Source organism: Streptomyces sp. NPDC104096 (assembly GCF_055584385.1).
Genome location: NZ_JBVJMD010000012.1, coordinates 56,591 through 171,933 on the forward strand (window position 1 = coordinate 56,591; position 115,343 = coordinate 171,933).

At 69.5% G+C, this 115,343-nt stretch carries 86 protein-coding genes and 11 pseudogenes (1 of these 97 cut by a window edge); 42 read left to right on the forward strand and 55 right to left on the reverse strand.

The features are described from left to right. Positions 1-354: the start of an SDR family oxidoreductase gene (locus ACZ60B_RS15565; RefSeq protein WP_469387139.1), read on the reverse strand. The gene continues 396 nt to the left of window position 1, outside the view; the window shows 354 of its 750 coding nt (coding positions 1-354); its start codon is at positions 352-354; the stop codon falls past the left edge of the window. Between the two features lie 89 nt (positions 355-443). Next, positions 444-865 (reverse strand): annotated as a pseudogene (locus ACZ60B_RS15570) (succinate dehydrogenase); the annotation flags it as partial. 650 nt (positions 866-1,515) lie between these two features. Here ACZ60B_RS15570 and ACZ60B_RS15575 point away from each other — a divergent pair. Next, a complete protein-coding gene (locus tag ACZ60B_RS15575; RefSeq protein ID WP_469387141.1) occupies positions 1,516-2,412 on the forward strand; it encodes an RNA polymerase sigma-70 factor in 897 nt (298 codons plus the stop codon). Between the two features lie 473 nt (positions 2,413-2,885). Then, entirely contained in the window at positions 2,886-3,296 is a 411-nt protein-coding gene (locus ACZ60B_RS15580) for a cupin domain-containing protein (RefSeq protein ID WP_469387143.1), read from the forward strand. Between the two features lie 438 nt (positions 3,297-3,734). Here the strand turns inward: ACZ60B_RS15580 and ACZ60B_RS15585 are convergent, their stop codons facing one another. Further along, complete coding sequence (locus tag ACZ60B_RS15585) at positions 3,735-4,271, reverse strand: CGNR zinc finger domain-containing protein (protein ID WP_469387146.1); 537 nt, start codon at positions 4,269-4,271, stop codon at positions 3,735-3,737. 110 nt (positions 4,272-4,381) lie between these two features. Here ACZ60B_RS15585 and ACZ60B_RS15590 point away from each other — a divergent pair, with 110 nt between their 5' ends. Together ACZ60B_RS15590 and ACZ60B_RS15595 are read left to right on the forward strand one after the other, a co-directional pair. Continuing rightward, on the forward strand, positions 4,382-4,840 hold the full coding sequence (locus ACZ60B_RS15590; protein WP_469387148.1) for a VOC family protein: 459 nt from the start codon (positions 4,382-4,384) through the stop codon (positions 4,838-4,840). Positions 4,841-4,935: 95 nt separating this feature from the next. Then, complete coding sequence (locus ACZ60B_RS15595; RefSeq protein ID WP_469387150.1) at positions 4,936-5,823, forward strand: pyridoxamine 5'-phosphate oxidase family protein; 888 nt, start codon at positions 4,936-4,938, stop codon at positions 5,821-5,823. A gap of 115 nt (positions 5,824-5,938) precedes the next feature. Here the strand turns inward: ACZ60B_RS15595 and ACZ60B_RS15600 are convergent, their stop codons facing one another. From ACZ60B_RS15600 to ACZ60B_RS15625, 6 genes and pseudogenes are all read right to left on the reverse strand, one after another. Continuing rightward, a complete protein-coding gene (locus tag ACZ60B_RS15600; RefSeq protein WP_469387152.1) occupies positions 5,939-6,427 on the reverse strand; it encodes a TDT family transporter in 489 nt (162 codons plus the stop codon). A 591-nt stretch (positions 6,428-7,018) separates the two neighbouring features. Continuing rightward, positions 7,019-8,791, reverse strand: a complete 1,773-nt coding sequence (locus tag ACZ60B_RS15605; RefSeq protein WP_469387154.1) for an ABC transporter permease — start codon at positions 8,789-8,791, stop codon at positions 7,019-7,021. A gap of 5 nt (positions 8,792-8,796) precedes the next feature. Continuing rightward, on the reverse strand, positions 8,797-9,534 hold the full coding sequence (locus ACZ60B_RS15610) for an ABC transporter ATP-binding protein (protein WP_469387156.1): 738 nt from the start codon (positions 9,532-9,534) through the stop codon (positions 8,797-8,799). Next, positions 9,531-10,064 (reverse strand): PadR family transcriptional regulator, encoded by a 534-nt coding sequence (locus ACZ60B_RS15615; protein ID WP_469387158.1) that lies wholly within the window; start codon positions 10,062-10,064, stop codon positions 9,531-9,533. The genes ACZ60B_RS15610 and ACZ60B_RS15615 overlap by 4 nt, the downstream gene beginning before the upstream one ends. A gap of 267 nt (positions 10,065-10,331) precedes the next feature. Beyond that, a pseudogene (locus ACZ60B_RS15620) lies at positions 10,332-10,791 on the reverse strand (transcriptional regulator); the annotation flags it as partial. 703 nt (positions 10,792-11,494) lie between these two features. Continuing rightward, positions 11,495-12,222: pseudogene (locus ACZ60B_RS15625) on the reverse strand (IS5 family transposase); the annotation flags it as partial. A gap of 335 nt (positions 12,223-12,557) precedes the next feature. On the opposite strand from ACZ60B_RS15625, the gene ACZ60B_RS15630 reads away from it, so the two are divergent. Continuing rightward, complete coding sequence (locus ACZ60B_RS15630) at positions 12,558-13,562, forward strand: pentapeptide repeat-containing protein (RefSeq protein ID WP_469387160.1); 1,005 nt, start codon at positions 12,558-12,560, stop codon at positions 13,560-13,562. A gap of 55 nt (positions 13,563-13,617) precedes the next feature. On the opposite strand, the gene ACZ60B_RS15635 is transcribed toward ACZ60B_RS15630, so the two are convergent. The 4 genes from ACZ60B_RS15635 to ACZ60B_RS15650 form a co-directional block, all read right to left on the reverse strand. Next, a complete protein-coding gene (locus ACZ60B_RS15635) occupies positions 13,618-13,803 on the reverse strand; it encodes a hypothetical protein (RefSeq protein ID WP_469387162.1) in 186 nt (61 codons plus the stop codon). Positions 13,804-13,954: 151 nt separating this feature from the next. Further along, on the reverse strand, positions 13,955-15,151 hold the full coding sequence (locus ACZ60B_RS15640) for a metal-dependent hydrolase family protein (protein WP_469387164.1): 1,197 nt from the start codon (positions 15,149-15,151) through the stop codon (positions 13,955-13,957). A gap of 275 nt (positions 15,152-15,426) precedes the next feature. Further along, positions 15,427-16,404 carry a pyridoxamine 5'-phosphate oxidase family protein gene (locus ACZ60B_RS15645; RefSeq protein ID WP_469387166.1) on the reverse strand — a complete coding sequence of 326 codons (978 nt, stop codon included), beginning with the start codon at positions 16,402-16,404 and terminating at the stop codon, positions 15,427-15,429. Then, positions 16,401-17,048 carry a hemerythrin domain-containing protein gene (locus ACZ60B_RS15650; protein WP_469387168.1) on the reverse strand — a complete coding sequence of 216 codons (648 nt, stop codon included), beginning with the start codon at positions 17,046-17,048 and terminating at the stop codon, positions 16,401-16,403. The genes ACZ60B_RS15645 and ACZ60B_RS15650 overlap by 4 nt, the downstream gene beginning before the upstream one ends. A 97-nt stretch (positions 17,049-17,145) precedes the next feature. On the opposite strand from ACZ60B_RS15650, the gene ACZ60B_RS15655 reads away from it, so the two are divergent. After that, positions 17,146-17,769: a TetR/AcrR family transcriptional regulator gene (locus ACZ60B_RS15655; protein ID WP_469387171.1), complete on the forward strand. Its 624-nt coding sequence runs from the start codon at positions 17,146-17,148 to the stop codon at positions 17,767-17,769. A 478-nt stretch (positions 17,770-18,247) separates the two neighbouring features. Here the strand turns inward: ACZ60B_RS15655 and tatC (ACZ60B_RS15660) are convergent, their stop codons facing one another. From tatC (ACZ60B_RS15660) to ACZ60B_RS15700, 9 genes are all read right to left on the reverse strand, one after another. Beyond that, positions 18,248-19,003: a twin-arginine translocase subunit TatC gene (gene tatC, locus ACZ60B_RS15660; RefSeq protein ID WP_469387173.1), complete on the reverse strand. Its 756-nt coding sequence runs from the start codon at positions 19,001-19,003 to the stop codon at positions 18,248-18,250. Positions 19,004-19,101: 98 nt separating this feature from the next. Next, positions 19,102-19,371, reverse strand: coding sequence for a Sec-independent protein translocase subunit TatA (tatA, locus tag ACZ60B_RS15665; protein ID WP_469387175.1), 270 nt, complete (start codon positions 19,369-19,371; stop codon positions 19,102-19,104). 114 nt (positions 19,372-19,485) lie between these two features. After that, entirely contained in the window at positions 19,486-19,869 is a 384-nt protein-coding gene (locus tag ACZ60B_RS15670) for a twin-arginine translocase TatA/TatE family subunit (RefSeq protein WP_469387177.1), read from the reverse strand. Positions 19,870-20,109: 240 nt separating this feature from the next. Then, complete coding sequence (locus ACZ60B_RS15675) at positions 20,110-20,934, reverse strand: alpha/beta fold hydrolase (protein WP_469387179.1); 825 nt, start codon at positions 20,932-20,934, stop codon at positions 20,110-20,112. A 610-nt stretch (positions 20,935-21,544) separates the two neighbouring features. Then, the gene (locus ACZ60B_RS15680) at positions 21,545-21,967 is read right to left on the reverse strand and encodes an organic hydroperoxide resistance protein (protein WP_469387181.1); all 423 of its coding nucleotides are present in this window, start codon (positions 21,965-21,967) and stop codon (positions 21,545-21,547) included. A gap of 749 nt (positions 21,968-22,716) precedes the next feature. Then, entirely contained in the window at positions 22,717-23,688 is a 972-nt protein-coding gene (locus tag ACZ60B_RS15685) for a sigma-70 family RNA polymerase sigma factor family protein (protein ID WP_469387183.1), read from the reverse strand. A gap of 543 nt (positions 23,689-24,231) precedes the next feature. After that, on the reverse strand, positions 24,232-25,113 hold the full coding sequence (gene sigJ / locus ACZ60B_RS15690; RefSeq protein ID WP_469387186.1) for an RNA polymerase sigma factor SigJ: 882 nt from the start codon (positions 25,111-25,113) through the stop codon (positions 24,232-24,234). Between the two features lie 505 nt (positions 25,114-25,618). Next, positions 25,619-25,759, reverse strand: coding sequence for a hypothetical protein (locus ACZ60B_RS15695; RefSeq protein WP_469387187.1), 141 nt, complete (start codon positions 25,757-25,759; stop codon positions 25,619-25,621). Positions 25,760-25,789: 30 nt separating this feature from the next. Continuing rightward, positions 25,790-27,244: an RNB domain-containing ribonuclease gene (locus ACZ60B_RS15700; protein ID WP_469387189.1), complete on the reverse strand. Its 1,455-nt coding sequence runs from the start codon at positions 27,242-27,244 to the stop codon at positions 25,790-25,792. Between the two features lie 675 nt (positions 27,245-27,919). Between ACZ60B_RS15700 and ACZ60B_RS15705 the strand changes: the two genes are divergently transcribed. The 3 genes from ACZ60B_RS15705 to ACZ60B_RS15715 all read left to right on the forward strand — a co-directional run bounded on the left by ACZ60B_RS15705 (position 27,920) and on the right by ACZ60B_RS15715 (position 29,214). After that, a complete protein-coding gene (locus ACZ60B_RS15705; RefSeq protein WP_469387191.1) occupies positions 27,920-28,381 on the forward strand; it encodes a carboxymuconolactone decarboxylase family protein in 462 nt (153 codons plus the stop codon). A gap of 272 nt (positions 28,382-28,653) precedes the next feature. Then, positions 28,654-28,848, forward strand: coding sequence for an NAD(P)H-dependent oxidoreductase (locus tag ACZ60B_RS15710; RefSeq protein WP_469387193.1), 195 nt, complete (start codon positions 28,654-28,656; stop codon positions 28,846-28,848). A gap of 210 nt (positions 28,849-29,058) precedes the next feature. After that, positions 29,059-29,214, forward strand: coding sequence for a hypothetical protein (locus ACZ60B_RS15715; RefSeq protein WP_469387195.1), 156 nt, complete (start codon positions 29,059-29,061; stop codon positions 29,212-29,214). Here ACZ60B_RS15715 and ACZ60B_RS15720 read toward each other — a convergent pair. Beyond that, positions 29,206-29,850, reverse strand: a complete 645-nt coding sequence (locus tag ACZ60B_RS15720; RefSeq protein WP_469387197.1) for a TetR/AcrR family transcriptional regulator — start codon at positions 29,848-29,850, stop codon at positions 29,206-29,208. The two genes, ACZ60B_RS15715 and ACZ60B_RS15720, sit on opposite strands and share 9 nt — an antisense overlap. 284 nt (positions 29,851-30,134) lie before the next feature. Here ACZ60B_RS15720 and ACZ60B_RS15725 point away from each other — a divergent pair, with 284 nt between their 5' ends. The 3 genes from ACZ60B_RS15725 (at position 30,135) to ACZ60B_RS15735 (ending at position 32,099) form a co-directional block, all read left to right on the forward strand. After that, positions 30,135-30,860 carry a nuclear transport factor 2 family protein gene (locus tag ACZ60B_RS15725; RefSeq protein ID WP_469387199.1) on the forward strand — a complete coding sequence of 242 codons (726 nt, stop codon included), beginning with the start codon at positions 30,135-30,137 and terminating at the stop codon, positions 30,858-30,860. Positions 30,861-31,086: 226 nt separating this feature from the next. Next, a complete protein-coding gene (locus ACZ60B_RS15730) occupies positions 31,087-31,218 on the forward strand; it encodes a hypothetical protein (protein ID WP_469387201.1) in 132 nt (43 codons plus the stop codon). A 467-nt stretch (positions 31,219-31,685) separates the two neighbouring features. Continuing rightward, on the forward strand, positions 31,686-32,099 hold the full coding sequence (locus ACZ60B_RS15735) for a hypothetical protein (RefSeq protein WP_469387202.1): 414 nt from the start codon (positions 31,686-31,688) through the stop codon (positions 32,097-32,099). Between the two features lie 299 nt (positions 32,100-32,398). Here the strand turns inward: ACZ60B_RS15735 and ACZ60B_RS15740 are convergent. Then, positions 32,399-32,743: pseudogene (locus ACZ60B_RS15740) on the reverse strand (transposase family protein); the annotation flags it as partial. Positions 32,744-32,887: 144 nt separating this feature from the next. On the opposite strand from ACZ60B_RS15740, the gene ACZ60B_RS15745 reads away from it, so the two are divergent. Then, positions 32,888-33,364: a MarR family winged helix-turn-helix transcriptional regulator gene (locus ACZ60B_RS15745; protein ID WP_469387204.1), complete on the forward strand. Its 477-nt coding sequence runs from the start codon at positions 32,888-32,890 to the stop codon at positions 33,362-33,364. 439 nt (positions 33,365-33,803) lie between these two features. On the opposite strand, the gene ACZ60B_RS15750 is transcribed toward ACZ60B_RS15745, so the two are convergent. From ACZ60B_RS15750 to ACZ60B_RS15760, 3 genes are read right to left on the reverse strand one after another with little or no spacing between them, the layout of a single operon-like run. Further along, on the reverse strand, positions 33,804-34,343 hold the full coding sequence (locus ACZ60B_RS15750; protein WP_469387206.1) for a hypothetical protein: 540 nt from the start codon (positions 34,341-34,343) through the stop codon (positions 33,804-33,806). Between the two features lie 11 nt (positions 34,344-34,354). Next, positions 34,355-35,908: an ATP-binding protein gene (locus ACZ60B_RS15755; RefSeq protein ID WP_469387208.1), complete on the reverse strand. Its 1,554-nt coding sequence runs from the start codon at positions 35,906-35,908 to the stop codon at positions 34,355-34,357. Between the two features lie 38 nt (positions 35,909-35,946). Beyond that, on the reverse strand, positions 35,947-36,636 hold the full coding sequence (locus ACZ60B_RS15760; protein WP_469387210.1) for a response regulator: 690 nt from the start codon (positions 36,634-36,636) through the stop codon (positions 35,947-35,949). A 328-nt stretch (positions 36,637-36,964) separates the two neighbouring features. On the opposite strand from ACZ60B_RS15760, the gene ACZ60B_RS15765 reads away from it, so the two are divergent. Continuing rightward, positions 36,965-37,705 (forward strand): DUF3152 domain-containing protein, encoded by a 741-nt coding sequence (locus tag ACZ60B_RS15765; RefSeq protein WP_469387339.1) that lies wholly within the window; start codon positions 36,965-36,967, stop codon positions 37,703-37,705. 345 nt (positions 37,706-38,050) lie between these two features. On the opposite strand, the gene ACZ60B_RS15770 is transcribed toward ACZ60B_RS15765, so the two are convergent. The 6 genes and pseudogenes from ACZ60B_RS15770 to ACZ60B_RS15795 form a co-directional block, all read right to left on the reverse strand. Continuing rightward, positions 38,051-38,428, reverse strand: a complete 378-nt coding sequence (locus tag ACZ60B_RS15770) for a nuclear transport factor 2 family protein (RefSeq protein ID WP_469387212.1) — start codon at positions 38,426-38,428, stop codon at positions 38,051-38,053. A gap of 224 nt (positions 38,429-38,652) precedes the next feature. Continuing rightward, positions 38,653-39,196 (reverse strand): annotated as a pseudogene (locus ACZ60B_RS15775) (DUF4097 family beta strand repeat-containing protein); the annotation flags it as partial. A 10-nt stretch (positions 39,197-39,206) separates the two neighbouring features. Further along, positions 39,207-40,419: pseudogene (locus ACZ60B_RS15780) on the reverse strand (ATP-binding SpoIIE family protein phosphatase); the annotation flags it as partial. Positions 40,420-40,640: 221 nt separating this feature from the next. Next, complete coding sequence (locus ACZ60B_RS15785; protein ID WP_469387214.1) at positions 40,641-44,813, reverse strand: carboxypeptidase regulatory-like domain-containing protein; 4,173 nt, start codon at positions 44,811-44,813, stop codon at positions 40,641-40,643. 34 nt (positions 44,814-44,847) lie between these two features. Next, positions 44,848-44,970 (reverse strand): hypothetical protein, encoded by a 123-nt coding sequence (locus ACZ60B_RS15790; protein WP_469387216.1) that lies wholly within the window; start codon positions 44,968-44,970, stop codon positions 44,848-44,850. Between the two features lie 154 nt (positions 44,971-45,124). After that, positions 45,125-48,133 carry an ATP-binding protein gene (locus ACZ60B_RS15795; RefSeq protein WP_469387219.1) on the reverse strand — a complete coding sequence of 1,003 codons (3,009 nt, stop codon included), beginning with the start codon at positions 48,131-48,133 and terminating at the stop codon, positions 45,125-45,127. A gap of 1,111 nt (positions 48,134-49,244) precedes the next feature. Between ACZ60B_RS15795 and ACZ60B_RS15800 the strand changes: the two genes are divergently transcribed. From ACZ60B_RS15800 to ACZ60B_RS15815, 4 genes are all read left to right on the forward strand, one after another. Beyond that, a complete protein-coding gene (locus tag ACZ60B_RS15800) occupies positions 49,245-50,156 on the forward strand; it encodes a DMT family transporter (protein ID WP_469387221.1) in 912 nt (303 codons plus the stop codon). 147 nt (positions 50,157-50,303) lie between these two features. Then, entirely contained in the window at positions 50,304-50,531 is a 228-nt protein-coding gene (locus tag ACZ60B_RS15805) for a hypothetical protein (RefSeq protein WP_469387223.1), read from the forward strand. Between the two features lie 713 nt (positions 50,532-51,244). After that, positions 51,245-51,586 (forward strand): VOC family protein, encoded by a 342-nt coding sequence (locus ACZ60B_RS15810; RefSeq protein ID WP_469387340.1) that lies wholly within the window; start codon positions 51,245-51,247, stop codon positions 51,584-51,586. Between the two features lie 120 nt (positions 51,587-51,706). Then, positions 51,707-52,444 carry a transposase gene (locus tag ACZ60B_RS15815; protein ID WP_469387342.1) on the forward strand — a complete coding sequence of 246 codons (738 nt, stop codon included), beginning with the start codon at positions 51,707-51,709 and terminating at the stop codon, positions 52,442-52,444. Between the two features lie 497 nt (positions 52,445-52,941). Here the strand turns inward: ACZ60B_RS15815 and ACZ60B_RS15820 are convergent, their stop codons facing one another. Further along, positions 52,942-54,147 (reverse strand): MarR family transcriptional regulator, encoded by a 1,206-nt coding sequence (locus ACZ60B_RS15820; protein WP_469387225.1) that lies wholly within the window; start codon positions 54,145-54,147, stop codon positions 52,942-52,944. 567 nt (positions 54,148-54,714) lie between these two features. On the opposite strand from ACZ60B_RS15820, the gene ACZ60B_RS15825 reads away from it, so the two are divergent. Next, complete coding sequence (locus ACZ60B_RS15825; RefSeq protein ID WP_469387227.1) at positions 54,715-58,086, forward strand: S8 family peptidase; 3,372 nt, start codon at positions 54,715-54,717, stop codon at positions 58,084-58,086. A 399-nt stretch (positions 58,087-58,485) separates the two neighbouring features. Here the strand turns inward: ACZ60B_RS15825 and ACZ60B_RS15830 are convergent. After that, positions 58,486-58,758, reverse strand: a pseudogene (locus ACZ60B_RS15830) (IS21 family transposase); the annotation flags it as partial. A gap of 58 nt (positions 58,759-58,816) precedes the next feature. Between ACZ60B_RS15830 and ACZ60B_RS15835 the strand changes: the two are divergent. Further along, entirely contained in the window at positions 58,817-58,954 is a 138-nt protein-coding gene (locus ACZ60B_RS15835) for a hypothetical protein (protein ID WP_469387229.1), read from the forward strand. Between the two features lie 417 nt (positions 58,955-59,371). Here ACZ60B_RS15835 and ACZ60B_RS15840 read toward each other — a convergent pair whose 3' ends face one another. From ACZ60B_RS15840 to msrB, 4 genes are all read right to left on the reverse strand, one after another. Beyond that, entirely contained in the window at positions 59,372-59,974 is a 603-nt protein-coding gene (locus ACZ60B_RS15840; protein ID WP_469387231.1) for a GPP34 family phosphoprotein, read from the reverse strand. Positions 59,975-60,686: 712 nt separating this feature from the next. Further along, a complete protein-coding gene (locus ACZ60B_RS15845; protein ID WP_469387233.1) occupies positions 60,687-61,328 on the reverse strand; it encodes a DUF6518 family protein in 642 nt (213 codons plus the stop codon). Positions 61,329-61,627: 299 nt separating this feature from the next. Then, positions 61,628-62,815 (reverse strand): epoxide hydrolase family protein, encoded by a 1,188-nt coding sequence (locus ACZ60B_RS15850; protein WP_469387235.1) that lies wholly within the window; start codon positions 62,813-62,815, stop codon positions 61,628-61,630. A 404-nt stretch (positions 62,816-63,219) separates the two neighbouring features. Continuing rightward, positions 63,220-63,627, reverse strand: coding sequence for a peptide-methionine (R)-S-oxide reductase MsrB (gene msrB, locus ACZ60B_RS15855; RefSeq protein WP_469387237.1), 408 nt, complete (start codon positions 63,625-63,627; stop codon positions 63,220-63,222). 682 nt (positions 63,628-64,309) lie between these two features. Between msrB and ACZ60B_RS15860 the strand changes: the two genes are divergently transcribed. The 6 genes from ACZ60B_RS15860 (at position 64,310) to msrA (ending at position 69,043) form a co-directional block, all read left to right on the forward strand. Beyond that, positions 64,310-64,804, forward strand: a complete 495-nt coding sequence (locus ACZ60B_RS15860; RefSeq protein ID WP_469387239.1) for an SsgA family sporulation/cell division regulator — start codon at positions 64,310-64,312, stop codon at positions 64,802-64,804. Between the two features lie 397 nt (positions 64,805-65,201). Continuing rightward, complete coding sequence (locus ACZ60B_RS15865; RefSeq protein ID WP_469387241.1) at positions 65,202-66,527, forward strand: epoxide hydrolase family protein; 1,326 nt, start codon at positions 65,202-65,204, stop codon at positions 66,525-66,527. 297 nt (positions 66,528-66,824) lie between these two features. Continuing rightward, complete coding sequence (gene tatA, locus ACZ60B_RS15870; RefSeq protein ID WP_469387243.1) at positions 66,825-67,118, forward strand: Sec-independent protein translocase subunit TatA; 294 nt, start codon at positions 66,825-66,827, stop codon at positions 67,116-67,118. 76 nt (positions 67,119-67,194) lie between these two features. Continuing rightward, complete coding sequence (gene tatC, locus ACZ60B_RS15875; RefSeq protein WP_469387245.1) at positions 67,195-67,986, forward strand: twin-arginine translocase subunit TatC; 792 nt, start codon at positions 67,195-67,197, stop codon at positions 67,984-67,986. 60 nt (positions 67,987-68,046) lie between these two features. Continuing rightward, positions 68,047-68,433, forward strand: a complete 387-nt coding sequence (locus ACZ60B_RS15880) for a twin-arginine translocase TatA/TatE family subunit (protein ID WP_469387247.1) — start codon at positions 68,047-68,049, stop codon at positions 68,431-68,433. 85 nt (positions 68,434-68,518) lie between these two features. Next, on the forward strand, positions 68,519-69,043 hold the full coding sequence (gene msrA / locus ACZ60B_RS15885; protein ID WP_469387249.1) for a peptide-methionine (S)-S-oxide reductase MsrA: 525 nt from the start codon (positions 68,519-68,521) through the stop codon (positions 69,041-69,043). Here msrA and ACZ60B_RS15890 read toward each other — a convergent pair. Further along, positions 69,035-69,331, reverse strand: a complete 297-nt coding sequence (locus ACZ60B_RS15890; RefSeq protein ID WP_469387251.1) for a zinc ribbon domain-containing protein — start codon at positions 69,329-69,331, stop codon at positions 69,035-69,037. The genes msrA and ACZ60B_RS15890 overlap by 9 nt on opposite strands. 441 nt (positions 69,332-69,772) lie before the next feature. Between ACZ60B_RS15890 and ACZ60B_RS15895 the strand changes: the two genes are divergently transcribed. Continuing rightward, complete coding sequence (locus ACZ60B_RS15895) at positions 69,773-71,128, forward strand: mycothione reductase (protein ID WP_469387253.1); 1,356 nt, start codon at positions 69,773-69,775, stop codon at positions 71,126-71,128. Between the two features lie 350 nt (positions 71,129-71,478). Here ACZ60B_RS15895 and ACZ60B_RS15900 read toward each other — a convergent pair whose 3' ends face one another. Continuing rightward, entirely contained in the window at positions 71,479-71,724 is a 246-nt protein-coding gene (locus ACZ60B_RS15900; protein WP_469387255.1) for a hypothetical protein, read from the reverse strand. 1,234 nt (positions 71,725-72,958) lie between these two features. On the opposite strand from ACZ60B_RS15900, the gene ACZ60B_RS15905 reads away from it, so the two are divergent. Next, a complete protein-coding gene (locus ACZ60B_RS15905; RefSeq protein ID WP_469387257.1) occupies positions 72,959-74,074 on the forward strand; it encodes a serine hydrolase domain-containing protein in 1,116 nt (371 codons plus the stop codon). 336 nt (positions 74,075-74,410) lie between these two features. On the opposite strand, the gene ACZ60B_RS15910 is transcribed toward ACZ60B_RS15905, so the two are convergent. From ACZ60B_RS15910 to ACZ60B_RS15920, 3 genes are all read right to left on the reverse strand, one after another. After that, positions 74,411-74,968 carry a histidine phosphatase family protein gene (locus ACZ60B_RS15910; protein WP_469387259.1) on the reverse strand — a complete coding sequence of 186 codons (558 nt, stop codon included), beginning with the start codon at positions 74,966-74,968 and terminating at the stop codon, positions 74,411-74,413. A 313-nt stretch (positions 74,969-75,281) separates the two neighbouring features. Then, a complete protein-coding gene (locus ACZ60B_RS15915; RefSeq protein WP_469387261.1) occupies positions 75,282-75,758 on the reverse strand; it encodes a MarR family winged helix-turn-helix transcriptional regulator in 477 nt (158 codons plus the stop codon). Between the two features lie 444 nt (positions 75,759-76,202). Then, positions 76,203-77,210 carry an ArsR/SmtB family transcription factor gene (locus tag ACZ60B_RS15920; RefSeq protein WP_469387263.1) on the reverse strand — a complete coding sequence of 336 codons (1,008 nt, stop codon included), beginning with the start codon at positions 77,208-77,210 and terminating at the stop codon, positions 76,203-76,205. 493 nt (positions 77,211-77,703) lie between these two features. Here ACZ60B_RS15920 and ACZ60B_RS15925 point away from each other — a divergent pair, with 493 nt between their 5' ends. The 3 genes from ACZ60B_RS15925 (at position 77,704) to ACZ60B_RS15935 (ending at position 83,865) form a co-directional block, all read left to right on the forward strand. Then, complete coding sequence (locus ACZ60B_RS15925; protein ID WP_469387265.1) at positions 77,704-81,456, forward strand: S8 family serine peptidase; 3,753 nt, start codon at positions 77,704-77,706, stop codon at positions 81,454-81,456. A gap of 416 nt (positions 81,457-81,872) precedes the next feature. Then, positions 81,873-82,085, forward strand: a complete 213-nt coding sequence (locus ACZ60B_RS15930; RefSeq protein WP_469387268.1) for a hypothetical protein — start codon at positions 81,873-81,875, stop codon at positions 82,083-82,085. Positions 82,086-83,013: 928 nt separating this feature from the next. Next, complete coding sequence (locus tag ACZ60B_RS15935) at positions 83,014-83,865, forward strand: alpha/beta hydrolase (protein ID WP_469387270.1); 852 nt, start codon at positions 83,014-83,016, stop codon at positions 83,863-83,865. A gap of 99 nt (positions 83,866-83,964) precedes the next feature. Here the strand turns inward: ACZ60B_RS15935 and ACZ60B_RS15940 are convergent, their stop codons facing one another. Further along, entirely contained in the window at positions 83,965-85,296 is a 1,332-nt protein-coding gene (locus ACZ60B_RS15940; RefSeq protein WP_469387272.1) for an aminotransferase class I/II-fold pyridoxal phosphate-dependent enzyme, read from the reverse strand. A 143-nt stretch (positions 85,297-85,439) separates the two neighbouring features. On the opposite strand from ACZ60B_RS15940, the gene ACZ60B_RS15945 reads away from it, so the two are divergent. The 4 genes and pseudogenes from ACZ60B_RS15945 to ACZ60B_RS15960 all read left to right on the forward strand — a co-directional run. After that, the gene (locus ACZ60B_RS15945) at positions 85,440-85,925 is read left to right on the forward strand and encodes a pyridoxamine 5'-phosphate oxidase family protein (RefSeq protein WP_469387273.1); all 486 of its coding nucleotides are present in this window, start codon (positions 85,440-85,442) and stop codon (positions 85,923-85,925) included. A 306-nt stretch (positions 85,926-86,231) separates the two neighbouring features. After that, positions 86,232-89,015 carry an AAA family ATPase gene (locus tag ACZ60B_RS15950; protein WP_469387275.1) on the forward strand — a complete coding sequence of 928 codons (2,784 nt, stop codon included), beginning with the start codon at positions 86,232-86,234 and terminating at the stop codon, positions 89,013-89,015. Between the two features lie 203 nt (positions 89,016-89,218). Further along, positions 89,219-89,839: pseudogene (locus tag ACZ60B_RS15955) on the forward strand (bifunctional DNA primase/polymerase); the annotation flags it as partial. Between the two features lie 264 nt (positions 89,840-90,103). After that, positions 90,104-90,832: pseudogene (locus tag ACZ60B_RS15960) on the forward strand (DNA primase); the annotation flags it as partial. 128 nt (positions 90,833-90,960) lie between these two features. On the opposite strand, the gene ACZ60B_RS15965 reads toward ACZ60B_RS15960, so the two are convergent. Continuing rightward, positions 90,961-93,273 carry a SpoIIE family protein phosphatase gene (locus ACZ60B_RS15965; RefSeq protein ID WP_469387277.1) on the reverse strand — a complete coding sequence of 771 codons (2,313 nt, stop codon included), beginning with the start codon at positions 93,271-93,273 and terminating at the stop codon, positions 90,961-90,963. A 391-nt stretch (positions 93,274-93,664) separates the two neighbouring features. Here ACZ60B_RS15965 and ACZ60B_RS15970 point away from each other — a divergent pair, with 391 nt between their 5' ends. The 4 genes from ACZ60B_RS15970 to ACZ60B_RS15985 all read left to right on the forward strand — a co-directional run bounded on the left by ACZ60B_RS15970 (position 93,665) and on the right by ACZ60B_RS15985 (position 98,195). Continuing rightward, positions 93,665-94,138 carry a VOC family protein gene (locus ACZ60B_RS15970; RefSeq protein ID WP_469387279.1) on the forward strand — a complete coding sequence of 158 codons (474 nt, stop codon included), beginning with the start codon at positions 93,665-93,667 and terminating at the stop codon, positions 94,136-94,138. Between the two features lie 170 nt (positions 94,139-94,308). Further along, positions 94,309-95,739, forward strand: coding sequence for a dihydrolipoyl dehydrogenase family protein (locus tag ACZ60B_RS15975; protein ID WP_469387345.1), 1,431 nt, complete (start codon positions 94,309-94,311; stop codon positions 95,737-95,739). A gap of 383 nt (positions 95,740-96,122) precedes the next feature. Then, positions 96,123-97,322 carry an epoxide hydrolase family protein gene (locus tag ACZ60B_RS15980; protein ID WP_469387280.1) on the forward strand — a complete coding sequence of 400 codons (1,200 nt, stop codon included), beginning with the start codon at positions 96,123-96,125 and terminating at the stop codon, positions 97,320-97,322. A 276-nt stretch (positions 97,323-97,598) separates the two neighbouring features. Beyond that, positions 97,599-98,195, forward strand: a complete 597-nt coding sequence (locus ACZ60B_RS15985; RefSeq protein WP_469387282.1) for an HAAS signaling domain-containing protein — start codon at positions 97,599-97,601, stop codon at positions 98,193-98,195. Between the two features lie 70 nt (positions 98,196-98,265). Here the strand turns inward: ACZ60B_RS15985 and ACZ60B_RS15990 are convergent. The 3 genes and pseudogenes from ACZ60B_RS15990 to ACZ60B_RS16000 form a co-directional block, all read right to left on the reverse strand. After that, positions 98,266-99,679 (reverse strand): annotated as a pseudogene (locus tag ACZ60B_RS15990) (IS701 family transposase). Between the two features lie 63 nt (positions 99,680-99,742). After that, positions 99,743-102,163, reverse strand: a complete 2,421-nt coding sequence (locus ACZ60B_RS15995; protein ID WP_469387284.1) for a SpoIIE family protein phosphatase — start codon at positions 102,161-102,163, stop codon at positions 99,743-99,745. 236 nt (positions 102,164-102,399) lie between these two features. Next, positions 102,400-102,534 carry a hypothetical protein gene (locus ACZ60B_RS16000; RefSeq protein WP_469387286.1) on the reverse strand — a complete coding sequence of 45 codons (135 nt, stop codon included), beginning with the start codon at positions 102,532-102,534 and terminating at the stop codon, positions 102,400-102,402. Positions 102,535-102,995: 461 nt separating this feature from the next. Between ACZ60B_RS16000 and ACZ60B_RS16005 the strand changes: the two genes are divergently transcribed. Together ACZ60B_RS16005 and ACZ60B_RS16010 are read left to right on the forward strand one after the other, a co-directional pair. Further along, on the forward strand, positions 102,996-104,126 hold the full coding sequence (locus ACZ60B_RS16005; RefSeq protein ID WP_469387288.1) for a CapA family protein: 1,131 nt from the start codon (positions 102,996-102,998) through the stop codon (positions 104,124-104,126). 614 nt (positions 104,127-104,740) lie between these two features. Further along, the gene (locus ACZ60B_RS16010; RefSeq protein ID WP_469387290.1) at positions 104,741-106,060 is read left to right on the forward strand and encodes a phosphoribosyltransferase family protein; all 1,320 of its coding nucleotides are present in this window, start codon (positions 104,741-104,743) and stop codon (positions 106,058-106,060) included. A gap of 524 nt (positions 106,061-106,584) precedes the next feature. Here the strand turns inward: ACZ60B_RS16010 and ACZ60B_RS16015 are convergent. After that, positions 106,585-107,196 carry a hypothetical protein gene (locus ACZ60B_RS16015; protein ID WP_469387292.1) on the reverse strand — a complete coding sequence of 204 codons (612 nt, stop codon included), beginning with the start codon at positions 107,194-107,196 and terminating at the stop codon, positions 106,585-106,587. Positions 107,197-107,490: 294 nt separating this feature from the next. Between ACZ60B_RS16015 and ACZ60B_RS16020 the strand changes: the two genes are divergently transcribed. Further along, entirely contained in the window at positions 107,491-108,198 is a 708-nt protein-coding gene (locus tag ACZ60B_RS16020; RefSeq protein ID WP_469387294.1) for a YoaK family protein, read from the forward strand. A 13-nt stretch (positions 108,199-108,211) separates the two neighbouring features. Here the strand turns inward: ACZ60B_RS16020 and ACZ60B_RS16025 are convergent, their stop codons facing one another. The 5 genes and pseudogenes from ACZ60B_RS16025 to ACZ60B_RS16045 form a co-directional block, all read right to left on the reverse strand. Further along, complete coding sequence (locus tag ACZ60B_RS16025; protein WP_469387347.1) at positions 108,212-108,688, reverse strand: zinc ribbon domain-containing protein; 477 nt, start codon at positions 108,686-108,688, stop codon at positions 108,212-108,214. Next, positions 108,684-109,309, reverse strand: a pseudogene (locus ACZ60B_RS16030) (transposase); the annotation flags it as partial. The pseudogene ACZ60B_RS16030 and the gene ACZ60B_RS16025, both read right to left, overlap by 5 nt. Positions 109,310-109,493: 184 nt before the next feature. Continuing rightward, positions 109,494-110,294 (reverse strand): NAD-dependent epimerase/dehydratase family protein, encoded by an 801-nt coding sequence (locus ACZ60B_RS16035; protein WP_469387296.1) that lies wholly within the window; start codon positions 110,292-110,294, stop codon positions 109,494-109,496. Positions 110,295-110,510: 216 nt separating this feature from the next. Further along, the gene (pepN, locus tag ACZ60B_RS16040) at positions 110,511-112,943 is read right to left on the reverse strand and encodes an aminopeptidase N (protein ID WP_469387298.1); all 2,433 of its coding nucleotides are present in this window, start codon (positions 112,941-112,943) and stop codon (positions 110,511-110,513) included. Between the two features lie 321 nt (positions 112,944-113,264). Then, positions 113,265-114,818 (reverse strand): alpha/beta hydrolase, encoded by a 1,554-nt coding sequence (locus ACZ60B_RS16045; RefSeq protein ID WP_469387300.1) that lies wholly within the window; start codon positions 114,816-114,818, stop codon positions 113,265-113,267. Positions 114,819-115,343 lie beyond the last annotated feature (525 nt).

Here is a 115,343-nt window from a genome sequence, read left to right on the forward strand (position 1 = left end):
GATCAGCTTCTCTTGGGCCAGCTTGGCGCGGAAGTAGCCGTTGTCCGGGAGCCGGTCGGTACCGACGATGGAGAGTGCGACGTAGTGGGTGACACCAGCCTCCGCGGCCGCCTGGAGGAGGTTGGTGGTGCTGGTGCGGAAGAAGTGCATCACGGCTTCGTCCTCGAACGAGGGCGAGTTGGAGACGTCGATCACGACCTGTGCGCCCTGGAGCGCCTCGGCCAGGCCCTCTCCCGTCAGTGTGTTCACGCCCGTCTTGGGCGAGGCCGGGACGGCTTCGTGCCCGTGGTCGTTGAGCTTGCGGACGACCTTCGAGCCGATGAGCCCGGTTCCGCCGATGACTACGGTCTTCATAGGGAGATCCTTTCGGGAAGTCCTGTGCGTACCAGCAAAGACCGGGCAGTGACGGTGTTTGTGACAGGCGCGCGCGGGCTCGGGGCGGCGAGCTTTCCCTCGGTCGAGACGTCCTCCATCAGAGAGGAGATCGATTCAGGGACGGCCGGACTGCTCTCGTGGGTGATTCCCGTCGTCGGGGACCGGCCGAGATCGACCTGCAGAGCCGGGTCCATGTCCGGGTAGTCGCTGCGGTCGTGGCAGCCACGCGCCTCGCGGCGTTCGAGGGCCGATTCGAGCGTGGCGCGCGCCGCCAGGACAGCGGCCTTGGGGTCGAAGGCGTGCGCGAGGTCCTGGAAGCAGGCGATGCCGGGATGGACGTCGACGTCCTCCATCCTCTTCTCGATCACGCGGAGTTCCTCGAGCCCCGCGCGCAGGCCCTGTCCGTCGCGGACGACTCGGCGTGATCGGTCATGGCGTTGCGGGCGGCACGCCGGAGTACGCGGACGTTCTCGGGGCCGTCCGCCGCGAGCCGGTGCCGACCACCAGCACATGGCCGAGATGCGCTGTTCAGTGATTGCCGCGGTCCGCTCCGATCACCTTGGTCGTCACTCACTACGACCGCACACCCCCAGCCAGGTGTGACACCGCGGCACCGCCGGCCAGGCAGGAAGGGGCGCAGTCCACGGGGCACGCCGGCGTCGGCCAGGAGCGGCTCATCCACGTCCGACCCGGAGGTGATCAGCGACAGGATCGGCTCGACCACGGGCCACACGCGACAATGCATCGAGGGACGTGTGCGGCCTGCCCCTGACATACCCAACCGAGTACGACCGCCGTGGGTGACCATGCACCACCGCACGTCCTGGATCTCGTGCGCCGTCGCCGGTACCACTGCGAGGGCAGTCGTCGGCACCTGCACACTGGCGGTGTGTCCCCGGCCCTGACGGTTCAGCAATCGTGCAAATCTGGGACCGGCCGATCTACGGAGGTGCAGCGCCATGCCGGACAAGGACACAGCAGGCCAAGGCCACGAGCAGGCCCCGCCCGGAACGGGGCGGGCAGCATCCACAACAACGGCCTGACCGCCCCGGAAGGCGTCGGCAACGCCGGTCGGCACAGTCGCCGAGGCGCCGCCAGCTTCCGGCAGCGGACTCGCTGAGCAGCAAGGATTGGCAAGAAATGCCGTCGCAGAACGATCCAGCGAATGATTCCCGAAGCCTTCAGGAGGCCGAAGAGGCGTTCCGTGATGCCCGTGGCCGCATGTTCGGCATCGCCTATCGAATGCTTGGCAGTGCCGGCGACGCGGAGGACATCCTCCAGGAAGCCTGGATCCGCTGGCAGACCTGTGACCGGTCGAAGGTGAAAAACCCGCAGGCCTTTCTCACCACGACCGCGACCAGACTCGCGATCAACGTACTGCAGTCGGCCAGGGTCCGCCGTGAGACGTATGTCGGCCCCTGGCTGCCGGAGCCGGTCGACACCCGGAGCGACCCCGCGCTGGGAGCCGTCAACGGGGAGGCGCTCGAAGTCGCGGTGCTCATGCTGTTGGAGAAGCTCACCCCCACGGAACGTGCGGCGTATGTGCTGCGGGAAGCGTTCGACTACCCGTACCAGCAAATCGCGGAGATCATCGGCCAGACGCCGGCCAACACACGGCAGTTGGTGAACCGGGCGCGGAAGCACCTCGCCGCGGACAAGCGGTCGAGTGTCGAGTCGGCCGAACATCAGCGCTTCCTCACGGCGTTCGTAGCCGCCGCACAGGCGGGGAACGTGGCCGCGCTCGAGGAGTTGTTCGCGGCGGATGTCGTTTCGTACGCCGACGGTGGCGGAGTCGTCCGGGCGTCGAAGTTCCCCGTCGTGGGCCGACACCGCGTGGCGGCTTACTGCCACGCCTTCGCCGACCGGTTCTGGGCCGATGCCACGGTGCACCCGATCGAGATCAACGGCCAGGCCGGGGTGGTTCTCTCCCGCGACGGGGTCGTGTTCGCCGCCATCTCGGTACGTGTCGCCCCGGACGGCATCGACCGGCTGCTGTGGATGATGAACCCGACAAAGCTGGCCGCGGTGCCCGCCTGAGCACCAGTTTGCGCTGACAGGCCCGTCACCCTTCTTGCTCACTACCCCCTTCTTGCTCACTGCCTATGACTACTTCCTCCGGGACCATCCGGCCCAGTATCAGGCTGTGCAGGTCGCAGGGAGCTTCACACGGCAGGCACAGCAGCCCGCTCGTCGCAGCCGCCACCAATACACCGGCACCGGTTTTCGAGACGAGTCTGCGCACCGGTCCGCCCGGTGTCACCGAATGCGCTCGATCACGCATCGGGCCCCGTGACACACGCTCCCGAAGATCCGGCTCGGCTCTCCGGACAGGCGGCCGGGTCCCTGACCGCGCTCCGACCAGCCCGAGCAGGCTGCAGACCGAACGCTCTCACCCCTCGGAAGACCGCTCCCCCGCGCGCAACCCTGGACATGTCCCGGCCGCCCAGACGTGTCACAAACGAGCAAGCAGTCCGGTCCTTACTGTCGACATCCCCTTTTAGGAGGCATAGATGAGCACTGAACACACGCACCTGCCCCCGGGCGTCGAGATAATCGCGACCCTGCCGGATGCCGCATCCCGAATCGCGGTCGGCACCGAGGCCAGGACCGTCCTGGTCACCCTGCAGCCCGGTGACCCCGGCGCGCCGCCGCACCGGCACCCGGGGCCGCTCTTCGGCTACGTGACCCAGGGCGAGATCCTCTTCGAGCTGGAGGGCCAGCCGCCCCGGGTTCTCAAGGCCGGTGACGCCGTGTTCGAGCCCGGCGGTGACGTGATCCACTACCAAGGCGCCAACAACCTTCCCCACGCGCAGTCGCAGCTGGTCGTGACCATGTTCGCGCCGGCCGGTGCCCCGGTTCTGACCGTGGTCAGTGCGGAGGAGCTGGCCGAAAGGCGACACCTCCGCGCGCCCCGGCCCTGACGGCCACCGGCCTTCCTGACTCCCACCCGAGCCCAACACTGTCGGGTCACCAACGGGCAGGCTCCTGAGCGGCCTGCAGCTGACCGGTGAAGGCGGGCTGTTGCAGCAGTTGACCAAGCGGCTGCTGGAGTCCGCCCTGGAAGGCGAGATCACCGACCATCTCGGCGACGAGTCGGGTCTGGACGGTGGGATCGGGCCAGGTGCGGCCGCGGTGGACCTGGCGGATCCGACCAGATCGTGGTCGACCGCGTCACACGGGCCAGCCGGTGAACATCCCGCGCGGCCGCGAGCCTCCCTGGGCCCCCGTGCGGTAGCCGCTCAGGCACACTCGGGACCTCCGCCCGAGGTCCGGCGCACGCGTCGGCACATGGAGGTGACCGCCGGGACGGGCACGGTTCCGGTGGGACGATGCCCCCTCCCGCCGGACGGACGAAACGCTCAGTTCTCCTTCGAGCGGGCATAGTGACGGGACGCCTTGGCCCGATTGCCGCAGGAGGCCATGGAGCACCAGCGGCGGGTGCCGTTGCGCGATGTGTCGAAGAAGTGCAGCACGCACGACTCGTGGGCGCAGGCCCGGATCCGGTCGGGTGCCGTGCTGAGCAGGCGCAGGTAGTCGCGGGCGGCGAGCCACGCCGGCCCCCAGGAGGGGTCGTCGAACTCAGCCACCTCACCAGGTCCTTCGGCGGTGAGGGTGGCGCGGATGCGGCCGTGGCCGAGTACGGCGTCGACGGGCGCCGCGCCCATGGCGGGGGTCCCGTCCACGGCTGTCGCCAGAGCATCTCGGGCTTGAAGGGTGTGCCTGAGGGCCGACGCGTCGGCCGCGAACCGGTCGTCGAGTCCGGCCGCAGCCAGCCACACAGCGAAGCCGTCGATCCCGCTGAGCAGGTCCTGTGTCACCCCGTCCCGCAGCCAGCGCGTGTTGAGCAGGTCGAGGGCCAGCGGCTCGCCGGTGAGAGGGCGCGGATCGACGGACATGGGCGACTCCTTCGCTGCTAACCACTCAAGTGTACGTGAACGGTTGACCCGACTGAAGCTAACCCTTAAAATTCATTGCAGTGGTTAGGTTTTTCATCGAAGGAGTCTCCATGTCGGCCACGACCCTGAACACCGGCCACGTCGGCCTGAACGTCACCGACCTCGACCGCTCGCTCGCCTTCTACCGGGACGTCCTCGGCTTCGCGCTGCTCGCCCAGGGCTCTCAGGACGAGCGGCGATACGCATTCCTGGGCGACAGCGACGGCGACGCCCCGGTCCTCACCCTCTGGCAGCAGGCGGAGCAGCCGTACGAGGGCGGGCGCGCCGGCCTGCACCACCTCGCGTTCACCGCCGGCTCCGTCGAGCAGGTCCGGGAGTACGAGGCGGCACTGCGCGCGCACGGCGTCGACTTCGCCCATGACGGCGTGGTGGCCCACAGCGAGGGCGCCGACTCCGGCGGCATCTTCTTCCACGACCCGGACGGCACCCGTCTGGAGATCTCCACCGGCCACGGCATCAAGGGTGCTCCCGCTCCGCACGAGTCCTCCCCCACCTGCGGGTTCTTCTAGGACCTCCCCTCGGACCCCGGTGCCACAAAGTCCGACATGCTCGTCTGCGCCACTGCCGTCACTGCCGACGCCCGAGCCGAAGAAGGGTCTTGATCATGAGCATCTACCACGCGGGCTCGCGCGCGCTGCAGGAGCAGTCAGGTCTGCGGGAGGCCGCCGACCACGTGGGCCGCGCGATCGGCGAGGGCATCAAGCCGGTGGCTGCGGCCTTCCTGGAGCAGCAGCCGCTGCTGGTCGTCGGCGCGGCCGACCCCGCGACCGGCCAGGTGTGGGCGTCACCGCTGAGCGGGCAGCCCGGCTTCGTGCGCGCCACCGGGCCCCGGCAGGTCTCCGTCGCCGGCGGCCCGCTGCCCGGCGACCCGCTCGCGGCCGTCCTCGCCCACCCGGACACGGCGGTCGCCACCCTCGCCCTCGACCCCCGCACCCGCCGCCGGATGCGCCTCAACGGCAGGTCCCGCCCGACCGGTTCGGGCCTCGCGATCGCGGCGGAGCGGGTGTTCGCCAACTGCCCCAAGTACATCCAGCGGCGTACGGAATACCGGTGGGAACCGGACAGGCGGCCCGGACCGCCCCGCCGAGGCGGCGAACTCACCGCCCGGCAGGCCGCGTTCGTCGCCGCCTCGGACACCTTCTTCCTCGCCACGACCGGCCCCTTCGGCGCCGAGGCCAGCCACCGCGGCGGCAACCCCGGCTTCGTACGGCCCACATCGCCCACCGAGCTTACCTGGCCCGACTACCCCGGCAACGCCATGTTCCTCAGCCTCGGCAATCTCGCCGTGAACCCGAGGGCGGGACTGCTCTTCCTCGACTGGAGGGACGGCACGGCCCTGCAGCTGACCGGCCATACCCGCACCGAGTCCGCCGCCGACGGCACCCGCAGGGTCCGCTTCACCGTGGAACACGTCGTCAAGACCTCGGGCGCCGTGCCGCTGCGCTGGGCCGAGCCGGAATTCTCACCCGCCGATCCCGCCTCACCGGATTGATGTCCGCACGTTCGGCAGACGCTTCGAGGACGTCGTTCGCCGCGGGAGGCCGTCGCTGTCGCCCGCGCTTCTGCGACATCCTGCACGCGGTGCGTCCGGGTCCCCGACGACCGCGTCAGGATCCGCCGGCGGGCGCGGTCGCCGCCACGGGAGCAGCTGGTACCCGGGGGAGGAAATCACGCCGGGTCAGACCGAGGACGGGGCGGGCTGCGAGAGCGGCCAGCCCCACGGTGGCGACGGCAAGAGCGGCGTAGGTCAGCGCCTTCTGGCCATGGACGTGCTCGACGTCCAGCCAGTGGATGCCATTGGTGAAGACTGCCGCGCAGAAGAAGGAGAAGGCCCGATGGCCTGGGCTGAAGGGCACGCGCAGATAGGCGCCCGTCAGGCCGATCTGCACCAGAACCATCAGAACCGCGTACCCGGCGAGCATCTCGGCGCCGGGATCGAGTCGGCCGCCGTTGATGGCGAACCACGCGTTGCCGGCGACTCGCGCGTGCGGTGCCAGGGCGACGCCCAGCAACATGGGCACGATCACGATCAGGGCCGTGAACGGGCCGGTGATCGGGTTTGTCCCCTCGGTGCGCAGCCGCCCCTGGGAGTGCACGGCGCAGGCCACCGACGACGCCCGCGGCCTGGTCGCGCTCCTGCACCGGATCGCCAAGGGCACCGAGCCGGTGCGGGAAGGGGTCCGGTGGATCGAAGGGCGGTCGCGGCGATCCGGAGCTTCCCCGGCGACGACGCCGCCGGCGGACGACCACAACGGTCTGACATGCCTGGCAACACCGTTCCGTCCGGGGCGATATGGGGCCCGCGTCACGTCCGTCGGCGCGGGCCCTCGCCGTGCGGCGGGCATCTGGCAGACGGCATGGTCGTTTGAACAGCGGTGCCGGAGACGAGGCCGCTGTTCCAGCCGAGCCCGAGCAGGGCGAGGGCGAGGAGTGCAACAGAGTCGTCGGCCCAGCGCGGAACAGCCGTGCCGACTGCCACAGCGTGGCCCCGGTAGTCCAGCGGCGGAGGTCCTGAAAGCAACCTTCGCCGGAACGCCGGTCGAGGCCTTTGCCCTGCGGGTCGCCGAACTCGTCGCACGCTGTGGCGAAGGAGTACCCGGCATCGAGCGGTGACCGTAAGGGTGAAGCGTGCCGCGGGCCCCGGCGGCCGTGCGCCGACCGGGGCCGTCTCGCCATGGGGCGATCGGTCACGCCGCTTCGGCGCTGAGGGTTCGTGCCACGGACCGGCGGGCCGAGAGACGGGCGGGTACGGCGGTCAGTGCCGCGGTCGCCAGGAGAGGGGTGAGTGCGGCGGTCAGCAGCAACCACGTCGGCGGGTAGACCGGTCGGTCGGAGACGAGGGGCAGGAGCAGGAGGAGGGGCAGGCCGGCGATCACGCCGATCAGCGTGGGCAGAAGCTGTGCGAGGGACAGTCCCGCGGTGATCTGCCCGGGAGTGGCGCCGAGGGCGCGGGCGACGGCCATGGCGGGCCGGGCTTCCAGGGCCGTGGTCCAGGTGATCGTGACGGTGTTCACCAGAGCGAGGGCGATCATCATGGCGGTGATGACCAGCAGGACGTGCTGTCCGTGGACCATCCGCAGATCGGTCAAGGTGGAGGCGCCGAGGTCGTAGCCCTCGATGTGATCGGCGCGGACCAGGAGCAGGAAGGTGATCCCGGTCTGCGTGGTCGCCGTGCTGCACGTGTGCAGCATCGCGCGGCCGGGCCGACGGGCGATGAGACGGAGCCCGAGCAGGAGCGGGGTCGGCAGCAGCGCGGACACTGCGGTGAGACGGGGCCGGTGCCGGGGCCGGTGGGCGGTGTCGGCGAGCGCGGCGACGGTTTCGGTGCGCAGGGCGCGCAGGGTCGGCGCGAGGGTGGTGAGGGCCGCCGCGGCCAGGGCGAGGAGGGTCGTGCCGGCGATGACGGTGCCGGTGGGGCCGGTGCCGGTGGTGATCAGGCCGCCGCCGGGATTGGTGACGGCGTGCCCGGCCAGTCGTGCGGCCGTGAGCCCCAGGACGTCGGCGAGCAGGGCCAGGGTCAGGTATTCGCTGAACAGGACGGTGGCTATGAGGCCGGGTGTGGCGCCGACGGCCTTGAGCAGCCCGACCCTGCGGGTCTGTGCGGCGGCGCGTCCCGCGGCGAGTGTGGTCACACCGGCGATGGCCACGAAGCCGAGCATGCCGCTGCCCATGACCAGGATCGGCTGGAGGCCGCTCAGCATGAGCGAGTCGTGGCGGGCGAGGTGCTGCCAGGTGAAGAAGTTCACCGGGGCGCCGGGGTCGTGGTGGGAGTCCGCGAACGCCTGGGCGGTGTCGGGGTCGCGCAGCTTCAGGTAAAGCAGGGAGGTCACCGGAAGGCGCGCGGAGACCAACGGCCGGGTGTCGGGCTCGTTCAGCCAGACCAGACCGCTGTGATCGGTCGGTCCGCTGCCCGGGGCACTCATCGTCGCCCATGGATAGACGGGACCGGCCGCGGTCACGGCGGTCCCGACGACCGGCAGGGAACGGCCGGCGACAGTGACGCGGTCGCCGACGTGGACACCCAGAGCGTCGGCGAAGCCGCGTTCGACGATGACGCCACCGGAACGTACCCAACTGCCCGACGTCACCAGAGGCCGGTCGATCGGACCCGGTGTCGCATCGGCGCCCTGCACCACGGTGCGCACCTCGGCACCGTGCGCGGTGAGCGTGGTGAGGAACCGTCGGTAGGGCCTGCTGTGGGCGACGACACCGGAAGCCCGCTCCAGGGACTCCAGCGCCGGGGCGGCGGGGTCGCCGCCCTCCACGACCGCGACCAGGTCCGGCCCGGCCGTCACCTCTCGCGTGTGCCGGTAGAGCGAGTCGGTCGCTTGGGACAGTGACCCGCCCAGGCTCAGCACGGCGGTGGCGACGGTCAACGACAGGAGGAACAGGGCGGCTTGGGCGGGATGCCGCCGCAGGTCGCCCAGAACGAGGCGGACGACCGCCAGGATTCGGCCCACGACGTTCAGTCCTCCATCCCGATCAGTTCGCCGAGACCTTCGGCACGGCCCGTCAGCGGGGTGTCGTCGACGAACCTTCCATCGCTCATCGAGATCAGCCGGTCCGCGCTCGCCGCGACACGCTCGTCATGAGTGACGACCACGAGGGTCTGCCCCGCGGTCCGGAGGTCCGCGAAGAGGCGCAGCACATCGAGTGTCGCCGCGGTGTCCAGGTTCCCGGTCGGCTCGTCCGCCAGCAGGATCAACGGCTCGTTGGCCAGCGCGCGGGCTATGGCCACCCGCTGGCGCTGTCCCCCGGACAGCTCCCAAGGCAGATGGCGGGCCCGGTCGGCGAGCCCGACCTGTTCCAGCAGGAGGGCCGCGCGGCGCCTGGCCGCACGCGGAGAGCATCCCGCCAGGAGGGCAGGGAGTTCCACGTTCTCCGCCGCCGACAACTCCTCCACCAGATGGAACGCCTGGAAGACGAACCCCACCGTCCGGCTGCGCAGCCGGGCCGACGTCCGCTCACCAGCGGTGTCCAGACGTCGGCCGGCCAGCCACACCTCACCACGGGTAGGGCGCTCGAGACCGCCGAGCAGGTGCAGCAGAGTGGACTTGCCGCAGCCGCTGGGGCCCGTCACCGCCAGGGTCTGGCCCGCTGGTACCTCCAGGTCGATGCCGTCGACCGCGCGCACCAGGCTCTGTCCGTGACCGTGCTCCTTGCACAAGCCTCTGACCCGCAGCACATCGTTGAACTCGCTCATTCGTCCTCGGATTCGTTCTCGACATTCGCCCAGAGCCGTTCGCAGGCTTCCAGCCAGCGCAGATCCGCCTGCAGCCGCAGCGCGACCCCTTCCAGCAGCAGGCCGGTGACCGAACCGTCCGGCTCGGCCACCACGGCGCGCTGCACTTCGTGCAGGCGCTGCCGCACATCGCGGCGTTGCGCGGCCACCAGCTCCGCCGGATCGGCCAGCCCTGTATCGCTCGCCGCGGCGAGTTTGAGGTGGAACTCCACCAGATCGGGCTTCGGCCACTTGCGCGCGGCCAGCCAGCCCGCCACTCGCTCCCGTCCGGCATCCGTCAGGGCGTACACCTTGCGGTCCGGCCGGGTCGGCAGCCCGTCCACCCGCTCGTGGACGACCAGTCCCGCCTTCTCCAGCCGCCCCAACGTCACGTAGACCTGACCCGCGTTCATCGACTCCCCAAGCGGCCCGAGCACCCGTCGCAGCCGCGAGCCGATGTCATAGCCATGGGCCGGCTCCTTCACGAGCATCGCCAGAATCGCGTCCTGCATCCCCACCCCCCTAACGGCTAGCCAATAGATAACGGTTATCTGATCAACTCGTCAAACGAGAGCACCACTTACCCCGGTATCAGCCACTGCGGAAGGACGGCCCGAGGATCAGAGGTGCGCTGCCACGCTTCCGCGCCGGAGGACGGCACCCGTCGAAGTCGTGGCGCGGGTCGGCGCGGTGGTCCCGATCGGTTCGAAGACCCGAAGGGTGCGGTGGGCTGCCAGGTCCGCCTTCAGCGGGCGAAGCAGCCGATGGCTTTGTCCACATGCGGCCACGATCCGGTCCCAGCGCCGGACGTTCAGCCTCCGGAACTCCACCACTCGCTGGTGGGGCCGGGTGACCTGATTCTGGTTGAGCGGGTGGAACTCCACGCGGGTGCCGCGGCCGTCCCGGTCGAGGCGGGCGATCAGACAGCGGGCGACGTTCTCCCGACGTACGGCGCGTATGCCTGCTCGATCCCGGCGAGGCCGGCGCGGGAGGGCCGGCGGGTGCCGACGAGCCAGGCCCGGATGGTTCGAGGTGTGGCGGTCAGGCCGGCCTCACGGGCAGCGGCGCGGGCGTGCTCGGTGCGGGTGAGGTGTGGTGCGGGCGGGCCAGCAGACCGCACCGGACCGTGACCGGGGTGGCGACGCACCCGGCAAGGGCGTCCAGCTGGCGAGCGACGGCTTCGTGGCCCTTGATGCCGCGCACGCCGAACTTGCCAAAGTCGAGATTGCGTTCGGACACCTGCGGGACTGGGGGGCTGGGCGGCAGGGACGGTCGGAGCGATCCGTGAGCGAACCGGTGCTGCGCTCCGGTGTCCGGTGCCGCGCGCCGTCCGCGCTGTCTCCCTGTGATCTGCCCGCGCCGGCCCCGCCCGGCACTCGAGCGCGGAAGCCCCGCCGACGCGCCCCAGGAGCTCAAGTCGCCCGGTTCCCCGGCGGCGCGCCCACCGCGTCCCGTCCGCTCCCCTTCGCTTTCCTTCTTGTGTTGTTGGGCGGGCTCGGGGGGTGTGCAGAGGGGGATGTCTGGGTCTCGGTCACGCCCGAGCAGCGTGGTGACCTGCGGAGGCTCCGTCAGGTGTCGGGAGAGGGTCGACAGTTGTCGGTGGGGTTGCCGGAGGGGCTGGCTGCGTGGCTGGGGGCGGGGTTGTCGGATCGTGCCCGTGGTGGGGTGGTCTTGGTGGGGATTGTGGTCTGGGCCGGCTGCTGCCGTGGCCGTACGGGGTGCCGGAGGGACCGGCGCCTCGTACGGTACGGGGTCACATCGACCGCCGGGACCAGCCGCCTCTCCGCCGTCCAGGGAAGTGGCAAGCCTGCCGACGCCCTGCGCAACCGGGACACATCAAGATGCCCAGGGTCCGAACCGTCGTACAACGCCCCATGCACACGTCGATGCTCAGACGCCATTTCACTTGGCCAGTCGGCGGTGGCGTATGAGGGCAGCAGCGACGGCGGTGAAGGCGTCGGCCCCCGGACAGCCACGGCACGGTCCGCTCCACGACCCAGCGATGTCGGTCCAGGCGCCGGGACGACTCGACGCCCTTGCGGGCGAGACGGTGCCGGATGCCGCGGGAAGCGAGCCATCGCCGCAGGTGACGACAGTCGTAGCCCTTGTCGCCATGCAGCTTGCCGGGCCGTCGACGTCGCGGGTCGCGACGCGAACGAATGGGCGGAGTACCGCAGACCAGCGGGATGAGGGCCTGGCTGTCGTGGAGGTTGGCGGCGGAGATGCCGACCGACAGGGGCAGGCCCTGGAGATCCACGATGAGGTGGACTTTCGACCCCTTCTCCCCGCGGCCGGTCGAATTCGGTCCTGTCAGGTGCCCCCTTTGAGGGCCCGGACGGTGACGGGGTCGATCGCGCACCGTGACCGGTCCAGCTCGCCCCGGGCGCCGAGTTCGTCCAGGACCAGGCGGTGGAGCTTCGCCCACACCCTGGCCTCGGTCCACTCGGTGAACCGCCGAAAGGCGGTGACCCCCGACAGCCCGAAGCCCGGCAGGAGTTGGTTCCAGGCGCAGCCCGAGGGGGCCACGAGGATGATCGCGGCCAGCACCTCGCGGTCCCCTCACCGGCGGTGCCCGCCACCTTGCGGGCGAACCGGTGCGGGCGGCACCACCCGCTGGAACAACGCCCATAACTCTTCGGGCGCCATCCGCTCGACAAGCGCGGCAGTCATCACCCCGGACCCCCGCAAGATCAGGCCGACTGAAATGATGTCTCACTGGTGAAGACACGGTGTTCTGACCGTGCGCTATTCGATGACTCTGACCCTTGCCTGTGTCTGAACCCACGGCCTTCCAGGCAAGCTCGTGTACGGGCGTTTGAAGACGGCTGCCGGGACGCATCCTTCTGCCATTGCGGCGAGCGTCGGCAGGAAGTGGTGGGGGGATGGCCAGGTCGTCCAGAGAACGGAGGGTCCTGCCCGGACACCCCATACGCGAGGAGATACCCCCCGGGCCGCGCCGCGTCGGCCGGTCATGGGCGACGGGCCTCGCCATCGTCTGCGCCAGCGTGGTGCTGGTCGCCTTCGTCACCGTGGTGGCACCTCGCTACCTGCTGAGCTGGGACGCTCCCTCGACACCCGCCGCAGAGCGGGCGAAGGCGGTCAACGACATCCGCACCACGCTGTTGCAGGGCCTGGCGGGCGTGGCTCTGCTGATCGGCGCGTACTTCACCTGGCGGCAGCTGGATGTCAGTCGCCAGGGGCAGATCACCCAGCGCTTCACGGCAGCCGTGGAGCAACTGGGCAGTACCAGTCCGGAGGTACGGATCGGCGCGGTCTATGCCCTCGAACGCATCGCCCATGACTCGCCGGACGACCGCGGGCCGATCGCGGAGGTGCTGTGCTCCTTCGTGAAGCGCACCGGACCGGCAGTTCCCGTCAGCGAGCGGCCGGCACCCCGTGACCAGGCGCACAAAGGCGAACTGGCACGTACCCACGGCGGGGAAGAACCGCTGTCCGTGCGGTTTCCCGACCGGCAGGCGGCAATGACGGTGCTTGGCCGCCGGGCACCGGCGCCGCGCCATCAGGAACTGCCTCTGGACCGGATCGACCTCCGACGGGCGCGGCTGGCCTTCGCCGACCTGGCCGACGCCGACCTGCACTACAGCGACCTCTCCGACGCACGCCTGACCGGTGCGGACCTGGGACGTGCGGATCTGACCGGCATCTGGCTGGCCGGCGCCGTGCTCAGCAACGCCGGCCTGCACCAGGCCGACCTGCGCACTGCAATCTTGTGGCATGCCCGGCTCGATGGGGCGGACCTGAGTGCGACGGACCTGACCGGCGCCGATCTGACGGGTGCGGTGGTCACAGGCGCGCGGTTCGAACTGGCCGATCTGCGCGGCGCCGACCTGACGGGTACCGACCCGGCCATGGCCGGCCTGACAGGCGCAGTGTGTGACGCCACAACGATCTGGCCGGCAGGATTCGACGCCGCAGCCGCCGGCGTCGTCACGGCCCCGGACGACGCGCCACCGCTGCGCCCGCAGTCGTCCCACGACCTGCCCCGGTGAGAACCGCGAGGCGGACAGGCGCGGAGTGGGGACGGCGAGGGAGGTCGGGTGGGCGTCAGGTCCGGGTGTGGTGCTCGATGTCCTCGTGGAAGTCGTGCAGGGCCTGCTCGGTGAGGGTGGGACGGGTTTCGGCGATCGCTGCGAGGAGAAGGAGATCGGGATCGCGCTGAAGGACCTGGAGTGCGGCAAGGAATTCCGGGCCGCGTACTTCCGCAAACTCGCCGAGCACTTCGACGTGCACCTGATGCTGCGGCCGTTGGGCCTTTGCCGGGCCGCACCGGAAAGGGCGAGGAAGGGCGTGCTGCCGTCGAAGGGGGCGACAGCACTTCCGGATGCCCGTCCGGCGAGGATCGGAGACGGGGCGGCAGCGCCGGCGGCGGTCCCCGGACTGCTCAGCGTACGCGGATACCGGCGCGGAAGACTGCCTGTACGTCGAGGACGGCTGCGGGGTCGTACGCGGGGTTGCCGTCGATGACCAGGATGTCGGCGTCGGCGCCGGCCGCGATCCGGCCCTTACGGCCCTCCACACGGCACAGTCGGGCCGCCGTGCTGGTCATGGACATCAGCGCGTCCAGCGGCGCGACGCCCAGCCGGGCCAGGTCGGCCACGCCGTGGGGCAGGACGTTGTGCGGCTTCCAGGGCCCGGTACCGGCGTCCGATCCGATGACCACGTGGGCGCCGTGCTTGTGCAGGCTGCTGTGGGAGTCCAGGATCGCGTCGACATGTGCGGCCATGTCTTGCGCGGTCATGCCCTTGGGCGGCGTGAAGACTTCGCCGGGGGCCATGCCGAGCGTCAGGCTGACGAAGGTTCCGTTCCTCGCGATGGTGTCGATGAGGTCGGGGTCGGAGGCGACTCCGTCAGCGGTGAGGAAGGAGACGTGCTCCAGGCTGTCGACGCCCGCTTCGACGGCGTCCCGGATGGCCTGGACGCCATGGGCGTGGGCAGCCACCGGCAGCCCGAGTCGGTGCGCTTCGTCCACGACGACACGCAGGTCTTCCAGGCTGTACTGCGACGCGTGCGCCGGCACGGAGTCGGGTGTCATGTGGCCGCCGCTGGCCATGATCTTGATGACGGCGCAGCCCCGGGTGTGACGCTCGCGGACGGCGGCACGCAGCGCCTCGGCGCCCTCGACCTCGCCGCCGAGGAAGTGGCAGTGGCCGCCCGGGGTGGTCAGCGGAGGGCCGGCGGGAAGGATCTCCGGACCCTGCTCCGGATGCTGGGCCATCTCTTCCACGAGGGCCAGTGAGAGGTAGCGGCGGTCGCCGAGGTCGCGCACGGTGGTGATGCCGGCCAGCAGGGCGGACCGGGCCGCGGCCCGCATGTGGGCCAGGAGGTCGCTGTCGGAAGTGGCGGCCAAGGAGGTGACGGGGTCGGGGCCGGCGTCGAAGGCAAGGTGGACGTGGGTGTCGATGAGGCCGGGCAGCAGGCAGGCCGAGGGACCGAGGTCGATGACCTCGGTGCCGTCGGCGGGCAACGCGCCGGTGCGGTCCACGCGCAGGATGCGGTCGCCCGAGACGTGCACGGTGGCGGGGCCCGAGAGGCTGAATCCGTCGAACATCGAACCGGCGTGTATGGCAAAAGAGTTCATGGTCGCTCCGATCGGAAAGGGGTGTGTCATGCGGTGGCCCGCCCCGAGATCTGGTCTGTTCGGGGCGGGCGCGGAAGAGGGGTGCTCGGCTTGGGCTGGTCGGCTTCTGCCGAGCGGCGGGGCGTCCGGCGCCGTCAGCGGTGCGGCAGCACGCGGTGTACGCCGCCCGGGGCGGCACGGCGTCGAGCGCACCACCGTCGGGGCCCGGGGGCAGGGCGGTCGGCGTCGGGATTCACTGCTCTCGGCATCCGCGGAGCACCCTGTGGCCTTCCGGGTCAGTGCGCCGGGCCGCGGGCGGCGAGGTGCTGCAGACGGGCCGCCGTGCCGTTACGGCGGGCGCGCCACAGCCCGTACTTGGCCAACAGGCCGTTCGAGACCGTCAGAAGAGTCCGGTACGGCGGCGCGGCCAGCCCCTTGGACGTGTGGGGGGCGTAGCGGGCGCCCTCATCGGTGACGGTCAGCCAGCCGGTGAGTGTGCGCATGCCCAGCCCGACGCACTGGGGTCGGAAGGCATGGGCGAGAAACCCTGCTCTTCGCCCGCCCGGCGGCAACAGCCCTGGGGGCACGTCGAGGTGCAGGCCGGTGTCGTCGTGCCCGGAGACTGCCACCGGGACGATGACCGGAAAGCCGTCCGCACCACGGTAGGCGAGCAGCCGGTGCGGCAGCCCACTGATCTGCCGTGCGAGTGCGGCGACGTCGACACGTGGGCCCGTGCCGTTCTTCGGCGGTCTCTGTCCGGTCGGCACCCCCGGCCAGGCGGCGCCTGTGACCGTCATCGGGCCGCGGGCCGCCTGATCGGGCCAGACGGTGACCCGCTCGACCCCGACGTCGACGAAGACGCGCTCCTGGTGGTACTCGCGCAGCAGCCAGTCCCAGATCGGCCCGCGCCTGGTTTCCCCGAGGAACGCCTCCGTGGCCCGCATCAGTTCGGTCAGTCGCTGCGGTGCCGGACGCAGGTCCACCGAGGCGGTGCCCTGCGCCAGGACGTACGAGTTGCTCTCGGCGAAGCCGTGCTCGCGCGTGTGGTAGGCGAGGGAGACGTGCGGGTCGCGCAGGATGCGTTCGAGTTTCTTCGGGAAACCGAGCGAGGTGGTGAAGCCGACCAGGCCCGCCTCCCGGTCTGCCAGGCCCACCGGTGAGACGGGGGTGACCACGGCACCACCGGCCGGGGTGGGATAGGCGGCCGCGACGGTGAGATCGCCCCTGATCACGGCGTCCGCCGCGGCCGGCCAGCTGACGGGCGTGATGGTCACGAGCCTGCCCCGCGGAGGATCCGGAGATCGTCCGTTGCCTGCAGACGCATGGCGGGGAGAAGCGGGTGCAGCGTCTCCGGCAGGCCGGCGAGCATCAGCTCGACCTCCGCCGGGGTACCGACTTCGTCGAGGAGCCCGATCATCAGGTGCCCGGCCACGGGCGGCGTGGTCGCGATCACCCGCTGCGCGAAGTCCTGCCACCCGGCGGGGCTGATGTGGTCGCGGAGCGCGGGGAGAAGGAGCGGCTCCTCGTGGGCCAGGTGGTCGTGGACCGTGTCGCGTACCGCTGCGGCCGCATCCCGCAGCGCAGCCCGGACCCCGTCCTCCGCGCCGTCCGCCCGACCGGCTCCACCCTCGCCCTCGCCCACGGCGACCGCGGCCAGCAGGTCGAGCGCGGTGTCCAGTCGCTCGTGCTCCTCGCTCAGCGTTTCGAGCGCGGGCGCCGTGGCGGGCGCCGCCGCGACGATCCGCGGCCACAGGTCGTTGTCCTCGGTCTCGTGGTGATGGCGCAGGTTCACCACGAGGAAGTCCCGCAGCTGTGCCAGGGCGCCCAGCGGCACCGAGGGACGGACGGCGGCCTCGGCCAGCAGGGTGGTGGCCACCCGGTGGACCTCGTGGACAAGCCGGGTCTCGACGATCGCCACAGATTCATTAGAGGTTCCTATATTCATAAATAGAAAATATTCATTAGTGGAGTCTATTGTCAATAGTCACTCCTTGTGCAGGAGGTAGGATGCGCGGGTGACCATCCGGAAGTACCACTCGCCCCGCCGCGCCGATGCGGCCGCCGCGACGCGGGAGGCCGTCCTGAGCAGTGCGCACGCGCTGTTCCTGGCCCGCGGGTATGCCGAGGTCACCATCGGGCAGATCGCGGAGGCGGCGAAGGTCGCCGTGCCGACCGTGTACAGCAGCGTCGGGAACAAGCCGGGCATCCTCACTGCCCTGCTGGAGCCGGCCCTCACCGATCCGGACGTCGCAGACGTCCTTGCCGCCGTCGAGGCCAGCGACGACCCGCGCACCGTGATAGAGCTGACCGCCGAGGGCACCCGGCACACCCACGAACGCCACTGGGAACTCGTGTACGGGTTGTTCTACCGAAACCCGCCAGGAGAACCCGCCGTCACAGCGGTCCTGGACCGGGGGGCCGACGACTACGTCCAGGCCCTCAACCGCGTGACCGACCGCCTCGTGGCGCTCGACGCGCTCCGTGCCGACGTTTCTCGCGCGGAGGCCGTCGACATCCTCTGGTTCCACCTCGGCCCGCACGCCTGGATGACACTCGTCGGCGAACGCGCCTGGCCGTTCGACCGCGCCCAGGCCTGGATCGCCCGCTCCGCCCAGCAGGCGCTGCTGAAGGACCACTAGGTTTCGACGCACCGCCCGGACAGCGGCCTTGGTGCGCGGGCGCCGGAATTCCTCGCCGGGTGCGTACAGGTGTCCTTCGTCCGGACGAACAGGGTCAGGCCGCAGGAGCAGTCCTCGTCGAGGCCGCCGCAGAAACTGCGGGTGCGACAAGTCCGGTTGTCCGCGACCGGCGGCATCGCGCCTCGGCCTGAGCCGGTGGCCGCACTTCGCGCCGGTGGCACCCCGACGCCTGACGTCGCCGGCGGCTCCTCGCCGAAGCCGCCGCCGCTGAGACGTCGTCATGCGGCCGTGGAGACAACGATCCGCGGCCGGACCGTCAACTGTTGATCAAGCCGGCCAACGTCGCACGCAGCACGTCCAGTTCCGGTTCGGGACCTCCTGCGCGAGGTGCACGATCTCCTTTCGCCGCCCACCGGCGCCCGGTCCCGGACGGGTACCTGCTCCATCAGATCCTCCGCCTCGGCGCGGCGGCTGCCCTTCAACGCTCACGGCTTCCAGACGCCTTGCGGCGGTCGTTGCCCCAGGCGATCGCGCATGCTCCCAGGTAGAGCAGGCTGATCGGGGCGGCGAGCAGCAGCATGCTGAGCGGGTCGGTGCTGGGGGTCGCGAGTGCGGCGAAGACGGCGATGCCCATGAGCATGGCGCGCCACCAGCCGATCATCCGGCGCGCGGTGATGACGCCGCCGAGATTGAGCAGGACGAGGAGGACGGGGAGTTCGAAGGAGAGGCCGAAGACGACGACCATGCGGGTGGCCAGGTCGAGGAAGTCGTCGACGGGCAGCACGTTGGTGGCCGTGTCGGGAGTGAAGGAGATCAGCACCCGTGTCGTGGTGGGCAGGCTCCAGTACGCCACGGCGGCGCCGGCCAGGAACAGAGGGATACCGGCTCCGAGGAAGGCCAGGGTGTACTTCCTCTCGTTGCGGTGCAGCCCCGGCACGAGGAAGGCCCACAGCTGGTACAGCCAGACCGGGCTCGCGGTGACGACTCCTGCGGTGATCGCCACCTTCAGGGCGAGGGTGAAGGGCGAGAGCAGGCCGTTGAGGGCGATCAGGCCGCAGCGCTCCCCGTCGGGGGCCTCGGCCAGTCGGCCGGGGGCGCAGCCGGGCAGGGGGTCGATGAGGAATGCGATGAGTTGCTTGTAGAAGAGGGATGCGACGACCGTGACGAGCAGGATCGCCCCGACCGCCTTGATCAGACGGTTTCGCAGTTCTCGAAGATGTTCCGCGAGGGGCATGCGCGCAGGTTCGTGCAGAGTGTGAGTGGGCATGGGCGGTCCCGCTCCCTTCATGTGCGGCGCCGGCCGCACATGTGTGTGTCCGTGGATGTGGCGCTTCAGCGCCGGTACGGGATTTCCGGTTCCTCGGCCGTCTTCGGGGCCGCATGAGGGCCATCGGACACGGGCTGAGGAGCGGGAGCTGCAAAGTGCCCGCCGGTGTGGGGCCGGTCCTCGTCGTCCCCTCGCATCGCCTTGGTCTCGCTCTTGAGGATCCGCAGCGACTGCCCGAAGGAACGCGCCATGTCGGGGAGGCGCTTGGCGCCGAAGAGGAGCAGGAGGACGACGAGGGTGAGGAGGATCTCGGGTGCTCCGAGCCTGCCGAACATAAGTGTTTCCTTTCGCAGGGGCTGATGCGCGGGAGCGGCGCTCCCGTGTGGTTGTCCGACTGCCCGCGGATGCGGAAGCCGGCATGCCGGGTCGACCGGTATGCGGTGGTTCCCTCAGGGCCGGTGCTCGGCGGCTGTGGAGATCGGGTCGGCCCGGACAGGCTTTCCGGTGTTCTTCGAGGTCCGGGCCGGGGCACTGCCGACCGGCTCGCCTTGGAAGTCGGCGTCGGCAGCAGGTTCGGCCGGGTTCAGGTCCTCGGCACCGAGCAGGTTCCTGGCCACAAGGGTCATGGGGTTGAGGTCCTCGAGTGCCAGGTCCGCCAGTTCGGGCGGGAGTTCACTTCGAATGCTCGCCTGGGCGCTCCGGGAGAGCTCCCGGACCTTGCGCAGCGTACGCGCGATGTCGGACACCATCTTGGGGAGCTTGTCGGGCCCGACGAGGACGACGGCCAGCACCATCAGTGTGGCGACTTCCAGCGGACCGATGTCGAACAACATCCTTGACTCCGGACTGGGTTGGGCGGGGAGCACGGCGCTCCTGGGCGGGCGGCGGAGCGTGTCACGTCCGACGTCCGGCCCCAGCGGCCGCCCGCAGGGGAAGCCGGCCGCACCGCGGCGTGCGGGCTGTCTCGGCTGCCCCTCCGGGTGCAATGACGCCGTGTGCGGTGTTCACCGGGGTCCCGCCCGCCGGGGCATCCGGCGGGCGGGACAGCCGCGGTCGAGGGCTCCTGGTCGGGCTCAGCGACGTGCGGCGGAAGCCCGGTACGGGGCCAGGAACCCGGTCAGCGCCGCCAGCATCTCCCGGGGAGCCTGCTCGGCGACCCAGTGGCCGGCGCCGGGGACGACCACGCTCCGCACGTCCTGCGCGATGGGCTTCATCGCATTCCCCACCGCTCCGCCCCAGCTCTCCGCGCCGCCGATCGCCAGGACGGGCATCGTCAGCTTCTGCTGCGACCGCTTCACGTTCTGTGCGACTGTGGCGTCCCAGGCACGGTAGAACCCGAAGCTGCCCCGCAGGGTTTCGGGGTCGGAGTAGAGACGGAAGTAGTACTCCCGCACATACTCGGGCTGCCGCTTCCCGCCCTGGATGTCGAACTCGTAGCCGAAGAAGATCTCTTCCCGGCCCCTGACGAGCTGCTCGGTCAGCTCGTGGTCGACCCGGTTGAACGGGATGTGCCAGAGCCTGTTATTGTTCGCCTCGTCGATGAACAAGGGCGGCGAGACGCCCGCTCCCGGAGGCCCGGGAACCTCGGCGAGGGCCACGCGGTCGACCCGGTCCGGGTGGTCCGCGGCCAGCGCGTAACTGATGATCATTCCGGTGTCGTGGCCGGCCACGGCGAACCGCTCGTGGCCGAGCGCGTCCATCAGCGCGACCAGGTCGCCGGCGAGGGTACGGGTGTCGTACCCCTCCCCGGGCTTGTCGGTCAGCCCGATCCCCCGCTGATCGACGGCGATGACGGTGTAGTCCCGCGCCAGAGCCGGCATCAGCATCCGCCACGCGTACCAGTTCTGCGGCCAGCCGTGCACCAGCAGCAGCGGCGGACCGTCGCCCCCGATCACCACGTGCTGACGCAGCCCGCCAGCCCGGACGAACCGACTCGAGAACGTCCGCCCGAACCCCGCAGGAAGCCCCGGAGCCGTGCCGACCGAACCGAAACCCTCCGGCCGCCGCCTCCAGGCGGACGCAACCGCCGGCGTCGCCCCGCCGACCAGCGAGACACCGGCAACGGCAGCAGCCGAAGCCGCCGCACCACCGACGAACACCCGCCGCGAGAACCCCTGCCGGGCAGCGCGCGACACCGACTGCGAGCCGGAACCCTCCCGAGCCGGCGGCTCCATGGAAGACATGGTCATGAAAATTTCCTTTCACAATGAACCTCGAGCACGGAGCACAGCCCCGAAGACCCGACATTCAGAAGCATGTGCGCTCGGCTCCAGGCACCCACCCGGACGGCCTTTGGCCAAGGACCGAGCGGCTCCGGCCGCTCTCCGGGCCGGTCGCAGCCCGGACAGCGGTGCGGGTCACCGGCGTGCCGGCGGCTGGAGAACCGCGCTGCGCGACCTCTGGCCGACGCCGACTCCAACAGGTACGAGAGCCGAGAGCCGCCGCATGCACCCGGCGCAGACTCCCACCCGGGCGGCCGAGGCAGCGGTCGGCCGGTTCCCGGCCGGGTCAGACGGCAGTGGCGTCGATGGTGACGGGGATGTTGCCGCGGACGGCCTTCGAGTAGGGGCAGAGCTGGTGGGCCGCGTCGGCGAGCTCGGTGGCCTGGTCCTGGTCCACGCCGCCGATTTCAAGCTTGAGGACGGCGGCGAGGGAGTATTCGCCGTTGTCGTGCTTCAGGGTGATCTCGGCGTTGATCTCGGTGCTGGTCAGCTTGACCTTGCGGTCCGCGGCGGCACGACGAACGGCACCGAGAAAGCAGGCGGCCCAGCCGGCGGCGAAGAGCTGCTCGGGGTTGGTGGCGGTGCCGGCCCCACCGAGCTCCTTGGGCAGGGACAAGGTGGTCTCCAGCAGGCCGTCGTCGGACATGGCGCGACCCCCGTTGCGGCCCTCGCCGGTGACGTTGACAACTGCGGTGTAGCTGTTCGGCATTGCAGAATCCTCTTCCGGAATCGGAACGTTATGGGTCGCGCACATCGCGAGACCTTCCTGACGGGCGGGCCGCTTCGCGCCACGCACCCGGGGTGTCGGCCGGCCACAAGGCCATTGCCACCGGCAGGAGCGGTGACGGGGGGTGCCCGCCGACACATAGGAGCATATGCGCATATATGTGTCACGGCAAGGCGACCTGGGACACATCCACCCTCACCTGCCTGGCGCGACGAACGGCAAAGGCCCGGCCCGGCCGGTCTCCGCGCAGCGCCTGGCGGTCGTCGAGCCATCGCCCCCCTACAGGAGGCCGCTCGGCCGCATCGGCCGGCCTGCCCCCATCACGATGACGAGCATGTGCTCGCTCTTGCGAAAGGGGCCAGTCCGGGCATTCGAGACCTCGGGCGGCCCGCGAGCCAGACCACCGGCCGGATCGACGCAGAGCTCCTCGACCGGGATGCGCTGCGCGATACGTGATACCGCCGTCCGGCAGAGCCCCCCGGCCTCTCCTTGTCCGTCGCAGGTGCCGACTGCACCACCCGGTCTCCGACGGCGGCACCTGCCTGGACTGCGCGCCGGGTTCGACTCCTGAAGAACCGCCAGGTCCTGACGCACCGGTCGGGCAGGCCCGGTTGTCCATGAGCCGCCGGACAAGGCCCACACCCGGCTGCGCCACCCCGTCGATCGCGGGACGGCCCCTCGATGGCCGACACACCGTCCGCCACGTACGCTGCAGCCCGAGCCACCCCACGTCAGCCGCGAAGGCGGGTCCCGCCTGGGGCGCCAGCGCCGAAAGGGTTCGTTGTCGGTGTCGGCCCGGGGCTGTCGAGGAGCACGGCGCGGTCAGCGGGTCGATTCCAGTGACGCAGTTTGTCCGGGTTGAGTACGGCCGAGACCTGCACCACGCGGTGATCGGTGATGTCGAGGCTGATGACCGCGGCCACCTGGTGGTCGTAGCGCACCACGAGGCCGGTCCGGCCGTTGACGGACTGGGGGGTCAGCGTGGTGTGCGGATCTCGGGCCAGCAGTGTCAGCAGGCTGCGCGCGACCTGCTTGCTGCCGCGCACCGGTCCGACCAACGCTCGGACCTTGCCGCCGCCGTCGAAGAACGCCGCGGCATCGGAGCGCAGCAAGGACTCCAGCAGTCCGGCGTCCTGCACCGCACAAGCCTCCCAAACAGCACGGGCGACCGCGTCGTGCTCATCCGGCCTCGTGGGACGAGACCGCCGCGCCCGAACCCGGCGACGCTCGTGACCGGCGAGTTCAATGCGCTCCGGCTCCGTACCGCTCGCGATGCCGGTGACCGGACGGGGCACCGCCCCGAAGACATCTTCGAGCACGAACACCGCCCGCTCCGCGGGCGACAGGGCTTCCGGAGCGTTCAGCAGAACCTGACCGATCCGCTCCTCCGGTGTGGCGCCGGCATGCTTCACCCCCGCTCGCGCCCCGTGGGTACCCGCCGCATCGGGGCCTACCTCCTGATCACGCTCGGACAGAGCCGGCCGGGCCAGACAGATACCACCGGCGGTCTTCACCAGCCAGGAACGAGGCTCCGCAATACGTGCGCGCACCGTATCGGGCAGTCCGTACCACCGACGGTAGACCTCATCAACGACGCTCTCCGCCTCAATGCTGCCGCCCAACCACGAGCAGGCGACATCCAGGAGGTGTCGCCGCTCGTCAAGCAGCTCCGCGATCGGCACCACGTCACCGGCACGGCCCATATGGCGTCCTCCTTCTCGTACGGCGCCGCGGCAACGCGGTCGCACACATCAACGCTGGTGTGACTCCCGCGTGGCAGCCCCATCGACTCGGATGTCAGCGCGGCAGGCCTGCCGCGCGGGTCTTCACCACAGGACATGGGGGCGAACAGGTGAACTGCCGCCATGCGCCTGCCCCTGGCACAGCGACGTCTCCTTCACGTCGGCTCCGCCCTTGTTGCCGTCAGGGAGACGAGGTGGCCCACGTCGGTGTGACGACCGTTCCGGGTTCGGCGCAGGGCGCTGAACCTTGATCGAGCCGACCGCCGCGGGCACCTGGCTCATCCGCGAACCCACTGGGACCCCGTATAGGGATCTTTCTGCTGCAATCCCGGGGGGAACTCACCGTCAAAGCTGTTCTCGGGCCCGACCGCGCCGCCGTCGACGCCGGACTCACCCATCCCGCCGGACCGGGGCCGCCGCACACGCGCTCAGACACGCGGCGTGTGCGCCAAGTTGACGTCGGTCGCCTCCGCCTCGGACGACGCGTCGCACGGGTGTGGCAGCTCAGACGTGCGCGATCTTCTCCGGGTTGAGGACCCTGCGGTACGCAGTGATCAGGCCGCCCTCGATCTGCACGGTGTCGACGGAGTCGACACGGCCCTCCCGGCGGAACGACAGGGCCGGCTCGCCGCCGACCTCGACGATGTCGATGCGGTCCGGGCTCCAGCGGCGTCCCACCCGCACCATCACCTCGGCGATACGCGTACCGCCGTGAATGGGCTTGCGCGCCGCGGCGATCCTGCCGCCACCATCGGTGATGTAGACGGCCTCCGGATGCAGGAGCCGGACCAGGCCGGCCAGGTCCCCGGCCTCGTACGCGGCGCGGAATGCGGCGACCACGCGCTCTCGCTCCGCCCGGGGCACCTGCGGCGCGGAGTGCCGCGCCTTGGCCACCTTCCGTCGCGCCCGGGAGGCGAGCTGGCGGGCAGCAGGTGCTGAGGCATCCAGCACCTCGGCGATCCGGCCGAACTCGAGACCGAAGACGTCGTGGAGGACGAAGGCCACCCGCTCAGAAGGGCTCAGTTCCTCCATGATCAGGAGCATCGCCGAACCCACGGACTCGTCGACGAGTACCGCCTCCGACGCATCCGGCCCCGTCAGCAACGGTTCCGGCAACCACGGCCCCACATAGGTCTCTCTGCGGGCGCGCGCGGACTTGAGGATGTCGTACGAGCGTCGCGCGGCTACCGTGACCAGCCAGGCCCGAAGATCACCGATGTCCCGCAGATCCGCGCCTGCCGCCCGCAGCCATACGTCCTGGGCCACGTCCTCGGCATCGGCCACGCTTCCGAGCAACCGGTACGCGACGCCGAAGACGGCCGGCCGGTGCATCTCCCACTCGGCCTCGAGCACCCCGGACGACCCGGGCATACGCGCCTCACTCATGAAGATGCAACCTCCTTCATCCGTCACCGCAGATCCGCGCGCGTCGACTGCCACGCGTTCGATGGTCCCCCAGCCCTCCCGTGCGAGCGGTTCGAGGTCGGATGCCACCGCCTGCGGCCCCGGCGGTCATGCCGGCAGGACTGTGATTGTCATGACTCCGCGGGGAGGAGCTGCCGCAGGATGCCGAACTGTGTACCCGCAGGCCGATCGGACGCACGATCCCGCTTGTAGGCCGCGCTGAGATGCCGGGGCGTTTTGCTGTACCGCCAGGCTGCCGCAGGCGCCCTCGGGCTCCTTCGGCGCAGGTGTCCTCATCGGATGCTCCAAAGCCCTAACCAGGATAGGAGTATATGCGCGCATTGCGCAAGGGGGGCCCGCCGGCGCGGCAGCGAGCGGCGACCCGGCGGCGGGTGATGCGACGCCTCGGGCCCGGGCGCGGTCCACAGCGGACTCGGCCGCCCCGGCCGACCGCCTGCCGCGAGCAGCACTGCCTGCCGCAGGTGCGTCACACGCCCTGCTCGCCGGCGGCGAGCAGGTCCGCGCCGCGATGCAGCCCCGGCGGGTGCTGCGCGGTCAACTCCACCGGCCGGTTCGATACCGACCAGCAGGTGCGGATCACCGAGGGCACCGGCGGTTCCATCGCCACCGCCGTCGACTCCGAAGGCCGCCACATCCCTTAGGGCACGGTGAAGAGGACCTTGTCCTCGTCCGCGGCGGGGTCCGCCTGCTTGAGCCTGGCCCTGATGCTGGATCCGAGCTGGAGATCCAGGCCGTTGGTCGAGACGACCTTGGCCAGCACGGCGGGGTCGGCCAGGAACACTTTGCCCTCGCGCGGCCTGCCCCGCTCCGCGTCGGTGTCGATGACCGCGGCGTCGAACACCTCGCCCACGCGGCCCTTGAGCACCGCGGCCTCGGCCAGGTCCACGGTCTGCCGGTCCGCCAGGCCGCCCTTCCCCCGTGCCGTGTCGCACGGGATGCAGGACAGGGCGTCGAGCACCCAGTTCGGCGGGGCCTTGTCCGCGCACGCCATCACGCACAGCTCACCGGTGTACCGGTCGACCAGGCGCCGCAGCGGAGCCGTGCAATGGGCGTACGGGGCCGCGATCGCTGCGTGCATCGTGTACGCCGGCTTCTGGTTGTCGCGGAAGACGGTGTACTCCGCCTTGAGCATCGTGCTCGTGGCCTCGGTGAGGAAGGCCATGTGCTGCTGGTTCCGGGGATCGAGCTTGCGGACCAGCGTGGCGTACGAGATGCCGGGCCGCCAGGCGATGCCAAGGGCCTTCGCGATGTCGTGCAGGCGCTTGATCACGTTCTGATCGGCCTGCTCCTTCTGGGTCCGCAGGATGCCGGTACCCGTGTCGAGCATGATCTGGGCCGCGGACATCCCGGTCATGAGGGAGATCTGCTCGTTCCAGCCCTCGACCGGCAGCGTCGCCACGTAGCGCAGCCGGAACGATCCGTCCTCGAGGGTGACCTCCTGGTCCGGCAGATTCACCGAGATGCCGCCGCGCGCGATTTCGACGGCCTCCCGTAGCTCGCCGATCTCGCGCAGCAAGGCGAGGGACTCCTCCGCCGTGCCGTTCTCGATGGCCTGCTGGGCGCCGGCGTAGTCGAGCTGGGCCCGACTTCGGATCACGGCCCGGCTCACGGACGAGTCGGTCAGATTGCCGTGGGCGTCGAGGTCGTGCTGCCACAACAGGGCGGGGCGGTCCTCGTTCGGCAGCAGGCTGGCCGCGCCCTCGGAGAGGACGGGCGGGTGCAGGGGCACCTTGAGGTCGGGGAAGTACAGCGTTTCGATCCTGTCGTGCGCCTCGATGTCCACAGGGCTGCCCGCCCTGACGAAGGCCGCCACGTCCGCAATGGCGTAGTACACGCGGTAGCCGCCACCGGGCCGCCGTTCCAGGTGCATGGCCTGGTCGAGGTCCTTCGAGGTCGGCGGATCGATCGTGAAGAACGGCAGGTGGGTGGCGTCCTTGTCGGGCAAGCGCGCATCACCCGCGGCCTTGTCGGCCGCTTTGAGTACGCGCTTGGGGAAGCTCAGGGGGACCTTCAGCTCCGCGCGGAGTTCCTCCAGCGCGGTGCGCAGAGCGTCCTGGGCCTCGGCAGACATGTGCATCGGGCGGCGTCGCATGCCCCGAGCGTAGGGCGGCGGTCACGAACCGGCGCGACGAGCGGGGCCGGGCGGCGAAGGGGACCGGGGCGACGGCGGCCACGCGGGGAGGGGACATCGCCGGAGGGCGCGCGACGACAGCTACGGCACCTCGCCGCGTTGTCGGATCGCCCGAATACGCCCAGTACGAGGACGACCCTCCGCCTTGCGATGCACCGCATCTGACGCCGCGCGCTGATCCACCGGGGATTACGGGACAGCCCATGGCCTGCATGCGCGCTCTCGGAGCTCTTACAGCCGACCGGAGCCGGTCGACCCTCATCTGGAGACCTCACCCGTCACACTTGAGCGGGCCACCTCGTCTACCCGTCGAGAACGAGAAGCAGGACAACGAAGGAGCTTCCCTGTCGTTTCGGGGAGCCACCACAGCAGTCAGCCACCGCGCACCCCGTGCGGTGTCGTCGAGAGGCCTGCCGGAAACGGCCTCCTATCCATGCTGCGGTCGCGTGCCTGGACAACCGGTCCACTGCTGAACGCAATGCGTTCGACAGCGGGTCCCGCAGGTCTGGCATCGGAAGTCCGACGAAGTCCCTCCCGCACAGCGGTGCAGGTCTACCGCAGGGAACTCGTTACCGAAGTGGAGCCAGGGACGCACACCGTAAATACCAGTGGTCCCGCAACCTGTAAGGAATGACGATGGCTGCGAATCAGCGCGTCAACATTGGCAAGCAGCACCCGGCCAGCTACAAGGCTCTCATCGACTTGTCGGTGGCGGTGGCGGATGCCACCGCGTCATCGGGCCTTGACCCTCTCCTGGTCGAACTGCTGAAGGTCCGTACCTCTCAGATCAACGGCTGCGCGTTCTGCCTCAAGATGCACACCCGTGACGCACTCAAGAAGGGCGAGAATCCCGACCGGATCGCCGTCCTGCCCGCCTGGGAAGAGACTGACTACTTCTCCGAGACCGAGCGCGCCGCCCTGCGTCTGACCGAGGCGATTGCCCAGGTGTCACAGGGGCATGTGAGCAATGCGTCCTACGAGGCGGCCGCCGTCGCGCTCACCGATGACCAGATCTCTGCCGTGGCCTGGTTGGCCACACTGATGAACGCGTTCAACCGCGTCGCGATCACCAGCCGGTACACCGTCGACAGCGACTGAGGCGTCTGCACGGCCGGTGGCCGGCCGGCTCTGGCCGGCCACCGGTTCCGTCGACGCCAGATGCCGGCACGCCGGCCCGAACCACGCCGACCTGCGCGACGAAGAGCCCGGACAGCATGCCCACGCTGCCGCACATTGAGAACTCCATCCGGCCCGGCGGGTCCTCCGCATCGCGCCGTCCCATGGCACCGCGATCTGGCTGCCGCACCGCTCCCCCATCTCACTGGCGACGTATCTGCTGCCGGCAACGAGAATCCTCTGCGCGCGCCGCAGTGGCTTCCGAACTCGAACAGGCCGACGTCGTCCTGATCGCCGCCCCGATGCACAACCTCTCGATTCCCAGTACGTTCAAGGCCTGGATCGACCAGGTGATGGTCCCGGGCCGCATCATCGGCGGGCAGCCGTCCGCCCCCGGTCGTGGTCGTCTCCAGCCGGGGCAGCGCTCACCCGCCGGGCAGGCCCCGTGATGGCGCACCACAGCCGGATCGTCTCGCGAGAGACGATCCTCCCGGCCTCGGGCATCGACGTCTCCACCTCGCGGTACGACATCAAAGGCCATCCCCCCGCCGGCCGACGCGGCAGGACCACCCGCTCGGCAGCGACAAGGCCTGATGAGGAGCAGTCCGATGCCGTCCGGGCGGGGAACAGTGACGAGGTGCGCTGCGACCAGCGCCCGGGTGGATCCCGCACACCGGTGGGCGGCTGGGGTCGAACACTGTGTCGCCGTCCTCGAGCACGACCGCGGCATCGCCATCGGGTACGACAAGACCGCGACCTCCTACGAAGCCGTGGTCTCGCTCGCCTCACGCCTGATCCGGGCGGGATCAGCTTGAGGACGGTCCCTGGTGGTGGTCCTTCAGCAGCGTGCGGCAGGCGGAGTGGGCGGTCCAGCTTTCGGCGCGGTCGAACGGCCAGGCCCGGTCGCCGACGAGTGTCATCCAGGCGTCCGGACCGAAGTGGAACCAGAGGATGTCGACGGCCTCCGCGCGAGAAACGTCGGCGCGGAGCGCGTCGAGCGCCACGAGGCGGTCGGCGACACGGCTCAGGGTCTGGATGTAGTCGTCGGCCCCCCGGTCCAGGACCGCTTTGACGGCGGGTTCTCCTGGCGGGTTTCGGTAGAGGAGCCCGTACACGAGTTCCCAGTGGCGTTCATGGATGAGCCGGGTGCCCTCGGCGGTCAGCTGGATCACGGTGCACGGGTCGTCGCTGGCCTCGACGGCGGCGAGGGCGTCGGCGAAGGCCGGATCGGCAAGGACCGGCTCCAGCAGGGCAGTGAGGATGCCCGGCTTGTTCCCGACGCTGCTGTACACGGTCGGCACGGCGACCTTCGCCGCCTCCGCGATCTGCCCGATGGTGACCTCGGCATACCCGCGGGCCAGGAACAGCGCGTGCGCACTGCTCAGGACGGCCTCCCGCGTCGCGGCGGCCGCATCGGCGCGGCGGGGCGAGCTGTACTTCCGGGTGGCCATCGGCACAGCATACCCCCTGAAATAATGCCCCTTATTGACGATAGAGGCATTCAATGAATATAGTCTCCTCCATGGATGGGCCGGGTCTGCTCCACCACCCCGCCCGGCTCCCCAGAGAGTTCGAGCGCACCCCGTGGCGGGGCGGCAGACGCCCAAGGCGCCATGCAGCACCTCCTTCGCTTCGCGGCGCCGACCGCGAAGCGAAGGGGTGACGGGCCACAGAAGCCGACTCCCTCCGCGACGATCACAAATCCAGATGTTTTCCGCCCGAAAGGCACTGAAGCATGACGACGGCACTTGATCGCTACTTCGAGATCGTGAACTCGGCCGACCACGGCCACTCTGCCCTGGAAGGCCTTCGCGACGTCTTTGCGGAGAACGTGCTGCTGATACACAGCGGGGAAATGGTCCAGGGCCGGGATATGGCCGTCGACTTCCACCGGGGTCAGGCGGCCAAGTGGAAGGAGTCCAAGCATCACTGGACGGCTTCCGTTGAGGACGATGGATCGATCGTCGGCAAGTGGAGCCAGGCCGGATTGGACCTGCAGGAAAACGGGTGCTCCGGAAGCGGCCATGTCTCCGCCGCCCTGGACTCGAACGGGCTGATCTCCCGGCTCCACCTGTCTCTGACCGGCGGGTCGGACCGCGCCCGGGTGCTCATAGCCAAGCACCTGGAGGTCTGGATGATCCAGGATGCGGCCGAGCGGGCGAAGGCGATGGAGCACATCTACACAGAGGACATCAAGGTCATGGAGCCTGAGGACGTCTTCGCGGGCCGAGATGTCATCAATGACTACATCAGCGTCGTGCAGCGTCAGGCTCCGCCCCTGAGCGGCCGGGTCGTGAGCCACATCCAGAACAAGGAATTCATCCACTGGAGCTGGGATTTCGGATTCCCGGGGAACAAGAGGGCGCTGGGATCCGAAGTCCTCCACCTCGATGGAGATCTGATCGAGAAGATCGTCATCTTCAGCGCACACAGCGATGTTTTCACCGACGGCACGCGGTAGGGCTAGGAAATTTCCCGAAGTGTCCGCAGGACTGGAGTAGAGCGCGCTGGGTCGAGCCGCTGCTCTTGTTCGCCGATCCGGCCTCCGGCCGTACTCTTCCCCTCCTTCCGCCGGCCCGTACGTTTCGTGACCGCGGCGGCAGCCTGGCGGTCGGCTTAGATGCCGTCGCTCTTCCGATTCCGGGGAAATCGACTTGCCGCCCGCGGGCCCCATGACGGATGCAACGGTGGCGGAGGTGTTGCGTGCCACCGGCCATGAAGTGCGGCAGGGCCTGACCGCGGAAGCGGAGGCAGAGCTCTTCACCGGAGCGCGGATCGAGCCGGGCATCGGGGACACGTCGGCCGCGGCGCGTGACTGACGAACCGATCCGGTCGGCTGCGAACATTTCGACTTCGTCGGCCCGTTGGCAGCAGCGATCCTCGACGTACCGGTTTCCTCACCGACCTACGGGCCCGCCTGCGGCCGGTGTGCGTGGAGCCCCCTCGCGGCTCGCCTCCGCGGCAGGTACCGGCGCGCGGCCTGGCCTACAGGCCGCGCGCCGGTACCTGGACACCTGCCCGCCGGCGAATTCGAAGCACGAGAGCGGTCCACGTGCACTGGCCGGCTTCGGCACGACGGGGACGGTGAGCGGCTCTGCAGAGCACGACACGGTGGGCACGGGCGCGCTCCTCCCGTCGAGGTCGCTCCCGTCCAGGTTCGACGGGGCATTACTTGCCTCCCCCAAAATAGGAGCATATGCTCGTATCTATGAGCCGGCAGCGTCCGCAGCCGAGCAGGCCCACCCGTGATCCGGCCCGCGGCCGGACCTTCGAAGGAGCGCATCACATGCCGAACGCAGAAAACGAGGACGCCGCTCGCCAGGGCCTGAACTACTACCCGTGGTGGCTGGACAACCTGGCCGACGACGTCACCCTCGAAGGCGGGGCGATGAACGGCACCGCACGCGGCGCGGAAGCGGTGCGCGCCGTCGTGGTCAAGGCCCGGGAACTGTACGAGTTCCAGGACTTCAGCTACGCCGACGACTTCGGCGACAACGGCTTCCTGGAGGTCTACGAGTCATCGATCCAGGGCGAACCCCTGAAGGTAGTCGTCACGGTCACCCGGAACGCCGCGGGACAGGCCCAGAACCTCGCGGTGCTCCACCGGCCGCGCAGCTCGCTGCTGCTCTTCTCTCGTCTGATGCACGAGAAGTTCGCAGGCACCCCACTCGCCGAGCACTTCCTCGCCGACGAATCCTGAAAACGATGATCCCGCGCCCGGGGCCGGGTCCGTCCGGGCCGGAGGCTGCGCGGTCACAGGTCAAGGCCGGCACCGGCAATGGCGTCGGCACCGGACCGGTCGATGCACGCGCGTGGAACACGGAGGTGCCGAAATGAAGATCACGGCGGTCGGAGGCGGCGGACGGATCGGACGCAGGGCCGTCAGGACACTCGACGAGCACCGCCACGAGGCAGTGGCGGCCGGCCCCCGGAGGGGGGCACCGCGAGAGGGCGTTTCGTTCCACCGTCCAGTCCCTTGATGCCCTGATTCGCCGAGGTTCAGGTGCCGCGTCGGCTCGGGGTGGATTCGGCTGTGAGGCGGCGGGTCATGAGGTTGATCATTGCGAGGTGGACCATGGCTTCGGAACGGTGGGGTGGGCTTCGCAGTCGCGGGACAGACGGCGGTGGTTCATCAGCCGGCCCAGCACTCCCCACGGTCCACCGTCTCGGCAGGACGGCAAATCCCCTGGTGGCGGGGTCGCGGCGGACGATGCGCATGTCGACGCCGAGGGTCACGGCGTGCTCGAAGAGGTGTTGGCGACAGCCGCCGTCGACCCAGGTCTTGCGGACCGTGGGTTGCTCGGCGGCCACCTCCTCGATGAGGGCCAGGCCGGCGACGGAGTCCGATCACCGAGGGGCACGCATGGGTGACATCACCCGCGCACGGAGGCGTGTCCGCATGTTCGCCCCGCGTCCGGCGAGCCTCACCCGCACAGCCGGCACCGAGGGCCGCCCCGCCCTTCACATCTAGGAGTACATGCTCGTATCATGGAGGCGCAAGCTCTGGAGGAAACGATGACTACGAGCCCGGCCAACCTCGACCCGTGCAACAACCTGGCCCTGCGCAGGGCGTCCCGGTACCTCGGCGCGACCTACGACAAGGCCCTGGCTCCGGTCGGTCTTCGCGGGACACAGTTCAGCATCCTGCAGAAGCTCAGTGTTCACGGCGAGATGACGATCACCGGCCTTGCCGACGTGATCGCCATGGATCGCACGACGCTGGCCTCGAACCTCAAGCCGCTCGCGCGCGAGGGCCTGGTGACCATCGAAGCCTCGGCAAGCGACCGTCGCGCACGGCTCGTCACGCTCACACCGGAGGGCCTGTCACGGTTGAAGGCCGCGATGCCCCTGTGGCGCGCCGTGCAATCCCGGTTCGAGAAGAGCTTTGGAACCGATGAGGCGGCCCACCTGCGCTCCTCCCTCGAAGCCGTCCTCCAGACCGGCTTCGACCCCTGGGCCGAGTAGGTTCGGGGCCCTGGCGGCGCCCAGACGTCACCTGTGCGGACGACGGCAGCCCGCGACGCGACATCGCCGACCGACGTCGGCGCCCTGAGTCTCCGCCTTCTCCGACGGCTGCGGATCCGATCGAGGCCGCGACACCGGTCGACACGCCACGGCGTCACCAGGTATGACACGCCTCCCTTGGTCCCGGCGTACGGCAGGCGGCGATACGGCCCGCTCCCCCGCCGCCTTCTGCCGCGGGCCGCCCGGTGGCTTCAGGGGCCATCGTGCGACCTGCACCGCCGAAGACGGCGCCCCCCGCACTTCCGGCTGACGGCTTCGCGCACCTCTCGAAGTCCATCACCCCCCCTTCGGCCGGGGTGTTGCGACGACCGCTGGAACCGAAGCTGCCGTCCCGGTGCTTCGCGAGCAGCAGAAGCCTCGCCTCGAACGGCGCGGCGTTCTACGGCTGCGCAGGGTCGGGGCACGAGTCGGTCGACTGTGTCCTCATCCATCCGTCTCCGCGTACCTGGACGCTCGTGGAGGCCAGGGCGCCGTCCCGGTGGGCGTCCGCGGGCAGCCGGGTGGGACGTCGACCCGTGTGAGCCACCGTGCACACCAGTTGCAGCATGGCCGGACGGCTGAGCGGAGCCACGTAAGCCGGGAGCGCGATGGAGACGTCGTTGCCGCCGCCGGCCGTCACCTCCGGTGTGTCCGTCAGGCGGGGCAGCTCGGTGGTGACCGTCACGGCCTCGCTTTTCGTCGGTCCGTTGAACAGCTGGCCCACCACGGTCCTGAGGTCCACAGGATTGCCGATCCTGCGGGGGTAGGCCTTCGGATCGCCGTCGTCGAGGAAGTAGAGCGAGACGACGGCCGGCGCCGGGGGCTGTGAACCGGGGAGGATGCCGCTCGCCGGTTCGCCGGCCTCGATGACGCCGGACGGGGGGACGCCGCATGCCGTCAGCGTGAGCGCGGCCGCGAGCCCGAGCAGCAGCTTCGTCACGCGCGAGCCCTTCACCGGGCACCCTCGGTCAGGTCGCCGGTGGCTGCGATGCCCGGGTGCAGGGGGAGTTCGACGGTGAACACCGCTCCGCCCCCGGGGCGGTTGGCGGCGCTGATGCGTCCGCCGTGCAGGTGGACGTTCTCTGCCGTGATGGCCAGGCCCAGTCCGCTGCTGTCGCTTCTGGTCCGCGTGACGCTCGCCTTGTAGAAGCGTTCGAAGACGTGCGGCATGGCTTCCTCGGCGATGCCGGGTCCGTGGTCGGTCACCTCGATAACAGCCCACGCCGCGTCCGGCCGTTCCTTTCTCACGTCCATGGTCAGCCGCACCGGGTGCGCTCCGTGCCGTAGCGCGTTGCCGACCAGGTTGGCGATCACCACGTCGAACCTGCGCGGGTCCACGCGCGTGCGGAGCGCGCCCGGTCGGGGCAGGCGGGTTGCGACCTGGTCTTCCCACCCCCGGGTGGTGAGGGTGCGCTGCACGCATTCGGCCAGGTCGACGTCGTCCAGGCTGAGTTCGGCCGCGCCCGCGTCGAAGCGGGATATCTCCATCAGGTCGTTCACCAGCCCGCTCAGCCGGCTGGTTCCCTCACTGATGAGCCGCAGCGCCTCGCCGGTGTCCCGGTTCAGGTGCGGCGCGTGCGCGTCCAGTACGTCGGTGACTGCGGACATCGCGGCCAGCGGGGTGCGCAGTTCGTGGGAGACGTCCGCGACGAAGCGGCGGGCTTGGGCTTCCAGGCGGCGCAGCTCCGCCATCGAGTCCTCCAGGGCCGTCGCCATGTGGTTGAAGGATCCCGAGAGGTCGGACAGCTCGTCGGAGCCGTTGACGGCCAGCCGGACGTCGAGGTGTCCCTCGGCCATCCGGCGTGTTGCGCGGCGCAATGCCCGTACCGGGCGCAGTACGCCTCTTGCGGCCAGCAGCGCCAGCACGACGGCGAGGCAGAGTGCCACCAGGGTGGCGTGCTCGATGGCGCTGACCATCGCTTCGACATAGGCCTGTTCGGTGTTCTGCGGCGCCACCAGGTACATCACGGTGCCCGAGAGCCGGGCTTGTCCGCCTTGGCCATCGGTGTAGGTGATCGGCATTCCGACGACGAGGTAGGGGTGTCCGCCGCTGTCCACCCGCTGGAACACCGCGGCGCGTCGGGTGTCCACGGACCGGCGCAGTTCCGTGCTGATCTTGTCGAAGCCGGCAGCCGGCGCAGAGGCGCGCAGGCTGCCGTGCGTGGCCAGCACCTGCCGCCCTGGTGACTGGTTGGCGTTGAGCACATGGTTCACGGCCTTCTGCAGGTGGCTCTGGTCGGGTACCGGGAGGATGTCGGCCACCACGGCGTCGACGCTGGTCCGGAACTGCCGAATAACGGAGTCCTGGCTCTGTTGCAGCACTCCCGTGCGGGCCTCCCGGAAGGCGACGGCCCCGGTGCTCAGGGCACTGACCGCGGCGACCAGGATGAAGGCCACCACCAGGCGGGAACGCAGGCCGCGCAGCGGCAGCGGGACCTTGGCGAGGACTGTCCGACGCAGCCTCGTCAGCCGGGGGCGGATCCCGGCGGCGACGGCCTTGCTCATCCGTACGCGCTTGCGTGCCCGTACGGATTCCCGGCCGCTCACGGGGAGCCGAAGCGGTAGCCGAAGCCGCGCACGGTCTGGATGTATCGGGGACCTCCGCCCAGTTCGCCGAGCTTGCCGCGCAGTCGTTTCACGCAGGCGTCCACGAGCCGTATGTCTCCGTAGTAGCTGTGCTCCCAGACTGCTTGCAGCAGTTGCTGACGGCTGAAGACCTGGCCGGGCGAGGCCGACAGGGTCAGCAGCAGCCGAAGCTCGGAGGGGGCGAGCGCGACGGGTCGGCCATGGTGTGTCACGACGAGTCCGGCGCGGTCGATGGCCAGATCGCCGTGCGATTCCGCCCTGGGGCGGACGGTGTCGGAGACCGAGGCGTCGTGCCGGCGCATTACGGCCCGTATGCGCGCGTCGAGCACGCGGGCCCGCACGGGCTTGACCACGTAGTCGTCCGCTCCGGCCTCCAGCCCCACGACGACATCGATGTCATCACCCTTGGCGGTCACCATGATGATCGGGACCTGGTCGCGTTCCCGGATCCGTCGGCATACGTCGAGGCCGGACATGCCGGGCAGCATGAGGTCGAGTACGACGACGTCCGGGCGGAAGGGGTGGAGCTGCTGCAATCCCTCTTCACCCGTTTCTGCGGCGACGACGTCATGTCCCTGGTGTCGCAGTCCCAACTCGACGGCCGCACGGACATCCGGGTCGTCTTCGACAATAAGGACTCGAGGCATCTCGCCAGTGTAAGCAGCTCGCATGGCGTCCCTGACCTGCGAAGGAGCCCCTCGCGGGAGCTGTTACACAAGGGTCACATCGGCGTCTCGCCGGGCGGACAGCCCCATGAAGCCACCACCCATCGCTCGTTATCGTTCCGTGATCGTCCGAGCTCATGGCGATCATCTGAAATGACCAGCCTGATCTGCCATGCAATCGGCACGACACCGGGAACACCCATCGACCGCTGACAGCACCGTGGCCTCCCCCCGCGGTGCCCGCCGCCGCTCCTCGCACCGCCGCATCCGCCCGCCCCGGCGAGGGCGCGCGTATCTGGTCGGCACGCTCATGGCCACGGGCCTGCTCGGCTGCGCCGCATTCCTCCTGGACAGCGGGCGGGACGACACATCGGGCCGTGCGCCGCACCCGAAGAACCCGGCACCCGCCCCTCCGACCCCCACCTCCGCCCCGGCTCCGACCCCGACCCCGACCCCGACCCCGACGGAGATCGACGTCCCTTCGACGGGCGCGGGCACGTTCGTCACCGCGCAGGCCGACGGTGCGAGGGTCGGCCACGGTCCGCGTCCCCTGAGGTACGTGGTGAAGGTCGAGACCGGCCTCGGCATCTCGCCGGGCCAGTCGGCGAACGAGATCGCCGGCATACTCGCCGCTCCCCAGGGCTGGACCCGCAACCCTGCCCACTCCTTCCAGTTGGTCAGCGCGGGTCAACCCCACGACCTCACGGTGACGATCGCGACTCCGGGGACGGCGGACGCCCTGTGCTGGGCAGGCATCCAGCAGAACACCCAGGGCGAATACAACTGCGAGGTCCCCGGCGGGGTCGTGGTGAACCTCAAGCGCTGGGTCAAGGGCTCGCCCACCTTCGACGGGCCGATCCATGACTACCGGGCGCTGATCATCAACCACGAGATGGGGCACTTCCTGGGCTACACGCACAGGACCTGCGCAGGCCCCGGCCAACCGGCCCCTGTGATGATGCAGCAGATCAAGGGCCTGCACGGATGCACCGCCAACGCCTGGCCCTACGACGAGAACGGCCACTTCGTCACCGGGCCACCCGTACGGTGAACGGACTGTGACACCCGTCGGCCCCGCCGGGCCCCGAACCGGCTGTTACAGCCTGGCCATCATCTGGGCTCGTCACGGGCAGCAGCGCAACACACACGGCGGACTGGGGCGCTGCCACGGGAAAGGCCCGTCAAGGGACTCGCCGGAAAAACCGTTGCTCGACTTCGAGCGACGGTACGCAGACCCACCCCCACGGTCTTCCCTCTGGTCGGCTCTGCCCCTGGCCGGAGCTCAAGGCCAGCCGAAGGCCGCCCTCCCGTCTCACCCAAGCCCATCCGTCCCGCGCATGCCCATCCGGGCGATCATGTCCAGGAAGCTGTCCGAGTCCGGTGGTCCAGAACAAACTCAGCGGGCTCCGGCCGGGTTGGCGTCCTGGCCGAGGTAGGTGCCGTATCCCTCAGCGACGAGCTGACCGTCGAAGACCAGCACCTCGTTGACCAGACCACCCTTCTGGTTACGGTAGTTGATGACCAGGCAGTCCACGCCCACGTAACTGGCCACCACCTCGAACCGCAGGTCGGGGATCCGCCGCAGCCCCTCCTGCCAGTAGGCGCGCAGCGCGTCCTTGCCGCGGATCACTCCGTCACCGCCGAGCAACTGCGCGGCCACCGGCGACCGGAACGTCACCCCGTCCGCGAAATGGGCCAACACAGCATCCACATCGTGCGCGTTCCACGCCGTCACCCAGGAATCGACGAACACTCGCGCCATCACATGATCCATGGGCGCATTATGTCGGCCCGCCCCAGGCCCCCAACGGCCGTTCGGCTCGAAGAATCCCAGCATCTCGCCGACCTGGCGACCGTTACGGGTCCGGCGGCCTGTCGCACGGCAGCGGGGATGCGCCAGCAGTCCGGCGGGAGCAGGTTCTCCCCCACATCGGGCAGTGAGGTGTCGCAGGGGGCATGTCGGGCTGCCGTGACGGCGTGGGCCGACAGACTGCGGGGTTACAGGCTGTGGGCGGTGATGTCGCCGTGGGCGGTGGTCGCCTTGACGGCCAGGCCAGTGGTGCCGGTGTTCTTCAACGTGTTGCGGATCCGGCCGTGGGCGGCGCCGGCGTCCAGGGCGGCCGAGACGTCGCGGGCGGCGCCGACGGTGATGTCGCCCTGCTGCGTGCTCAGCGTGAGCGTGCGGCCTGCGGCCTGCGGCCTCGGTGACGGTCAGGTCGCCCTTGAGGGTGCTGATCTCGCCGGGACCGTTCAGACGGCCCACCGCGACGGTGGCATCCAGGCCGGTGAGACGGACGCTTGCCGCCTCGTCGAGCTCGACCGGTCCGTGCGCGCCCTCGAAGACGACGTCACCGAGGCGTCCCACACCGCGCAGTTCCGCGGCAGCCGACTTCGCCTCTAGGTGGGAGCCGTCGGGCAGCTGGACGGTCACCTCAACGGAACCGGTGTTGCCGAGGAGCCGGTTCTTCGCCTGCGGGACCTCGATGCGCAGGACGCCGTCGGCGTGGGTGATCCGTACACGGAGCGCCCCGTGAACACGCCTGTCTGCTCTGCTACATCAGCATCGCTTCGGGCAGTTGCTGTTCGGTCCAGACGTACTTCTCGGAGGTCTCGTAGCGGGCACCCCAGCGGTGAGCCAGGGCATTCACCAGCTGAAGGCCGCGCCCGCCCTCGTCGGTGTCAGTGGCTCGGCGGACGTGAGGCGTGGTGAGGCTGCCGTCAGCTACCTCGCACACAAGGAAATCGCTGCGCAGCAGGCGGAGGCGAATAGGGCCCCTTGCGTAGCGGACGGCGTTGGTGACCAGTTCGCTGACGATGAGTTCGGTGGTCGTCACCAGGGCGTCGAGATCCCAGCGGGCCAGTTGTTCGCGGATCAGTGCACGAACCTGGCCTGCAGCACGTGGTTCTTCCGGCAGGGTCCAGCTGGCCATGTCAGTGGCGTCCAGGGAGTGAAGACGGGCAATGAGAAGGGCGGCGGCGTCGCATGTGTTCGACAGCGTCGGCAGCAGGCTCGTGGTCAGGGCGTCACACAGCCGTTCCAGCAGCGCATCCGGCGCAGGACGGACGCCGTGCCTGGGCTGCTCGAGGTTGGCCGAGGCAGCGATATCACCGTCCGCGTCGGGCTTCTTCAGCGTCTCACCGAGGGTGCGGGTGAGAAGGGCCATGCCTCGGTCGATGGTCCTTGTGGCGGTCCAGGCAAGCCCGTCGGTGTAGAACACCAGGAGACTGCCGTCCGGGACGTGCAGTCGGGTGGTTTCGAAGGGGGGATCGGCGACTCCCAGTGGGGAGTTCGGCTCCAGGTCCAGGAAGCGCACCATGCCCTGTGGATCGGCCACCGCTGGTGGGGGGTGGCCGGCTGCGGCGAAGGTGCAGCTGGCGTCGGTGGGGTCGTAGACCGCGTACAGGCAGGTGGCATAGAAGTCTTCCCCGAGTTCGGCGACGAGGTCGTTCAAGTGGGCCAGGAGATCGTCCGGGGACAGTTCCAGGTCGGCGAGCGTGTGGACTGCGGTTCGCAGTCCGCCCATGGCTGCCGCTTCGGAGAGACCATGGCCCATGACGTCGCCGATCACCAGGGCGACGCGTCCGGACGACAGGGGGCAGGACGTCGTACCAGTCCCCGCCGACGTCCGCGGCTTCGCCGGCGGGGACGTAGCGGGCCGCAGCGGTGAGGGCGGGCAAAGCGGGGAGAGTACATGGGAGCAGCCCTTTTTGGAGGCCACGAGCCCGGAGGTGTTCAGCATCGTGAAGCCGGGCGCGTTCCAGGGCCGGGACTGTGACGACCGCATGGAGAGCATGCGGAATGATGTCCGAGCCCCAGTCCGGGGTTGCCCAGGTCCGTGGATCCGTGATCCCCAGAAGCCGGCCGGCACCCCCTTCTGGGACGTCATGTGCGGGGACGCCCCCGGCGCCGGAGGTCTCCGGCGCCGGGGGCGTCCCATGTGTGGCGGTGTGTGGGTACGGCGATGTTCGGAGCGCCGGGGTGTCGGTCAGCTGCTGGGCAGGGCGAAGTCGGCCTTCGTCGGGCTGCCGCGCTTGATGCTCACCTCCTTGCTGCGCTTGCTGTGGTTGTCGTCGGTGGCGGTGACGGTGACGGTCGGTGCGTTCGCCTTCCACCAGGCGTCGTATGTGCCGTGGCTGTCGGTCGTGACCGTGATGAGGTGCTTGTTCGCGTGCGTCAGGGAGAGGGTCGCTCCGGGGAGGGATTTGCCGGTGGCCGCGTCGGTGACCTTGCCGGTGAGTTCCGTCCAGGAGGCGGGGGCGGTCGCCTTGAGGGTGACCGGGAGGGGCTGGTAGACGTACGGCGTGTCGGTGATCATGGACAGGGTGGCCGCGTAGTGGCCCGGTGCGGTGAGGGTCTTGGCGTCGGCGGTGACCCGGATCCGGGTGGAGTGGCCGGGCTTCAGTGTCACGGTCGTCCTGTTCTGCGACAGCCAGCCGACGTCGTCGCCGCCGCACTGGTCGAACCCGGTCAGCGTCGCTGCGCCGGTGGTGGTGGACATCCCGAACGCATCGGTCGTCCCGCCGATCTGGGACAGCCCGCAGCCGGTGCCGCGCCCGGCGTCGGAGACCGCTTCAGGTGCGTCGGGCAGGTCGGTCCAGACACCGGCCACCGGGTCGTACTGCATGGCGCGGCGGGTCACGTCCACCATGTCGGACGACGGGTAGTCCACGCCTCCGGCGATCTGGAGTTGGCCGTTGGCGGAGCTGTACGTCCCGCGGACCTGGGTGTGCGGCATGTCGGTGGTGCGCGTCCAGGTGTCGGTCTTCGGGTGGTAGATGTATGTGTTCGCCAGGACGGTGGTGAGTCCGTGGGACTCGTTCACGCCGCCTGCGCACACGATCGCGCCGACGGTCCCGCCGCATCCGACGGCGGACGCGGCGACCGGGTAGTCGGCGCTCCGGCTCCAGGTGTTACGAAGTGGGTCGTAGCGGTAGACGGTCGCGCTCGAGGCCCCGTCGGCCGTGACTCCTCCTATCACGTACAGCTTGCCGTCGAGTACCGCGACGGCGGCGTCGGCCAGTGACTGCGGGAGGTCCGCCGCCCGCGACCAGGTGTCGCTGTCGGGGTGGTAGGCGTAGGTGGTGGAGGTCCATCCGATGGCCCCGTTCGCGTCGTAGCCGAAGCCGCCGGCCACGTACAGGGTGCCGTTGACGAACGCGCCCATGGCGGAGTTGCGCGCCTGCGGCAGGTCGGCGATCCGCGTCCAGGACCGGGCTGCCGGTGCGTACGCGTAGCCGTGGTCGAGGGCGCGTCCTCCCCACATTTTGTCCATTCCGCCGACCGCGTACGTCGTGCCGCGGTAGGAGCCGACGACGGCGCCTCTGACCGGCTCGGGGTGGTCGGGCAGTGTCTGCCATGCCCTGTCTGTCGCGGCCGGCTTCGTCGCGCTTCGGGGCGCGGTGGCGCTCTGCTCGGCCACGGTGAGTGTGAGCGGGGCGTGTCCGGTGTTGGTGAGTGTGATGTCCCGGCCGGCCTTGCCGCCCAGCGCGGTGTTCAGTGACACCGTGCCGGGTGTGATCTTCAGCTGTCCGGCCTGCAGGGCGGGGTGGTAGGTGTGCACCGTGTCGGAGGCGGTGGTGGTCGCCTTGGTCGTCACGTACCGCGGGGCGGTCGTGGTGAGGGTGTTCTTTCCGGCTTTCGAGCTGTACAGCCAGTAGAAGCCGTCCGGCAGGTGGGGGGCGTTCGGGGTGGCGGTGCTGAGCGTGGTGGCATACCGGTCGGTGGCGGGGGCGGAGGTGTCCGTGACGGTGGCGCCGTTGATGGGCTGGTGGGTGTTGGCGTCGCTGACATGGCCCTGGATCAGGCCGCCGCCGAGGGTTCGGCACTGGCCGACCGAGACGGCGGAGACCTCGAAGATCGACTGGCCGTCGCCGCTGAAGTGGAAGCGGACCTGGACGTTGCGGTGGCCCAGGGCCTTGGTGAGCGGGACTTCGACGTGTCCGAAGAAGCCGTCCTCGCCTTGGTATACCCGCGTCCAGGTCGTGCCGCCGTCGGTGGTGACGGACACGTCCGCCTCGGACCCCGCCGGCAGCAGGGACAGCGCGTTGAACCGCAGGTCGGCGCTCTTGCGGTCGGTCAGGTCGAACGGCGGCGAGATCAGGGTGGTGTCCTGCGGCGCGCCGCCGGTGCCGTAGGGGTTGGCCACGGCGAAGCCTGCGTCGCCGATGAGGTTCCACGACCCGTCGAACTGCCAGCCGTTTGCGGAGGGGTCCTTGTTGGTGACGGTCCAGCCGTACTTCGGCTGCGTGGTCCAGCCTTCGAAGTCGGCGTGTGCGGAGTAGGCGTATCCGGGCGCGGTGCACCGCTGGAGGTCCGCGGCTGCGGAGATGGGGTGCTGTACGTCGCCCGTGCTCATCTTGATCGTGGAGTCGGACGGCTTGTATCCGGGGTAGAGCGGCGTGAGGTGCATCGTGTAGTCGGCCTGCTCGGGCAGGTCCACCGCGTAGGCGCCGGTCTTGGGGTCGGTGTACAGCGGTCCGTTCGGGTAGCCGTCGATGGTGATCTTGGCGTAGAGCGGCCAGCCGTGCCCGGATGCGTCGGTCACCGTGCCCGTCACCGTGTGGTGCGGTGTCTGCGTCAGCGCGATGTCCGCGGTGGCGGTGCGCCCGGCACTCACGGTGATGCCGCTGCGGGTGGTGGTCCCGTAGCCGTAGAGCGACGCCGCCACGTCGTAGGTGCCGGCTGGGACGGTGACGCGGTAGGCGCCTGCCTTGTCCGTCTTGGCGTGAGAGAGGAACTGGTCGGCCTTGTCCGTCAGCGTGAGGGTCGCCCCGGCGAGCGGCGCACCGGTCGCCTGGTTGGTGATGCGGCCGTTCACGACCCCGGACGGAGCCGGGACGAGGGCGGAGATGCCGTCCGGTGTGCCGAGTCCGGTGGGCCCGTCCCAGCCGGCTCCGGCTTCGCACAACACGTCGCCGCAGATGCCGTTGGTGCCTTCGGTGATGTCGTTCAGGCCCTTGGTCTGGTGGGCGTAGGGGTAGGTCACCGGGTAGGTGTCCGGGGCGGGGGTTCCCGCCAGTGCGTACATCGCGGCGATCAGCGGCGAGGAGAGGCTGGTGCCGCCCACCTGGAGCCAGCCGTCGTTGAGCGAGTTGTACACCGCCAGGCCGCTTTGCGGGTCGGCGACCGCGGAGATGTCGGCGGTGGCTCTGCGCGGGCAGTTCGTCGCCGATCCGCTCTGGTAGTCCGGCTGCGGTTCGAAGGTGGAGCAGCCGCTGCCGGCGCCGGACCAGGCGCTCTCCGTCCAGCCGCGGGCGGTGGCGGGGGCGCGGGTCAGCAGTGTGCCGCCGGTGGCGACGACGTTCGGGTCGGAGGAGGGCCAGATGACTTCGTTGCCGGTGTCGCCGGAGGATGCGGTGATCACCACACCGGGGTGGTCGTAGTCCGCTCCGCTGAGGTCGGAGGCGTTCGCGTCCGCCAGGCCGTAGGAGTTGGACACGAACTTGGCGCCGAGTCCGACCGCGGTGTTGACGGCGGTGCCCAGGTCGTCGGCGTTCGCGCTGTCGGCCTGGACCAGCAGAATGTGGCAGGCAGGGCAGGCCGATGAGACCGCGTCGACGTCGAGAGCGGTCTCCAGCGACCACCCGGCGTCGTCCTTCGGGTAGTTGGTGCCGCCTCGCTGGTCGACCTTGCGGAAGCAGCCGTTGTCCGTGGTGCAGGCGGGCAGCCCGAACTGTTCGCGGTAGGTGCTGAGGTCGGCCTCTGCGTCGGCGTAGCCGTAGGCGTCCACGATCGCGACGGTCTGGCCCTGACCGGTGGCCGGCAGGTGGTAGGCGGACCGGATGTCCGCGGGGGTCAGGGCAGTGGACGGCGGCCCGGCCGCATCGGCCATGACGCGCTGGTCGGATGTCGTGCGCACCAGCGCCTGGCAGCTCGCGGTGTGTTTCTCCGGCGTGGGGGTGTTGCAGCCGGCGGGTGCGTAGTGGTGGATGAGGCCGGCGATTTTCGCCGGCGAGGGCTTGTCGCCCTGGCGTGTCGCGGCGGCGTCCTTCTGTGCCTGCCGTGCCACCTGGGCCGGGACGGCGGCAGTGGGTTGGGGGTTGCGGGGCCCGGGCGCCGCATCTGCGGCGACGGCGGGAGCCTGTGCCGCGGTGAGCAGGCCCAGGCAGGCGGCTATGAGGAACGAAACAGGAGCGCGTAGGCGCCCATGTCTGGTCATGGACGGTCGACCTTTCAGGCGGGGCGGGGCGGAGTCAGAGTGGTTCGTAGCCGGAGGGCTCCTGGCGGTCGGCGTCCTCGGTGTCCGCGTCCTGCGGCTCGTCCCGTTCGCCGTGAGGTTCACGCTCGCTCGAATTCATGTTCTTGCCCTCACTCATGAACAACCCTCAGTTGCTGTCCCCGGGCGAACGCCGGGTGCCTGCGAGTATGGGTCGGGCAGGCAGCCGTGATCGATTGGTCAAATGGGCTAAAGAATGCCTGGACGTGCACGAACAAGTCCGCGGCTGCGGCTGCGGCTGCGGCTGCGGCTGTTCAGACGCTGCGCGACTGGGTCACCTGTACGGCCAGCGCCGTTCTGGACGTCACCCCGTTCTTACGCATGGCCGACTTCAACTGCGCCGTGACGGTGCTGGGCGATCTCGACAGCTCGACGGCTATCTGACGGTTCGTCAGGCCCTGCAGCACCAGCCGCACCACCTCCGACTCCCGCGGCGAGAGCTGGTTGCCGTATCCTCGCCGCCCGCCGCGCCGGCCGCTGCGCACGGCGGCCGCGCAGCGTTCGGCGCCTTCCTGCGCCCGTGCCGCTGCGTGCGGCCTCGGCAGCTGCGCCCAGGCCTGGGCGGCATCGGCCCAGGCCGGCGCCGCCGTATCGAGTTCTGCCCGGTTCTCGGCGAGCACCGCCCGGCACTCCTGAAGTCCCGCCTGCGCGGCGGGTGCGCGCCGCCCGCTCAGTCCGGCGTCGAAGGCGGTCACGAGGTGTTCGGCCTCGGTGTGCCGTCCGGCCGCGGTCAGTGCCGCCACGCGCGCGGGTGCGACGTCGGTCGCCCAGTGCCAGATGCTCTTGCGCATGACCAGACGGATGGGGTCCTCGGTCAGGGCGAGTGCCTCCTCGGTGTCGCCCGCGGCGAGCCGGATCCGTGCCTGGGCCGCGGCGGGCTCCAGCCACAGGCCGACGGCGCCGCGGCGTTCGCCCTCCTGGCGCACCGTTTGCAGCAGATGGTCGACCTCGTCGTCCGCGCCCGCGGTCACCAGTTTCACCTGGGCCAGCACCAGCAGGGCCTGCAGTCGGCACAAGGGCTCTTCGGCCGCGTGCGACCACTGCCCGGCCCGCTCGGCCAGGCCCTGCCAGGCGCCGGTCAGGTAGTCGAGGTGCAGGAGGGTCACCCCTGCCAGGTCCGCGAGCAGTTGGTAGGCGTGCCGGTCCGCGATGTCGACGGCGTTCGTCAGCCGCCGCCTGGCCTGCGCGTAGTGCCCCCATTGGATCGCCGAGTCGCCGATGTTCAGTTCGGCGCGGGCGCGCTGGAGGGCCAGCTGTGGTGTCGACTCGTCCTCGCCCAGTTCCGCGGCGTGCGCCCAGCCGGATTCCTCGCCGAGTTCGAGCAGTGCGGTCGTACGGTTGACCAGCAGGGACATCCGCTCGTGCGGGGAGAGCGGCGCACCGGCGGCAAGCTCGCGGGCCCGCTCCAGCCAGCGCAGGTGGGTCGTGGCCGGCCATGTCCCGCTCAGCACCGGATATCCCAGGGCGGTCATCGCCCAGGCGCCGGTGTAGGTCGCGTCGGCGAGGTGGGCTATCGCCGGTTCCAGCTCCGCCGCCGCGGCCGCGTACTCGCCGAGTTGGATGAGGATCTGAGCGAGCTGGCCGCGCACTTCGGCGCGGTCGGGTGCGCTGAGCCGGTCTGTTTCGAGGACGGCGCGCAGCGTGGCCAGGATGTCCGCGCGCCGGGTGTAGCCGGTGAAGGCCTGGAAGGGCATCTTGCGCACCAGGGGGGCGACGGCTTGCGCGGGCAGGGCCGGTTCGTCGATCAGTGCGTGCAGGAAGGCGAGGGCGCTGACGTGGTCACCGGACGCGAGGGCGATGTCGGCCGCCTGTCCGGCGTACTCGCACCACCGTACGATCTCGCCGGCCTGTCGGAAGTGGTGGGCGAGCCGGCCGACGGGTCGGGGCCGGGCGCTCTCCAGCAGTGCGGCGGCGCGGCTGTGGGCGGCGCGCCGTTCGAACGCCGGCGCCCGGTCGTACACCGTGCGGGCGGCAAGCGCGTGCCGGAAGGCGATACGGCCCGGATCGGAGCCGTCCTCGACCAGCAGGCCGCTGCGGAGCGCGTCGCCGACGGCTGATGCGACTGCTTCGGCCACGGGGGCGGCGGGCCTTGGGGTCGGAGCGGGGGCGCGGTCCGCCGGATTGCCCGTCCGGCTTCTGAGGCCTGCGTCGTGGCCGTTGCCGGCCGGGGTCAGTCCGCTGACCGTGCCCAGTGTCGCCGCGTCCGCCGGATCGCTCAGGACTGCGGCTGCCAACAGGATGTGCCGGGCGTCGGTCCCGAGCCGGGCCACCCGTTCGGTGACCGCGTCCCGGATCGTCGGTGGCACGGCGATCTCGTCGAGGGTGCGTCGCATCCATTCGCCGTCCCGCCGGACCAGGTCGGCGCGATCCCGCAGCAGTCGTACGCACTCTTCCAGCGCGAGCGGCACGCCCTCGGTGCGGTCGTGCAGGAAGGTGGCGAACTCGGTGGAGACGTGTTCGTCGTCCAGCATCGACGACACGAGCTGCGCGGTGTCCGACACCGCGAGTCCGCTCAGGCCGACCCGTGCGTGGCTGGTACCGGCGCCCGTCGGTACCCGGGAGGACAGCCTCAGCAGCAGGGAGTCGGCCGGTACCTCCTCGGGACGGCAGGTCATCACCAGGGTGAGCGGCAGGGGTCGGCGAGAGGCCAGGAACAGCAGGAACTCCAGCGTCGCCTCGTCCGCCCAGTGGACGTCCTCGACGACCAGGACGTCGGTTCCGAGACGGTCCAGGAGTTCGGTGAAGGCCCGGATCAGCCGATGTCGGGCGGCGCCGGCATCGGTCGCCGGTTCCGGTGCGGGCGGCAGAGCGTGCGCCCATTCCGGGAACAGCGGCCGCAGCGTGCCGGCCAGCGCGGACAGTTGGAGGGCTGCCACCTCGGCGCCGCTGGAGGCGGCCTGCCGGGCGGCGTCGACGATCGGGCCCAGGGTGAGCGCCTCGCGCAACGGCGGGCACACCGCCACCAGCGTGCGCGGGCCGGCGGGGGCGAGCGCCGCCAGGGCCTCCTGCACCAGGCGGCTCTTGCCGATGCCCGCCTCTCCTTCCACCAGCACCAGTGCGGGCGGCTGTTGCAGCGTGTCCGTCACACGTCTCAGTTCCGCGTCGCGCCCGACGAAGCGGGGGCGGCTGCACACGGGGGATGTCGCCGATGCGGTCATGACTGTGACGGAACGCTCCCAACGCTTTCGACAGGTGGCTTGGCCGGCCGGCGGGTTGCCGGACCGCGGGGGGCTTGGCATGCGGGCCGGTCCGGCAGAGGCCATTTGCGGGTCTGTCGGGCGGCCGACGCCACACCGGTCAGGTGGACGGGCTTGGGTGCTGCGGGCGGTGTCGATGTGCAGCGGCGCCGCGAGGGTGTCCCCGGTGACGAACCCAACCGTCGGCGGCGGTGCCGATCATGACCTTGTCACCGGTGATCAGAGGGACGCGGTGCGTGCCGCCGCTCGCTGCCGGCTGGTGAACGGCGCCGCCGGACGGCACAGGAGCGCTGTCCGCCGGTACCGCGGCGGTGGCCGGTATGGCCCCTGTCGTCAGAGCGGCAACCGCGGCAGGCGCGATCGGCCCTGGCCGGGAAAGAGGAACGCTGGGCAAGGAGACCCCTCGGGTGAGGCGGAAACGCAAGAGCACGTACGCTGCCGGGCTCCCTCCGCCACCGTCCGGGGGTACATGTGCCGACCATGCACCCGGGCCCGGCCTTGCATCGGCCATCCGACCGCATGACCAACTCGTGGCTGCTCAGGTGCCCGTGCGCCGTCGACTCCTGCTGACTGTGCGATCACCCTCACCTGCGAACGCTGCGATCTCGACCTGATTCGGCCTGACCCGAATAACGACATTACGGAAGTATCGCCCCCAGACCGTCCAGGTCCGCTGAGGGGCCTCGTACCTTGCGGACAGGCACGTGAGCGCCCCTGTCACGCAGGGATCACCAACTCCTCGCACCTGACGCGGCTTTCGCGCGCAGGGACCGTAACCCCACCGCCGGGCAGGGGTGTTTGCGCGCGTCCACGAGCGGCACCGGCACGCCGAGCACCTTTGGCGGGACCTCTTACGGACACCCCGGTCTGCGCCGGTACCTCGTCTCCCCCGGCCGGAGCTGCCCGCCGACGGCTCGCCCTGGAACGCCGGTGAAAGCGGCGGGCGCCCGCCTGCCACACCGCACGATGAGGCCGAGCGGGTCCGGGCTCGGCCCGGGCGAGGAGCGGCGGGTCGCGTGAGCGGCACCGGTCCTGCGCCCTCGGCGGGCGGCGTCAGGGACAGAGACAGGGACAGGGACAGGGACAGGCGATGAAAGCACTTACCTGCCAATGGAGGTAGCGGTTGAGCATGTGATCCAGCTCTTTTGGCAGTTCACTCACATTGCTACGCTCATTTATGAGCATAGAGAGTAGCGCTACTGCCTCTACCCCGATAGCAGTGAGCGCTCCGCAGCAGCACCGGGCCCTCGGTACCGCGCTGGCCGCCCTCGGAGTCGTCTCCTTTTCCCTGACCTTCCCGGCCACCGCCTGGGGCCTGGAGGGCTTCGGTCCCTGGTCGCTGGTGGCCGTGCGCTGCGTCCTCGCCGCGCTGGTCGCGGGCGGCTGCCTGCTGGTGCTGCGGGTACGGCCGCCCGAGCGGCGCCATGTGCCGGGGCTGGCCGTGGTCGCCCTCGGCGTGGTGCTGGGCTTCCCGATGCTGACCACGCTCGCCCTGCAGACCTCCAGCACCGCGCACGCCGCCGTCGTGGTGGGGCTGCTGCCGCTGACCACCGCGGTGTTCTCGGCCGTGCGTACCGGCAGCCGGCCCTCCCGCAGGTTCTGGCTGGCGGCCGTGGCGGGCGCCGTGGCCGTGCTCGCCTTCACGATCGGGCAGAGCGGCGGGGCGCTCACCGTCGCCGACGCCTATCTCTTCGGGGCCCTGCTCGTGTGCGCGGCCGCCTACACGGAGGGCGGCCGGCTGGCGCAGGTCATGCCGGGCTGGCAGGTCATCGGCTGGGCCCTGACGATGTGCCTGCCGCTGAGCGCGCCGGCCGCCGCCGTGGCTCTGACGTACGAGCCGGTCCACTTCACCGCCCACGGCATCGCCGGTGTGCTGTGGGTGGCGCTGGGCTCGCAGTTCCTGGGCCTGGTCGTCTGGTACCGGGGGATGGCGTTCATCGGCATCCCCAAGGCCAGCCAGCTGCAGCTGGGCCAGCCGCTGCTCACCCTGGTGTGGTCGGTGCTGCTGCTGGGCGAACACCTGACGCCGGCAGCTCCCCTGACCGCCGTCGCCGTGCTCGTGTGCATCGCCGTCACCCAACGGTCGTGAGCACCGGGCGAGTCGGCCTGTAGGTCTCGGATGCGTGTCCGACTCCAGGCAAGGTCCGGTCGGCCGAGGTACGAGTCGGCCGAGTCCCTCGTCGATCCCCCCTCCCCCGGGGACGGCCTCTCCGCGCCGTCCGCCAGAATGCCTTTCATGATCGCGAACCAGGTACTCACACACCTCGTCCCCCTCGCCATGGAGGTCGACGAGAACAAGGTCACCCCCGGCACACTGGGCTTCGTCGTCTTCGCCGCGATGGCCCTGGCCGTCTGGGCGCTGATGCGCTCCATGAACCGTCGCATGGGCAACGTCGCCTTCGAGGAGGTTCCGGAGCAGGACGCGGCGGCCTCCGTCGTGGCCGGCACCGGCTCCAAGGGCTGAGCAGGACCTCACCCCGAGCCGGGCTCAGCCCCAGTGGTCCGCCGGGCCCGGCAGCAGGCGCGCGGACTCCGGCCGTACGCGCAGGCCGGCGTCCGCACCGGCGTACCCGGTACCCAACTCATCCACCCAGCCTTCGTGTTGCAAGTGCCGTCCGGATCACCCTCCCCCGCAGACCTCAGCGGGTGTGCCCGCTTCGGCGGCGGCTGTCGCCGGGTGTGCCGGCTCGCCCTGCGGCGTGCCTTGCCGCTGTTCCTGCGCGGCTGACGGGACTGAAGGCCGCCTTCGAGTCCGTGCGGACCGCCGTCGCGTGAGAGGACCCGACCGCGGCGGACGCCACGTCGCCTGTCCCCCGCGCCTGGGTGGGGCGCCCGTCGGCATGCGAAAGGGGCCCGACGGCGCCCATCTGGTCTCAGCAAACTGGCAGTTGTCAGTCCCGGCAGGGGCCGGATGCGCGGCTGCCGCAGGCAGGGAATGCGCGGGCGAGCCATCACGTAGGACGCGGTCTTAGCCTCATCTGCGAGTTCGAACTGTAGGGATGTGCCCCTGCGGTGCATCACCTTCTGTGGTGATTCGATGGATCTGTGTGCGTGATCGCGCTACAGCAGCCGTACAACGGTGCCTCCCCGCACGTTTCTACGGAACTGGAGGCGTACTCACCGCGACCGTCGATAGCGTGGCCCTTATGGCTATCGCTCGCTTGCCTCTCACTGTTCTTGCCTCTCACTGTTATCGATTGTCCCGACCCCGGTGTGCTCGCTCGATTCTATGGATCGATGCTGGATTGGAAGGTTGACGTCTCCTCGGACAGGGCTGCCGTCTGCGCTGAGAACGGCCAGTGCATCTCCTTCCATAAGGTGGTTGATTACACTCCGCCGCTGCGGCCGGGCCAGGAAAGGCCTCAGCAGATGCACCTCGATGTGATCGTTGACGACCTCGATGCTGCCGAGGTGGCAGTGATCGGCCTTGGCGCGGGCAAGCACCCGGAGCAGCCTGGTACGTCCTACCGGGTTTTCCTGGACCCGGCAGGTCACCCTTTCTGCCTTTGTCTGGACTGATCTGGAGAGGGCTGGGCTCCTGGACCGGTGGTCACGACCTCTTGGGCCAGTTACGAGTTGGTGCGTGATAGCGGGTGCGGCGTCGTGCCTGGAGGGTGGCATGATCCGGCTGTGGCGGGCATGGTCAACCGGGCGGTGCTGGTGCACCGGCTGTTCACGGGGATCTCTCGACGTCATCTCGCGTGTCTGATCGAGGAGTTGGCCGTGTCGTGGCAGGCCGGCCTCGAGGGCCGCCGTCATGCTGCACGAGGCGGGGTCAGGAAGCGGGCCGCGGGTGTCGGCACCCGGCATCAGCGGGTGTTCGTCGACAGGCTGGTGGCCACGCTGATCCATCTGCGCCACGACCTGCCGCACGCGGTGCTCGGCCTGCTGTTCGGCGTCGACCGCTCCACCATCACCCGCGCAATCGCAGAAGTACGCACACTCCTGGCCGAAAGGTGGTGCGCGGTCCCCGACCGTCCCGACCTGCGGCTTCGGACGCTGACGGATGTGTTCGCCCACGCCCAGGCCGAAGGCGTCGAGCTCCGGCTGGACGCCACCGAGATCCAGGTCCGCCGGCCACCGGCCAGACGTGGCGGTCGACGCGCATTCATCTTGGGCAAGAAGAAACAGAACACGATGAAGGCCACCGTCATCGCCGACCGGCAAGGCCGCACGCTATGGACCGATGGCCCGCGGCCTGGACGGATGCACGACGCCACGGCCGTCCGCAACAAAGGCATCGCCATCTGCTTCCAGTACTTCCCCGACGTCGAGATCCTCCCGGACGACGGCTGTCCCGGCCTGAGCCGCGACCGCCTGCCCGACACCTACCGCGCCATCGCCAACCTCGTCTCCGACCGCACCGCCCAAGTCTGAGCAACGGTCCTCGAACGGACCAGCACGCCCCACCCGCTGTCACGCACCGACTCGTCAGGAGCGAGGTCGGGGGATCATAGGCGTGACCTGGGAATCCCTGCCTTGGGCGGCATGGGGCGGTTCGCACCCTGGTGAACCTGGATTCTCTGTGGGTCCCCGTCCGTTCTGGCACGGGAGTGGCACGACACCTCGCCGCGTCACCAGGACTCGGCCTGCAGGAACAACGTGATCACCTTCGTGAAGAACCAGACGGAGAACACCAGGCACGCAAGCCACAGCCCCCACAAGACCCAGCGAGCCTCTCGTCGTATTCGCATGAGCTGATCGTCCCCCGTCGAGTCCTGGGCTGTCACCGGCCCAGTCTTCCCATCCCGCCACTCGCCCCCCGGACCAGCCCAGGCTGTGGTGGTCCGACGAGGAGCCACGCGTGTCCGGCACGGGCGGGTGACCGTCTGTTCCACGCGCAGACGAGCGACTTCCCGCACTCGGCGTGGGCTTCACGAGCAGGGCGCGGTGACCCACCGCCGGTGGGAGCGTCTGCGCGTCCCCCGCAGGCATCGGCACCGGTCGGCGGGCAGGGCGAGCGTGGTGCCCCGGCCTGGCATCGGCTCACGCATGCCGTCGGTCACGGCCGGCCGGCGCGGGGACGGACCGGGGCACGGTGAACCCGTGCGGTCACGGCCGAAGCAGCCGACGCGGCTTCTCAGCCCTCCTCCGCGGCGTTGAGGAGGGCCAGGCCGAGGGGGGGTGAGGCTGTGCAGCATGGAGTTGCGGTGGCGCAGCGAGCGGATCAGTCCGGCCTCGCGGAGAACGGTGGCGTGTTCGCTGGCGCTCGCGGGTGCGATTCCCGCGCGAGCGGCCAGTTCCTTGGTGGAACACCCCGGGTGCTCCACGACGGTGGTGAGCACCGTGGTGCGCGTGCGGCCCAGAAGGGCCGACGCGCCGGCGGAGCGTGAGCGGCCGGGCGCGGTGGCAGGGACGGTGAGATCACCGGGGTGCCGGTCCGGGCAGGCGGGGTAGCTCACCGAGACGGGCGGGCCGTCGGTGACGATGGCGCGGGTGCAGAACATCGACGGGACGAGCAGCAAGCCTTCCCCGTCCAGGCGAACGTCTCGATCGGCTCCATTGACCATGCGGACTTCCAGAGCCGGCGCCTTCCATCGCATCCACTGGGGGTTGGCCTGGGTCAGCAGCTGCTCGACACCGCCGGTGAGCAACTGCTGCAGGCGCAGCGGCCGGTCCGCCTCCAGGTGTGCGGTGAACCGGTCCCGGTGCGGAGCGAGCAGGCAGGTGTGGAGGTCGCCGAGTCCCGTGCAGAGCTCGGCGAACAGGGAGGCGTCGTCGGCCAGACGGCGGGTCCAGGTGGACAGCGAAGGACGACTCCGTGCCGTCTCCAGCAGGTTCGTCCTGACGTGTGCGCGAGGTGTGCTGCGCACCTGTTCCAGAAGTTCTTCGACACCGCCCGCCCTGGCCGGGCTGAGGAAGTCCGGCGAACATCCCACGACAAGCATGAGGGCCAGTGCCACGCGAGCCTGGGCGGACAGCCCGGCACGTGCACGGTGGCGCCAGGCATCGAGCCGGGCGGGCCGGTAGCGGCTCTGCAGCGCTCGCGCGGCAAGTTCCAGCTCGTGCAGCGGCATCGGCGCCTCGGCCACACGTGTGCGGGCCAGATCCTGAACCGTGAAATGTATGCGGTAGACCATGACAGCCTGGAGTGGTCCTTCCGGAATGTCGTTCTTCGGGCCAGGCCGAATCAGATCGAGATCGTGCCGGTCAACAGGGAGGCTGGGTCCACCAGTCGGGCCGACATAGTAAATGGCCCGAGCTGGTGCGTGCCCAGGCACGGTGTGATGCCCCAGGCTCGACGCGGCACACACACCACGCCCACGGCATGCTCCGGTCGTTTCGAGAGGGGGTGCTTGCGTGCAGGGCCGAACACCTCATCACCCGCCCGAGCACCGGCGGCCCTTGACGGGCCTGCCCCACGCCCCGTCTCTCACACCGCCGCCGCACACAGGCGCGCACACCGGGTGGGACTGCGCGGCGAGCCGCGCCGTGGGTGCTGAAGGCCACCGGTGAAGCGGCTTGGACGGCTGTCGGCACGACTGGCTGATGCGTCGGGCAACAGGCCACAGGTCGTGCGGGGTCGACGCAATGTGATCACGTGCGGCCCGCGGCCGTCCAAGGAAAAGGTGCAGCCAAAAGCTGCTTGCGCATCCTCTCCTCATGCCCACCGGCATGTGGAAAGGCTCGTCCAGCGAGAGGAACTCGTGAAGTCCACGTCCAAGAGACCTGCGTTCGGCGCGTTCGTGGGGCTCAGCATGCTGTTGGTGGCGGCCACGCCGTCGGCGTCCCTGGCGCTCGCGGGCTCGACCCGTACGGTGCCGGCCTCGCCATCGCACTCCAGATCGCCTCTCCCGTCCGCCCTGGACGCCGACGGTTCCGGGCCCGCCGCCGCACAGCGGTGGATACCGTTGATCACCGGCGACCGCATCCTGGTCAACGGCAAGGGCGATGTCCTGTCCGTACGTCCCGCCAAGGGCCGGGAGAACATACCTCTTCGTGTCGAGAGCGTCGGCGGCCACACCTACGCCATTCCCCGCGATGCGCGGAACCTGGTCGAAAGCGGTCGCCTGGACCGGCGGCTGTTCGACATGACCGCTCAGAGCGCTTCCGCCTACGCTCAGCGCACGGGCCTGCGACTCATCGTCATGTACGACGGGGCCCGCCCGGCGGCCAGGACGGCCCTGCGCAACACCGCCGGGGCCGCCGTGCAGCACAGGCTGACCAGTATCGACGCCGACGCCATCAGTGCGCCCGCGAACGGCACTTCAGCCCTGTGGTCAGCCCTGACCGACACCTCCGCCCACGCCACCGGCCGCACCACCGCGCCCGGCATCGCGTCGGTATGGCTCGACGCCATCGTTCAGGCCTCGCTCGACAAGAGCGTTCCGCAGATCGGCGGACCCGAGGCCTGGGCTGCCGGTTACGACGGCACCGGCACACGTATCGCCGTCCTGGACACCGGTATCGACACCACCCACCCCGACCTGGCCGGCAAGGTCGCCGCCGAGCACAACTTCTCCAACTCGCCGACCACGGACGACCGGTTCGGCCACGGCACTCATGTCGCGTCCATCGCGGCGGGCACCGGCGCCAAGTCCGCCGGCAGGTACAAGGGTGTGGCGCCGGGCGCCCGCCTCCTGGACGCCAAGGTGCTCAACGACAGCGGCCAGGGCGGCATGTCCGAGATCATCGCGGGCATGGAGTGGGCCGTGGCCCAGAAGGCGGACGTCGCCAACCTCAGCCTGGGCGCCTACGACTCCCCGGAGATCGACCCGATGGAGGAGGCGGTCGACAAGCTGTCGGCCGGGAGCAGAACCCTCTTCGTCGTAGCGGCCGGCAACAACGGCGAACTGGGAGCCGGATCGATCAGCACGCCGGGCAGCGCGGATGCCGCGCTCACCGTCGGCGCGGTCGACAAGCAGGAGGTTCTCGCCCCGTTCTCCAGCACCGGGCCGCGCGTCGGGGACGACGGCATCAAGCCCGACCTCACCGCGCCCGGTGTGGGCATCGGGGCCGCGGCCGCGCACGACAGCTTCATGGCCGGCGCCGGCACCCCGGTCGCAGACGGGTACATAGCCCTCAGCGGCACCTCCATGGCGACCCCGCACGTCGCGGGCGCTGCCGCCATCCTCGCCCAGCAGCACCCCGACTGGAGCGGCGACGACATCAAGCAGGCGCTCGTCGCGTCGACCACGCCCGGTGCGTACACGGCGTTCCAGCAGGGCTCCGGCCGCGTCGATCTGCGCAAGGCGATCAAGCAGAGCGTCTTCGCCAAGGAGACCTCGCTCTCCTTCGGTCTCGCCCGCTGGCCGCACACCGACGACCAGCCGCTCACCCGACACCTCACCTACCACAACACGGGTGAGGCCCCCATCACCCTGAAGCTGACCGTGGACGCCACCGCGCCCGACCAAAGTCCCGCGCCCAGCGGGATGTTCAGCGCCGACGACCAGGTCACCGTCCCCGCGCACGGCGAGGCGAGCGTGAAGGTCACCGCCGACACCCGGCTCGGCGGCGACACGGCAGGCCGCTTCACCGGACGCATCACCGCATCCGGTGAGGGGCAGAGCGTCGCCACCGCGCTGGCCGTCGAGCGCGAGTCGGAGATGTACAACGTCACCGTCAAGCCCCTGGACCGTGCGGGCGAACCCGCCCCCGTCGACGCCTGGGACGCCACGCTGGCCGGCCTGTCCGGTCCCCTCGAGGGAGGCGCCTCCTACCTGTCCGCAAACACGTACACGGTGCGCGTCCCCAAGGGCCGGTACTACCTCAACGCCTCGCTCCGCGTGGATCCGACCGGCTCCTACGGCCAGGGGGAGGACTGGTTCAACCAGCCCAACCTCGACGTCACCAAGGACACCACGGTGACGCTGGACGCGCGCACCACCAAGCCGGTCCGGGTCACCGTCCCCGACCGTGCCGCCCAGCAGACCTCCGGCTTCGTCCGCGCGGGTGTGGATCAGGCGGGCCGCCCCGGCCCGACCTTCCTCGCCTTCTTCGACTCCACCAAGGAACTGCGCACCGCGCACGTCGGCCCCGAAGTCGCTGGCCAGGACACGCTGAAGCAGCGCATCGAGGCCGCCTTCTCCACCGGCGCGCAGGGACACGACGACTACGACGCGTCCTACGAGCCCAAGGGTGACCGGTACGTCACCGGCTTCCAGGCCCACCCCCGCACAGGCGACTTCGCCGAGGTCCGCACGGGGCTGGGGGCGTCCGGGAAGGACAAGACCGGATTCCTCTCGCTGGCCGCCCAGGGCGGCGGCAGTGTGACCGTCGAGCGTTCCCTGCCCTCCACGACCACCCTTCACCTGCTCTCACCGGACAGCACCTGGTGGCTGTCCCTGCGCCAGAGGGGGGCCGACGGCCACCTCGACACCGTCTACAACACGACGGAAAACACGTTCGAGCCGGGCCGTTCCTACCGCCGTGTGCTGAACGTGGGTGTCTTCGGACCCGATCTGCCCGAAGGCGCCAAACTGATCCGGGTGGGCGACACGATGACCGGCAGCCTCCCGCTGTTCTCCGACGGGGCCGGCAACTCCAGCAGCAACCAGACACGGGTGGACGCTGCCGACACCAGCCTCTACCGCAACGGCGAACTGGTACGCCGCAGCCCCTACCCGATGGACTTCTTCTACCCCGCAGCCAGCACCGAGCGAGCCGACTACCGTCTGAACGTCTCGGTCGAGCGCAGCACCGAGGCCGACGTCTCCAGCAGCCTGACCGTGGACTGGACGTTCTCCTCCGCCTACACCCCGAAAACCACCACGCTGCCCATCTCGGTCGTCCGCTTCACCCCCCGCCTGTCCCTCGACAACACCGGCAAGGCGGGCGCGAAGGTGCGGGTCCCGGTCATCGTGAAGGGAGCCGCCGCGGGCCAGAACCTGAAGTCCCTGACGGTATGGGTCTCCTACGACAAGGGCACCACCTGGCAGACGGCCACCGTGCGCGACGGCCGGGTACACCTCACCAACCCGACAGCGGGCGGCAGCGTCTCGTTCAAGACCCAGGCCGTCGACCGGCAGGACAACGCCGTCGACCAGACCATCATCAACGCCTACCTGACGAAGTAGGCACGACCGTACGGACCCCGACGCCCGCGCCGTCCTCCCCCTGGAACCGGGATCGCGCGAGCCACGGGAGCCCTCGACACCCGCACGACACCGAGCCGGCCGAAGGGCCCCCGCCACAGGCGGGGGCCCTTCCCCCTGCGTCCCACCCGGCTCCCCGCACACCTCACCCGGCACGGCCCGCGCGACCCCCACAACCGGGGTCGGCCTGCGAAGCCGACACACCACCGACCTACGACAAGCGCGCCTTGTTCCGGACGATCGACGCATGATCGCCGGACAGACGGCCCGGCTTCCTTCTCCGACAGGTGCCCGATCATCTGAGGGGCCGCCTCGGCCGGCGCTGCAGGAGGCCTGCGCCCACCCAGGCACACCCATGGCTGAGACGTCCGACCAGCGACCGACCCGACCCTTCTCGTGGGCGCCCTCGATGCCCGGGCGGCAGTAGAAGCTATCGATGCCATGGTGCGACTTGAACGCGATCCACCGGTCCGTCTCCACCCTCGCCCGGCACAGCCCGAGCACGCGGGCGACGGCCGCCTTCAGGTTGCCGTAGCGGATCTTGCTCCGCGGGACCCCGCCCAGCGTCCGCAGCGCGTGGACGTGCCCTTCGAAGAACGCCTCCTGACCGGCCGAGGCGAACACGCGGTGTACGGCCTTGCCCGACTCAACCAGGATGTCGGGCCCGGGCCGCGACGTAGTGACGGACCATCCCGTAGGAGACATCGGCGCCGTGTTCCTTGAACAGCCGGTGGAAGATGAGCAGGAAGACCATGCGATCGGTGAAGGACCGGCGGCACCCGACCTGTCTGCGTACCAGCCGGCCGTGGTCGACGACATGCGAGCCCTCATGGCCGACCTCAAGCAGTGATCCCGGCGCCTGCCCCGCCCGGACGGTGTGCCCTCGGGTGCGGCCCGCCCCGCCGCCCGGCGGTTCGAGGCGGGGTCTGCGGGGCTGCCCGCCCAGCGAGGCGCGCTGCGGGACAGCCGTCGGCGGTCATCGAACCGTGCACGATGGCCAGTCGGCTGCCGGTCCTTTACGAGCCCCGCTCCGCCCGCCGGACCGTGTGGACGTCGGCAGACGGGTCTTCCCCCGGCCTGCCCCGTTGGCGGGCCGCGTCCAGGTCCTGCCGACCGATGACGGCGTCAGCGTCACAGATCCCGCTCGGCGCCGAAGGCGGGACAGCGTGCGACCGGCCGGAACCCCCACGGGCACGGGTGTGCTGCGCCGTTCGTCTCCAACCGGCGACCGGCCCGGCAGGGGCTCGGCCGTATGCGCCGGGGCACGTCACTCCAGGCCGCGCCAGAGGCTGTCGAAGGCGGCTTGTTCGACGTCCCGCCGACGGCGTTGCGCCTGGAGCTCTTCGACTGCGGTGAGGACGGCGGCCAGGACGGTGTTCACGGCGTAGTCCGTGATGCCGGGCGGTCGTGGAGTCCGTTCGCTGCCGATGCCAAGACTTGCGGCAAGGGCGTGCAGCACAGGTTCGGCATCGGACCAGCGCTTGGCTGCCCGTCGGCGCTCGGGTGAATCGGCGAGTTCCGTCCTTCTGCCGCGCAGGAAGGTGCCGCGCCGTCGTACGAGGAGGTGCCGGGATTCCAGAGCAGCGATGTAGGCCCGCGCCAGAAAGTCGCCTCTGCGCCACAGCCAGTCGTCGACCAGCTCGTACGGTTCCTCCCTGACGAAGCCGGCGGCGGCCTGCGTCAGGAGGGGATCTGCCGGCTGCGGCAGGTGACCGGGCACGATACGGCCGCCGTCCAGCCGGATGGTGGGGTGGTCGAGGAGATCGATCAGTTCGGCTCCCGCGAGGGCGAGCGACAGATCACCCGGAAAGACGCGGCGCGGGGCCGATGTCTCCAGGACGGTGATCAGCAGGTCGTGTGGCGTGGTCATCAAGTGGTTCCTGTCTCGTCCGGCAGCGCGTACGGGGTCCGGCTCCCCCGGCGACACGCCTGCCGCGGTGGGGACGGGCCACGGGTCCGTGACGGGGGGTTCAGCCGTGAAGAGGTCACCGGGCCCGTATCCCGACGTCACCACGGTTTCGGCCCAGGACCAGAGGGTGAAGGTGCTCGGCCATGGCTCTGCACGGGCACGGGCCGCACTGCGCCGGGGGCGGCTGGGTGTCGCGTGGGGGTCGACCGAGTGCTCCGGGCCGGCTTGCTCGTGGGGTTCCGTGGTGCAGGTCATGCCGGGGTCCTTTCTGACGTGGTGGGCTCTCCTTCGGCGAGAAGGGGCAGACAGGCGCATCGTGTGCGCGGCAGACGCCCGTTGGTGTCGGCGGCGAGAAGGGTGCGACCGGCGCGGATCCACCGCGGTGGGGCCGTGTCGTGATGCGCGCGGGTCAGCGTGGAGTCCGCCCTGCTCAGGAACATGCCCGCCGGGCCACGCCGGGCGACCACCGAGGGCGTTGCGGCACCGCGCGAGGAGGTCGGCCGTATCTGCCGATCGGCAGGTACGGCTTCGCCGGCTTGGCCGACGCCCCTTCGCTGCAGTCCGGTTCGCCGTGCGTCACACGGTTTTCTGCCGGTGCCCGCGCGGAGCGAGGTCACGGCGTGAGCCAGGCCGGTACGGTTCGGGCTGCGGTCGCAGCGGACGGCGCGCAGGATCAGCCAAGGACCCGGCTCAGGAATCCGAGGCTGACGGCCGCGTGGGCGAGCAGTGAGAAGAGGGCGGCGCTCAGCAGCGTCAGCGCGCCTTCCCGGTGCGTTCGGGCCATCGTCAGCGGCACGAGGACCAGGACTGCCAGGCAGGCCCATGCCTGCGGTGCGTAGTGCAGGACCCAGGCGTAATGGATGCCCTCCTGGCCGAAGACGCCCGCGACGGCCGCCAGGCCGACGATCCTGCGCCGTGTGTCCTGCCCGCGCCGCCACCACCTGCCGGCGACGCCGAAGAGCGGTCCGGCGACCAGCGCCATGACCATCCAGATCAGTGGCGCATAGACGTCACCCATGCCGTCGCGGCCGAACTCGGCGTATCCGTAGTAGCCGACGACCAGCCCGCTCTCGGCGAGGAGGCCGGCAACCGCGCAGGCGGCCAGGGACACCCGGCCGGCCGGCACGGCACCGGCGACGAACGCGACCACGCACCAGACGGCACCGGAGTTGGCTGTCTGGCCCCAGGGCCACGGCAGCCAGCCCTGGGACAGATTGGTCAGCACACCCGCAGCGAGACCGCCGGCCAGGGACCCGACCGCCGCCCGGACCCACGCGCGCCTGGAGCGGAGCACCGGCGCCACCGGGGTTGTCATCGTGACACCTGCTCTCTGCCTGCCCCCAATAGGGCCCGAGTCGGGCCGCTGGTCCCGCTCCGCTGCGCAAAGCCCGGCAAAATTGCACTCCTTGATTCGAAATACCACGGGATCGCTGCACGGGCAGACAGTCCGGAACGGGCGTCCGCAGGGACGGCCGCACCGGTCACCGCCGTGGTCACGGCTTTGGACGCCTCGGACGGGTGCGGCAGGTATACGGCCCGGGCGGCCGGTGCCCATGCGTCCGGGCTGGACGCGTGGGCACCGGAGGGTGCGGTTCTCGCGGTCGCGCAAGTCGGCTAGCGGACGCTGCGCAGGCCGGTGCGGATCTCCTCGACGAGGAGTGCGGGCTGCTCCCAGGCGGCGAAGTGGCCGCCCTTGGGAAGCCGGTTGTAGTGCACGAGGTTCACATACGCCTGCTCGGCCCAGCTCTTGGGAGCCTGGTAGAGCTCGTCGGGGAAGACACTCACCGCGACCGGCAGCTTCACATCGTTGATACCGAAGAACGACGTGGTGTTCTCCGCATACAGCCGGGCCGCGGAGACCGCCGTGTTCGTCAGCCAGAACAGCGAGATGTTGTCCAGCACATCGTCCCGCGTGAGACCCTCGGTCACTCCGTCGAACGCCCGGCTGATCAGCGCCAGGCTCGCCGCGTCGTGGTCGAGCATGAACGACGCCAGACCGACGGGAGAGTCCGCCAGCCCCGTCAGCGACTGCGGCCGCGAACCCATCATGTAGGCGTAGTAGACATGCCGGTAGACGAAGTCCAGCTGCTCCACCGCGGCCTTCTCCTCGTCCGACAGCGACAGCCCCTCCGGCAGCGGATTGCCCGCGATCAGCGCGGCATCGATGTCGGCCGGGATCACCTTGGGCATGTTGGTGTGGATGCCCACCAGGCCCTGCGGCTCCTGCGCACCCATCAGATCGGTGACGATCGCACCCCAGTCACCGCCCTGCGCGGCGTACTTGGTGTAGCCCAGACGCTTCATCAGCTCACCCCACGCCGCCGCGATCCGGTCCGGGCCCCAGCCCTTCTCGGTGGGCTTGCCGGAGAACCCGTAGCCCGGCATCGACGGGATCACCACGTGGAAGGCGTCCGAAGCGTCACCGCCGTGAGCGGTCGGGTCGGTCAGCGGTTCGATGATCTTCAGCTGCTCCACCACCGACCCCGGCCAGCCGTGCGTCACGATCAGCGGCAGCGCGTCCTCGTGCTTGGAACGCACGTGGAGGAAGTGGATGTCCAGCCCGTCGATCTCCGTGATGAACTGCGGGTAGGAGTTCAGCTTCGCCTCCACCCGACGCCAGTCGTACTCCTCGGCCCAGTAACGGGCCAGCTTCTGCACCGTGGCCAGCTGCGTGCCCTGCGACTGGTCGTCGACGGTCTCCTTCTCCGGGAAACGCGTCGCCCTCACCCGTGCACGCAGATCCTCCAGATCCGCATCGGAGAACTCCACAGCAAACGGACGGACAGCGGGTGTGTTGGACACAGTGGTCTCCTCATGGTCGTTCGGGGGCGGGTCGGAAGTGGTTTTCTCGACGCCTGGAAAGTGCGGCGGGGACGGGGCTGTCTCTGTTGCCGGTTGCGGCTTTTCGAGGTGCCTGTTTCCCGGTGCCTTCTCATGTTGGGCCGTGCCTGGATCCGGGGCATCGGGTGGATGACCTAGCTCGTGGAAGGGGGATGTGCGGGACGGTAGGTAACCTGACGCGGCCGTCTCGGCGCACACCTCTGCCATCCGACGTCCGGCCGTTCGGCGCGGTCGCCGGTGCGGGTCGTGGTGGGCCTTGGCCCGCTTGCGTGCTCATGCGCCGGGTTCTTGTGCCGGCGGGCCGACGGGCAGCGGGCCGACGGCCGGTGGCGCGGATGCCCGTACTCCGGCTCCGGGTGCGGGCTTCAGCCGGTCTGGGGCTTCAGGCGCAGCGAGATGCTGTTGATGCAGTACCGCTGGTCGGTGGGGGTGGGGAATCCCTCGCCCTCGAAGACGTGTCCGAGGTGCGATCCGCAGCGGGCGCAGCGGACTTCGGTCTGCACCACGCCGTAGGAGCGGTCCTCGGCCAGTTCGACCGCGTCGGTGCTTCTGGGGTCGAAGAAGGACGGCCAGCCGCAGCCGGAGTCGAACTTCTCTGCGGAGGTGAACAGTTCGGCGCCGCAGGCGCGGCAGGAGTAGACGCCTTCTGTGGTGGTGGCGGTGTACTCGCCGGTGAACGGCAGTTCTGTGGCGGCACGGCGCAGGACCCGGTACTCGGCCGGGGTGAGTTCGGCGCGCCACTGCTGGTCGGGCTTTTCGATCTCGTACGGCACGGAATTCGACCTCTCGTGTGAAGTGGTGGTGGAAGGAGCCCGTTCCGGCTCGCGGTGGCTGGCTCGCGCGCCCTTGCAGGAAGGGGCGTTGGGGGCGGGGCGGCAGACAGGGCCGGCCCGCGCCGTCGTGGAGGATGCCGCCGGCCTCGGCGCTCCGGGGCCGGCGGCGCCGGTGTCCCGGCGGAAGCCGGGTTACCGAGGGCGCTGTGGCAGGCAGGGGGTCGGCCGGTTGCCCGAAAAGAGGTACGGCGCTGTCTGCTCATCGGCGGCCGGGCCCGGGAACGGGACTGGTTCGCCGGGGTTCATCCTGCCGCAGGAGCCTAGCCCGCACTTAAAGCGTGCACAAGGTAATCGCGTGCTTGGAGTGTGTGAGGTAGGTATCTCCGGGGGCGGGACACCCCCGCTCCGCCCGGGGGCCGCCCGGCAGGACCGGCGGCGACGGCCCTCCGGGCGCAGCCGCATGGGGACCCGCGGCCGGCTGCGCAGTCACCGGCAGCAGGCGCAGCCCGTGGAAGCGGCCGCCGTGACAGGTCCCGGCCGGGGCCCGCCCCTGTCACTGCCCCCTCGCCCGGTCATCGCCCCTGCCGGGGGTTAGGGCATGGCCGCAGTCAGCTGACCGATGCCCGGCAGACGCCGGGGAAGTGAAAGTGGAGGCAGTTACCGCGCCTCGAAAGGGTGTCACATGCCTCGTCAGCAGCCGGGCCGTCCGTTTGCTGTGCTGCCCGCTCCCCGCAGCCGATCGCTTTCGCTGCGCCTCGACCGGATCCTCGGGCCTTCGGTCCGCGTCCCGCACGAGGCGACGTTCCACTACACGCAGGCGGACCCGCTGGCGGTGTGGCTGGAGTTGCAGACCGTGAACGGCCGCGTCGTCACGTGGGCGTTCTCCCGCGATCTGCTCTTCGACGGCACCGAAGAGCCGAGCGGGATGGGCGACACGAGGCTGTGGCCGTCCATCTGCCGCACGCGCCGGGTGCTGCACATGCGCCTGGAGGTCCGGGGTGCGTCGTGCTTGTTCGAGATGGATCTGGAGCGGCTGCGCGACTGGCTGCTGGGCACCTATGCGCTGGTCCATCCGGGTACGGAACTCGACCAGGTGGACTGGGACGCCGTGGTGGCCGGCCTGGTCGCGGGGGACGACGACCCTCCGGCCGCCGAGGAGTCTTCCCACGCCCCCTGAGCGGTACCTGCGGGGCCGTCGGCCCTGGCCGCCGCAGGCCCCGAGCCGAGCGCCGGCGAGACGGAGTCCTCGCCGCGCGCCGGCCGGGACCGCGGCGGGCTGCCACTATGCCCCGTCCCGATGTTCACTTTGCCACACTTCACACGCTCACGTTTTGCTTGTGCGCAAGTTAAGTGCGCCGTAGGTTCAATGGCGAAGCCGGACAACCTGAATAAAAAACACTATCCAGATGTACTGGATTCCGTAACTGATTGATCCGCCGCGGTTGCGGACAGTCGCCGAATTCGGTTCCGACGCCGCCCGTTCCGCTGGTCCACCACGCCGGGCAGGCGTCGCACGGGCCGCCGGGAACGGCTGTGCCCCTCATCCGTACACGCATCGACATCAGGAGATCGTCATGTCCGAAATCGTTCCGCCCCACCCCCGCCGGGCCTTTCTTTCCACTTCGGCCGCTGCTGCGGCCGCCGCGACGCTGGGGGGCTCCCTCGGCCTGTTCGCCTCCCAGCCCGCCTCGGCGGCCGAGAGCTCGGCCGGCCACGGCTTGCCCGCCGATCCGCGCATCCGCCCCTTCCGCGTCCGGTTCCCGCAGAAGGACCTGACCGACCTGCGCCGGCGCATCGAGGCGGCGCGGTGGCCGGAGAAGGAGACGGTCAGCGATCAGTCCCAGGGCACGCAGCTGGCCACCATGCAGAAACTCGCCGCCTACTGGTCCTCGGAATACGACTGGCGTGAGGTGGAGGCCAAGCTCAACGCGCTGCCTCAGTTCATCACCGAGATCGACGGTCTGGACATCCACTTCGTCCACGTCCGTTCCAAGCACAAGCACGCTCTGCCGCTGATCGTCACGCACGGCTGGCCGGGTTCGGTCGTCGAGCAGCTCAAGATCGTCGAACCGCTCACCGACCCCACCGCCTACGGCGCCAAGGCTTCGGACGCCTTCCACCTCGTGATCCCGTCCATGCCGGGTTACGGGTTCTCCGGCAAGCCGACCGAGAAGGGCTGGGGTCCGGACCGTATCGCGCGCGCCTGGGCAGAGCTGATGAAGCGCCTGGGTTACACCCGGTACGTCGCCCAGGGCGGCGACTGGGGAGCCGTGGTCACCGACCTCATGGCGGTACAGGCACCGGCCGGACTCCTGGGCATCCACACCAACATGCCCGGCATCGTCCCGCCCGCCGTCGACAAGGCCCTACAGTCCGGAAAGCCGCTGCCCGAGGGCCTGTCCACCGAGGAGAAGCACGCCTGCGAGCAAGTGGCCTTCGTGTACAAGCACATCGCCTACGCCCAGTTGATGGGCTCACGCCCGCAGACCCTCACCGCGCTGACCGACTCCCCGGTAGGCCTGGCCTCGTTCATGCTCGACCACGACGCCGCCAGCCTGGATCTGATCTCCCGGGCGTTCGCCGGTCACCCCGGCGGGCTGAGCCGGGACGACGTCCTGGACAACATCACCCTGTTCTGGCTGACGAAGACGGGGGTCTCCTCCGCCCGCCTCTACGCGGAGAACAAGTTCTCCTTCTTCGCCGCCAAGGGAGTGACCCTTCCGGTCGCCGTCAGCGTCTTCCCCGACGAGCTCTACCAGACCCCCAGGAGCTGGGCGGAGCAGGCCTATCCCCATCTCATCCACTACAACAAGGTGAGCAGGGGCGGCCACTTCGCCGCCTGGGAGCAGCCGCACCTGTTCGCCGGCGAAGTCCGCGCGGGCTTCCGTACCCTGCGCTAGAGCTCTCGAGGACGCGGCCGGGTGACAGAACCTCGAGGCTGCTCGGCCCTGTCCCGCAATCCCCGGCACATCCCCTGGGCCGCTGGACGCAGCTGCCGTGAAGCAGGCACCAGCCTGTGACGGCACAGTCGCCGGCATCTGCGTGACGTGCGCCGTGCACGACCGGCCCTGCCCCGGTTCCCCCGCCGGACCGAGGAAGCACACTCCGCACACGCTCATCTTGCCGCCCGCGGGCGGCGCCCCGGCGCACACCGAACCAGGGAGTGCTCTGCGCTCCCCCACGAAAGGAAATCCAGCATGTTCGGCAAGCTTGGCACACCCGAGATCCTGCTCATCCTGGTCGTCTTCATCCTCATCTTCGGCGCGAAGCGCCTGCCCGACATGGCACGCTCGCTCGGCCAGTCGATGCGCATCCTGAAGAGCGAGACCAAGGCCATGCGCGATCGCGAGGAGGACAGCTCCACCGAGGCCTCCTCCGATGCGGCCGGCTCCACCGGCCACGCCGCTTCCGGACGCTCCCTGCGTGTCGCGCCTGCCGCACGCGAGTCCGCCGACAGCGCGCCGGACCGGCACGCCACCGCCCCGCACTGACATTCGAAGGCGTCCGCGAGACAGGAAGCGAGGTCTGCTCGTGCTCTCAGCCGCACCCCACGCCCCCGATGGGCGCATGCCCCTCACCAGTCACCTACGGGAACTGCGCAACCGCCTGCTGAAGGCGATCGGGGCCGTGGCCGTGACCACCGTCGTCGCCGGCCTGTTCTACAACCAGCTCGTCGACTTCATGATCGATCCTCTGCCCGGCTGCGCCGCTGCCGGCCCGGGCGGCACCGCAGCGTCCGAACGGTGCGGGATCATCGCCACCAACGGTCTTCTGGCGCCTTTCACTCTGGCCCTCAAGGTGTCGATCACCGCAGGTCTCATCGGTGCGAGCCCCGTGTGGCTCTACCAGCTGTGGGCTTTTCTCGCCCCTGGCCTGCACCGCGCGGAGAAGAGATACGCACTGGCCTTCCTCGGCAGCGGCATCCCCCTGTTCCTGGCCGGAGCCGTGCTCGCCTACACCGTGCTTCCCACGACGGCCCGCGTCCTGATCTCCTTCACCCCGGGCAACGCGACGAACATCCTGCCGGTCGACGACTTCCTGGACCTGGCGACCCGCATGGTCGTGGTCTTCGGGCTGTCCTTCGAACTGCCCCTGATCCTCGTCATGCTCAATCTGGCCGGCGCCGTCAGCGCCCGCCGCATGGCGGGCTGGTGGCGCCACATGGTGATCGGCATCACCGTCTTCTCCGCCATCGCCACGCCCAGCAGCGACCCGCTGAGCATGCTGGCGCTCGCCGCGCCCATCACCGCTCTGTACGCGGCCGCGTGCGCCGTCGCCTGGCTCCATGACAGACGGCGCGCCCGCAGGGAGTCGGCAACCCTCGGTCCGGACGAGGCCGCACCGCTTTCCGTCCGCTGAAGTCACCCCTGCAGCGGCTGAATCCGCTCTTCGCGCGAACAGCGCCCCTGGAGGTCACGCATGTTCTTCGACATGGGTCCGCTCGAGATCCTCACCGTCTTCGTGGTGGCGGCAGTCGTCATCGGCCCCGAGAAACTGCCCAGGGTGATATCCGACGCATCCGCTTTGATCCGCAAGGTCCGGTCGATCTCCGACACCGCCCGGTCGGAGATCCGCACGCAACTCGGCCCGGAGTTCTCCGGATTCCAGCCGGAGGATCTGCATCCGAACGCCCTGGCAGGCAAGGCACTGGCAAGGGCCGAGGAGGAGACGGCGCTCGCCGAGTTCGCCCGGTCCTTCGTCGCCGAGGAACAGGGCAGCACGGTCAGTCTGCACAAGCCGGTGCAGCCCCGGTCCGACAACGGGCACGCACCCGAGGGGAGGCAACCGGAGCAGTCCCCGGCCTGAGAACAGACAGGACAACGGCCGGCGCGCGGCAGACCCGGCCCCGGCCCGAACCGTCATCACGGAATCATCGAAGGGAACATCAGCTATGAGCATCACCCGGGAAAGGGCACTTCTCGCGGGCGGCTGCTTCTGGGGAATGCAGGATCTGATCCGCGCGCTCCCCGGCGTCCTGGCCACCCGCGTGGGATACAGCGGAGGCGACACACTTCACCCCACCTACCACGACCACGGACTCCACGCAGAGTCGATCGAAATATTCTTCGATCCGGGCCGGACGACCTATCGCACTCTGCTGGAGTTCTTCTTCCAGATCCACGATCCGACAACGAGGAATCGGCAAGGCGGCGACCGCGGGCACGACTACCGGTCCGCGATCTTCTACCTCAGCGCAGCTCAGAAGCAGGTCGCCGAGGAAACCATCGCCGACGTCGACGCATCAGGCCTGTGGCCGGGTCCGGTGGTGACGGAGGTGGTGCCGGCCGGCCCGTTCTGGGAGGCGGAACCCGAGCACCAGGACTACCTCCAGCGCTATCCCGACGGCTACACCTGCCACTTCCCGCGGCCCGGGTGGCGGCTGCCCGACAGCGCGCGTACCCACTCGTCAACCTGACCCGGTCCTCAAGGACCGGGCTTGGAGGCAACGTCCAACTGACTGCTGGGCCGACTCCTCCGCCCGGACACCCCTATGGGGTGGCAGGGCGGCGTGACTCACGCCCCGCATTCCACACGCTCTCGCCACGGGTGGGGATGGTGCGGGAAGCGTCCGGTCGGCGTGGGCAACGACCCCGCACCCCCGGCAGATGAAAAGCCCCTGGTCGACACGGTTGCACTTGTCGACGTGACCGCACGCGGCACAGGTCTGCGACATGTACACGGGACCGACGAAGACCAGGGGCACGCCTGCCCGCCCGGCCTTGTAGACGACGAAGTCTGCGAGCCGGGCGACGCCCCGGCCGGCAGGCCGGATGTTGCATTCCGCTGCGCATCCCTGATTTCACGGCCGCCTTCCACGCCGCACTCCCTCGGCTCGCAATTGCCGCAGCACGCTGCCGAATTGCCCGCCTCACGGCACAGAGGACTCCCCCGTCGGTCCTGGACCGAAAGCGATGATGGATCCGCCCTGTTCGGCGTCGCTGCCAAAGGCGAGATGGACGATACGGAGCTCCCGGCCCCGGGGCCTTTCCTCGCCTGGCCGGGCTGAGAGAACCGGGGCACGGGTCCGGGCGCGTGGACAGATCCTCTGTTTTGTGGGAATGGGACTCACCGGACAGAATTGAGATCAGGACGACAATGCGCTCATGGCCATGCGCCCCATCTCGTCGACGGAAGGTGAGCGGGCATGCGGCACTACGATCTCGTGATCCTGGGAACAGGCAGCGGCAACATGCTGCTCAACGAAGAGTTCGATCACCTTCGCACTGCCATCGTGGAGCCGGACCGTTTCGGCGGTACCTGTCTGAATCGAGGCTGCATCCCGAGCAAGATGTTCGTCCTCACCGCCGATGCGGTGGAGGATGCCCAGTCGGCGGCACGCCTGGGCGTCCACGCTCAGGTCGATCCCGTCGAGTGGACGGCCGTCCGTGACCGGGTTTTCGGCCGCATCGATCCGTTGCACGGCAGCGCCGTCGAATACCGCAGGAAAAAGGGAGTCGACATATACGTCGACGAGGGCCGCTTCGTCGCCCCGAAGGTGCTGGAGGCGGGAGGCGAACGGATCACGGCCGACACGTTCGTGGTCGCAGTCGGCTCACGCCCCATCGTTCCCGACACTCCCGGCCTCGACTCGGTCGAATACCACACCTCAGACACCATCATGCGGATCGAGGAGCTTCCCACCTCCATGGCCGTGCTCGGGGGCGGCTTCATCGCGGCCGAGTTCGGTCACGTGTTCAGCGCCTTCGGTACGGATGTCACGATCGTGCAGCGCGGCCCGCGTCTGCTGATGGCGGAGGACGAGCAGATATCGGCGCGCTTCACCGAACTCGCGGCACAACGCAGCCGCGTTCTGCTCAATGCCACGGTCACCTCCGTCACCCCGCACAAGGACGGAGTCCTGCTCGAGGTGGCCTGTCCGGAAGGCCCGCACACGGTCCAGGCCGCCTCGCTGCTGGTCTGCGTCGGCCGCAGACCCAATACCGACCGGCTCGACGCAGCGGCCGGCGGCCTCGAACTCGACGAGCACGGACACATCGTGACCGACAGCGCCTACCGCACGTCGGTTCCGGGAGTCTGGGCACTGGGCGACGCGGTGAACCACTTCCAGCTCAAGCACATGGCCAATGCCGAGTCACGTCTGGTGCAGCACAACATCCTTCGCCCGCAGGACATGCGCACACTCACCAATCGGGTGGCCCCGCATGCGGTGTTCACCAACCCTCAGATCGCAAGCGTCGGCCTGACCGAGCAGGAGGCACGCCGCCGCAAGACGGACTACCTGGTGAGCGTGCGCAACTACAGTGAAACCGCATACGGTTGGGCCCTGGAGGACACCACCGGTTTCGCCAAGATCCTGGCGAGTCCGGCCGATCGCACAGTCCTCGGCGCCCACATCATCGGCCCCCAGGCCGCGACGCTCATCCAGCCGCTGATCCAGGCAATGACCCTGGGGACGACGGTGGACCAGGTCGCCGGCGGCGTGCTGTACATCCATCCGGCGTTGACCGAAGTGGTCGAGCAGGCCTTGCTGGCTCTTTGACACCCCCACCTGTCCGAGAACAGGCGGCTGCGGTCCGTACTGCTGCGCACGACCACCACGGGCTGCTGTTTCACGGGCCCCTGCCGGCCGGTGAGGGCCGGTCCTACGCGGCCTGCGCAGGCCCGGCTCCCCGCCCCTCCGGCGGCAGGCCGGACACCTTCGCCGCCCGGCAGGGCGATGCCGGCCATGCCGCTACGGCTACGGCTACGGCTACGGCTACGGCTACGGCTACGGGCAGGATGCCCTTCGCCTCCGCCCGGAAGGGCGGAGGCGAAGGGCAGATGTTCGACAGCAGGCGTGTGCGGGAGAGCCGTGCGGGCCGGGTACGCGGGTGCGCCGCGGGGCGCTGCCTACGACTGCGCCGGGCTGGCGCACAGGCTCTGCGGCCACCCCTTGACCGGACCCCGGGCGGCCTGGCCGTGGCCCGCCCCCGTGCACGGCAGCATCGACGACGCGACGTAGTTCCTGGCCTGCGCGATGCGATGAGCCTCGCTGTGGGCCCTCGCGGTGCCGATACCGGCCAGGAACAGGGTCAGAGTCGCGCAAAAAGCAGCGAAGACCGTCGCGATCTGCACCAGCCGACCGTGGGCAGACATCGAGACATATGCATGGGCACTGGACATACCGTCGCTCCTGTGGGGATGGCCTCCACGTGATGTGCGGAGGTGTACAGAGTCGGGTCCCTCACCGAGGGCGCTTCTGGGGGCTGCACCCGATGATCTGCACTGATCACCGCGCCGCACCGATCAAGCCAGACAGCGCCGCATCGACTCTGACGGTCGAAGACGGCATCTACCGTAGCACTTACCTTGCGCACGAGTAAAGAGGGGGCGTTTAGTGCACAGCAAAAGGCGTGGTAGGAGGCGGTGCGGCCGCCGGTGCCTGGGGGCTGCCGTGTCCGTTCATGCCCGGCCGCACGGCGGCGTCACCGGTTCACGCACCGGCCGCATACCCCGCGGCCGCCGTGGCGGTCCGACCAGGCGCCGCCGCAGAGTCGTGCGCGGCCGGCCTGCGGACCACCGAACGGTCCGGGACGTGCTCCCGTAAGAATCCGATCCCCGGCCCAGGTCCCTGCCGATCAGGCCTGCTGTCCGCGCACGGAAACGAAGAGGCCTCGCAGCCACGTCGCGCGATCGACCAGCCCGTGCGCGCTCAGGCCGCAGCCGTCTGCCGTCTGCCGTCTGCCGTCTGCCGTGTGATCGTTTCGGCGGGTCCGGTCACCGGGCCGAGCGTCGTGAGGACATGGGTGGGACGTGGTGCCGCCGAACAGGGTGCGAGCGGTGTTCCCGCGCGTGGTTCCGGCCGCTCCGGTACGGCCCCAGGGCGGGGGCCGGCGCAACTGCGGGGACCGGCCGGCGGAGCCGCTTGCACGGGTTGCCGTGCGCGAGCCGCAGCACTTTTCGGCTTTCGCCGGCATTGCCCCAGCCCTCATATGCCACCGCCGCCTCACCACATGAAACGACGTCATAAAAGATCCAGACCACAGGCGACCGCTGATGGCGCATTTCCCCGGGCCGATCGAGCCTCTCGTAAGGTCCGCGGGCCATCCCTCGGGAGGAGCGCCCGCTTGGTCTCCGCCTTGAGGCGGAGCCCGAGAAGGGTCCCTTTGGGCGAGCTGTGCAGGTGTGGACGGGATCGAGACTTGGAGGAGTTCGGGGCCCGCCGAGCCCACTAGCCTGAGAAAGAGCGCACCATGTCTGAGAATTCCGTGATCCGAGGCCTCTGTCGTCGAGTTACCCGTCGTCGCAACGCCGCTGTGGCGACCGGGGTGCTGCTCGCCGTCAGCCCGGTGGCCCATGCCTCGACTCGGCCGGGCACCAGCCTGCGGCCGTGTCGGTGAAGACGGCGAAGCCGGCCTCCGTAGCACGGAAGCTGACCCCCGCGGTGCGGGCCCAGCTCGACCGTGCGATCCGGCAGGTGATGGCACAGGCGAAGGTGCCGGGCGTGGTGGCCAGTCTGTCAATTCCGGGCAAGGGCACCTACGAGCGGGCGTTCGGGGTGGCGGACACCAAGACCAAGGCCCCGATGACGACGCACGTCAACATGCGGGCCGGCAGCATCACCAAGACCTTCACCGCCACCGCCGTGCTGCAGTTGGTGGACCAGAAGAAGCTGAAACCGGACGACCCGATCTCCAAGTACGTGCCGGGTGTGCCGGAGGGCGACCGGATCACGCTGCGGCACCTGCTGGAGATGCGCAGCGGCCTCGCCTCGTACATGGAGGACAACGACTGGACGATCGTTTCGCTGACCGACCCGTACCGGCAGTGGAAGCTGGAACAGTTCCTTCCCTACGCCTTCAAGTACCCGGTCTCCCCGGCCCCCGGGACGAAGTACCACTACTCCAACACCAACACCCTGCTGCTCGGCATGGTGGTGGAGAAGGTGAGCGGTCAGTCGCTCGGTCGTTACCTGCAGCAGCACATCATGCAGCCCGCGCACCTGAGGCACACCTTCTACCCCAAGGGCGCCGAGTTCCCCACGCCACACGCCGAGGGTTATACCGATCAGCGGGACATTGTCGAGGACGCCGCCGACTGGAACCCCCACTCCATCGGCGGTCCGGCCGGTGCAGTGATTTCCGACCCGACGGACCTGCAGCACTGGGCACAGGTGCTCGCCAAGGGCTCCCTGCTCAAGTACTCCACCCAACAGGAGCGCACCAAGTTCCTGCCGACAGACCTCGAGGGCACAGGCTACGGCCTGGGCATGTTCAACAGCCACGGGTGGATCGGCCACAACGGCTCCCTTCCGGGTTACCAGACCGTGATGGTCTACCTCCCCGCGGCCAAGGCCACCCTCGTGATCCACAGCAACACCGACGTCCGCTACCGGGGCGTCTCCCCGAGCACGATGTCCGCCAAGGCGATCACCCAGATCGTGACCCCGAAGAACGTCTACGACCTCAGGTCCCTGCAGCCGGCGATCGCACCCGCCGGGCATTGAGAGCGGAAGAATTACAGCCCCGGCCCCATGGCACTGTCCGCCACGGGGCCGGGACCCCTCCTCTGGGCAGGTGGTCAATGAGCCTCAGTGTCTGTCGATGTGCCGGTGGCACGTGGGCGGCGTCGAAGAGCCCGAGCGCCGCACAACGGGCAGGCCTCTGTCTGCTGCCGGAGTCTCCTGGACCGCCCTCGCAGCGCGATGACACGAACTGCCACGCAGCGTCTCCGTCCTCCTCCGACGCCTTTGTGATCTTCGCGTTGGCGGCTTCCTCGTGACCGTCGATGCAGCCGTGATAGCGCCGGTGGATCACCTCGGGAGAGTTGCCGACCCGCCGGGCTACCTCAGCGATCGGTACCCCGGCGTTCGACCACCGCGTGATGCAGGCGTGCCGCAGGTCGTACGGGCGCCCGGCCAACAGCAAGTCAACGCGCTCAGGCGGGAACGCGCACTCTCGCGCTTCCTCCCACACCCGCCGATAGGTGGATGAGCCGACCACGCCCCACGCTCGTTCCCGAACACGCGTCCTTCCTTGGCCGTGCCGAACGCGTCCAGATGGGCCCGCAGGATCGCCACCAGGACAGGCCGCCACAGTCCCCAGTCCGGCCGCAGCTGCCGGATCCGTGCCGCGGCCAGGCCCTCGTAGCCGCCGTAGTCCCAGTCCACGAGGCCGGGATCGGGCCTGAGGCCGGTCAGACCCGTCAGCTCGGCCGTGCGCATGGCGCGGCTCAGCGGGCCGCTGAACACGGCGACCGGTCGGCGTGCGACCAGCCGCGCAGCGAGCGCCCTGGCCGAGGCCTCACCCGCGTCGGTCAGCGGAACACCGGTGCGGCCGGCATGCCGGCCCGACAGGCCCCACGCGGTCTGGCCGTGCCTGATCAGCATCAGCTCTTCCATGGCCGCGCACGCCATCTGCTCATGCGAGGCAGCGGCCGTTTCCGTACGAGGTGCGACGCCGGGCGGGCCTTCGGCGCAGGCCCCGGCCTCGGCCGCCGCATCACCTCGCCCAAAACCGTGATGCAGTAAGAGCTCCGGACAAAAGTGGGGGCCGATCAGCGGACGGTGTCCGGTGCGTGCGATCGCAAGGCGCCGGAAGGTCCTTGTAGCGGAGCTACCAGGGCCTTTCGGCAACGCCGCGAGCGTGCGTGCCGGGCGCCGTCCGCCGGGCCCCGCTTTTGTCCGGAGCTCTAAGCGCCCGGGGCTGCCTGCGTCAGCCGCCCGTGGCGATGTTGGCCCTCATCCTCTCGAGGAGGGTCTTCGTGTCCAGGCTCTCCTGCTCGGTGAAACCGACGATTTCACCCATGGCGGCAGGGATGACGCGGGCACGCTCGCGCAGCTCGCGCCCCTCCTCGGTGAGCGTGATCAGGACCGTACGCTCGTCGTCCACCTGGCGCTCCCGCCGCAGCAGCCCATGAGTCTGCAGGCGCTTCAGCAGCGGCGTCAAAGTGCCGTAGTCGAGCTCCAGGAGCGTACCCAGCCGCTTGATGGGGAGGGATCCGTGCTGCCAGAGCACCAGCATCACCAGGTACTGGGGGTAGGTCAGACCGAACTTCTCCAGCAGGGGCCGGTAACGGTTCGTGACCGCCCGCTGCGCCGCGTACAGCGCGAAGCACAACTGGTCCTCGAGGAGCAGGGAGGCTTCACCTGCCTGGTCGGCGTTGCGCGGGGCAGCCTTGGTGTCTGTCATCACGACCCCTTTTCTCGTGCCGGATTGTCGCCTCACATCACTGTACTCCGCAAGCTCAACGGACGCAATTAGATTGTGCACACTTTAAGTGTCGTCCAGTTGATCTCCGGCCGTCGAAGGGCCGGGCGGCGGCAGGCCCGGCAGCGGGTGTCGGCATGGGTGCTGCGCTGATGCTGTGGGCGAAGGAGCGCGGGGACGTCTCGTTCGTCCTGCAGGTGTTGTTCTGCCCGGCGGCACTGGCGGCAGTAGTTGCGGACCGTCCAGGCCCCCCTCCGACCGCTCCGGGGAGCCGAAGACGGCTGATCTTCGCCGAGTCGCACGCCGTGCCGGCCGGTCGTGGTCCATACGCCGTCGGGGGGCTGTGCCCGAAGGCCGTCACCCCGCCGTCCTCCCGCGACGGGTGGTCTTCGGTGCGGTCTCGGCACAGGTGGGTGATGCGGTCCCTCAGCCTTTCTCGGGGGTGTTGAGGAGGACCAGGCCGAGGGGGGTGAGGCTGTGCAGTACAGAGTTTCGGTGGCGCACGGAACGGATCAGTCCGGCCTGGCGAAGGACGGTTGCGTGTTCGCTCGCGCTCGCCGGTGCGATACCCGCGTGGGCGGCCAATTCCTTGGTGGAGCAGCCTTGGTGGTCTGCGATGGCGACAAGCACCGTGGTGCGTGTGCGGCCCAGGAGTGCCACCGCCCCCGAGGATGCGCGTGCCCGGCCGGACACACCGGCGGAGGCGGGGGTGGCCAGTTCGCGGGGGTGCCGGTCCGCAAAGACCGGGTAGCTCACGCAGACGGGCCGGCCGTCGGTGACGACGGCGCGCGAGCAGAACATCGACGGAACGAGCAGGAGGCCTGCCCCGTCCAGGTGAAGGTCCCGGTCGGCTCCGCTCGCCATACGGACCTCCAGAACCGGCGCCTTCCACCGCATCCATCGGGGGTTGACCTCGGCCAGCAGCCGTTCGACACCGCCGGTGAGGAACTGCTGCAGACGCAGCGCCCGGTCCGCCGCCAGACGCTCGGTGAACTCGCTCCAGTACGGAGCGAGCAGGGATGTGTAGAGATGACCGAGCCCCGTGCACAGCTCGGCCAGCAAGGATGCGTCGTCCGCCAGGTGGCGACTCCACCCGGGCAGCGCGGGACGGCGATGTGCCGTGTGAAGCAGCTGCCTCCTCAACCGCTCGCGGGGCGTGCGGCGCACACGCTCCACAAGCTCCTCGACCGTGCCTGCCCGAACAGGACTGATGAAACCCGGCGACCACCCCACAGCAGGCACGAGAGCCAAAGCCATACGCGCCTGCGCGGACAGGTGCGCGCGAGCACGCTCCCGCCAGGCGTCCAGACGGGCCGACTCACCGCGGCCCTGCAAGGCGCGCGCAGCAAGCTCCAGCTCGTGCAACGGCATCGGCGCCTGCGCCACACGGGTCCGGGCCAGATCCTCAACCGAGAAATGAATGCGGTAGACCATGACAGCCTGGGGCGTTCCTTCCGGAATGTCGTTGTTCGAGTCAGGCCGAATCAGGTCGAGATCGTAGCGATCAAGAGGGACGCTGAGCCCACCAGCCAGCCGACATGCTAAACGGCCCCGGCTGGTGCATGCAGCGGCACGTCGTGATGCCCCAGGCCCAGTGCCGCGGCACGCCACACGCCCTCGGCATGCTTCCGCATGTTTCGAGAGGGGTTGCTTTCCGAGGACGACCGAACGCCGCATCACCTGCTCAAGCATCAGCAGCCGCTGACCGGCTTGTCCAGCGGCCCCGCCGCCTCACGCCACCGCCGGACGCCGGCGCACGTACCTGGGCGCTCTGAAGCGATCCGCATCGCGGGTGCGGGGCCCGTCGACGAAGCAACTCCGACAGCTGCGAACAGCCAACCGACCCACGTTGACCAACAGGCTTTTGCCTGTTCTGAGTTGACGGAACATCACATGAGGCCCGACGGCGGCCTCTCAAGGAGGAAGAGTGCAGCAACCCGCTGCTCGAAGACTGGGCGTGATGGCTCTGGGCGCCGCGATCGCGGTGCTCGGCGGGGTCCTTGTGCCTGTCGCCCAGGCGGTGCCCGCCGCCCGGTCGTCGGCCGTGGACCCGGCACCTGTCAAGCACGTCCCACCTGCCCGGACCGTCACACTCATCACCGGCGACAAGGTGAGCGTCACTCCCGGATCCGGTGGAGCGCCTGCCACGGTGAGCGTGAAGCGCCCTGCGGGCGCCACCGGATCGGTGCGGACCATCACCGACGAATCAGGCACCTACGTGTATCCCGACGATGCCGAGGCCTATGTCGCCGAAGGTCTTCTCGACAAGCGGCTCTTCAACGTCACCGGCCTCGTCGCCCAGGGATACGACGACGAGCACGCCGCCGCGCTGCCTCTGGTCATCACCCGCGAGGCAGGCGCGTCACGGCTCGCCGGCACGGACTTGCCCGGCATCACCGTCAAGCGGCACCTCGCGTCCGTCCACGCCGAGGCCGTGAGCGCGAACCGGGCCAAGACAGCGAGCCTGTGGACTGCTCTGGTCACGGCGCCGAAGGGCACGGCAGACCGCAAGAGCGCTGACGCACCGTCCCTGCCCGGCGGCATCCGCCAGATCTGGCTGGACGGCAAGGTGAAGGCGGCTCTCGCGGACAGCGCACAGCAGATCGGCGCGCCGCAGGTCTGGGACGAGGGCATCGTCGGCACCGGTGTCAAAGTGGCCGTACTCGACACGGGAGTCGACGCCGACCACCCGGATCTTTCGAAGCGCATCGTCAGCAGCCGCAGCTTCGTGCCCGGCGAGGACGTCACCGACCGCCGCGGGCACGGCACGCACGTCGCCTCGATCATCGCCGGAACGGGCGCGGCCTCGCAGGGCAAGGAGAAGGGAGTCGCCCCCGGCGCCGATCTGGCCATCGGCAAAGTCCTCTCCGACAGCGGCACCGGAACCGAATCCGGGATCATCGAGGGCATGGAGTGGGCCGCCCGCACCGAGCACGCCAAGATCATCAGCATGAGCCTGGGCAACTCCTCCTCACACACCCAGAGCGACCCCATGAGCCAGAGCGTCAATGCGCTCAGCGAGGAGACGGGTGCACTCTTCGTCATCGCCGCAGGCAACTCCGGGCCCGGCCCGTACACCGTCAACTCGCCCGGCACGGCCGCAGCCGCGCTGACCGTGGGGGCGGTGGACTCGGCCGACCAGATCGCCGGCTTCTCCAGCAGCGGCCCGCGGGAAGGCGACGACGGCCTCAAGCCCGACCTGACCGCCCCCGGGGTGAACGTGCTGGCCGCGCGCTCCCAGTACCTGAGCGGGGAGGGCTTCTACACGACCAAGAGCGGCACGTCGATGGCCACGCCTCATGTCGCCGGTGCCGCCGCGCTGCTCGCACAGGAGCACCCCGGCTGGACCGGGCAGCAGCTCAAAGACGCCCTGATGAGCACCAGCACGCTCACCGCGGGCATCTCCGCCTACCGCGGCGGCTCCGGGCGCACCGACGTCCTCGCGGCCTCCCGCACGCAGATCACCGCCTCCGGCTCGGTCGACACGGGCCTGGTCAAGTGGTCGCCCGACCCGCAGCCGGTCCAACGCCTCATCACCTACACCAACAGCGGCAGCAGCGCGGTGACACTGCACCTCACGCTGGACCGGCAGGACAGTCCCGGCACGCTGTTCGCCCTGGGTGCCGACCAGGTCACCGTCCCGGCGCACGACAGCGCGTCGGTGGGTGTCACCATCGACCCGCGCGGTGTGGCTGTCGGCAGCCACACCGGACAGGTCCTCGCACGAGAGAGCGCGGGCACGGCGGCAGTGCACACCGTCCTGAGCACCACCACCGAACCCGAACGCCACGACCTGAAGCTCGTGGCGAAGGACCGCGAGGGTCGGCCCATGGCCGGCACGGTCACGCTCAGGGCCGCGCACGATGCGGACTTCCAGTTCTACAACGTGCCGCAGACCGGGCTGACCCTGCACCTGCCCCGCGACACCTACTCCGTGATGATGTTCAAGGACGTGCAGGGGGCGCACGGCGCGCACTCCACGGGCCTGGCCCTGCTGGGCGACCCGGAGATCGAGCTGACACAGGAACGGACCGTCGCACTCGACGCCTCCCAGGCCCGCCAGGTACGGGCGCTGACGCCCAGGCCGAGCATGCCGACGAACACCAGGGTCGAGTACTGGCGCTCGTTCGCCTCCGCGCAACCGGAGCCCGGAACGTTCGGGGACTGGATCGAGAACAAGATGACCGGCCCCGACCACGACAGCGTCTGGGCACAGCCCACCCCGGACAAGGTGACCCACGGGGGCTTCGCCTTCACCACCAGGTGGCGCGCCCCGCAGACCCCGCTCACCCTGTCCCACGACGGACATGAGCTGGACGTACTCCCCCAGAACGGCGCCAAGCCCCTCCCGGACGGCACCGCGGCCATGGACGCCGTCTTCGCGGACGCCGGCACACCCGCCGACTACGCCCGCCTGTCCGCCCGGGGCAAGACCGCCGTGGTGCGCCGCACCCCCGGCATCAGCCCCGTTGAGCAGTCCCAGGCCGCACAGGCCGCCGGAGTGAAACTGCTCCTCGTCGTCAACAACACGACGGGACGGCTGAACACCTGGTACGGCGACACCGACTACCAGTCCCCGGGGCCGGTGGCGGCCGCATCGCTGACGCAGGACGACGGTGAGGCACTGATCGCCGAGCTCTCCGCGTCACCCGGCGGCCACGTACGCCTGCTCGCGACGGCCCACCCCACTCCCGCCTACCTGTACGACCTGGTCAGCTCCCACACCGCAGGCATCCCCGAGGACCTGACCCTGCGAGTGGGCCCGCACAACCTGGCCCGGGTGGACACCGTCTTCGGGCAGGGCGAGCAGACCCCCGCCACGGAGATGCGGATGGACCGTCCGCCCTACGTCTTCGGCGGCGGCTGGAACTTCCTTGCCCAGCCCGTGGCACGCGGCAAGCGCACCGACTGGGTCTCCACCGGCGACGGGCACACCTGGCAGCAGCAGGTGAGCATCCCGAACCTGCTGACCCAGACGTCCGAACCGGTGTCGTACCCGTCCGCCGGGATCCACACCGACCGGTGGCTCACCCCCGTCCTGCGTCCACGCATGCTCAGTGAGGATCTCCCGGTACGGCACGACGGCAGCGTGCTCGACTTCAGGACACCCGCCTGGGGCGACAGCGGCACCGCACACGCAGGCCAGGGCTACGGCAGCGGCCTGTCCCAGCGGACATCGCTCTACCAGGGCACCACCCTGCTCACCGAGTCGGACTTCGACAGCGGCTACGTCTGGGACCTGCCCCCCGAGCGGTTGCCCTACCGGCTCGTCGTCGACGCCACCGCCGACAGCACCGCCTTCGGCCCCTACTCCCCCACCACGCACACCGAGTGGACCTTCGTCTCCGCAGAAGCGGAGAGAAAGACCATCGCACTGGTCCAGCTCGACTACGGAGCCGACCTGGACGCCCAGGGCCGGGCACGGCGCACCTCAGAGCTCACGCTCACGCCCTCGGTACCCGGCGCCCCGCAGACCCGCGTCTCGGCCCTGCGCCTGGAAGTCTCCTACGACGACGGAGCCACCTGGCACCGACAGAACACCCGGCACCACAACGGCATCTGGAAGACCCGCCTGACCGCACCCGGCACCGCGTCATTCGTATCCCTGCGGACCACCGCCGAGGACGAGACGGGAAGCTCGATCAGCCAGACCGTCATCCGGGCCTACGGCCTGAAATAACCCGCCCGGCGGTGCCACGCTCCCCCGCGGCACCGCCGGATACGGCACAACGATCCCCGGCGCGGTGGCACAGACCTCGCGCGCCGGGGATCTGCGGCATTGGTTCCCGAATACCCCCGATATCCACGTCACACTTCCCTGGCCACCAATTATCTTGTGGGCAAGCTAAGTGCGGGGTAGCTTTCCCGGCACAGGCCGGACCTCACCAACCGGCCACCCCGGCCGGCACAGCCCCCGCGACCACCCGGGCACCCTGCCGGCCATGACCGAACCGCGGCACCCCGGCGGCTCCAGCCGCCCCCTGCCGCACAAACTCACAGCACACGGCGCCGCCGCGGCGACGCTCTTGCCGGAAAACCTCCCCCAGGACGGCACCGGCCGGCCACCGGCCGGTTCGACGACCGAGGACGTCACTCATGAACACACCGGACACGCCGAACGCACCAGACACACCCGACAGCGCCGCCCTGCTGCGTCAGGCGCGGTTCGGCAGACTGCCGGAGCCGATACGCCTCCAGGACACGACCGCAGACAAACCCGTCTCTTCGGCAGACCCGACGCACGACACCCACAACCCCGAAGGCGTGTGGTCCCGGTACTCCTGCCTGGCACTGGATCTCGGCCTTTAGCAACACACCGCCCGCACACGCTCGAGGAGCGTGACGCACATGAGCCTTCACGAGGACCCGGGCGGGCTACCGCCCGGCTTCCTCCTCCAGGCCGCCGACCGGTTTCGCCGGCCGCGGCGAGCCGGTGACGGCACTACGCGTGCGCGGGGCCGGCGCACATGCCCTGCGGCCATCCCCTGACCGGACCCCGGACGGTCAAAGCCTGGCCCGCACCCGCGCACGGCAGCACCGATGACGTGACGTAGTCGGCGCCCTGCCTTGCGCGAGGGGCCCCGCTTTCGCTCCTCACCGAGCCGATACCGGCCAGGGACAAGGCCATGACTGCGCAGAAAGCAGCAAAGACCGCCGCGAAGCCGGCCCACGGGTTGCGTACAGACGTCGAAGAGTGTGCATACGTGCCGGACATGTCATCGCTCCTGTGGGGGGACGGCCTCCACGCGACTCGCGGAGGCGTACAGAGCCGATCTCTCACCAAGACATTCCTGGAGGGCGGCACCCGGGTGATCGCTCCCGATCACTGCGCCGGACCGATCGGGCCGGACGGTGCCGCGTCGACTCTGACGGTCGAGGACGGCGACAAACCTAGCATTACCTCGTGCGCAAGTAAAGATGGCAAGCGTAGTCTGCTGCAAAAGTTTTATGGGACCCGGACACGAAGGACAACAGCGCCTCCCCGGCCGCCGAGAATCACCCGCATCAGGAGTGCGGCCGACGTGAGCGGGAGTCTGCGGGCGCCGTAGCGCCCAGTGAGAGCGGCGGCTGGAGCCTCGGCGCCGCTCTCCCAGTCACATGACCGATGCGCTGAAGCTCCGGCGCCGGTTACATCGCCATCAGACTCGCGCCGGTGCAATGCCCTTCATGATCTGTGAAGGGGAGGCCGGCAGCCCACCCCGGCGCCGGACCGGGGCCCTCGTCAAGGGAGTGTGTGGTGTCTGATCAGGTCTTGCCCCCTGAAGAAATGGGTCGCCAGAGGGGGCCCCGCGAGCCGGCCGAACAGTCCACGGAGGCTTCGCTTGCGCCCGGCGACACCATCGAGGAGGCGCAGGACGCCGCTGACCGTGGACCCGATGGCGTGAACGAGAGTTGGGCTGCCATCTCCAACGGGCTCAAGAGCAGCGTCGCGGTGCGTATCGTGCGCCCCGCAGGTGCGTCCGCCTGCCTGCCCGCTGTTCTGTATGTGCACGGCGCGGACCGTGCCCCTGCCGGCGATGATGCCTACGCTCGTCTGGTGAGCGCGTTGGCCACCGAGGCACACGCGGTGGTCCTGTTCCCGGAGCATTCACTGGACTGCGCGAGGAACCACTCCGCCGTGCTGGAGGAGTGCTACGCGGTGGCCCGCTGGGTGGCAAGCCATGGTGCGGAGCATGGACTGGACTCCAGTCGGCTTGCCGTCGCGGGCGATGCGACGGGCAGTCTCGTCTGCGTGGATCTGACACTCCTTGCCCGGCGGCGCGGCGAAGTCGCTTTCGTCCAGCAGGTTCTGCTCTTCCCGCCTTCTCGGATCGAGACACACGAGGTCGGACGACGTGCCGAAGTGCTGCTGACTGCCGAGCGGTCCCTCGGCAGGCTGCCTCCCGCACTCCTGGTCGCCGATGACGCGGAGTCCTTTCCGGCCTTGGACCGCTCGCTGCGCACTGCCGGGGTGGCGGTCACGGTGCTGCGGCGTGGAGGGGACGAGGGCGATTCCGTGACGCTGGTGCCGCAGGAGGTGCTCGCTGCAGTCATAGCCGCGCTGAAGGACGCCTTCTCCTCCGCCGACGGCCGCCGCGAGGTTGCTTGAAGGGGATCGCGGGCCACGGCCCGATATCGCGTGCCGGCACTGCCGGAGCCGTCGCGGGGCCGGCGTCCTCGAGCCGGTGGGACCGCGCAACGGCCTTGGCTATCCGAAGCGTCCGGTGCGGTGGGAGCGGACCGCAGTCGTGATGGTGTCGGCCAGGCCGGGCACTTCCTGCACCGTCAGCGTCGAGACGGTGACACGGATACCCGGCGCGGACTGGAGGCGGAAGCGTGCACCGGGAGCGACCGCCCAGCCGGACTGCAGCAGACGGGTGACCACACTGGTCTCGTCGGACACCGGCACCCAGACGTTCATGCCGCTGCGTCCGTGTGCGGTGACGCCGCGGTCTGCCAGCGCCTGCACGAGGCCGTCGCGACGTGCGGCGTACGCGGCGGACACTGCGGGTACGTCGAGGGTTCCGGTGCGCCACAGGTGCGCGACGGTGTGCTGCAGCAGGTGGCTGACCCAGCCGGGGCCGAGACGGTAGCGGCCGCGGACCCTGTCGACGGTGAGGGGATCGCCGGTCAGGACGGCGAGGCGCAGATCGGGTCCGAAGGCTTTGGCTGCCGAGCGGACGAGCATCCAGTGCTGTGTGCTGCCGGCGAGCGGGTGCAGCGGCAGGTCTGTCAGACCGTAGACGTGGTCGTCGTCGATGACGAGGACGTGAGGGTGGGCGCGCAGCAGCGCGCGCAGTTCCCTGGCCCGTTCCGACGAGACCGCGGCGCCGGTCGGATTCTGGCCCCGGCCGGTGATGACGAGTGCTCGGACGCCCTGGTCCAGGGCCGCCGCCACATCGTGCGGTCGTGGGCCCTCGTCGTCCAGCCCTACCGGGGTCGCCAGCAGGCCGAGGCCGGAGACGAGGTCGAAGAGGCTGCCCCAGCCGGGGTCCTCGACAGCCACTTTGTCCCCTGGCCGGAGGTGGGCGACGAGGGCGCGTTCTATGGCGTCGAGTGCTCCCGAGGTGAGTCCGATGGGACCGTCCGGGACGCCGTCCGCGTCGAAGGCGGTGCGGGCCAGGCGGCTCAGTTCAGCGTCTATGGGGGGTTGTCCGTAGAGCACGGGGTGCTGTGCGTGCCGACGGGCGGCCTCGGCGAGTGCTTCACCGAGTGGGGGCAGCAGGGCCGTGTCCGGGTTGCCCGCAGAGACGTCTCGTACGCCGGCGGGCACGTTCAGGCGGATGGCGTCGCGTGCGGTGGAAACGGGGCGTGGCCGGACGCGGCTGCCGCGGCGCCCGGCGGTCTCGATCACCCCGCGGTCCCGTAGACGTCGATAGGCCGCGGCGACGGTATTGGGGTTCACTCCGAGTTCGGCAGCGAGCTCTCGTTGTGGCGGAAGGTTGGCCCCTGGAGCCAACGAGCCGTCCCCGATCGCCCGTTCGATACTCGCTGCGATCTCCGCCGCACCTCGACCGTTGAACGTGTATTCTCCTACCACAAAAACTATTATGCACTAGTTCAAAAGGATTGACCATCTCCTCCTCGCCTCACGTCAGTGGCGGTGTGTGCACCACATCCACCACCCCTGAGCGCTGCGCTTCGATTCACGGTCGCAGGTACGCCACGTACGACCGTGAGCTCGTGCATGCGATTCTCGACGCGGGCTACATGGGTCTTCTGGGCTTCTTTCGCGACGGTGCACCCGTCGAGCTGCCGACCTTGTACACACGCCAGGGCAGGCGCCTGTATCTGGACGCCCCCATCGGCGCTACGCCTCTGCGCCGGGCTCGGGAGGACAGCGGGCTTGATGTGTCATTGACTGTTGCGCACCTCGACGGTCTCGCGCTCGCTCGGTCCGCACTTCATGAGTCGCTCGACTATCAGCACGTGGTCGTGCAGGGAGTCGCCCGTCAGGTCACCGACACTGCGGAATACCGCGTCGCCCTGAACTCGTTTGCCGAACTGACCCCTTCCGCGGCTGCCGGCGTCGTCCGGCCTCCCGATACGCGGGAATGTGCGGCTTCCGCCGTCATCGCTCTCGACCTGGACGAAGTGACAGTCAAGGTACGCGCAGGGGGAAGCGGGGGAAGACCTGAGGACCCCGGCCGGCCTTCCGTGATGTGCTGATGAAGTCCGTGTGACCCGTACATACAAAACGCCTGCGTCGACTGACGATCTCGTTTCTTGATCGGCGTCACTGGCGACTTCACGGCGCCCCGAGAGACCGCAATGCGTGTCCCCATGCCGCGCAACATCGCAGACGGCGGGGACGCCGCCCGCGGTCGGCACGGTCCGTCCGCTGACCGCTTCGACCGATACCGAGACGACCTGGCGGCTGCCGCCGTCGCCCTCATGTGCCTGTGACGCCTTCGGCACCAGGCTGCCACCTCATCGCCCGGTTCATCCGAGCCGCAAACCGCAATGGAGCGTGCAGTGCTCAGCAACGAGTCCTACACCCCCGACCTCACCAGTCCGCTCGTCGGCCGTGACCATGACCTGCAGCACGTACGTGGCCTCCTGGGTCTCGAAGGCGGCGGCGGGGCAGTTCTGCTGCGCGGCGATGCAGGTGTCGGGAAGACGGCAGTGCTCGATGCCCTTGCCGAGTCCTCGCAGGCCGGGGGCATCCGCGTACTGCGGGCCGCCGGCGTGGAGTTCGAGGCCAACTGCAGCTACTCCTGCCTCAATCAGATCCTCTTTCCCTTCCAGGCGGCGATCGACGACCTGGAGACTCCCTTCCGCGATGCTCTGCGTGTGGCCCTCGGCTTCCAGGGCGGTTCTCCGCCGGAACGACTCGTCGTCTCGAATGCCGTTCTCCTGCTGCTGCGGTCGGTCGCGTCGGGAAGCCCACTGCTCCTTGTCATCGACGACCTCCAGTGGGTCGACCGGGCCAGTGCCGCCGTCCTCGGGTTCGTCGCGCGCCGTGCGACCGGCATTCGCATCGGTTTCCTGGCGGCTTCGCGCACCGGGTCCGGCGGTCTCCACGACGGCGGTGCCCTGCCCGAGTACAGCCTGCAGCCACTGGACGACGACTCGGCCGCTCATCTGGTCAGCACGAGATACCCGAGACTTGCCGCCAGCGCTCGTACACGCTTGCTGGCGTTGGCGCATGGCAACCCCCTTGCGCTGCTGGAGCTGCCTGCCGCGCTGCCGGAAATGCGGGTCCCCGACCTCGATGAATTCCCTGCCGTGCTGCCGCTCACCCAGCGACTGGAGAATGTGTTCGGTTCCCGGATCACCGAGCTCCCCGCGCCGACTCAGCGTCTTCTGCTGCTGGCGGCACTGGAGGGTATGGGGGATCTCGGCGTACTGCAGGCAGCTTCACGCCAGGCAAGGGCGGGATACGACCTGGATGATCTGGCTCCTGCCGAACGACATCAGCTCGTCCACATCGACGAGCAGGCCCGACGACTGCGGTTCCGACATCCGCTCATTCGCTCCGCCGTCGTCGAGAACTCCACCAGCACCGAGCGGCGGGCTGTGCACGCGGCCCTCGCACAGGTCCTGGTGGACCAGGTCGAGCGCCGCGCCTGGCATCTGGGCGAGGCAACCCTGGAACCGGACGAAGGCGTGGCAGCTCTGCTGGAGCATGCCGCGCGCATCACGCTGCACCGCGGGGACGCGGTGGGCGGCATGCGGACCCTCCTCCGATCCGCGGACCTCAGCCCCCAGGGCACGGACCGCAGCCGCAGACTCGCGGAGGTGGCCTACGTGGGCGCCGAGTCCAACGGAGCGCTGCCCAGCGCCCGGCGGATCCTGGACGACACCAGGCATGCGAGATGGGATGCGAGCAGTTCCCTGCATGCAGCAGCCGCCACAGCTCTTCTCATCCTCAACGAGGACGGTGACGTCGAGACGGCCCACGGTCTGCTGGTGCATGCCATCGAAACCGGATCCCATGGGCACGATTCCGCGAACAAGGCACTTGTCGACGCGCTGCACACGCTCGCCCTGGTCTGTTTCTTCGGCGCCCGGGAGGAGCTCTGGCTGCCCTACTACCAGGCCGTGGAGAAGCTGACCCCGGACACCCCCTTGGTGCTGTCAGCACTGGGCAAGACGTTCTCCGACCCCGCTCGTACTGCGGCAGCAGCCGCGGAGGAACTCGATGCGCTCATGGCGCCGCTGCTCAGCACGACCGATCTCGTCCACATCACGCGAACCGGTACGGCGGCCCTCTACAGCGACCGGCTGGGCGATGTACGTGAGGCGGCCTGGCGCGTTGTGCGCAACGGCCGCGACGGCGGACCGGCCCGCCGGTACCTCTCAGGCCTGATCCACCTATGCCTGGACGATTATCTGACCGGCATGTGGGATGAGGCTGCCCATCTGGCCGACGAGGGCATCCAGATATGTGAGACCCACGGCTACAGCGCCTTCGCGTGGTACTTCCTCTACGTCCGCGCCGTCCTGAGTGCCGCCCGGGGAAACCCGGACGACGCGCAGGAGACGGCCGAGCGAATCATCCACTGGGCCACGCCCCGCGGCGCCTTCTGCGCCGCACACTACGCACATCACGCGGCTGCGACGGCAGCGCTGGGCCGCGGCGACTACGCAGACGCCTACGCGCACGCGACTGCTGTGAGCCCGGCGGGCAGCCTCGCCTCCCACGCGCCGCATGCCCTGTGGTTGACGATGGACCTCGTCGATGCAGCCGTGCGGACCAACCGCCATGCCCAGGCAGTGGACCATGTCCGTGCGATGCGAGACGCCGGCGTGTCCGCGATCTCCTCCCGTCAGGCTCTGCTGACCGAGGCTTCTGCGGCTCTGAGCACGCATGATGACCAGGAGGCGCTCGCATTGTTCGCCAAGGCACTGACCGTGCCCGGCGCGGAGCGGTGGTCGTTCGACTTCGCCCGCGTGCAGCTGGCCCATGGCGAACGGTTGCGCCGTGCCCGCGCCACCGCAGAGTCGCGAGGACCTCTCGGTGCCGCCCTGGCCACGTTTACCCAGCTGGGAGCGAAGCCCTGGGCCGAACGGGCTGAGAGCGAACTGCGCGCCGCGGGTGCCGTCAAGCGGCGAACCGATGGATCCAAGGTCCGTGAACTCACTCCGCAGGAGTCCGAGATAGCTCGCCTGGCGGCCTCCGGCCTGACCAACAAACAGATCGCCGAGCGCCTCTTTCTCTCTCACCGAACGGTGGGGGCCCACCTCTACCAGATCTATCCGAAGCTGGGCATCACCTCGCGGGCCATGCTGCGAGACGCCCTGGAAGAGTCGTGAAGGAAACATTCGCGACGGCCGCACCGCGACTCCGGACGTGAAACGCAGGTGCCTCGCGTCCTCGGCAGGGACGTCCGCAGCCCGCACCCATTTTCGAGTCGCTTCCGTCGCCGATCGGGAGAACAGCTGCCGCCGAACAGTTTGCCGCCCAGGACAACCCAGCCTCTGGGCCTTCGACCGTTGCCTCCCTGGCGGCGGCCAGTCTGTACGCGCGCCGAGGCCGGCCCGTACACCCGCTGGCCGTGGGCCGCAGAACACCCGCCGCGAACTGCGCCGACTGTCGCACGAACCCGCATGCATCCACCGGATGCCCCTGTCTGCCGACGGGTCGGTGGTGCCACGGTTCTCATGCTGCGACCTCGGACCAACGTCGCATCGGCCGGTGGTGGGGTGCCCACCCGGACTTCGGCATCGGAGTCGCCTGCGGCCCGGCTGGACTGATCGTGCTCGACATCGATGCACACGACGCGCAACCGCCCTCGCGCGAGCGCATTCTGCCCGGCATCACCATCAGCGACCAGGTCGACCTCACCGGCCTGACCAACGGCTTTCATGCACTCGTCGTGCTGGCCGCTCGCCGCGGACAGCCGAGCCCCGCCGACGACACGAACACGCTGCGCGTGAGGCCCCCTGGTGGGGGACTGCATGTCTGGTACCGCGCGGCAGACAACCGTCGCCGGCGGTGCTCCTCGGGTTCCAGCCCGAGCCGCGCCCTGGCCTGGCAGGTTGATGTACGTGCTCACGGTGGCTACATCATCGCTCCGGGAACCACGACCTCCCAAGGCGCCTACGTGCCCGTCGGCACCACCCGTCAGCCGGCCGTGCTCCCCACCTGGCCGGCCCAAAAACTCAAACGCACGGACCATTTGCCGGCGCCCGGCGTTCCTGCTCCTCGACCGGTGCCGCCACGCGCACAGCAAGCGGTTCTCGCCGCAGGTGGTGTCTGCGACAGCACCCAGCGCATGCTCACCGCCGCACTTGCCCCTGTTCACGCCTGCGGTCGGCTCGGCCACGGCACGGGATTCTCTGACATGTTGAACCGCGCCGCCTTCACGCTGGGCGGCCTCGTGGCCTCGGGCCGACTCGTCCAGGACGAGGCCGAGCGGCATCTCAAGTGGGCAGCCGGGGACCTGGCCGAGAACATCGCCGCCCAGGACATCCGCGGCGTCTTCACCACCACGGCACTGCATCAGCATCGCCGGCGCGCTCTGTCCACGACCGGCATCAACGCCATGCTGACGCAAGCCAGATCAGCGCCCGGGATGGTCCTCAGTGCGGCGCTCCTCGACGCCGACGCCTACGCTTTGTGCACGCCCGACGGGAGCGTCGACCTGCGCACCGGCCTGGTCAGGGCACCTGATCCGAACAAGGACTTCCACTCCCGCTCCACAGCTGTAGGCCCCGGCGCATGCCCACACCCCGCTCATCCTCGTCACCGAGGAAGGCCCCGGCATTCTGAGCTGACTCGTCGACGGTGCGCATGCGTACCTGGCCGGCGATCGCGACCTCATGGGCCCGAAGCATGTACGGATCGCCACCACCACTACGCGGAGACCGAGGACCACACCGGCCGGTTATACGAGGAGTCCTGCGTGCCGGCTGCACATCTGCGCTGCGAACAGACCGCTCTCCATGCCGCCTACAAGACGTGGTGTCTCGACGAAGGCGCTCCAGCCATGTCGTCCAGGGCGTTTGCCGCACGCACGCGCGAATTGGTGGGGCTGACTTCACCGAAGGAGATGCTTCTGTCCAAACAGCGCAAGCACTACCCGGGTATCGGGTTGCTCACGGACCAGGAGGGGGACGTCCGACGATGAGCTCCCTGATCACTGAGGACGAGATCGGTCACGACAAGGGCGAGGCGCCCGGAGGAGGGGAGCAGACTCGGCACCCTGAGTCGGACGACGGCTCCGCACGGCTGTGAGGCGCGCCGCCTCGCAGAGGCTCATGCCCCGGACCTGCGCGGTGTGGTGCAGACCTGCTCCGCCCAGACGATCTTGCCGTTGCTGTGGTGCCGGATGCCCCATCGGTCGGCGAGGGTGGCGATGATGAAGAGTCCCCGTCCGGACTCGTCGATGGTGCGGGCGTGCTTCACGTAGGGAGCGCTCGGTGCGGCGTCCGTGACTTCGCAGGTCAGCATCTCGTCCAAGATCAGACGGAGTTGCAGAGGCGGGGAGCCGTAGCGGATGGCATTTCCGACCAGCTCGCTGACGATGAGTTCGTTGGTGTCCGCCGTCTCTTCGTCCACTCCCCAGGCTTCCAGCTGCCGGCGGGCGGCTTTGCGGGCGATGGGTGCCGCTTCCGGCCCATCGGGCAGGGCGCGGGTCATCACGCGGTCGGGGGGCAGTGCCGTGGTGCGCGCGAGCAGCAGCACCGTTTCGTCCGGTCGGCCTCGTCGTGCGTATGCCCGGTCGATGGTGTTGCGCAGTCCTGTCGGCGATGCGGCACCCGCGTCGTCCAGGAGGTGGTGCAGTGCGCCTGACGGCGCCAGGACGTCCTCGGCGAGTGCGGCGGTGCCGATGGCGAGCGTGCTGCCTTCGGGCAGGGAGACGGTCGTCGCCGGGAAGGGGGCGGTATCGGAAACGGCAAGGGCGGGCCCCTGGGGAACGGACACGGTGCGCACGGTTCCGTCTGCGTCGATCACCACTGGCTCGGGCAGACCTGCGCGGGCCATGGTGCAGGTGAGGTCGACCGGGTCGTAGATCGCGACCGTGCAGCCGGCGGTGAGTGGCTCGTAGAGGGCGGGGTCCATGGGGGGAAGGGCGGCTCGCGCGGCGACGAGACGGGCTGTGGTGTCGCTGAGGCGGGCCAGCAGTTCGTCGGCCTGCATATCCAGGGAGGCGAGCGTGTGGATGGCGGTCCGTAGCAAGCCCATCATGATCGCGGCAGGGACGCCGTGTCCTGCCACATCACCGACGACAAGGGCGGTCCGTGCGCCAGGAAGGGCGATGGTGTCGGACCAGGCGCCGCCGCCTTCGGCACCGGAGACGTGCAGGGCGGAGCACCGGATGGTGGGTCGGTCAGCCGGTTGTCCGGGGAGAAGCCTGCTCTGAACAGCGGACGCGATGATCCACTCGCGCATGTACCGGTACGCCCTGTCGATACAGAGGGCTGCATGGGCGCAGACGGCGGAGGCCACCGCGAGGTCGTCTTCCACGAAGGGGTCTTGGCGTTCGTGGCGGCAGAAGGTGACCACGCCCAGGGCTTCGTCACCCAGCACCAGGGGCGCCACGATGAGCGAGTAGGTGCCCGGCTCCTGAATGATGCCGGCTCTGACCGGGTCGAGAGGAAGCCACCTGCTTTCCTTGCCGGCCGACAGGAGAGCGGGACGAGGGCCGGAAAGGATGTCCGCAAAAGGGGCACAGGCCGGCATGGGCCGCACGGATCCGGCCGGTGGATCAGGTCTGCCGGCTCCTCGGACGGCTGCCAGGCGCAGCAGCGCACCCTGGGGAACGGGAACCAGAGGTGGTTCCTCGCCCCGGACCGCACATTCCATGACCTCGACAACAGCGGTGTCCGCGAAACCGGGTACCACGGCTTCAGCCAGTTCTTGGCAGGCGTCCAGCACGTTGAATCGATGCCCCATGCGGGTGCGCACGGTGTCCAAGATCGCCAGGCACTGGCGTGCTCGCTCTCGCTCCGTGACGTCGAAGGCGATGATCAGCACTCCGATCGCTCTGCCTGCGGCGTCTTCCAGGCGGAAATAGGAGACGGAGCGCATGCACCGGCCGTGCTCTGCCGATACTTCGGCGGTGGGCACGAGCCGGTTCATCACCGGCTTTCCGTCCGCGAGGACTCTGCGCAGGACAGCGGCCTCTTCGTCGGTGGCGGTGCAGCCGTGCCGCCGGGCGGAGGCGGCATCCGTCGGGGGTCCGGCTGCGGTTTCGCGCCGCCGCCCCGGCGGGCCACTCGCGCGCACGACAGACAGGTGATCGTCAAGCACCTGGAGTTCTACCAGGTCATGCGTGAAGAGGACGCGAAGGAGAGCGTCGTTCTGCGCTCGTCGGCCATCCTCTGTCGCGAGGACCTGCCAGACGACGGAGCGTCCTTGGAGCGTCGGTCTGACCAGCAGGGCGCCCAGATCCGGGGACCCGTCGGGCTCCTGCCTGCCGACAAGGTTGAGCCTGCGCATGATCGTTGCCACAGGTGCACCGATGACTTCGTCGGCGGGGACGTTGTACAGGCCCTCTGCGGCAGGCCCCCATCCGGCTACCCGGCCGTCCGCATCCACGAGGAAGAGAGCGTCGTCGTCGGGCATGCGAAAGCACCTCCGTGCCGATCTTCGGACCGGGGATTCCGGGAAATGGATCAGCAAAACCCGGTTCTACCAGGGCTTTCATTCAGCACTCTAACCGGAGATCTGCGCTGCTGAGATGTCGAGCGGCGGTGAATGCGACGGCATCGCCGTCTATGCCCCTGCTGCCGAGATGCCTTTGTCACACTCTCCTCGCACGCATTTACCTTGCACACGAGGAAAACGCGGTCTAGGTTTCTGGTCATGGATCGCGCCGCACAGGCCGTCCACCCCCGGGGACGACGCCCCCCACGGCCACCCCGGAACTGCGGACACCGCCCAGACGGCCACCACCGCAGACACCAGGACCGACCTCACGTCGGCACCCCCACCGAAAATCCGAAGGAACGCCCCCATGGACTTCAAGCTCGAACTGATCGTGCTGCCCGTCACCGACGTCGACCGCGCCAAGACCTTCTACGAGAAGCTGGGCTTCCGCCTCGACGTCGACTACACCGCGACCGACGACTTCCGAGCGGTCCACTTCACGCCCCCCGGCTCCGAATGCTCGATCATCTTCGGCACCGGCATGACCACCACCGCACCCGGCACCGTCCAGGGCCTCTACCTCATCGTCTCCGACATCGCCGAAGCCCACGCCGAACTCACCGCCCGCGGCATCGACGTCAGCGACGTCTTCCACGACGCCGGCGGCCTCCTCCACCACGGCCACGCCGACGGCGACGTCACCCACCACGGCGAAGGACAGCAGCGCCTCCCCGGCCTCCACCCCGACCGCGCCTCCTACGGCTGCTACCTCACCTTCACCGACCCCGACGGCAACGGCTGGGTCCTCCAGGAGGTCAAGACCCGCTTCCCCGGCCGCTGAGAACGATCGGCGACCGCGCACCCGCACCGCCCGGACCGGAACGCGAACGCCCGGAAGAAGTCCTGCTTGTCACGGCGCAGCACGCGCCGGGCGTTCGCGGCCGTCGCGGCACCACACACGGCCCGACACCCCAGTCGCAAACCACACTCCAGCAGCCGAAGGACCCCATGATGAACGACGCCACCCGCACCTACGACGTGATCGTCATCGGCGCAGGACCGGTCGGTGAGAACGTTGCGGAGCGCACACGCACGGCCGGACTCAGCACCGTGATCGTGGAGCGTGAACTGATCGGCGGTGAGTGCTCCTTCTGGGCCTGCGACCCCAGCAAGGCGCTCCTGCGCCCGGTGGTCGCCCGTGCCGACGCCAGTCGCGTACCAGGACTCGACCCGGCCGTGGCCGGGCCGCTGGATGTCGAGGCCGTTCTCGCCCACCGCGACCAGATGGCTTCCTATTGGAAGGACGAGGATCAGGTCGACTGGCTGAACTCCGTCTCGGTGGATCTCATCCGCGGGCACGGCCGCCTGGACGGGCCTCGAAAGGTCGTCGTGCAGACGCCGGAAGGTGACACGGTGAGGCTCACGGCCAGGCATGCCGTGGCCGTCTCGACCGGCACCAGTGCGGCGCTCCCCCGCATCGCCGGCCTGGACGACGTCAAGCCGTGGACCAGTCGCGAGGCGACCAGCTCCGATCGCGTGCCCGGCCGACTGGCCGTGGTGGGCGGCGGTGTCGTGGCTGTCGAGATGGCCACGGCCTGGCAGGCACTCGGTTCCCAGGTGACGATGCTGGTTCTCGAGGACGGGCTGCTGCAGCGGATGGAGCCGTTTGCCGGTGAACTCGTCACCGACGGCCTTCGTGAGGTCGGCGTCGACGTACGCTTCGGGACCGCTGTGGCATCCCTGGCACGTGTGAACGGTGAGATTCGCATGGTCCTCGCGGACGGTGGCGAACTGGCCGCTGACGAAATCCTCTTCGCCACCGGGCGAGCCCCGCGGACCTGGGACCTGGGGCTCGACACCATAGGACTCGAGCCCGGTGACTGGCTGAAGGTGGACGACACCTTCCGGGTGACCGATGTCGCCGACGGCTGGTTCTACGCGGTGGGTGACGTCAACCGTCGTGCCCTGATGACGCATCAGGGCAAGTACCAGGCCCGCGTCGCCGGCACGGTGATCGCTGCACGCGCCAAGAACGAGACCGTCGACGACGCGCCATGGGGTGCGCATGTCGCCACTGCCGACCATGCGGCGGTCCCCCAGGTGATCTTCACCCACCCTGAGGTCGCGTCCGTGGGCCTGACCACGCGCGAGGCCGAGCAGAGCGGTCGCAGGATCAAGGTGGTGGACTACGACATCTCTCACGTCGCAGGCGCTCACCAGTACGGCGAGGGATATCGCGGCCAGGCGCGCATGCTCGTCGACCTGGACCGCAACACGGTAGTGGGCGTCACGTTCGCCGGGCCCGGCGTCGGCGAACTGCTGCACTCGGCCACCGTCGCCGTGACGGGCGAAGTGCCCATCGAAAGGCTGTGGCACGCCGTTCCCGCCTTCCCCACCATCAGCGAGATCTGGCTGAGGCTGCTCGAGACACACCGCGGCTGACCGCCCGCCGACGGCTGCCGAAGCGCCTTCGCGGCCATCACAACACCCGGTTGCCGAAGTGCCGGGCTGCTTCGCGAAACCCCGAAGTCAGCGGTGCGCAGGCAGCAGGTAGCAGGTAGCAGGTAGCAGGTCATGACTGACCCGCACGCCGACCGCAGCCGTCACGTCACGTTACCTAGAGTCCCCGGCGTCACGTCTCGAAGAACTAGGTCACGTGCCAGATCCGGTGGCGCCTGTCCAGGGCCCATCATCAAATGGCGCCGGAAACAAACAGGTCACGCGGCATCGCCGATGCAAGAGCCGCCCAGGTCTGTGCGGTGCACTCAGCTCACGGCGATGCCCTCGTACTTGACGAGTTCAGAATTAATTCATGGAGACCAAGAATGTCTGTCACCTCTGACAACACCGCTGTCCGACCGTTCACCTTCGAGTTCCCGCAGTCCGAGCTCGAAGAGCTGCGCGAGCGTGTCAGGGCCGCGCGGTGGCCGGAGAAGGAAACCGTCCAGGATCAGTCGCAGGGCACCCCGCTCGCCACGATCCAGAAGCTCGCAGAGTACTGGGCCGAGGAGTACGACTGGCGCAAGGTCGAGGCGAAGCTGAAGTCCTACCCCCACTACATCACCGAGATCGACGGGCTGGACATCCACTTCATCCACGTCCGTTCCAAGCACGAGAACGCCCTGCCGGTGATCGTCACGCACGGCTGGCCGGGGTCGATCGTCGAGCAGCTGAAGATCGTGGAGCCGCTCACCGACCCGACCGCGCACGGCGGCTCCGCCGAGGACGCCTTCCACGTCGTCATCCCCTCGATCCCCGGCTACGGCTTCTCGGGCAAGCCCACCGCCAAGGGCTGGGGTCCGGAGCGCATCGCCAGCGCCTGGGGCGAGCTGATGAAGCGCCTGGGCTACACGAAGTACGTTGCGCAGGGCGGCGACTGGGGCGCCGTCATCACCGACCTCATGGGCGTGCAGGAGCCGCAGGGCCTGGTCGGCATCCACACCAACATGCCCAAGGTCATCCCGCCGGCCATCGAGCAGGCGATCGTGGCCGGCAACCCGCTGCCGGACGACGTCGTCCTCGCCGATGACGAGCAGAAGCGTGCGGTCGAGCAGCTGGACTTCGTGTACCGGCACGTCTACTACGCCTACATGATGGGCTCGCGTCCGCAGTCCCTGACCGGCCTTGCCGACTCCCCGGTGGGTCTGGCCGCCTTCCTGCTCGACCACGACGCCAAGAGTCTGGCGCTCATCGCCCGGTCCTTCGACGGAGTCGAGGAAGGCCTGTCCCGCGACGACGTCCTGGACAACATCACCCTGTTCTGGCTGACGAACACGGCTGTCTCCGCCGCCCGCCTCTACGCCGAGAACACGACCCCCTTCTTCGGTGCCAAGGGCGTGAAGCTTCCCGTGGCCGTCAGTGTCTTCCCGGACGAGCTGTACCAGGCGCCCGAGAGCTGGACCAGGGAGGCCTATCCGAACCTGATCCACTTCAACCGGCTCCCCAAGGGCGGCCACTTCGCCGCCTGGGAGCAGCCGGAGCTCCTCGTCGGCGAGCTTCGCAACGGCTTCCGCACCCTGCGGTAGAGCTCAGTGCCTGAGAACGGTCCAGGGCACTGAAGGACGAGGTGGCTGAGAGCTCGACCGAGCTTTCGGCCGCCTCGCCGTGCTATGCGGACAAGCCGACCCGCTCTCGATGGAGATCCGGGCGCGGGACCGGACGCGACCAATCAGGGCGTCGGATCCGCAGCTGATCGCGGGGCCGGCCGCCCTTGAGTCAACGCGACTCGATCCGGGTCAGGGGCATGGCCGCTTCATCACCGGTCGAACGTCCAATTCCGACCATTCATCGGGAGAATCACTATGAAGAACGTCGAACATCCGCTCGTGGTGGCATACCTGGAGGCGGTGGCACGCGAGGCCGCAACCCTGGCGCCGGAGCACCGCAATGAACTTCTTGCCGATCTGACGGAGTCCCTCGAGGTGGCTCTCGCCGAGCGCCCGGCCCGCAGTGAGGCGGAGGTGAAGGCCGTCCTGCACCGCCTCGGCGATCCCCGCACCATCGTGGCCACCGACCTGGAAGACGAGATCATCGCGCCGCCGCCCAGCGAGTGGCACAGCCTTGCCCCGTTGATCTTGCTGCCGGTGGCCGGACTCCTGGTGGGCGTCAGCCCCCTCCTGGGCGGGACAGGCATGATCGCGGGCATCGTACTGCTGTGGGCAGCACCTCACTGGAGCAAGCGCAACAAGATCATCGGCACTGCGGCCGCGCTCCTGGTACCGGTGGGCGCCGCGCTTGCCGGCCTGGCCCTCGCAACAGGTGGGCGGCTTGACGAACCAGTGCTGCTCACCCTGGTCGCCGCCGTCACCTTGGTCCCGGCGGCCGCATCCGTGTACCTCTTCCGGGCCGGGCGACCCGGTTCACGCAGGCCTCGCCGGCTCCCTGGACGTCGCGCGTGACGTGGATCAGGGGAACTCATGAAGGATCACTCGACCGCTAGCGGTGGTTTGTTAGGTCGGGGTGTAGAGATCAAGAGGTCTGCCGCTGCCGACAGCGTTGATCAGGGCTTGGAGTTCGATGGGCGGGGGATTCGTCGACCACGCTCGCCAGTAGCGTTGCAGCGTGGCCCAGGGCGTCAGCCAGCCACGGACGGCCCGGAGGGCCCGGGGCCAGCACGCCGGCTGGGGCTGCTGGGACTCGGGTTCTCCCCCTCTCCAACGGTCCTGCATCCGCGTCAGAACCGGGTGGCTGGTGACCCGGAGGGGGCAGGGGTGGGGCGAACCATGTGTCCCAGCAGAAGCTGAACGCGCAGTTCACAAGGGCCTGGTGGCGTCGGACGACAGTATCGGAGCGGACCTGGAAGTCGGCCCAGCCGAGTTCGTCCTTGACCTGTTCGTAGCTCTGCTCGACCCAGTGCCGCAGCCCGTGGATCCGCACGATTTCGGTGAGGTCGGCGGCCGGGTGCCGGCTGCGCTGCTCGCGGGGTGAGCCAGGTCGGGGCAGGTTCGCGGCCAGGTACCAGGTGGAGTTCTCGGGCAGGGTGGCCGGGTCGGTGGTGGCCACGACCAGCCGGATCGCGCCGTTGGGCCCCCACCAGCCCAGCTGGGCATCGGCGCCCCACCAGGTGGTGGTGCGGCCGTCGCGGAAAGCACGGGTGGCCGGCTGCCAGTCGCCCGACTGCTCGGGACCCCACCAGGCCAGTTCGCGGGCTGCATCCACCGGCCGGAAGGCGTCTTTGTACTGCCAGGTGCCATGGCCACGTTTGAGGGCCGTCACGAACGGCAGGTGGACCGCGGACAGTTCACGGCGGAAGCTGTCGTGGTCGCCGTAGGCGCAGTCGGCCGCTACCGCCCGGAAAGACACACCCGCGTCTGCGGCCCGGCGGACCAGACAGGCCCCGATCTGCAGCTTCGTACGGAACTGGGGATCACTCTTCCCGCGCGGGAAGTGGTGAGCGGGAGTGTAGGGGTCGGCGTGCAGCGGGTAATAGACGCGTTCGTCCGCCCAGCAGGTGGTCACCGTGACAACACCCCGTTCGATCTTGCCGACCGAACCGAGGTACTGCTTGCCCACGTGCGCGGTCGCGCTGCCGTCCTTTCCGGTCCCCGGAATCGTCAATCACCAGCACCCCGCCCGGATGAGGGGCGGTGGCCGGATCGGCCGGCAGCAGCTCCAGTCGGCGGGCGTTGACCGCATACTGGCCCCAGGTCGACTCGGACAGGAAGAACTGCAGCCGCTGCACCGCCGCGTGCTGGGCACCGACCACGGGCTCCGTACCGGCCAGGCAGGTCAGCGTCTTGTTCCGGTCCCTGGGCACCAGCAGTCCCGCCAGGTACTCGCGAAACCCACGCCGCTGTGTCAGCGTGGAGAACAGATCATCGAAACGCGCGGCACAACCCTTCAGCGTCCCCGGAGCGGGCGGGCACGGCACACGCTTGCTCATCACGCCCCCCAGACAGCGAGCAAAACCCCTCACCGTCCGGCGTACTCCCGCCCCAACCCGCCGTCAACCAACCACCGCCAGGTCCTGGGGCAGGCGCCCTGCCGCCTCCGGCACCTCGGTCCAGATCGTCTTGCCGGTCGGCGTGTACCGCGTGCCCCAGCGCTCGGTCATCTGTGCCGCGAGGAAGAGCCCCCTGCCTCCCTCGTCCTCGGACCCGGCCCGTCGAAGATGCGGGGCCGTGTGGGCGCCGTCCGACACCTCGACGATCAGCCTGTCCTCCCGGATGAGGCGCAGACGAACCGGGGGGCCGCCGTGTCTGATCGCGTTGGTGACCAGTTCGCTGACGACAAGCTCGACGATGAATGCCACCTCGTCGGCCACGCCCCATTCGGCGAGCTTGTCCCTGGCCAGTGACCGGGCGCGGGCCACCTCTTCCGGGTCGAAGGGAATCTCCCAGGTGCCGACCAGGTGCCCGGCCAGCGCGTGTGTGCGCACCAGCAGCAAGGTGGCGTCGTCCGCGGGTGGCCCGGGAAGCAGCTCGGCGACGACGCGGCGGCAGATTTCCTCCAGCGGACCGACCGCGCAGCGGGACAGGGCGCCGCACAGGTGGCGTATGCCGGAGTCGATGTCCCGTCGGCGGCTCTCGACGAGTCCGTCGGTGAACAGGGCGAGCATGCTGCCTTCGGGCAGTTCGAAGTCGACACTCTCGAAGGGGAGGCCTCCGAGGCCCAGCGGTGGCCCGGCGGGAACGTCCACGAGTTCGCTGTGGCCGTCAGGCCTGAGCAGTACCGGGGGCGGATGGCCCGCCCGTGCCATGACGCAGTGCCGGTTGACGGTGTCGTAGACCGCGTACAGGCAGGTCGCGCCAAGCGCCCGGTCCTCTGCGCCGACTTCCGCCGAGGATGCGGATCCGGCCCGTGCGACGAGGTCGTCGAGGCGGGCGAGCAGTTCGTCGGGGGCGAGGTCGAGCGCGGAGAGAGCCGCCACGGTGGTACGCAGGCGCCCCATGGTCGCCGCGGCACCCGTACCGTGTCCGGCCACGTCCCCGACGACCAGTCCCACCCGCGCGCCGGAGAGCGGAATGACGTCGTACCAGTCCCCGCCCACGCCGGCCGGGCCTTGGGCCGGCAGATAGCGGTGGGCGACTTCGACCCCGGCCGGCCGGGGCAGGGTGTGAGGCAGCAGGTCGCGTTGCAGTGTCAGCGCGGTGGCGTGTTCGCGGACATAGCGGCGTGCGTTGTCGAGGCAGAGCGCGGTACGGGAGACCAGTTCCACGGCGACCGGGATGTCCTCGGCGTCGAAGGGGGCGCGCGGCGCCGTGCGCAGGAGCAGTGCCACGCCGAGAACCGTGCCGCGCGCCGCCAGCGGCAGGGCCAGCGCACCGGTGACCGGGTCGTCGACCGGCGCGGCGGAGGACAGGCAGCGTCCGCGCAGGGTGTCCAAGGAGGCCGCGAGGTCGTCGGCCGCGGAGTCCCGCGCACGCCCGGCGACGCGGAGGAGGCCCGAGCCCTCGGCACGGTGGGCGGCAGCGGGCGGCTCCTGACCACTCAGTACTGGTTCCAGCAGGTCCACGCTGAGCGCGTCGGCGAACTCGGGGACCGCGAGTTCCGCCAGTTCGTCGGCCGTGCGACGGATGTCCAGGGTGGTGCCGATGCTGCCGCCGGCCCGGCTCAGCAGTGCCAGACGCCGCCGCATCGCGTAGCGGTCGGTGATGTCCAGGCCCGCCTCGCAGACCCCGATGGGTCGTCCCGCATCGTCCTCCAGACGGAAGTAGGACAGAGACCACACGCGCGGGTGATCAGGGTCGCGCGGCGTCGCGCTCTGGTAGAGGACATCGGTCACCGGCCGCCCGGTGCGCAGGGCCTCACGGATGGGTCGCTCGACGTCCCGCACAGCCCGACCGTCCCCGGTGAGCAGCACTCCATCCGGAAGAACCTCCAGCAGACCGCGGCCGACGACATCCTCCAGCCCGTAACCGAACTGCTCCTCGATGGCGGTGTTGATCCACCGGATCCGGATGGCGGTGTCGTAGACGACGAGCATGACCGGCGACTGGGTGTAAAGCCCGGCCAGTACGGCCCGGTCGATGGCGCGCCGCTGCAGCCGCTCGACCTCCATGGCCACCATCAGCCACATGACGGCATCGCGCCCTCGGGAGAGCGGGTCCAGACACAATGCCATCGGCACCGCATGGCCGTCGCGGTGCCGGACGGAACGGATGACGTATGCCCCTGGCGCCTCCGCCGTCTGTGCCGCGGCACCGGCCGCAGGCGACGACGCTACGCTGGGAGGCTCGTCCAGGACATCGGCAATGGGGCGGCCCACGATTTCGTCCGGCCGGTATCCGAACAGCGCCTCGGCCTGTCGGCTCCATCCAGCGAACCGCATCTGGCCATCGAGTACGGCGGTCGCCCGCCCGGCCGGCAAGTCGCCGGGACCGGCGTCTGCCATGGGGATGGTGTCCTGAGTGGGGAGACCTGTCATCGCCGGTTCCGTGCCTGCTGCGGGACTCGCCTGATCCCTTCACCCTACTGCCGAACGGCGCTCCCGCACGGTGACGAGGTGCGCGGAGGTGCGCGGTCACGTCGGCCCGCGTCGGCTGATGCTTATGGTGCGCACGATGTCGGACGCGCCGGTCTGAGCAGCGCGATCTCCCGGCGCAGCTCCATGACCGCCCGGGCGCGTGCGGTCTGGGCCGCGGCTCTCCAGGTAGGCCAGTTTCACCTCGAGCGCAGAGCTGTCTCGTCGCACAGTTCCAGTACGGAGATCTCGCGGCCGTGGGTCCGGCCGGTGACCAAGCGCTGGTTCAACACGTAGCCGAGGTCGCGGGCAACCAGGGCGCGGGACGATCTCATAGCCCTCCTCCCAGAGGAAGAACTTGCGCATCCGTGGCACCACGACTGCCGCCGCCGGCGCCCTGGCTCTCTCGCTCTCACACGCGCCTGCACGGCTCTCCTCTCCCGACGAGGGCATGGAACGCGGCCTGGTCCAGGCCGTGCCAGGCAGACGGGACGTGTCCGCCCACGAGAACGCCGGCTCGGTCCGGAGCCGTTGGTCAAACCCCGTTGTCGGAGGCAAACGTCGTGGCTGCCCGGCGCACCCGACAGACCACCGGCCGGTACGGGCGCAGGCCGACACCGAGGGGCTCGCCATCCGGCCCTTCGGCGCCGGTACCCAAGCTGCCGTCGCCCCGCGGGCGGACACGGAGCCGGGCAACCAACCACATGGCTCCCGCGCACCACACACGTATAGCTGCATGGCGCCCTCGTCTTGCGGATCCTTGGCGCATCGCTCGCTTCGGCTTTAGCGTTGGGGGGTGCACGACGGCATGGTCACGCTGTTCCTCGGCGGGGACGTGATGCTCGGCCGGGGTGTCGATCAGATCCTTCCGTTCCCCGGTGACCCGGCGCTGCGGGAGGAGTACATCCGCGACGCCCGTGCCTACGTCGACCTGGCGGAGGCGGCGAACGGGCCGATCCCCCGGCCGGCCGGCTTCCGCTGGCCGTGGGGCGAGGCGCTGCCCGTCCTGGACGAGACGGCGCCGGACGTGCGGGTGGTCAATCTGGAGACAGCCGTCACCGGTGACGGGGACTTCACGCCCGGCAAGGACGTCCACTACCGGATGAGCCCGGCCAACCTGCCGTGCCTGGCCGCAGCCCGGCCGGACGTCTGCGCACTCGCCAACAACCACGTGCTCGACTTCGGCCCACGCGGCCTCCACGAGACGCTCGACGCCCTGGCGGAGTCGGGACTGCGGACGGCGGGGGCGGGCCCGGACGAGGTCCGGGCGAAACAGCCGGCGATCATACCCGTGGGCGCCGACGGGCGGGTGCTGGTCTTCTCCTTCGGAATGCCGTCCAGCGGGATCCCGAAGGACTGGGCCGCCACCGGGCAGCGGCCCGGTGTCGACGTCGTCGCGGAGCCTTCGCAAGCCGCCGCCTCCGTGTTCGCCGACCGTCTGCGGCAGGTCGGGCGGCCGGGAGACATCGCGGTCGCCTCGGTCCACTGGGGCTCCAACTGGGGCTACGACGTCTCGCGCTCCCAGGTCCGCTTCGCCCACGCGCTCCTCGACGCGGGCGTGGACGTCGTGCACGGACATTCCTCGCACCACCCGCGCCCGCTGGAGGTGTACCGGGACAGGCTCATCCTGTACGGCTGCGGCGACCTCATCGACGACTACGAGGGGATCGGCGGCTACGAGAGCTACCGGGACGACCTGCGGGTGCTGTACCTGGTGTCGGTGGAGGCGGACACCGGCCGGCTGGTCGACGCGCGGATGGTGCCCCTACGGGCGCGCAGGATGCGCCTGGAGCACGCCCCGTCCCAGGACACCGCATGGCTGCGCGCCGTCCTCGACAGGCACAGCCGAGCGTTCGGAACCCGCGTCGACGGCGGGCCCGACGGCACGCTCACCGTACGGCCTCTGCGTACCGGGCAGCACACATGACGTGGACCTCCGACAGGGACCGCTCAGCACGTGTGCGTCGAATGCGACGCGCCCCGTGGCCCGTGTCAGGCCCCGGGAGGTCTTGAAGCACGGAAGCCGGGAGATCCGTCGCCGGGAACGGTTCGCCGGCGGTCGACCGCATCCGCGCCGGCCGATCTCGGCCGGCCCGTTCGGTCTGCAGAAGGTCACGATGAGCGTTCGTGTCATGGCCGGCTGCTCATAGGGCTACTGCCCGAAGCTTCTGCCCGACACGAGGGTCTTGCGCACCACGGCGACGGGCCGTCGGCCGTGGTGAAAGCACTGGGTGCTGTGCTGGTGGAGTACGAGGCCGTGCGCTTCCCCGACGGAGAGCCACGGGCCGTTGCCGCCCATGTGTCGTCGCCGCGGCTCTCGCCATCGTCCGGGCGAAGGCGCCGTGCGCGGTCGGCGACGGCGTCCAGTCCCGGGTGGCGGAACAAAAGTTGCTCGAGGCCGGCCCTGGGATGGCACACGGCAGAACAGGAGCGCCTCTCACAGGGGTGCGCATTCGTTCGCCGCTGGAGCGAGGATGGAAGTACGGGGCGCATGCACACGGCGTCGTCCGCCGTGTTTCCTGGGGGCGAGGAGGCCCGGTCGTGTTGTTCCTGGATCGTCGGGACGCCGGCCGACGGCTGGCTCCCCTGCTGAAGCATCTCGAGGGTACTGATGTCGTGGTGCTGGGGCTGCCTCGAGGGGGTGTCCCGGTCGCCGCGGAGGTCGCGAAGGCGCTGGGCGTGCCGCTGGACGTCTGCCTGGTGCGCAAACTGGGCGTGCCGTTCCAGCCGGAGCTGGGCATGGGGGCCATCGGCGAAGGCGGCGTTCGCGTGATCAACGACGAGGTGGTGCGCACCGCGCGGGTCACTGCGCACGACCTGGCCGAGGTCGAGGCCCGCGAGCGGGAGGTCCTCGAAAGCCGTGCACGGCGCTACCGGGGCGAACGGGAGCCGGCAGCCCTGGCGGGCCGTACGGTACTGGTCGTCGACGACGGGGTCGCCACCGGATCGACGGCGCGTGCGGCCTGTCGGATCGCCCACGCTCACGGGGCGGCGCGGGTCGTGCTGGCGGTTCCCGTGGCCCCGCACGACTGGGCCGCGCGCCTGGGTGCGGACGCCGACGAGCTGGTGTGCCCGCACACTCCGTGGGACTTCTACGCGGTCGGGCAGTTCTACGCCGACTTCTCCCAGACCGACGACGGCGAGGTCGTCGCCTGCCTGGAAGAAGCGCTCGCCCGCCGGGCTCCGCCCGGGCAGGCAGCGCCCGAGGACCGGGAGGCGAATGTACGCGCGGGTCCGCTGGTGCTGCGGGGCCAGTTGACGGTACCCGAGGGCGCCCTCGGGATCGTGGTGTTCGCGCACGGCAGCGGTAGCAGCCGGCGCAGCCCGCGCAACCGGTTCGTCGCGACCGGCTTGAACCGGGCCGGGCTGGGCACCCTGCTGTTCGACCTCCTCACCGAGGAAGAGGCGATGGACCGGGCCAATGTCTTCGACACGGAGCTCCTCGCCCGACGGCTCACGGACGCCACCGGCTGGCTGCGCGAGCAGCCCGAGGCCCAGGAGCCGGCCATCGGCTACTTCGGCGCCAGCACCGGCGCTGCCGCCGCGCTCTGGGCCGCCGCCGAGCCCGACGCCCGGATCGCCGCGGTCGTCTCCCGTGGCGGACGGCCCGATCTCGCCGGACCACGACTGCCGGCCGTGACCGCCGCCACCCTTCTGATCGTCGGCGGCGACGACCGACTCGTGCTCGGTCTCAACCGCGATGCACAGGCCCGGCTGCGGTGCGAGAACGAACTCGCGGTCGTCCCCGGTGCCACCCACCTCTTCGAGGAACCGGGCACCCTGGAGCAGGTCACCCGCCTGGCCCGTGACTGGTTCACCGATCACATGGCCCCGGCACACCACGGGGTGGCCCGATCCTGAGCGCAGAGGGCACGTCGTCGGCCCCGAGCCGCGGTTCCCGTCCGGGCGCGGTTCTCAGGTTGCCTGTCCGGCGCAGCAACACCGTCTCGGCGTTGACGATGCACACGTGACGGGCAATGGCCCGTGGGCCCGGACCGCTCCTCGCGGTCCGGGCCCACGGGCACATGTTCGCCTCGGCGGCGTCAGACGCCTGACGGCATGCTGAAGCACGAGTTGAGATGACGTGACTGATGCGCACATGTCACGGCGCCAGGGTCCTCACGGCCAGCCGCCCCCCGTATGTGCAAGTCGCAGCATAGGGGAAGAGACCTTGATCGTCACCTCGGATACACCGCAGTCTGAACGCGGCCCAAGTGCGGCGACCGCAACGACGACAGAAATGCGTCCTTCTCGGCACGGCGTCGGCATGTGCGGTGAGAATTCCGCAGGGGATCGGCCACCGGTACGGCGACGCGTACCTCGTCCTTCTTCTCCCAGGCCATCCAGTCACGTCGCATCCCGCTGTTCTCGATCGACGCGGTGAGCTACTCCCTGGCTCGGTCCGGGTCGACCTTTCCGCAGACGACGATCAGTCGCATCCGCCGACGCAAGGTGACCTGCTGCGCCTTCAGGCCGCGGGCGTGGTGCAGCACCTCCGGCTGACGGTCGTACGTCCTACGCCAGGTCTCCCCCGCGGCCCGACACTCCATCCGGACACATTCCGTGCGGTCGGGGAGCAGCTCGAACGGGACGCCGTCGTCCATGAGTTCTCGCACCTGCGTCCCGGCGGCCGAGCGCGCGTCGGCGGAGTTCAGCGGCGGACGGACGACGGTGACGAAGCCCCGGCGCGCGAAGCTGTGAACGGTCTGCGGTGCCTCCCCCACGAAGACCGGCACCTTCAGCGTGAGCAGGTTCTCCTTCAAGTGCCCGGCGAAACCGGCACGTTCGGGTGCCGCCTCCTGGATGAGTGCGTCGTAGTGGCCGGGCCGGGCGGGCCGGGAGGCAAACCCGTCGGGGACCCTGGATCCCTCCCTGGCCACGCCGTGGACCTCGGGGGCGTCGCGCAGGTGCAGCACGCTCTTGAAGCCGACGCCCTGCGGCCGATCCCGGCATCCGCACGCCATGCAGGCGCACACGCTGGACTTCAAAAGGGGCAAGGACGGAGACATTGACGCCGGGCCTCACGGCTAAACGCAATGGTGTTGCACTCCACGGGACGCGATCTATGCTGGTTCCAGCAAACCCACGTTTCTGCCCCAGCGGTCCCCAAGCTTCAACCCGGATACCCTGCTTCTCGCTAGCAGTCACGGCCCGAGATGAGGGCAATCGAGTCTGCCTGTTGAGCGCTGGGAGAGAATTTCGCGCTGTCGAGGACGAGCGGGAAACCACACACGAGAACAAAAGAAGCGTCACGGAGGTCGCCGACCGGGCGTTTATGGAGGCTTCATTTTATGGCGACGATCCATCGCCGAACCGATAGCCTGCTCGTTGGGGCGCTCCTCGCCTCAGTAGGTGGATTTCTGGACGCCTACACCTTGATTCGCTTCGGCGTATTTGCAAATTTGCAGTCAGGCAATATGGTCCTATTCTGCCTGCACGTCACAAAATGGCAGTGGAGCACAGCAGCGCTGTCACTCATCCCGATTGGCGCTTTCATCATCGGTGTGCTTGCCGTAGAAGTGCTCGGGGTTTCCGCTGTTAAAAAGTTCGTGCGTCGGCCTCTACGACTGGTGCTGACCCTTCAGATTCTGCTGCTGTCAGCCATCGCGTCATTGCCCGATCGGACTCCCGTGGCAGTGACAACGGTGACGGTTTCTTTCGTTGCCGCCCTGCAGTTTTCGACCTTCACGACACTGCGCGACGCCCCCTACGCGACCTTGATGGCAAGCGGGAACCTCCGCACGAGTGTCGTCGCCGCCTATCAGTGGTTCACCACCAGAGAGCCTGCACGTGCGCAGCACGCCGGCCGGTACGGCATCATTGTTGGTGCATTCGCTGTCGGCGCGGCCATAGGCGCCATCTGCACTCGGATCTTCGGCACTGCCGCAATCGCCGTGGCGGCCGCTTTGCTCGTCGCTGTTCTAGCGATGCTGATTCGCGAAACGCTCCGTCTAGAACGCAGGAAGGCGAACGGACAGTCACAGGGTCACACGCATTGACGTGCTCCCTGACCTAAAGTCCAGGGATTCCGGCCCGGGTCGTCTGACCCTTCCGGGAACTTCCTGCTTCAACGCGCTGTGCCGGAACTTTCGTCCTGGTCTTACCGGCGCTCCACGAGGCGTTTAGTGTCTCCGCCCCTCCGGCGGCGACGATGCGGCGTCCTTCGAAGAGGACTTTTCGTGCTGCGTCGCGGTCGCGGACGGCGTTGCACTCGCTGCACGTCCATTCCCTCACGTGCAGGCGTTTGGGGCTGTCCCGCAATCCGCAGGCCGAGCAGACCTGGGAGGATGGGAAGGACCGGTCCACTTTGGCGAAAGCACGGCCGTGCAGAGCCGACTTGTACTGCAGCATGCCGATAAACGCGGACCATCCCGCGGCATGTACGGATTTGGCGAACCGGGTGCGGCCGAGGCCGGACACCGCGAGGTCTTCCACGTTCACCCACTCGCTGCGCGCGGAGGTGGCCCACCAGGGGGTCGCGGTAGGCATCGCCTACCTCAACTGGGCCGATTCGGTTCTGGGTCCGCTCGGTGAGGGTGAGTTCACCGCCTGGCGGGCGGCACTTGGCGGTGGTGACCCAGTCACCCGCACCGATGTAGGCCATGTCGGCGAGGATCGGGACGCCTGACGCGCGCAGATCCGGAGGATCTTGTGGGTGCGGGCGGCCGTCAGATCGTGGGTCCGGCCCGGCAGTGCTGGCGACAGCCACAGAGGCTCGCCGGCCGGGTCCGTGACGACCTGCACGTTCACCCCGTGCCGTTTGTGTTTCGAGGAGTAGTCGGCCCTGCCGTCGTCGATGCGGTCGCATTCTGCGAGCGTGCCGTCCAGCAGGACGAAGTCCGGGTCGTGCGCGCGCGGCGTCTTCAGCAGGCCCGGCGCCTGCTCGGCGAGCAGACCGGTGACCGCGGTGACGTAGGCGTGGGCGGTGCCGACAGATATCCCGAAGGCTGCGGCGATACGGGCGAGGGTGTCGTGGCGACGCAGATACACGAGCGCACGGCGGTGTGGCGGGAGTTCGCACCGCCGGTCACCCTCACGGGTGACGATGAGCATCGTGTCCCACTCGACCAGGGCGTGGGGCAGGTCGAGTGCGGCTCGATACGGAACCAACCGGGCTCCTGTGCTGCTGAGTCGAGGCGTCAAACACCTCCCTCAACGGCACGGGAGCCCTGTCCGTTGCGCATCCCGACCTTCACACCCGCCGTTGACAGCGATCCCTGAAAATCCCCATGCCTGCTTGTCGTTCCTCAAGGGACGTGCTGCGAGCGCGAGTCGCGTGCGAGGGCTGCATGCGTCAGGATCGAAGGTGCTTGAGGGTGAACTCGGGCTCGGCATAGAGGCCGGCCTGGACTCCGGTCGGATCGGCTGGAAGATCCCCCGGGATGTCCGCAGCGTGCGCTTCTGCGTTGTCGACGGGGACATAGGCCAGTTCCGACACGTCGGGGAGTTTCCAGAAGCGGCGGGTGTTGGCAGAGACGGCGTACGCCGTGACGAAGCGGGTGGAGGACGGTGCGGTCAGGGCGGCCCGGATGTAGCCGACGGCGTCGCGCGGGCTCAGCCAGGTCGCCAGGTGCCGGGGCTCGGCAGGCATAGGCTCGAAACTGCCGATGCGCAGGCAGATCACCGACAGACCGAACTTGTCGGCGTACAACTGCCCGAGCGCCTCGACGGCCACCTTGCTCACCCCGTACAGGCCGTCAGGGCGTGTCGGCTCCTGCGGACCGGTGAGATGTCCGGCGGGGTAGAAGCCGGTCACACGATTGCTGCTCGCCAGCACCACCCGCTCGATTCCCGTGCGCCGCGCCGCCTCCAGGACGTGGTGCGTGCCCAGCACATTGGCTTCGAGCAGGTCCGGAAGCGGAGCCTCGTCGGGCACGCCGCCCAAGTGGAGTACGCGGTCGGCTCCCGCGAGGGCCGATTCCACCGCGGCGGCGTCCCGCAGGTCCACGGTGTGCACGTCTTCGTTCTCGGCCTCCGGGTGGAGCGGCACGCGGTCCAGCAGGACCAGGCGTGCCGCCTCGCGTCGTAGCGCCTCACGCACCACGGAACCGATGGTGCCCGCCGCCCCTGTCACCGCCACTGTTCCCAGACTCACTGCTCTCCCCCTGGCTTCGACGCCCCTCGCATTTTCGCGCGCGTTGATCCACTCATCAAGACGGTGAGGAACTGAGCGAGCAGGGCTGGGGGCCTCCTGAGCGAGAGGTGGGGATGCCCAAGGAGCGCCAACACCGTCACTCGATCAGTGGCCACGCTGAGAACGCTCATTGCTCACTCGCTGAACACCAGAAAGGAGCATCCGCGCCGCAAGCCTTCAGCCGCGGGAGCGCAATATGCGGCGCATCCGGTCGGCCCGGTCCAGGAGGTTCGTGCGGACGACCGGGGCAGCCTGCGCCGCCAGGACTTGCGCTCGCTTCAGGTAGGTCAGGTCGATACCGAAGAACGGGAAGAGGTGTTTGGTGTAGGTCGTCGCCGGCATGGTTCCGCTGCGGTGGATGGTTGGCACGAGATCGAGGTAGGCCTCCGCGTAGGGCCTCAGCAGGTCGTCCTGACCGGCGCTCCAGAACGGCGCCGTAACTGAGTGGACCGAAGCGAGAGGCACCGCGCGGTCCGTCACCAGCGTCTGCCACACCGCGTTCTTCTCTGCCGCGTCCGGGGTCGCAGCGCGGACCTGGAGCCTGCTGACCCATGCGTCGGGGTCCGGGTCGCGGTCGAGCAGAGCCTGTGCCTCGGTGGCGGTCGGGCTTCCGAGCTGAGCCTTGCGAACCAGTGCTCGCCACTGGAGATCGATGTCCTCCCCGGCCTCGATCTGGAGCCAGGCCACCTCCTCCGGTTCGGCCGCGGTGCGAGCGAAGCCGCGCAACGCCGCTTTGCGGTAGGCGCCGACGCCGGAGAGACTGCGGCACGCCGCGGCCACTGCTCGCAGCAATTCGTCCCGCTCCGACTTCGGGCTCCACAGGTCTGCGGCCTCGACAGCCAGGTTGATATACGGCTCGATCACCGACGCGGAGGTCTCGACAGCCAGCACCCCGGTCAGGCACTGCACGGCTTCGGCGGCAGTCGCTTCGCCGTTGATCAGCATGTCCCAGGCCGTGGTGACGGCGACACCCCGCGCGGTCGCAGTGGGCAGGCGGGCGGCGTTGTCGAAGAACGCGTCTCTGGTCGTGGCGTCAGGTCTCGTCGAGGCGAAGGTCAGGTCTTCATCGTTGACCAGATACAGGTCGGCTCCCGCTGGCAGGTCGAGGCGGGTCCGTTCGCCCGCTACCTCGACTTCGACGAGTGCCGTCCGCTCAAGGTGGTCCCCTGAACGCTCGTAGGCGCCGACGGCAAGCACCTGCGGGCGCGGCCGGCCACCCGAGCCATGAGCGACCAGGGCAAAGCCGTCTTTGTCGTGGTCGAGAGTGAGCCGGTCGGTGCCCGCTGTTTCCAGCCATTCCGCGTGCCACTGGTCCAGGTCACGTCCGCCGGCGTCGGCGACCGCGTCGATCAGGTCCTTCAGTGTGGTGTTGCCCCAGGCATGCGTGGCGAAGTAGCTGGTGAGACCGGCGCAGAAGTTCGCCTCGCCGACGTACGTCATCAGCTGGTGCAGTACGGAAGCGCCCTTGGAGTAGGTGATGGCGTCAAAAGTCGCTTCGGCCTCGGAGACGTTGCGGACCTGCTGGCGGATCGGGTGCGTGGTGGGTCCCTGGTCCATGGAATAGGCCTTGAGTTTCTCGCCGGCCAGATGTGCCGTCCAGGCATCGGTGTACGACGTCGCGCTCACCGCGGCCCAATTGCTCGCGAACTCCGCGAACGCCTCGTTCAGCCACAGGTCCTCCCACCAGCGCATCGTGACGATGTTGCCGAACCACATGTGCGCGAGCTCGTGCAACAGGTACCGCGAGAAGATGTCCCACTCCGCTCTGGTCGGGGTGCTCCTGCGCAGGAACCAGTCCATCCAGGTGACGCAGCCGAAGTTCTCCAACGCGCCGGGGAATTCGGGCGTGAAGACCTGGTCGTACTTGTGCTGCGGAAACGGCATGCCGAACTTGTCGGCGAAGAACTCGAGCCCCTGGGTGGTCAGGGTGAACAGTTCGTCGGCGTCCCGGTCCAAGATGGAGGCCAGCGACTGTCGGGCGAAGAGGCCGAGATCATGACCAGCTCCGCGACGACGCAATTCGTAGTACGGGCCCGCGTTGATCACAGTGTTGTACGTCGCCAGCGGTGGTGTCGGCGGGAAGGTCCAGCGCCGCAGGGAGCCGAGGTATTCGATCTGCGGGTCACCGCTGTTGCTCAACACCCGCCAGCCGGCAGGAGCGGTCACGGTGAACGCCCACGGCGCCTTGAGGTCCGGCTGATCGAAGCAGGCCAACACGTACCGGGCGTAGTCGGGACTGAAGTCGGTGTAGACGTACGTCTCGCCGTCGGCGGGATCGACCGCCTTGTGCACGCCCCGGCCATCGGCCGAGCACTCCGCCACCGAGACCACCGTGAGGACGTTGCGTTCGGCAAGATCGGTCAGTGCGATCCGGCCCTGGACAGCCGGCCGCAGCACGACCCCGTTGAGCGTGGCGCTCTCGACCGCCGCCGCACAATCGACAAAGGTCTCGGCCCCGGGCTGGTGACACGTAAAGGTGGTCGTCGATTCGCACCGGACCCGCGAGCCGGTCATCAGATCCGTAAGGTCGACGGCAACGTCATACCGTTCGACCGTCAGCAGCCTCGCGCGCTCTTCTGCCTCGGTTTGGGTCAGACTCCTGCCGCTCATCGCTTTCCCTCTCCAAGATTCGTTCATTCGTTGCGAACCACGCCCTCAGCAGCAAGCGGCCCACGTGAATCGGGTTCGTCCCTCGCGTCGCCTATCGGCTGATCGGCGGCTTCCTCCCAGACCCTGGAGGACAGAGCACCCAGAAATGGTAAATGATCACATCTCTACCGCATGGAGTAGCCCCTGCTCATCCCTGTCATGGAGCCTGGCGATCACCCGATCGGGAAATAGGGTGTCCAGCCGCCTGCCATTGTCGCGTCTTCCGTGGTGATCTCCCACGCCAGTCGGTGCTCGAAGCCGCCCGGCGGATCCGTACGAGCCTCAGGACATGCTGCCCCGGCACACCGTCCCCGGAGCCGGGGTGCGGCCCGTGCGGAGGTAGTGGTCGACCTTCTCCGCGACGCAGCGGTTCTGGGAGTAGGTGCCGTGGCCCTCCTCCTGGGCCGTCAGGAGGACGCCGACGCCGTCGCCCAGGGCGTGGGCCATGTGGCGGGCGCCGGGGTAGGGGGTGTTCGGGTCGCCGGTGCCGCCGACCACCAGGACGGGGGCCGCACCGTCGGCGTCCACCTGGAGCGTGGCGCGCTCGCCGTCGAAGGGCCAGTCGTAGCAGAGGTAGACGCCGGTGGACCAGGCTGCGCCGAAGACGGGCGAGGCGGCTTTGATGCGGGCCTCGTCCCGGTCGAGGCGTTCGAAGCTGGGGCGAAGGCTGGAGTCCGCGCAGGTGATCGCGACCAGGGCGGCGCGGCTGAAGTCATTTGCAGTCGCCGCGCGGTCGGCGGAGCCGACGTCGTCCGCGCCCTCGCTCAGCGGACGGCCGTCGTTGTGGTCGATCAGCGCGGTGAGGGCCTTGGCGAGCGGCGCCCAGCCGTCCGTGCCGCGGTCGAGATGGTCGCTGATGGCGTGCGCGAGGTCGTCGGCGTCGAGGCTCCTTCCGGCGCCGGCCGGGGCGGGCTTCTTCTCCAGGCGATCGGCCAGGCGCGCCATGCGCCGCGCGGCCTCCTCGGGCCCGTCGCCGGTCGGGCAGTGGCGGATACGGGCCCCGCAGTGCGCGGCGAACCGGTCGAACGCCGCCTGGACCGCCTTGACCTGCGACACCTGCTTCTCGTCGAGGTCCTCGGTCGGATCGACGGACGCTTCGAGGACGAGCCGTCCGACGTGCGACGGGTACAGGTGGGCGTAGACCGCACCGAGCGCCGTTCCGTACGAGACGCCGAAGTAGTGCAACTGCTCGTCGCCGAGGAGGTAGCGCATCAGGTCGAGGTCGCGCGCGGTGTGCGAGGTGCCGATGTACGGGAGGAGCGCCCCGGAGTGCTCGGCGCAGGCGTCGACGCTGTCGTAGCCGGTGTCGTCCGCGGTCTTCCCGCATCGCACGGGGATGGTCGCGCCGACGCCGCGCGGGTCGAAGGAGACCAGGTCGTAGCGGTCGAGGAGCGGCTCGTACTGGTTGAGGAATTCGGGCAGTCCGCTCACGCCGGACACGCCGGGGCCGCCGAAGTTGAGGACGAGCGAGCCGATGCGCCGGGCGTTCGCTCCGGTGGCCTTGCGGCGGATCAGGGCGACGTCGATCGTCCTGCCGTCCGGTTTCCGATAGTCGAGGGGGGCCTTCATGGTGGCGCAGTCGTAGCCCGTGCGCGCGGTGGGCGGCGAGGTGCAGGTGGACCAGTGGAGGTGCTGGCCGGTGGTGAGCGCGGTGGGCAGACCGGAGGGCGGGTTGCTCGCGGTGAGCTCCGTACGCGGCTCCGCACTTCGGCCGGGAGCGTCGTGCTGGAGCCAGGCGCTGACGGCCCCGATCACGGTGAGGACGGCCACGGCGATGACGCGCGCGCCGACCGAGAGGCCTGGTTTGCGGCTTCGTATCGGATGTGCGTCACTCATCTAAACCCCGCGCTCCCGCCCCTGGACACCGGCCGCGTGCCCGCATGCCCGTACCCGTGATCGTCCCACCGCCAAATGCGTTCAGGATACAAGCCTCGACTTCGACCGCCTGCAAATCACTTGTCCCCAGGGCCAGTTCAGCGGTGGCCGGCACGGTTCACCAAGAGGAAGTACCGCCCCTGCCCAATGCGCACCCGGTGTACCACCACCGCCGACAGCGCCCGGACTCTGGGCCTTCCCCACAAGAACTCCGCGACCTGCAACTCCGCGTCCGCGCGGAGCAGTAGCCCCCCCGGCTGGAAGCCGCTACGCGGTCCGCTCAGGAGTCGAGGGCACCGTCAACGAGTTCGTCCACGGACACGGCATGCGCCATTGTCGCTGCCGGCGACAGCCGAAAGCCCATCTGCAACACGTACTCACAGCATCCCTCGATCGAAGTCCTGGCGAACGCGGGCGAGGGCTTCGCCCAGCAGGCCTCGCAGCGACGGCTACTGGACCGGATGCGCGTCGAGCCAGTCACAGGCC

What these genes read in the sequence shown, in the direction of transcription:
- ACZ60B_RS15975 (WP_469387345.1), top strand. Translation starts at nt 94,309, where the DNA reads ATGAACGACGCCACCCGCACCTACGACGTGATCGTCATCGGCGCAGGA.
- ACZ60B_RS15725 (WP_469387199.1), top strand. Translation starts at nt 30,135, where the DNA reads ATGACGACGGCACTTGATCGCTACTTCGAGATCGTGAACTCGGCCGAC.
- ACZ60B_RS15840 (WP_469387231.1), bottom strand. Translation starts at nt 59,974, where the DNA reads ATGACCACGCCACACGACCTGCTGATCACCGTCCTGGAGACATCGGCC.
- ACZ60B_RS15770 (WP_469387212.1), bottom strand. Translation starts at nt 38,428, where the DNA reads ATGGATCATGTGATGGCGCGAGTGTTCGTCGATTCCTGGGTGACGGCG.
- ACZ60B_RS15860 (WP_469387239.1), top strand. Translation starts at nt 64,310, where the DNA reads ATGCCTCGTCAGCAGCCGGGCCGTCCGTTTGCTGTGCTGCCCGCTCCC.
- ACZ60B_RS15670 (WP_469387177.1), bottom strand. Translation starts at nt 19,869, where the DNA reads ATGTTGTTCGACATCGGTCCGCTGGAAGTCGCCACACTGATGGTGCTG.
- ACZ60B_RS15585 (WP_469387146.1), bottom strand. Translation starts at nt 4,271, where the DNA reads ATGTCCGTCGATCCGCGCCCTCTCACCGGCGAGCCGCTGGCCCTCGAC.
- ACZ60B_RS16000 (WP_469387286.1), bottom strand. Translation starts at nt 102,534, where the DNA reads ATGAGATCGTCCCGCGCCCTGGTTGCCCGCGACCTCGGCTACGTGTTG.
- ACZ60B_RS15595 (WP_469387150.1), top strand. Translation starts at nt 4,936, where the DNA reads ATGAGCATCTACCACGCGGGCTCGCGCGCGCTGCAGGAGCAGTCAGGT.
- ACZ60B_RS15615 (WP_469387158.1), bottom strand. Translation starts at nt 10,064, where the DNA reads ATGCAGGACGCGATTCTGGCGATGCTCGTGAAGGAGCCGGCCCATGGC.
- ACZ60B_RS15580 (WP_469387143.1), top strand. Translation starts at nt 2,886, where the DNA reads ATGAGCACTGAACACACGCACCTGCCCCCGGGCGTCGAGATAATCGCG.
- ACZ60B_RS15805 (WP_469387223.1), top strand. Translation starts at nt 50,304, where the DNA reads ATGATCGCGAACCAGGTACTCACACACCTCGTCCCCCTCGCCATGGAG.
- ACZ60B_RS15920 (WP_469387263.1), bottom strand. Translation starts at nt 77,210, where the DNA reads ATGGTCTACCGCATTCATTTCTCGGTTGAGGATCTGGCCCGGACCCGT.
- pepN (WP_469387298.1), bottom strand. Translation starts at nt 112,943, where the DNA reads ATGAGCGGCAGGAGTCTGACCCAAACCGAGGCAGAAGAGCGCGCGAGG.
- ACZ60B_RS15785 (WP_469387214.1), bottom strand. Translation starts at nt 44,813, where the DNA reads ATGACCAGACATGGGCGCCTACGCGCTCCTGTTTCGTTCCTCATAGCC.
- tatC (WP_469387173.1), bottom strand. Translation starts at nt 19,003, where the DNA reads ATGCCCCTCGCGGAACATCTTCGAGAACTGCGAAACCGTCTGATCAAG.
- ACZ60B_RS15900 (WP_469387255.1), bottom strand. Translation starts at nt 71,724, where the DNA reads ATGTCTGCCCACGGTCGGCTGGTGCAGATCGCGACGGTCTTCGCTGCT.
- ACZ60B_RS15790 (WP_469387216.1), bottom strand. Translation starts at nt 44,970, where the DNA reads ATGAGTGAGGGCAAGAACATGAATTCGAGCGAGCGTGAACCTCACGGC.
- ACZ60B_RS15970 (WP_469387279.1), top strand. Translation starts at nt 93,665, where the DNA reads ATGGACTTCAAGCTCGAACTGATCGTGCTGCCCGTCACCGACGTCGAC.
- ACZ60B_RS15880 (WP_469387247.1), top strand. Translation starts at nt 68,047, where the DNA reads ATGTTCTTCGACATGGGTCCGCTCGAGATCCTCACCGTCTTCGTGGTG.
- ACZ60B_RS15680 (WP_469387181.1), bottom strand. Translation starts at nt 21,967, where the DNA reads ATGCCGAACAGCTACACCGCAGTTGTCAACGTCACCGGCGAGGGCCGC.
- ACZ60B_RS15765 (WP_469387339.1), top strand. Translation starts at nt 36,965, where the DNA reads ATGGCCACGGGCCTGCTCGGCTGCGCCGCATTCCTCCTGGACAGCGGG.
- ACZ60B_RS15910 (WP_469387259.1), bottom strand. Translation starts at nt 74,968, where the DNA reads ATGGAAGAGCTGATGCTGATCAGGCACGGCCAGACCGCGTGGGGCCTG.
- tatA (WP_469387243.1), top strand. Translation starts at nt 66,825, where the DNA reads ATGTTCGGCAAGCTTGGCACACCCGAGATCCTGCTCATCCTGGTCGTC.
- tatC (WP_469387245.1), top strand. Translation starts at nt 67,195, where the DNA reads ATGCCCCTCACCAGTCACCTACGGGAACTGCGCAACCGCCTGCTGAAG.
- ACZ60B_RS15845 (WP_469387233.1), bottom strand. Translation starts at nt 61,328, where the DNA reads ATGACAACCCCGGTGGCGCCGGTGCTCCGCTCCAGGCGCGCGTGGGTC.
- ACZ60B_RS16045 (WP_469387300.1), bottom strand. Translation starts at nt 114,818, where the DNA reads ATGAGTGACGCACATCCGATACGAAGCCGCAAACCAGGCCTCTCGGTC.
- ACZ60B_RS15995 (WP_469387284.1), bottom strand. Translation starts at nt 102,163, where the DNA reads ATGACAGGTCTCCCCACTCAGGACACCATCCCCATGGCAGACGCCGGT.
- ACZ60B_RS15820 (WP_469387225.1), bottom strand. Translation starts at nt 54,147, where the DNA reads ATGGTCTACCGCATACATTTCACGGTTCAGGATCTGGCCCGCACACGT.
- ACZ60B_RS15720 (WP_469387197.1), bottom strand. Translation starts at nt 29,850, where the DNA reads ATGGCCACCCGGAAGTACAGCTCGCCCCGCCGCGCCGATGCGGCCGCC.
- ACZ60B_RS15590 (WP_469387148.1), top strand. Translation starts at nt 4,382, where the DNA reads ATGTCGGCCACGACCCTGAACACCGGCCACGTCGGCCTGAACGTCACC.
- ACZ60B_RS15685 (WP_469387183.1), bottom strand. Translation starts at nt 23,688, where the DNA reads ATGGGCCGTGCCGGTGACGTGGTGCCGATCGCGGAGCTGCTTGACGAG.
- ACZ60B_RS15815 (WP_469387342.1), top strand. Translation starts at nt 51,707, where the DNA reads ATGGTCAACCGGGCGGTGCTGGTGCACCGGCTGTTCACGGGGATCTCT.
- ACZ60B_RS15930 (WP_469387268.1), top strand. Translation starts at nt 81,873, where the DNA reads ATGAACACACCGGACACGCCGAACGCACCAGACACACCCGACAGCGCC.
- ACZ60B_RS15895 (WP_469387253.1), top strand. Translation starts at nt 69,773, where the DNA reads ATGCGGCACTACGATCTCGTGATCCTGGGAACAGGCAGCGGCAACATG.
- ACZ60B_RS15915 (WP_469387261.1), bottom strand. Translation starts at nt 75,758, where the DNA reads ATGACAGACACCAAGGCTGCCCCGCGCAACGCCGACCAGGCAGGTGAA.
- ACZ60B_RS15575 (WP_469387141.1), top strand. Translation starts at nt 1,516, where the DNA reads ATGCCGTCGCAGAACGATCCAGCGAATGATTCCCGAAGCCTTCAGGAG.
- ACZ60B_RS15980 (WP_469387280.1), top strand. Translation starts at nt 96,123, where the DNA reads ATGTCTGTCACCTCTGACAACACCGCTGTCCGACCGTTCACCTTCGAG.
- ACZ60B_RS15700 (WP_469387189.1), bottom strand. Translation starts at nt 27,244, where the DNA reads ATGCGACGCCGCCCGATGCACATGTCTGCCGAGGCCCAGGACGCTCTG.
- sigJ (WP_469387186.1), bottom strand. Translation starts at nt 25,113, where the DNA reads ATGAGTGAGGCGCGTATGCCCGGGTCGTCCGGGGTGCTCGAGGCCGAG.
- msrA (WP_469387249.1), top strand. Translation starts at nt 68,519, where the DNA reads ATGAGCATCACCCGGGAAAGGGCACTTCTCGCGGGCGGCTGCTTCTGG.
- tatA (WP_469387175.1), bottom strand. Translation starts at nt 19,371, where the DNA reads ATGTTCGGCAGGCTCGGAGCACCCGAGATCCTCCTCACCCTCGTCGTC.
- ACZ60B_RS15760 (WP_469387210.1), bottom strand. Translation starts at nt 36,636, where the DNA reads ATGCCTCGAGTCCTTATTGTCGAAGACGACCCGGATGTCCGTGCGGCC.
- ACZ60B_RS15755 (WP_469387208.1), bottom strand. Translation starts at nt 35,908, where the DNA reads ATGAGCAAGGCCGTCGCCGCCGGGATCCGCCCCCGGCTGACGAGGCTG.
- ACZ60B_RS15610 (WP_469387156.1), bottom strand. Translation starts at nt 9,534, where the DNA reads ATGAGCGAGTTCAACGATGTGCTGCGGGTCAGAGGCTTGTGCAAGGAG.
- ACZ60B_RS15640 (WP_469387164.1), bottom strand. Translation starts at nt 15,151, where the DNA reads ATGAACTCTTTTGCCATACACGCCGGTTCGATGTTCGACGGATTCAGC.
- ACZ60B_RS15965 (WP_469387277.1), bottom strand. Translation starts at nt 93,273, where the DNA reads ATGCCCGACGACGACGCTCTCTTCCTCGTGGATGCGGACGGCCGGGTA.
- ACZ60B_RS15705 (WP_469387191.1), top strand. Translation starts at nt 27,920, where the DNA reads ATGGCTGCGAATCAGCGCGTCAACATTGGCAAGCAGCACCCGGCCAGC.
- ACZ60B_RS15985 (WP_469387282.1), top strand. Translation starts at nt 97,599, where the DNA reads ATGAAGAACGTCGAACATCCGCTCGTGGTGGCATACCTGGAGGCGGTG.
- ACZ60B_RS15795 (WP_469387219.1), bottom strand. Translation starts at nt 48,133, where the DNA reads ATGGCCTCTGCCGGACCGGCCCGCATGCCAAGCCCCCCGCGGTCCGGC.
- ACZ60B_RS15745 (WP_469387204.1), top strand. Translation starts at nt 32,888, where the DNA reads ATGGAGGCGCAAGCTCTGGAGGAAACGATGACTACGAGCCCGGCCAAC.
- ACZ60B_RS15735 (WP_469387202.1), top strand. Translation starts at nt 31,686, where the DNA reads ATGCCGAACGCAGAAAACGAGGACGCCGCTCGCCAGGGCCTGAACTAC.
- ACZ60B_RS16025 (WP_469387347.1), bottom strand. Translation starts at nt 108,688, where the DNA reads ATGCCTACCGCGACCCCCTGGTGGGCCACCTCCGCGCGCAGCGAGTGG.
- ACZ60B_RS16020 (WP_469387294.1), top strand. Translation starts at nt 107,491, where the DNA reads ATGGCGACGATCCATCGCCGAACCGATAGCCTGCTCGTTGGGGCGCTC.
- ACZ60B_RS15865 (WP_469387241.1), top strand. Translation starts at nt 65,202, where the DNA reads ATGTCCGAAATCGTTCCGCCCCACCCCCGCCGGGCCTTTCTTTCCACT.
- ACZ60B_RS15800 (WP_469387221.1), top strand. Translation starts at nt 49,245, where the DNA reads ATGAGCATAGAGAGTAGCGCTACTGCCTCTACCCCGATAGCAGTGAGC.